Consider the following 110,138-nt stretch of genomic DNA (forward strand, 5'->3'; position numbering starts at 1 on the left):
AGATGTGTATAAGAGACAGATCGGGAACTGTGCTGCGATAGCGACCGCGAGGACGAGCACGCCTTGTGGGTCGTTTGGCGTGGCCGCTAGCGCGTTAGAACCAAACGCGGCGGCGATGCCAGCGACGGCTGTCAGCGTCGTGACAGAGAGCCCCCGCATATGGGAGCTCATTCCGTCCGCCGTTTCCGTAGCCATACCACACGTTCCACTACCCGCAACCAAAAGGTGCGCGGTTCAGCACTGTGACGCGGTCGCGAACGCATGTGCCGGTGAGACTGACTCCTCAATCTTTATGCGCCCGGCGCTTGTGATTACGGGTAATGACGGACTCTGATGGGGAAGCCATCGCAGACCTTCCGCCGAGCGCAAAGCTCGTGTACAAGGTTCTGGAGTACGACGGCCCACTGACACAGAAAGGCATCGTCGAGGAGTCGATGCTTTCGGCACGGACCGTCCGATACGCTCTGGAACGACTCGACGAAGTCGGTGTTATCGAAGAAGACGTGTACTTCGCCGACGCGCGACAGAACCTCTACGAGATTACCGAACAACCGGCAGAAGCAGACGCCGCAGTTTCGGACTGACTCGCCTTCTCGCTCGCTGTTTCCCAGCGCGGTCAGGAGCTTGCCGTTACAGCGACGCGACCACGTCGTCCGTCGTCGCGATCGTCGCGAACTCACCACGCAGGTGCGCCAGCGCCGTTCGATGGACGAGATCCGGCTCGAAGCGCTCCCCGTCGAGCGTTCGGTCGAACGTCGCTGTCGCGTCGCCTGGGACGACGACATCGAACCCGCGGTTTTCGGCCATCCGCGTCGTCGTTGAGACGCAGTGGTCAGTCGTCAGGCCACAGATGACAAGCGTCTCGGAGGCATTGTCGCGAAGCCAGTCCGCAAGTCCGGTGTCGATGAACGCGCCGTTGACGCGCTTCGCAAACGTCGCCTCTCCTGTTTTGGGCGCCAGTTCCGGTTTGAACGCGAACCCTGGCTCACCGCGCCGAAGCGGCGAGTCCGGCTCAGTAGAGTCGTGGCGAACGTGCGCAACTGGCAGATCGCGCTCTCGCCATGCAGTAAGGAGGCGCGTCGCGTTCGCCTCGGCGTCGGGGTTGTTCCGTGTCCCCCACACCGGGTCGTCGAATCCTTGCTGGAAATCCACCAGCACAAGCACCGGCGTTTCGGGAAGCGAGACCATCTCAGTCAGCCAGCTCCGGCGCGGGCGTCTCGACGAGCCACTTCGATTTCGGATGCTCGCGCGTCACGGTTATCGGGCACTCATCCGGCGAGGCGTTCTCGTCCGATGACAGCATATACTGCGGCCATTCTCGGTCGCCCTCGACGCCCCAGTCACCTAGGTCGGCGTGGGGACAGACGCCGTCGTACTCCTTCAGCCGTCCCTGAATGACATCGCGGGCATGCTGGCCGGCCTCGGTGTCGGCCGTGACGTTCAGGTCCTCGAACAGCGCCCGGGGCTGGAACGTGATCTCCAGCCCGACCGGACAGTAGCGGCTCTTTCGCGTGTCGTAGAACGGTGCGCGGCAGGTCGGAAACATCGGCTTGCCGCCGAAACAGAACTCCCAGTGCGGGTCGTCCGGGTCAGTCGGAATATCCTCGGGCCACGGCTCCGGGTCGTGGACGTGGAGGAACTGAAGAATGTGCCAGAGTCGGTCGTGGTACTCGGCCTCTGTCAGTGGCCGTTCGGGTGGCCGGAAGAAGGTCACTAGCGAGGCCCGCTCGCTGTGGTCTTGGTAGGTATCGAGATACTCCAGCAGCGTCTGGCCGAGGTCGAACAGCGCGTCCGCGTCGCTCATCGACGGGACAGCCGTGTACAGCGGCTCACCGTCCCGAACTGACTCAGCGCCGAAAAAACAGGGGAACGGGGAGCCGTTTCGCTCGCCGGTCAGCCCCTCACGGAAGGTCCGCCAGTGGGCCCCGACCCACTCTGGCGCATCGCCCCGCTCCACTCGGGCGGCCAGCGTCTCCTGGTCTTGTAGCCTACCGACGACTGCATCGGTCATAGCTAGATTCTCGCGCTCCAGCGGAATTTAGCTGTCGTTTTCGCCGGCTCGGCCCGACTCTCCGGGCGGTAACCGTGAGACTGCTCCCCCTCGCTGAACCCTACGACAGCACGACGGTAATCGTGCTCCCGCGGTCGATAGCACGCTCCAGTTCCTCGGCGATGCCCGACCCGCGCGAGACCTGAATCTCGCCGCCACGGGAGACGGTCGCGGTAAAGAGGTACTCGCCGTCGGCCTGCAGTTCGACCGTGTCACCGGCGTGCCCGTCGAGCGGGACGATGACGTGCCGCGAGGTAACTTCCGGCTGGACGATTTCGCCCTGCTTGCCGCCGGATTCAGTCTGGGGGCCGCCCGACGGCCCGGACGGTCGTTCCTCGAAGGTCCGCACGTCGATGTCGATACCGAGGCGGTTCTCCACGTCGGAGATGCGGCCGCCGCCCTTGCCGATGACCTGCGAGATGTCGTCGTCTTCGACCCAGACGACAGCGGTGTTCGGGCCGCGGAGTTCGACCTCGACGTGGCCCCGAGCGATAGAGCGGATCTCGCGTTCGACCTCCTGTTTGGCGAGGCGGTCGACGCCGGAGTCCTGCTCGTCCTCGTCGTCGTTCAGCGGCACCGTCACGACCTGGTTGTTGAAGGTGTAGATCTCGAACTCCGGCCGACCAGTCTCGAAGTCCTGAACCATGATGACCGGTCGCGCGAGGTCCTCTTCCATCAGCCCCTGTGGGACCTTGACTTCGGTCGTCACGTCGTAGACCGTGTCGACCTCCCCGGCTTCGATGTAGACGACGGTGTCGACGATCTGGGGGATGAGCCCGAGTTCGACGCGGCCGATGAGCCGCTGAAGCGCGTCGATGGCGCGGGTCGCGTGAACGACGCCGACCATGCCGACGCCGGCCAGTCGCATGTCCGCGAACACCTCGAAGTCGTCGGTCTTGCGCACCTCGTCGTAGATAGTGTAGTCCGGCCGGACCATCAGCAGCGAGTCGGCGGTCTTCTCCATCGAGCCGCCGAGTTCGGTGTACTGCGTGATGTTCGGGCCGACCTGGAGGTCTCGCGGTTTCTCCATCGTCTTGACTGCATAGTCGGCGTCGACGAGGAACTCCCCGACCGCTTGGGCGAACGTCGACTTCCCGGCCCCGGGCGAGCCGGAGATGAGGACGCCGCGCTGGTGTTCGGTGAAGCGGTCCCGGAGCTGGTCCGCGTACTCGTAGTCGTCCAGCTCGGTCTTGACAATGGGCCGGACGGCCGTGATTTCGAGTGCGTCCGAGAAGGGTGGCCGCGCGATGGCGATGCGGTAGTCCCGGAACTGGGTGATGGTCATGCCGGGCTCGTCGAGTTCGAGGAAGCCGTCCGGCGAGGCGCGCGCGCTTTCCTCGATGTCGGCGGCGTACTCCCGGAGTTCGCTCTCCGTCGCGGGACTGTCGCGGATCGGCGTGTACTGCATGTCGCCGATAGATCCCTTCTTGGCGTAGGGCTCGACACCGACTTTGAGGTGGACGCTCATCGTCCCCTCGTCGAAGAAGTTCTCTATCTGCAGACGGTCGACTGTTCGCTTGACTGGGTCGACGAACTCCACTGCCAGGCCCTTCGCGCGGGCGACTTCGGCCTGGACGTCGTCGCTGGTCACGAGCGTCGCGTCGCGGTCCCCGGCGATGTCCCGGATGAGTGCGTCGATCTGCCCTTCGCCGGCCTCTCGTTTCTCGATAGCGTCGGGCCGCCGGCCCACGTACTCCACGTCGATGAGGCCGTCTTCGGCCAGATCGACGAGCGTCTGGAGTTCTTCGAGTCCCTCCCAGCCCGTCTCGCGGCCGTCGTTCGCCTGTGCTTCGAGTTCGCCGACGACGGCTTCGGGAACGACGACCGTCGCGCCGGCAAAGCCCATGCCGTCGACGTCGGTGTCGGGGTCGGCATCGGCCTTCACTTGGTCGGACACGCGGCCGTCGATGACCACGCTCGTGTCCGGTACGATTTCCATACACGAACGTTGGAGACTGCCGTTGATAAGGGTGTGGAGTCCGCACGCTGTCTGTCTCTATGCACCGACACTGCGAAAGCGGGACAGACGCTGTAGCGCAGCCGACCTAGACGGCCTTTTGCAACCGCGTTCGGACACTCCGGTCGGCGGCGGCGAGCGCCGCCTGGCCGAACTTCCGAGCACTACGCTCGCGAACCAGGAGCGTCCGGGTCAACTCTCGGAGGCCGTGCCGCTCGACGCTGAGTTCGACTGTTTCGGCGTTCGTCGCAACGAGGTCAACGTGCTGGTTGTCCCGCAGTGCCCGCCGCAGTTCGCTGACTTCATCGGCTGTGGCCGCTTCGACCGCTATTTCGGAGCCCATCCCCTCTACATACGCACTTGGCATGTATTTGGGCACCACTAAATTGTTTAGGCTGCCGTGGTTCGTCACTCGGCGAGACACAACCCCGCGAGCCCGCCGCGGATTTTTTGCTGTCCGCGCTCCCGAACCACGGTATGGAGACGCTGCCGTCGCTGACTCACGACCTCGTTTCGATCTCCAGTCACGACGACGAAGCGGCTGCGGGGGAGTATATCCTGACGTGGCTCCGGGAGCACACCAATGCACGCGTCAGCCGTGATGACCACGGCAACGTCATCGCGCGAAAGGGACAGGGCGACACGTCACTGGCACTTGTCGGCCACCACGACGTCGTCCCACCGGACGAGTCGCAGGTCGACGCCGACGGCGAGTACGTCATCGAAGAACGCGACGGCCGCCTCTACGGCCGCGGTGCGGCGGACATGAAAGGGTGTGTTGCCGCGGCGATGCTGGCCTTCCGGGACGCCGACCCCGCCAGCGAACTGGTCTTCGCCTCCTTCGTCGGCGAGGAACAGGGCGGGGTCGGCTGCCAGGCCGCTATCGAGGATGGCTTCGCGCCCGACTACGCCGTCGTCGGTGAGGGCTCGACCGGCTACTCCGCACCCGGTGTCACGGATGTGGCCGTCGCGCACAAGGGTCGGCGCGGGTCGACTATTGTTGCCGAAGGCGCGGCGGCCCATGCCAGCGAACCCGACGCGGGCGCGAACGCCATCTACCGCGCGACCGACGCCGTCGACGTGGTTCGGGACCTCGACTTCCCGTCGACGACAGTGCTCGGCCACGAGATGAGCGGGAGCGTCGCAGCCACCGAGATTGACGGGGGTTCGGCCTGGAACGTCATCCCAGAGCGCTGTGCGGTCACCGTCGACGAGCGGACGGTCCCCGACGAGCGCGCACCGCTTGACAGGGTCGAAGCCATCGACGGCGTGTCCTGGCGCGTTGACCAGGACCTCCCGCCGATGGCCTGTGGCGACGCCGGATTCGCGGAGAGGGTGCTGGACGCCGCTACCGCGGCTCAGGACGCTACACCCGAACACGTCGTCAAACCGCACGCGACCGATGCCGGCTGGCTCGCCCAGGCCGGAACGGACTGCGTCGTTGTCGGCGCGGCCGAACCCGGCGAGGCACACACCGCCGACGAGAGCGTGTCGCTAACCGTCGTCGAACGATGTCGGAACGTCTACGAGCGCGTCGCCGAGTCGTGGCCGTCCGAGTGATTGGCGACTGTTCCGTGTCGCCTTGATATGCCCTGTTAGCCAGTGCACCCCTTACCGGCGGCATCGGGTCTTTACCGTCGCCGGCCTAACCCCGCCGTATGGCAACAGCGAGCGAGGACAGCGAGTCCACGTACGAGCAGTTTCTGGATCACGTCCGCCGCCTCCACTACGTCCAGGACGCCGGCGGCGTCCTCAACTGGGACCAGCAGGTGATGATGCCCGACGCCGGCACGCCGGCCCGGGCGAAGCAGACCTCTGCCATCTCCACGCTTCATCATGAACTGCTGACTGACGACGACTTGGCCGACTGGCTGGACGAACTCGACGATGCCGACCTCGACCCCGAGCAGGCGGCTGTCGTCCGGGAGGTCCGGCGGGACCACGAGCGAGCCACCAAGGTTCCCGCCGATCTGGTCGAACGCATTTCCGAGGCGTCCTCGAACGCCCTGCCGGTCTGGAAGGAGGCCAAGGCCGAGGACGACTTCGACGCCTTCGCTGACACGCTCGAAGAACTCGTCGAACTCCGCCGGGAGTACGCCGCCGCCATCGACCCCGACCGTGACCCCTACGAGGTGCTGTTCGAGGAATACGAACCGTACCTCGGCATCGACACCGCCGAGGACGTGCTGACAGACCTGCGAGACGCGCTCGTCCCGCTCATCGACGACATCGCCGACAGCGACGTGACGCTTGCGGACCCGTTTGAGGGGACGTACGACGACGACACACAGCACGCTCTCGTCGAGACGGCGCTGGACACGCTAGGGTACGACTGGGACCGCGGCCGCCTCGACACCGCGCCCCACCCGTTCTCGATGGGGACACAGTTCGACGCCCGCGTCACCACCCGCTTCACCCCTGAGGACCCGCTGGACGCGCTGGGCTCGACCATTCACGAGTTCGGCCATGCCACCTACACGCTCGGCCTGCCACAGGAGGCGTACGGCACGCCGCTGGGCGACAACCGCGACCTCTCGGTCCACGAGTCACAGTCCCGCTTCTGGGAGAACCACGTCGGTCGTTCACGCCCGTTCTGGGACTTCTTCACCGAGACGGCCAACGACCACCTCGGGACTGACGCCACCGCCCAGCAGTTCTACGAAGCGTTCAACGAGGTGTACGACGACAACCTCATCCGGGTCGAAGCGGACGAACTGACTTACCATATGCACATCATCGTCCGCTTCGAAATCGAGCGCGACCTCATCCGCGGGGACCTCGACGTGGCGGACGTGCCGCAGGTCTGGAACGACAAGATGGAGGAGTATCTCGGCGTCCGTCCCGACACCGACGCCGAGGGCTGTCTGCAGGACATCCACTGGACCAACGGGTCCTTCGGCTACTTCCCGACCTACACGCTCGGGTCGGTGCTGGCCGCACAGCTGGACCACCACGCTCGGCAGGACATTGACGGCTTCGACGACCACGTCCGCGCCGGCGAGTTCGACCCGATCCACGACTGGCTCACCGAGAACGTCCATCAGCACGGCGCACGCTATCGGACTGACGACCTCGTGGAAGAAGCGACGGGTGAAACCTTCACCGCTGAGCACTTCCTCAACTACGCCGATGAGAAGTACCGCACGCTGTACGACTGCTGACACGATGGTCGACGAACGCCGTTCCAGATATCGACTCTGATACTATTGGGCAACTCGTTTTATATTCCCCGTCCATTGTGACGACTACTATGGCTGAGAGACCGACGGAAAATGTACCGAGCCAAACAGGGTCGGGAATCGACGATAATATCGACGCGGATATTCAGGACGACATCGCGGAGAACATCGACACGGAGGCCGGCTACAGTCACGCCGCCGCAAGCGAGATTCAGACGATGCTGTCCGAGTTGGAGGGATCGTCAGTCGGTATCGCGGAGGAAACCGCCGACATCCGCGAACAGGCTGCCGAGCAGTACGAGAGCCTGACAGATATCGCAAACGAAGTGTCGAACCTCTCTGCGTCGGTCGAGCAGATTGCCTCGTCGTCCGAAGAGGTGTCCGCGGCCTCCCGCGAAGCGAAGGAACTCGCCGAGCGCGGGCAGGGGAACGCTGACGACGTCCACGAGGCGATGGAGAACATCCAGCAGGCGGCCGACAGCGTTGCCGAGGACGTCAAGACGATTCAGGAGAGCGTCCAGGAGATCGACGAGATCGTCGACGTCATCAACGACATCGCCGACCAGACCAATATGCTGGCGCTGAACGCATCCATCGAGGCCGCTCGCGCCGGCGAAGCTGGTGAGGGGTTCGCCGTCGTCGCAAACGAGGTCAAGAGCCTCGCCGAGGAGTCACAGGAGCAGGCGACGACCATCGAGCAGATGATCGATGGCATTCAGGACGATACCGAAAACGCCGTCGAGAGCCTCGAAGAGAGCAACGAGGAGATCGACGAGGGGATCGACACCGTCGAGGAATCGACCGAAATTCTCGAAGAGATCGACGATACCGTCCGCGAAGTCAACGACGGTATCGAAGAGGTCGCGACGGCCACGGACCAGCAGGCCGCCTCGACTGAGGAAGTGGCCAGCATGATCGACCAGTCCACGGACGCAGCCAAGGATATCGCCGACAGCACAGCCGATATCGCCGACGAATCCGATGAGCAAACAGATCTGCTCACCGACATCAATCAGGCGATAGACGACCTCGTTGCGGACCTCCAGCGCAACAACTGAGCCGGTTGGACATCTCGGCCCTACAGCTCAAAACACTCGAGACGAACCAGTCGTTTATTTCTCCGGGTGGCGTACGACCACTATGCGACCGGATCTGGACCCAGAACAGCTTGACCGCTACTCCCGGCACATCATCATGAACGACGTCGGGCCGGAGGGCCAGGCCGCGCTGCTCGACACCGATGTACTGGTCGTCGGGGCCGGCGGCCTCGGCGCACCAGTCCTCCAGTACCTCGCGGCTGCGGGCATCGGCCGGCTCGGGATCGTTGACGACGACGTGGTCGAGCGGTCGAACCTCCAGCGGCAGGTCATCCACGGTGATGACGACGTTGGCCGGCCAAAGGTCGACAGCGCCGCCGAATTCGTGACCGGGCTCAACCCCGACGTGACCGTCGACCGCCACGAACTGCGGCTGGCGCGGGAGAACGCGACCGATCTAGTGGCTGACTACGACATCGTCGTCGACGCCTCCGACAACTTCGCCACGCGCTTTCTTGTCAACGACGCCTGCACGCTCTCGGGCACGCCGTTCTCCCACGGGGCGATCTTCCAGTTCGAGGGGCAGGTGACGACGTTCTCGGGCGACAGCCCATGTTACCGCTGTCTGTTCCCCGAGGCCCCACCGGAGGGCACCGTCCCCGACTGCGCGACTGCGGGCGTTCTCGGTGTCCTGCCGGGCACTATCGGATGCATGCAGGCGACCGAAGTCGTCAAACTCGCAATGGACTACGGCGAGACGCTGGAGGGGCGACTCGTCGCCTACGACGCCGCCGAGATGTCCTTTGAGGAGATCCCTGTCGCTGCCAAACCCGACTGCCCGGTGTGTGGCGACGACCCCGCTATCGCGAGCGTCGCCGACGCCAGCTACGAGGGTCGCTGTTCGCTCGCTGAGGACTGAGTGGAACCGTTCCGTTCTCCTGTCTAATTCTCACGGCTGATACTGCGGAACCGAGGTTTATGTCACGATAGCCACGAGTCGGGACAACGACCCACATGTCCCGTCCTGACCACGCCTCTCACCCCTTCTCAGTTCGCTTTGAGAAGCCCAGCTACGTCGAACTGGTGTTCTCGCTGGTGCTCGTCTGGGGCTTCGGCGACGCGCTGTCGACGCTGTTCGCCGCGCAGTTCGCCGGGCCGGGGCTGGAGGCCAACCCGTGGATACGAGTCCTCCTTATCCACGAACCGCTGCTCGTGATTGCGCTGAAGATGGCAGTCGTCCTTTACGTCGGCGTCGTCCTGCTCGAATGTCGTGACGTAGTCGAGCGGGTCCCGCTGTGGCGGGCCTGGCTCCTGTCTGTCGTCGCCCTCGGCGCGGTCGTCGTCCTCGGCAACACGTACGTCGGTTTGGCCGCAGCCGCCGCTTAGGCCCGAACTGTCCCAAGTTCTACGACGGCGTCCCGCGGCGGTGTCTCGAACAGATCTGGGTGGACGAGCCCCGCTAGGAACTCGAGCGTGTCCACGAGCCGCGGCCCGGATCGATTCACGTAGTGGTGGCCGTCCATCACGTACGCCCGGCCGTCCCGAACCGCAGTCAGGTCGTCGAACCCGGGTCGTCTGGTCAGGTCTGTGAGGTTCTCGCGGGTCTGTGCCACGTCGAAGCCACACGGTGCGGCCACCAGCACCTCTGGGTCGTATTCGACGACTTCCTCCCACTCGCGCGGCCGGGAGTGAGCGCCGGCCGTTTCCATCCCGTAGGCGCCGCCCGCCATCTCGATCATCTCCGGGACCCAGTGCCCGGCAGCCATCACCGGATCGAGCCAGTCGAGTACCGCCACACGGGGGGCCGTCCCGGCCCGCATCGCTGTCGTCTCCACTGCTGCGACGCGGTCCCGGAGGTCAGCGACGAGTTCGGCGGCGCGATCGTCACGCCCAACAGCCGCGCCGACCCGGTGGATGGACTCGAACAGGTCGTCGAGGCTGTGGATATCAAGCGTCAGTACGTCGGCGTCCAGCCCCAGTTCCTCGACAGCTTCGGCGACCAGCACGTGGTCGACGGCGCACACGTCACAGACGCCCTGAGTGACGATGAGGTCGGGGTCCAGTTCCGCGAGCGTCTCGCGGTCGATGGCGTAGACGCCGTCGTTCTCTTCGGCAGCCGCGACCTGCTCGTTGATCTCGCCGCTCGACGCCGTCGGATCGACGCGCGACCGATTGACCGACGGCTTCTTGCGGGCTGCCGGCGGATGGTCGCACTCGTGTGAGACACCGACCGGCTCGACGCCGAGCGCGTAGACGATTTCCGTCGCCGAGGGCAGGAGCGTGACGACTCGCATACTCCGATCTTGGCCCGCGCCGACAAAAACCTGCGTCCACCACATCGCCCACACGCTTCGTTACGCTTACCCTCTGTCGCCGACGAGACGCGGGCATGGAAGTCAAGTCGCGACACCACCTCCGTTCGGACGAGGTCGACACCATCACGACGGCGCTGTCGGAGAACCTCGGTGTCGAACTCGACGCGGACAGCTTCGAAAAGGTCGAGTTCGACGACAGCGACTGGGACGTCGTCCTCGTCGACGGCGACCCGCTCGTCCTCTATCTGAACGGCGAACCGTTCCTCACAGTACAAGGTGCCAATCAGCATCCGCCCCAGAAACACATCGTCACCGTCGACGCCGGGGCCGTCTCGTTCGTCTCGGACGGCGCTGACATCATGCGGCCGGGTATCACTGAGGCCGACGATGACGTCAGTAAGGGCGACCTTGTCGTCATCAACGAGGAGTCCCACGGGAAGTTCCTCGCTGTCGGCCGGGCACAGACCGGCGGCGACGACATGGTCGGCGACAGCGGGAAAGTCGTCAAATCGCTCCACCACGTCGGCGACGATCTGTTCGAGTTCTCGGTGTAGCGCGATCCACTGGTATCGTACTCCGGTCACACCAGCGGTCGGAGCCCGAATCGGTCGAAGGAACGGTCTATGCTGATTCTAACAACCGCTTCGACCACACCAGCTCCCACGGCCACCCCAAGCAGCAGTGGCCAGACGGTAAGATACGACGAGAGTGGGTGGAGATGTGTCCCGTACAGCCACTCATACACCGTATCGCCGAGCAGCCAGACCGTCACGAGCACTGGCGTGACAAGTGAGAGGCGGCTACAGAGATACAGCGGGACAGCGGCTACGAGGCCCATCCCAACGGCGGCGTAGCCGGCCCCGAACACGAGTTTCGTCGGGTCCTGCGACGAGAAATGGACGCCGTTTGCAAACAGCCACGACAGCACGCCGATGGCATAGAGCACGCCACCGACGGCTGCGACGGTGCGGGGAGTCATCCTAATGGAGGGCGTGCGCATCTGTGTCGATAGTTGTCCGATCACCTGCATAACGTTTTGTGCAGCGCACGCCGCTCTCGGTCATCACCACGGAAGTTCAGGGCGTGCTTTGGCGATACGTTCGATGGACGAAAAGTTGAAACGGGTAGCGCACGCCGTGAGTGACATGGGACTGATGAGCAAGATCCTCGGGGAGTCTGGATCCTCTCGGAACACCGAGGATTACGTCGAACTGGACGCGAACGAATTCGAGATGACCGGGACGGAACTCGAGCGCCAGGTCCGGATCGCCCGTATCAGCGACAAACAGGACGTCATCGACATCAAAGACGCCGTCTACGACGGCGACGTGGTCGTCGCGGACATCACGCGCCACTCCACGCAGGACCGGACGATGGAACACATCAGCGACGAACTCAAGCAGGTCGCCAACGAGGTCGGCGGCGACATCGTCCAGAAGGACGATGACCAGCTCATCATCACGCCGGCTGGCGTCGGTATCTCCCGCGAGCGCCTCGGTCGGTAGGGGCTGTTCCCTTCTTTACGGTACCGCTCCGCGTTGTCTTTCCTGTCAGCTCGTCTCAGTCTAACTGCCGGTTTTCGGGGGCTTCAATGCGTTTTTCGGTGTCGCCACGCTAAGGGCGGCAATGACTGAACCGGCGATACGCGCCAGTGGATTACAGAAGCGCTACGGCGACGTCCAGGCGCTCGACGATTTGGACCTGACAGTCGATCAGGGTGAGTTCTTCGGACTCCTTGGCCCGAACGGCGCCGGCAAGACGACGTTCATCAACACGCTGGTCGGCCTCGTCCACAAGGACCGCGGGACTGCCGAGGTCTTCGGCTTCGACGTGGAAGACGACTACCGGGAGGCTCGCGACCGAATCGGCGTCGCGCCACAGGAGTTCAACGTCGACCGTTTCTTCCCCATCATCGAGGTACTCGAACACAAGGCGGGCTACCATGGCATCGGTCGAGCCGAGGCCCGAGAGCGCGCCGAAGACGCCCTGAAGACGGTCGGCATCTGGGACAAGCGCGACACGCGCTTCGACTGGCTCTCCGGCGGGATGAAACGCCGCTTCGTCCTCGCCCGTGCGCTGGTCTCCGACCCGGACCTGCTCATCCTCGACGAGCCGACGGCCGGGGTCGATGTCCAGCTCCGCCACGACCTCTGGGAGATCATCAACCGGATGAACGACGCCGGCACGACGATTCTGCTGACGACCCACTATATCGAGGAGGCCGAGCGCCTCTGTGACCGGGTCGCGATCATGGACGACGGACAGAAGGTCGAGGTGGCAGCCCCCGACGACCTGATGGCCCGCGGGACGGATACCATCGTCCTCGGCCTCGCCGAGATGCCCCGGACGACCCCGAGACTCGACGTTGAGGGCGTCACCGACGTCGAACTGACCGACGAGGGGCTGGCCGTCACTGCGATGGGCGGGAGCCAGACCGCGCCGTCGATCATGCGGGAACTCGAAGCACAGGGCCACACCGTCACCTCGCTGGACATCCGCCGCGCGTCGCTCGAAGAGGTGTTCGTCGACATGACCCGCGACGACCGCGAGTACGCGGAGGTGTCTGCATGAATCAGAACACGACGCAGTTCCTGACGCTGGTCCGCCGGGAAATCCTCCGGTTCGTCCGCCGCCCGTACAACACCTTCCTCCCGCCGATCATCACGAACGCACTCTATTTCTCCGTGTTCGGCGTGATTCTGGGGAGCCAGATTGGGCAGATCGCGGGCAGGAGTTATCTCCAGTTCGTCCTGCCCGGACTGGTCGTGCTGGGGGCCATCTCGGACAGTTTCGAGAACGCCTCCTTTACTATCTTCCACGGGCGCTGGAACGACTACATTCAGGCTGTTCTCACCTCGCCGATGTCGAACCGAAGTATGGTGGCGGCCTACGTCTCGGCCAGCGCGCTCCGGGGAATCGTCACGTCGCTGCTGATCATCGGCGTGGGGCTGATATTCACCTCGGTTTCAGTCCCCAACCCCGTGTATCTCGTCTCGTTCCTGCTGGTGATTACCACACTGTTCGGCGGGCTCGGCGTCATCGGCGGCCTCTGGTCGAGCGACTTCGACTACCTCACGGTGATGAACCAGTTCATCCTCCGCCCGCTGGTGTTCTTCGGCGCGGTGTTCTACTCGCTCGAAGAACTCCCGGAATTCTGGGGGAGCGTCTCGCTGCTCAACCCCATGGTATACATGGTCAACGGCGTCCGCTACGGGATGATCGGCGTCACCGAAATAGACCCGAACACATCACTGGCCGTCCTGACCGGAACGACCGTGGTCGTGCTGTCAATCGATTACGTGCTGTTCAGACGCGGCTACGGACTTGCCGAATAGCACCCTTCTGACTGTCGAATCTTCCGATCAACGGCTGTGTTTTCCCGCGAATATCGTTCCGATAAAACGGGAATGTCGGCTCGATAACTGACCTGGCCGCGAATGCCGGATTGGGTCCGCTCCGGCGGGCGGACAAACTATGACAGGCTGCCCCGGAGCTGGCTCCGTGGCAACACGAGGGGTGTCTCGTGCCCCGGATACTTGTGCGCGCCTCCGGGCGAGGCGTATGTGAACTTATGACACAAGCGTATTTAGATGTGACGCCCGTCTGACGCTGAGTGATACTGGCGGTACTCAGTGTCGATATCGAAGAATTTCCGGATGCCTACGCGGGCCGTGCCGAACCGATACGCAGTATCAGCCTGCCGGCACTCGTGGACATTGTGCGCCCGACGACCGCCGTTAGACGTTGTCCGGGGCGTCGGCGTCGTCCTCAACCGAGCGCTTCAGCGAATCGCGTCGCGCCTTCGCGTCGCGGTCGGTTGCTTCTTCCAGGAAATCGTTCTTCACGGCGACGGCGTCCTCGGCCGCATCGACGTTGCCCTCGGCGATGACATCCTCTGCCGGTCGCTCGTCGATGTGGAGCGCGATTTTGTCTTTCTTGGAGCCATACTCGACGCGGCCCGCGACAACACGGTCGAACACGGGGTTGTCGGGGTCGTCGACGACCAGTAGGTCGTTGCCCTCGTACTCTTCTGTATCCGTCACTTCGCCGAAGTACTCCTCGACGAACGCTTCCATGTCAGGGACGCGGTCTTCGAGATGCTCGCCCCGTCGCATCTTGTACTCTCGCATGGGCGAGTTTTTGCGAGGGGCTGTCTTACCCTTTGCGTTCACTCCTCGCCACGGGTGATAAGTGACCCCTTGTGACACTCCGGACAGAAGTCCCCGGCGCGCAACGATGTCGATTCTACCTCGGTAGTGAATCCACACTCCGGACAGGCGAACTCGCCTTCCGGAACCGTCACGGCGTTATCGCTGGTCGGCTCGACATCCGAATCGTCGTCCGTTCCGGTGTCGACCGGCATCGTCTCTGGCGACCAGCCGTCCCCGTCGTCTCCCGGCTCATCGGGCCACTCACCGGGCTGGCGGTCATCGTCGGCCGACTCCGTCTCCTCTTCCTCGCCGAGGATGAGTCCGTCGTCCTTCTCCGGATCAGTCTCGTCTTCGGTCACCGGTTCCTCGCCTTCGGCGTCCGGGACGTCGACCGTCGTCGTCGGCTCGTCCAGTTCCACGTCGCCGCTCTCTTCTTCCTCCTCGCTGTCGTCGATGATCTCGGCATCGTCGGCCGATGGATCGACCGGCTCGCCGTCGTCCACGACGTCATCGCCGATCTCACTGCCACCCGGTGTTTCGACCGGGTCGTCGACGCTGTCCCAGCTGTCCGAACGCTCTGCACCCTCATCATCGGACTCGACCGCACTGTCAGTCGGTTCGTCTGCCGGCGGTGATTTGGGTTCCGCCGTTTCGGATTCGGACTCGTCTTCGACGAGGTCACTGGCGATGTCCGACGGCGTCTCGATAGCCGTTACCTCCTTGTTTTCCGAGACGATTCGCGTCTTTCCACACCGCTCACAGGTCTCCCGTTCCTGGATGGTGATGACGACTTCGCTACCCTGCTCTTCGCGCTCGCGCTCGACGGTGGTCTCACCGTACTTGTGCCCGAGGACGGAACATTTGAGACCCATTGCCAGAACTTCCCACCGTGGTGTACTTAAACCCTGCCCGTTGGCTCGACAATTCGTGACAGAACGCCACCTGTTTCACGACTGTGACGTGTTAATTTCAGTCCAGATTGTGAAATTTTATAACTGGTACCGGTGCTACGCTACTCCAATGCAGCGGACGACGACACTCGTGGTGTCGGTCCTCGCCCTCTCGGCGCTTCTCGGCGGGACAGCGGTGGCGACCGAGAACCAGCCACCGCTTGCCGACGCCGGACTAGACCAGTCCGTCCAGCGGGCCACGACGGTTCAGTTGGACGCTAACGGCTCGCGCGACCCCGACGGCACAATACAGAACACCGAGTGGTCCATCGAAAAACCGGACGGCACAACACGCACGCCCGACTGCCCGACCTGTGGCCAGACGACGTTCTCCCCGGCCGACACCGGCCAGTACAACGTCACCGTCACTGTTACTGATGATGACGGGGCATCGCGTTCGGACACGCTCCACGTCGACGTGGTGGCCGCCGGCGGGCCGTCAGTCTCAGTTTCGGCCCCGCCCGCAGTCCCCGTCGGCCTCCGGCGGAATCTGACTGCCAATGCGACTGCCGGCGATGCCGACCTCCGAACACTCGCGTGGGTCGTCAACGGCACCGCGCAAAACCAGACGCGACTCACCGGCGAGAATGGGACCTCGACTATCACGCATACGTTCAACAACTCCGGTTCTGTGTCTGTCCGTGCGGTCGCCTACGATGCCGCCGGACGGCGTGGCGTCGCCAACCGGACGATTCAGGTCGCCGACTCGTCCGGCAGTGGTGGCGGTGGCAACAGTTGCTCGGGTGGCAGCGGGAACTACTACGCTGACGGGCAGAACAGGGGCTGTACGAGTGCTGCTATGCGAATCGGAGATACTTTTGTCGATACTGACGGACGGGATGGCCTGCATGTGTACGTTGACAATGAGCTCACTAAGATAGCAGACGAAAATGAACTGGATTCGCTCTCTGAAGACGGTTATGGCGGAGTATTCAGCAAGGAGACTGTTAATGAGATAGCGGATGAAGCGGAAGAGAGGAAACGCTCAACTTCTGATGGTGACGATGATGGCGGTGGTAACGATAGTAATAATGATGAATGCAGTTACTGCAGCACCGATAGCACTGCTAGCAATTCTAATTCTGACGGTAGTACTCGCCCAGGCTCTAGCGTGCCAAACGATCTAGGTGGAGATTCCAGTAATGATGACGATGATGACGGTGGCTATGACTGGAGCTACGATGATGACGATAGCGGCAGTAGCGACGATGATGATAACGACGGTGGTCAGTTCAGTGGTGAGGGCGACGACGATGATGATGACAGCGGCGGTTGGTTCGGCGGAGGGAGCAACGATGACAGTAGTGACGATGGTAGCGATGACGATGACGGCTGGAGTCTCTGGTAGGTGTTTTCAGTATTATTTTCAGCGTAGGTTTTATAAGAAATAGAAATTGATTTTGAGATAGAATGAATCGAAATCACAGTGTCGCAGAGGTTGTTGTTTACATACTAACGACAGTTGCAGGCGCTCTGCTACTCCCAATTGCTGTTCCGGTTTTCATGTGGTGGAACGGGCATGGCTATGCAGATGAATACCTATGGCTGTCCGATATCCAGTCAGGTAATGGACTTGCCAGCGGCTTGACCCCATTTGTTTTCGTAGTTGTCTTCGCTGCTCCTATTCACGATATTCCGATTTTCGCCTCTGGCGGTGGGACCGTGCGTGCCTCATCAGTGAGACTGGACGATAGCGGGCCGGCAGCTAGTTCGACGTCAAAACTAATGCCGACCTCAACTGAGGTCCCGATCCCTCTGCTCGTTGAAGAGGATAACAGGGATACAGACCTCAACAACGAGACTCAAGAACCATGGTAGATACTAACACTCTATATAGTGCTGTCGCTATCTCTCTCCTGATTATGTCTGCCGGATGTTCCGGCTTCGTGGGGGGGAGTGGGCCAACCGAACAGACAGCTGCGCCAACGCAGACGCCAGCAGCTACACCTGAGCCTACACCCAAGGCTACTGAAACGCTAACGTCCGAGCCAACGGCCGAAGCTATTGAAAGCTCAAACCCTGAGCCAATAGAAACCGAATCCGATAGGGAAGAGCTAACGAAGACTGAGAAGTTTGCAGAGTTCGATGAGGATATGCACCGAATGTATCGTATAACTAATAGAAGTGGCGTGCTTGAAGAAACCGAAACCTTCCCTGAGAACGACACTTATCATGTGACTGTTAATATGCGGGATACCACAAACCGGACTAAAATCGTAACCGATCGGCGTGACCCTCTTTTGAATTATTATGCCCTTGTGGCTAATTATAATGAGAACACAAGGGGATTTGACGAAGAGGACCACACGTATATTCCTGACACAGTCAACGTCACGTTTGTTACGGAAGACGGTGAGATGTTCGAGACGCGGTACATCAAGTACGTCTGGGCGTGGAAGTATTCAACCGGTGATTGGTCAATGACGGTGTATGCCGGAAAATATGCCGGGACCGTAAAGAAGGGACCAGGATATCATGAAAAGTGGAAGTAGAGGGCCAGTCATCTCAATATTATGTGCTACAGAGCGGTTGTCGGTGACGACCGCACTGCCTATGAGTAAGCCAAGTATATTTTCCACTTGTAACGGTCCGAAAGGACCGGTTACAGAATCTAAGGTGACTGGACGAGCGAGACGGCAAGCCTCATCTTCGACACCGGTGTTGTACGGTTTGCTTCACAGAGCAGTATATCAAAATTCCGAGGGACAAAGATTAGACCCAGCCGGTTTTAGAGGGACATATGAGAGCGAAGCCGGAGTATCGCGACCGGGACGACACAGAGGTTGCGGTGCTCGATGCGCTCGCTGACCGCCGCGACGAGGGGATGACCGTCTTCGAGCTTCGGTCGCGGACGGAAGAGAATATCGACCGCATTGAGGATGCACTTGCCGCTCTCAAGGCAGACGACCTCATCGAGGTCGAGGACAACGGGGAGCGAACTGTCATTCTGCCAGGAGAGGGCGTGGTGGGTGAGTCGCTACCGGACGAAGACGAATCGATTCTCGACCAGATTCGCAAGCGGCTCCCGTTGTAGCCACAGCCGAGTATCACACCACGTCCGACGGCGCGGCTGCGCAGTTGTTCGGACCGAGTTCGAGATCGAACGCGGTGTCGTCGTCGGCTGTCTCCGTTCCGAGGTTGACGGCGATAACCCGCTCGAAGTTGGCGGGGCGCGGCGGAATGTCGTCACAGACGTACTCGACGAACGCCTCTCGGTCCATCGCGAATCCCGGGAGTCGGTCGCGGAGCGTGCCGAGGGGGGCCGTGAACGTGCCGTCGTCTGCCGGCACCGTCGACTCGCTGTAGTGGCCCGGGGCGACGCGTGTCTCATCGGGGAGCGCTGCAAGCCGGTCGGCCAGCGTGCGATGGAGGTCGCGGGCGAGGTCACGAGCGCCGTCGGTCCCGGCTTCGAGGTCTGGCCGGGCGACACTATCGAGGAAGACGCTGTCGCCGGCCAGAAGCACGTCGCCGATAGTGAAGCCAGTCATGCCGGTCGTGTGGCCGGGTAGGGGACGAGGCTCCAGTGTGGCCGACCCGAGTTGAAGCGGTTCGTCGTCGGCCAGTGCGCTCACGTCGTCGACACCGCGGGCGACTGCCCGCTCGGAAAGTATCGGTTCAGCACCAGTTTCTTCGGCGAGGCGGCGGACGCCGCTGATGTGGTCGGCGTGGACGTGCGTGTCGATAGCGCGGGTGACCGAGGCGTCGCGGTCGGCAGCGTCGGCGACGTACCGGTCCGTAAAGGCCCGGAGCGGGTCGACGACGGCAGCCGAGCCGTCGCTGACGATCATGTAACCGAGACAGCCCGACGACGGACGACGGTACTGGAGGACAGTTGCGGCGTCGCACGGAATCTCGCGAGCTTCGTAGAGCCGCGCCCACCCCTCCATGCCGTCGCTGAGGTTCTGCGCCTCAACGCCGTGTTCAGTCAGTAGGCCGGCGACGAAGGCGCTGGCTTCGCCGCGGCCACAGACAACCGTTATCGGGCCGGTGCCGACCACCTCAGCGACGAGGCTGTCCACTTCGCCGGTCACTTTCGCTTGGAGGAACTTCGTAAAAGGAAGCTGTGTTGCCGTTACCGACTCGCCGCGGAGTCGCCACTCCGCGTACTCGTCACGGTCGCGAACGTCGAGCAGCCGGACTGATTCACCGGCGTCCAGCTTCGCCTGCAACGTCGCTGCCGATAGTGACGGCGGGTCCGCCGGCGGGTCAGGGTAGTCTTCAGCCATACCGACTGTAGCGCTCCCCGGCGGATAAATCGGGCGGGGATTTCAAGCCCTTGCCGCGCCCAGCGGAGGTATGGACGCTGGAGCTACTATCGACGCCGTCCGTGACCAGACTGAGACGGAGCGAGACAGACTGGGCTCGGACAAGGTGCTTATCGCAGCAACAGATGCGACACTGGAGACGGAGGCGGTGCTCACAGCAGCGGCGACCCGCGAGTCAGGGCTTGCAGATATCCTCGGTCAGTGGGCCGCCGAGACAGACAGCGACGTGGCGACCCAGTTCGAGGCAGCCGCCGAGGCCGCGACCGGGCGGGCGGACCGCATCGACGCAGACGCCGGTGACCCCGATGGGTTCATCGACCAGCTTGGAACTGCTAGCGGGACTGCACGGCGCCTCGGGGCCGGTCTCGTCGCCGCGCCGCTAGTCGCCGACCGGTTCTACTTGCAGGTGGTGAGCTTTTTCATCAACGAGGCGGACGAGCAGCGAGCCGATACGTTCCGCGAGATTCGAGAGGAGGCGTCGGCACTCGACGACGGGATGACCGCCCTCGAACATCTCTCGGAATCCGAGCGCGAGACGGCAGCGACGGCAGCGACGGACGCTATCGGGGCGGCGTACGACGACTACGCGGAGACGTTGGAGGCGATGGGACTGGACCCGAAGCCGATCTGCTAGTCAAGTCGGTAGGTCGCAACACGGTTGGCGGCATAGAGGAATCCGGCGATGGCGCCAGCAACGGCGATCCCGATACTGGTTACAAGTCCGCCGCCGAGGAGCCATGTTTTGCCGAACGGTATCGCGAACAGGTCGCGAACGGCGAGCAGGTACGTCAGGCTCCCCGGTGCGACGGCCACGCCGAGGACGAGGAAGTACAGCCCGAACGCCCAGCCGCTCGGAACAACCACTTCGTGGCCCCGCACTGACGCCGACTCGAATTTCGGGAACACGACGCCGGCTCCGACGGCAATGGCCGGCGCGGCGACAGTCGCGACCAGTGCAATTGTGAGTCCAGCAGCGAGCGTGACCGGTGGCGTTCCGGCCGCGACGCCGAGGCCAGCGACCAGTAGCGTCGTCACCACAACGCCGGGCAGTGCGCCCGCAAGGACGAGCCCGCTGACGAACGCCCGGCCGGAGACGTTGGCGGTCAGTGTCAGCGGCAGCACTCCTTCCTCGCCGCCGAGCGGATTGAGCGAAAATGCGGCCCCGAACGCCGCTGCACTGGCGAGGCCGGCACTGAGCGGGAGCGTCGGCGGGACCACTCGATCCAGAATGACGATCTGGAGATGATACACCAGGAAGAAAAACGGCATGACAGCGAACTGGACGGTAACGGGGGCTCGCTTGGCTCGGAGCCACGACTTCTGGGCGACGACGCGAGTCGCCGTCGAGACCCGTCCACTCAGCAGACGGTCCGAGAGCGTTCGTTCATCGGCGTCGAACTCGTGATCGGGCTGGACCGGATCGGCATACCAGATCCGGCCGGCTAGCCACAGACACGCGACTGCGCCGACCGGGAGCGCGCCGAAAATTCCCGTTGTGGCGACGGCGGCCGTGATCGGATTACCGCCGTTTCCCAGCACGAGCAGGACCACGTCGGCGGGCCACGAGAGCGGGGACTGGGTCGCCAGTTGGAGCACGCGAAGCTGTACTGTCGGGACGGTCGTCATCGCGACCCAACCAAGCGGCAGGACGAGCGAGACGGCGGCTCCGACGCTTGCTCGATGCCGCGCGATGAAGGCCGAGCGGTTTGCCACCAGTTTCGTCACCAGCCCCAGGCCGAAGCCGAGGACCGTCCCCAGCAGGGCGACCGCGACCGACCCGACAAGAGCCACGACAGCGACGAGCATCCCGGCATCACCGGTTGCAAGCCCGCCCACCAGCGCCAAAATCGGGACGGCGAGCGCGAGCGACACGCGACCGGCCTCAGCGGCCAACAGCCCGGCCGCCGCGTCCTCGTAGGGGACCGTCGTCAGCAGGCCGTCGCCAGCATCCGGCTCGCCGGCCGACTTCACCGTGTGTTGTAGTGTGAAGAAGCCGACGAGTCCGAGCAGTCCGACGATACCTGCCGTCGTCGCAAGCCTGACCGTGTGGGCGTCGCTGTCGGCGAGGAAGCCACCGAAAAAGAACGCTCCCGCGCCGATAGCGAGACTGTAAATGATGATGCCCAATCCACCGCCGAGCAGCATGAGCGTCCCGCGCGTCGTGCCCATGAGCTTGCGCCAAGTGCGCCGCAGTTCCGTCCGTGCGATCCGTCTCGTCCGCCGTCCGTTTGGTCGCCTCATCGCTCACCCGGGTGCTCGCTGGTCACGTCGAGGAACACGTCTTCGAGCGTGCTCCCGGACTCGACGCTGCCGGTCAGTTCCTCGGGAGACCCCTCCGCGACGAGGTCGCCGTCGTACAGGACACCAACGGTGTCGGCCAACTCCTCGACGACGGGCAGGATGTGCGTCGAGAGGAAAACCGTCGTGTCAGCGGCCGCGACCTCGCTGATAGTATCACGGACCGTCCGAGCCGCCCGCGGGTCCAGTCCCGAGGTCGGTTCGTCCAGAAAGAGCACGTCGGGGTCGTGCAACAGCGCCTGAACGAGGCCGAGCTTCTGTTTCATCCCCTTCGAGTACGTCTCGACGCGCCGGTCGGCGTCCGTATCGAGGTCGAACCGGTCGAGCAACGACTCCACGCGGTCCCAGTCTTCGTGCCCGCGCAGGCCGGCGACGTATTCCAGTTGCTCGCGGCCGGTGAGTTCATCGTACAGCGGTGGTTCTTCGGGCAGGAAGCCGATGTGTTCGACCACCGCGGCGCGGTCGGCGACCGACTCGCCCGCCACCCGTGCGGTGCCGCTCGTCGGGTTCGTCAACGTCGTCAGGATGCGAATCGTCGAGGTTTTGCCCGCACCGTTGGGGCCGAGAAAACCGAAAACACTCCCGCGAGGAACCGTCAGGTCGAGGGACTCTATTGCCGAGACGCCGCTGTAGCGCTTCGTCAACCCCTCGGTGACGATTGCGGGTGCTGGAGGGCACATACGGGCAGTGCCGCACCGACTGTGAAAAGGTCTTGCTGTTGGCGAGTCCGCTACCCGAGCCTCCCGGCGTTACTCCTCGACCGTTGCGTCGGCGGCATCAGCATCGGCGTCCGTGTCGTCTTCGTCATCAGGATTTTCGACGACCTCGATGCCGCGGTTGTTGATTGCCGACGGATCGAGCCCGACCTCCTGTAGGAAGTTCTTGTACTCGCGCTCGCACTGCTCGGCGTCCTTCTGGCGGTCGCTGGCGCGGTCACACAGTGCGATGAGGTCCTCGGGCACGTCGTTACTGTAGACAATCCAGTGGTTGATCAGATCGGAGAGCCGGCGAATCGGCGAGGTGAAGTGGCCGTAGATCTCGAAGTTCAGGGCGTGGTGGCCGCCGAAGGGGTCGTTCATGTACTTCGCGCGGGGCATCACCTTCATCACGGCCCACTGGATCTTATCGAGCTGGCGACCGGGGGCCTGTTCGAGCGTGGCGTTGACGGCCTTCCGCGGGTCGTCCCAGGCGTCGCCGGGGATGGAGACGCCGTCGAGTTCCTGAATCTCGACCAGCGCCTCGTCCCACTCGTCGGGGCTCGGCTGCGGGTGGACGCGGTACATCGCCTCAACACCGCGGTTCCACATCAGCTCGTGCGTGACGGCCTTGTTGGCCTTCAGCATGCATTCCTCGATGATGGTGTGGGCGCGGTCGCGGGCGGGGTTGAGGACGAGCGAGCCTTCTTCCTTGCGCTGCTCGTGCATCCGGTCGGCCAGTTCCCAGACGCGCTCGGTTTTCTCCGCGAGGTCGACGCTCTGGTCTTCCAGCACGTCCTCCGCGGTCTCCGGCTCGTCCAGCAGGCGCTCGGCCTCGGTGTAGGTCAGCCGGGCGTCCGAGCGGATGACGGACTTGTAGATGTTGATCTCCTCGTAGCCGAGGTTCTCCTTGTCGAGATGCATTTCGACAGTGTGTGCCAGACGGTCCTCGTTGGGGACCAGTGAACAGACAGTCTCGGCGAGGACGGGCGGCAGCATGTGGACGGTGTACGCCGGAAGGTAGACGGTGTTCCCTCGCTCAACGGCCTGCTCCCACATCTTCGTGTCGGGGTTGACGTAGTGGGTCACGTCGGCGATGTGGACCCAGAGAACGATCTCGTCCTCGCGCTCCTCGATGGAGATGGCGTCATCGAAGTCCTGTGCGTCGATAGGGTCGGTCGTCCAGGTCGTCATCTCCCGGAGGTCTTCGCGTTCGTCGACCTCGTCCTCGATTTCGGCCTGCACGTCCTGTGTGCGCTCCTTGGCCTCCTCCAGTACCTCCGGTGGGAACTCGTCGGGGATGCCGAACTTCTCGAACAGTTCCTCGCGCTTGTTCTCCAGATGGCGTGCCATTTCCGGGTCGATCTCGACGGGGCCTTGCCCTTCGGCGGTCCCGGCGGCCGCCTGCGCGTCCTCTGTAGTCATGTCACCCGGTACGAACAGGGCGTAGTTAGGGCTGTCGGGGTGGGACTGGGCCGTGACTCCCGCGTCTCACTCCCTGTGAGTGTCGCCCTCGGAGAGTTCCCGGAACCGTTTCAGGAACGTCTCTTGATCGGTCTTGCCGGCTCCGGCGGCATCGAGCGTCGTTTCGAGTCCGTCCCGCGGTTGCTGGCACAGCTCGGCAAAACAGGCTTTACAGAGGTGTTCGAACGTCTTGTTCCGGCGGTCCCACCGGTCGCCGTGTTTGTCGTACTCGCGAGCCTCGGACCGCGAGACAGACTCTCCACACGCGATACAGGTGACCGACTCCGCCCGGGAGCTCCGGGGCCCGAACATACGAACCAATTGCGACTGACAGTGCTTAGAGTTTTCCGCACGGGCAACAGTTCCCCGTTCCGGGCCACACGTTTATTCACCCGCCGCCATTACACAGGGTATCGGCTATTCGGAGCCAGGGACACTGAATGAAGCCACCAGAGACACTCGCTCACTCGACGTTGGACACGCTACCCATCAATATCGCTGTCCTCGACGACGAGGGGACGATCCTGTTCACCAACCGCGCCTGGCGGGAGTTCGCGGGCGACGAGGACGGGGAGATGGAGGGGACGAACTACTTCGCGACGACTGATGTCGATGCAGACGAGTACGCCGGGCAGGCGCTCGGCGGCATCGAGTCTGTCATCGACGGTGAGCAGGAACTGTTCACGATGGAGTACCCGTGTCACTCTCCGGAGGAGAAGCAGTGGTTTCTGATGCGGGTCGCACCGTTGCCCGACGACGAGGCCGGGAGTGCGGTCGTTGCACACATCGACATCACCCAGCGGAAGCTCGCCGAACTGGCGGCTGAGCGACGGAGTGAGGAGCTCAAAGCCGAACGCCAGAACTTGAAACAGCTCGTCGATCGGGTCGACGGCCTCCTGAAAGCGGTGATGGGCGACGTACTGACCGTCGATTCGCGCGAGGCCATCCAGCAGACCGTCTGTGACCGGCTGGCCGAAGTCGATTCCTACCAGTTCGCCTGGGTGTCCGAACTCGATCTGCGCGACGAGACGCTGTCGTCGACAGCGCTCTCCGCGGACTACCCGACGACGTTATCCATCCCGCTGGACGCTGACGATCCGGTTGCGGAGGCGGCCCGAACCGAGGAGATGCAGGTCGTGACCGGCGATATCGACGAGCAACACAGCCGACTCGCCGACTCCGATGTCGCGTCGGTCGCGGCAGTCCCGCTCGTCTCCGGCGAGTCGCTGTACGGCGTGCTCACCGTCTACGCCGACAGTGACGACGTGTTCGACCCCCGCGAACAGGCCGTGCTGGGGACCATCGGCCGGGCGACCGCGGCGGCTATCGACGCCCGCGAGACCAGCCGGCTGCTGACCGCCGACAACGTCACCGAACTCGAACTGCAGGTCACTGACTCAGAGGTTTTCTACATCGACGTAGCGAGCGAACTCGGCTGCTCGATGGAGTACGGCGGGAGCGTCCCCGACGGTGAGGAAACGGTGATGTTCTTCCTCGTCGAGACGGACGACCCCTCGGCAGTCTGTGCCGTGGCCGCCGACCACCCGCAGGTATCTGGCGTCTCACACGTCTCGACGGCGGACTCGTCGGCGCTGTTCGAGTTTACCGTCTCGGACCCACCGATTGTCTCGGTCGTCGCCGACCGCGGAGCCCAGACGGGCGACATTCTGGTCGAACCGGGGAAGGCGACAGTCACCGTCACACTCCCGGCATCGATGGAGACCCGAAGCGTGGTCGAACAGGTCCGAAACCAGTATCCGGAGACAGAACTGCTCTCCGTACGAGAACGGGACGAACCGCCAGCCTCCCGGCAGGCGTTTGTCGCAAACGTCGAGGAGCGGTTGACCAACCGCCAGCTAACGGCGCTCCGGAAGGGGTTTCTCGGCGGCTTCTTCGACTGGCCACGCGACGTGTCCGGCGAGCAACTGGCCGAGTCGATGGACATCTGCCCGTCGACGTTCCACCAGCACCTCCGTGCCGGTGAACGAAAGCTACTGGAAGAAGTGTTCGAAAACTGGTAACCCGTGCCTCTGAACTCCTCTCCTGACGGCGGATTCCTTGCGCGATCCCCGAAGCAGTTTGGTAGTCCGCTTATCCCGATAACAACCGTATATACATGTAGTGATACCGAACCAGTGTCCTATCTGTCGTCAGCGAACGGACAGGACACGCCGCCCCGTGATAGCGGTGCAACCACGGGCCGACCGGACCATTACGCACAGCCTACCGACAAGCGCGCGACGCATCGTCCGCCAATGACTGCCCGATAGCTTTCAATGCACTCCGATAACATCCAAACCAGCAAATCGATACAGCAGGAAACCGGACGGACGTTTCACCTCGCGACGCGTCTGCTTCCGGAGCGTATCCGCCACCCGACATACGTCATGTACGCGTTCTTCCGGGTTGCGGACGAGGTCGTCGACCAGACGGACGGGCCGCCGCCGACTGTCCAGCACGAGCAATTGGAGGTGATTCGCGAGGCCGCGCTCGGGAACATCGACCCGGCCGAGACCGACCACGAGGCAGTCATGGCGGCGTTTCAGGACCTGGCCGAGCGTCACGACATCTCCGAGGAGACGATCAACGTCTTCATCGACGCGATGGAGATGGACATCGCACAGGCCCGCTACGAGACGTTCGAGGACCTCCGTGAGTACATGGGCGGTTCTGCCGTCGCCGTCGGCCACATGATGACCGAGGTGATGGACCCGCCACAGAAGGAGGAGGCCCTGCCCCACGCGACGGCACTGGCCGAAGCGTTCCAGCTATCGAACTTCCTGCGGGACGTTCGCGAGGACATCCACGACTACGGCCGGGTGTATCTCCCACAGGAGACGCTCGACCGCCACGGCGTCACCGAGGAGCAACTGGCTGACGCCGAGGTCGACGACGCCTTCCGCGCCGTGATGCAGGAGGAACTGGCCCGGACCGACGAACTGTACCGCGAGGGCGTCGCCGGCATCCGATACCTGCCGGAAGACTGCCAGTTCGGTGTGTTGCTGGCCGCAGTCCTGTACGCTGACCACCACCGACTCATTCGTGACCGCGGCTACGACGTGTTGACCGAGACGCCGGACCTCACTCGTCGCCGCCGGCTGTGGCTCCTCGCCCGCACGTGGTGGCACTGGCGGCGCAACGGCGACCCCGAAGCGACGTTTTACACCGTGAGCGCTGTCTCCGAGCGTGGCCCCGGCGAGACGCCAACAGACACTCACAGCCACGGGCAGCCCACGTGGCGTGGATGACAGCCACGCACCGGGCATCGTTTTTGACTTCCTGTTGTACCTGAACTAATGTTGCCCACGCTCACGTATCTCCAGTTCCACGCCCTGTTCGTGGTGCCGGTCGTGGCCGGATTGGCACTGACAGCCACCTACCGCCTCGGGAGCCGCCGGGACGTACTCACAGGGACAGCAATACTCGCAGGACTGGCTCTCGTCTACACGACGCCGTGGGACGGCGCGCTCATCCGACGCGGCGTCTGGTGGTACGGCGACGGCACCGTGCTGGCACGGTTCTGGTCAATTCCCCTCGGCGAGTACCTCTTTTTCATCCTGCAGACCGTGATGGTTGGGCTGTGGGTGGCCCGGTTTCAGGTGGATACGGAGCGCCCACTGACCACGCCGGGACGAACGCGGCTCGTCGGGTTCGCCGCCGCGCTCGTCGTCGTTCTGTCCGGTCTCGCGCTCCTGCGCTCCGATTCGGGACTGTACCTCGGGTCGCTGCTGGTCTGGAGCGGGCCGATTCTCGCTATTCAGTGGGTGTTCGGCTGGCAGTTTCTCGTCGGCGAGTGGCGAGTAGTCAGCGGCGCGACGCTGGTTCCAACGGCATATCTCTGTGGTATCGACAGCGTCGCCATCCGACTCGGCGTCTGGACCCTCTCGAAACAGTACACGACCGGGTACGCGGTTCCCCTGCTCGACCTGCCGATTGAAGAGGCGGTCTTCTTCCTGCTGACGACGCTGTTCGTCGTACAGGGGGTCGTGCTTTACATCTGGCTTCTGGACAGATGGGAGTGAGTCACCGCACTATCGTCGAGCCGTCGGTTCGCTACCGGGTCGCACTGGCTCCCGGCTGGATCGCCAGCCTCGCCGTCGTCGCTCCATTCCTCGCCGGGGTCTCGATACCGCCCGCGCTCCAGTACGTCCCGCTGGTCGTCAGTGCCGTCCTGCTCGGCCTCCCTCACGGCGCGGTCGACCACCTCGCGGTCGCGCGCACCCGCGGCAAGCACCCGGACTGGCGGGCTATCGCCCGCGTGTTCGCGCTCTACGGCGTCGTTGGCGGAGCTTACGCTGTCGCCTGGTTCCTCGCACCCGCGGCGGCCTTCGTCCTGTTCATCGCGGTGACGTGGTTCCACTGGGGGCAGGGCGACCTGTACGCACTGCGTGCACTGGCTGACGCTGACCACCTCCAGTCACTTCCTCAGCGAATCGGAACCGTCCTCGTCCGGGGCGGCCTGCCGATGCTGGTCCCGTTGCTCGCGATCCCGGAGTGGTACCGCCGCGTCGCGACGGACCTCGTTTCGCTGTTCGCCCCCGACGCCGCGGCCGCTATCGGCTGGGCGTTCCGGACCGACGTGCGAACCGCGCTCGCCCTCGCCTACGGCGTGCTCGTCGTGGCGACGCTAGCTGTCGGGTTCGCCCGCGCCGACGCCCGCCGGCCGTGGCTGCTCGACGCCGGTGAGACGCTGGGCTTGCTCGCGTACTTCGCCCTCGTTCCGCCGGTGCTCGCCATCGGGGTGTACTTCTGTCTGTGGCACTCGTTGCGCCACGTCGCCCGCCTGCTTCTGGTCGACGATGATGCCACTGCCGCGCTCGCAAACCGCGACACAGCGGCGGCGCTGGCGCGGTTCGCCCGCGATGCCGCCCCGCTGACCGCCGCCTCGCTTGCCCTGCTCGGCGGGCTATATTTCCTTGTCCCAAATCCGCCGGAGTCCGTGCCGGAGTGGGTCGCGCTGTATCTGGTGTTCATCGCCGTCGTCACGCTGCCTCATGTCGTCGTGGTCAGTATCATGGACCGCGAACAGGGCGTCTGGATGTAGCCTCCCAACGACTTCGCCGAAGTCACGCGAAAAGCACGAGTAGCGTTCCGGAAACCGCGAGTACCGCGCCCAACGCACTGAGCATCGCGACCCGTGTTTCCACGTCCGACTCTGCGCCGGTCACGAGGCTGTAGACGCTCACGACAGCTAGGAGTGCTCCACCGACTGCTGCGGCCGCTCCAGCGACAACGCTAACACCGTTTGCCCGGGTAGTGACGTACCCATTAACACCCAGCGAGATGCCGATAAGCAGTAACGAGAGGTGGTGGAGTCGCGCCGCATCCATACGTCCGGGTGATACTGCTGTGACAAGAGTGTTCTGCTCCGACAGGAAAGAGTCGGTGACACGGATAGAGGTGTTTCTTTTCTCGGTCCGTGGCTGAGCTGTCAAGTCCTGCCGGACCCACCACTCTTCGGGATGAGCTTCCAGCCGCAAAATATCGGATAGAACCGCTACGTCGGCGTTACTTGCCCTTGCCGCGGTTGCTGCGCAGCGACGGGCGGGTCTTCTCGCTCCCCTTGCCCTTGCCGCTGAGGCCGCGGTTGCGGCGGCCGGCACCGGTCAGACCGCGGAAGACGCGGTCGGCCTGATCGTCGGCACAGATCCACGACAGGTCGTCGTCGTTCTGGATGGCCGGGTGGTTCGGGTCGATGAGGATGATTTCGTGCCACTTCTGTCGGCCGTCCTGACCGACGGAGTAGCTGTTGAGCACGCGCAGGTTCGGGAAGGTGCGGGAGGCGCGTTCCTCGGCGACGCGCTGGATGTCCTTCCGGCGGGTGATGCGCGTGACACCCTGGCGCTTGGAGCGGCGACCGGCCTTGTGGCGGCGCTTGCGTGCGCTGCCCTTGCGGACGGAGACGCGGGCGACAATAACGCCCTGCTTGGCCTTGTAACCCTGCGAGCGGGCCTTGTCGAGGCGGGTCGGGCGCTCGATGCGCTCGACAGCCCCTTCGTTGCGCCATTCCTGCTGGCGCTGCCACTGTAGTTCTGCGAGCTGTCCGTCGCCTGGGTTCTTCCAGGCATCTCGAATGTACGAATATGCGCTTCGTGCCATATGTATTCACCACGGGCGTTGCGTGGTTCAAGTCGCGTTTCGCGACTCACATCCCGACCTGCACACGCAGGTGCCCGCTGGTGCCCGTCGCCCAGCGAGTTACTCCGGAGTTTGCCGTTCGGACTCTTAAGCGGTTCGGACCAGACTCGTGGATGCGACCCGGTCACGAAGGCCCAGTGATCGCTGAAACCGTCAGATATCTGTATTTTAGCAACACAAACCGTTAACTTGCTCGCGGCCAGAGAGTCACGTATTACCATGACAGACCTTGGTGGCTTCCAGGACCACGTGGCACGGATCGACCTCGGAGACGGGGACGTAGCCTACGAAGGTATCGACGAGGAAGACGCGAAAAAGTATATCGGTGCACGCGGACTCGGCGTCAAATACGTCTTCGACCAGGGACCTGACGTGGACCCGCTGGGGCCGGAGAACCTGCTGGCGTTCATGAACGGGCCGCTGACGGGCACACAGGTGACGATGAGCGGTCGTATCGCCATCTGTACCAAGTCGCCGCTGACGGGGACGGTCACTGATTCCCACCACGGCGGCTGGTCGGGCGCGCGGCTGAAGTGGTCGGGCTTCGACGGCCTGCTGTTCGAAGGCCAGGCCGACGAGCCGGTGTACGCGCTCGTCGAAGACGGCGAGGTGGAACTGCGCGACGCATCCCATCTCTGGGGCCAGGGCGTCCACGACACTATCGACGACCTCGAAGAAGAGATCGAGGGCGGCTCGCTGGGCAAGAACCTCTCCGTGATGGCCATCGGCCAGGGCGGTGAGAACGAGGTCAAATACGCCTGTATCGTCAACGAGGACGACCGCGCGTCGGGCCGCGGCGGCACCGGTTGCGTGATGGGCAACAAGAACCTCAAAGCCGTCGTCGTCAAGTCCAGCACGCGGATGCCCAAACCGAAGGATCAGGAGACGTTCCAGGAGGGCCACAAGCAGGCGATGCAGGTCATCCAGGAGTCCGACGTGACCGCGCCCAACGAGGGCGGGCTCTCGATGTACGGGACCAACGTCCTGATGAACCTTACCGAGGAGATGGACGGCCTTCCGACGAAGAACGCCAAGTACTCCTCGACGCGGTCGTACTCGGAGGCCGAGGGCGACGGCGAGCGCATCATCGATTCGGAGAATGTCTCGGGCGAGAACGTCCGGGAGAACATCCTGGTCGACGAGCCGACCTGTCACTCCTGTCCGGTCGCCTGCAAGAAGGAAGTCGAGGTGCAGGCGATGCACAAGGGCGAGGAGATGAACGTCCGCACCGAATCCTACGAGTACGAGTCCGCGTGGGCACTGGGGCCGAACTCCGGCCACGTCGAACGCGACAAGATCGCGGTGATGCTCGAACGGTGTAACGACGTCGGCGTCGACACCATCGACGTTGGCAACACCATGGCGATGGCGATGGAGATGACCGAGGAAGGCAAACTCGACGAACTCGGCGACGGTCTGGACTGGGGCGACGCCGACACGATGATCGACATGATCGAGATGATCTCCCACCGCGAGACCGAACTCGCGGACCATCTCGCCGAGGGGCCGGACCACCTCGCCGAGGAGTTCGACGCCCACACCAACTCCCTCGCGGTCAAGGGCCAGACGATGGCCGCCTACGACCCGCGCTGTATGAAGGGGATGGCAATCGGCTATGCGACCTCGAACCGCGGGGCATGTCACCTGCGTGGCTACACGCCGGCAGCCGAGATTCTCGGTATCCCGGAGAAAGTCGACCCACGAGAGTGGGAGGGCAAAGGCGAGCTGTGTGCCACCTTCCAGGACCTGCACGCCATCAGCGACTCCTTCGACATCTGCAAGTTCAACGCCTTCGCAGAGGGCATCGAGGAGTACGTCCTGCAGTACAACGGCATGACCGGGCTGGACGTGAGCGAGGAGGAACTGATGGAGGCTGGCGAACGAATCTACAACCTCGAACGGTACTACAACAACCTCGCCGGCTTCGACGGGTCCGACGACGACCTGCCAAACCGGTTCGTCGAGGGCGACGAGCACGCGATGCCGGCCCAAGGCGGTTCCGAGGGCGAGCTCGCGGAGCTCTCGAAGATGAAAGACGAGTACTACGAGGTCCGTGACTGGGAGAACGGCGTCGTTCCCGACGAGAAACTCGACGATCTGGGAATCGACATCGGCCCCGGTACCGGCGTCAGCTCCGGCGGCGCAGCGGCACCGAGCGACGACTGAGACAGCCCCGGCCGCCGAACACATTTCAGTTCTCTAATGCGCAAGGAAGATATCGACGACTTCGAATTCCAGGTAGAGTCCCGACTGACCAGCCACGGTGTTTACGTCACCGACTTCACTGACGAGGGCGATACGTATCGGCTCACCTACGAGTCGATTTCGGCCGACGAGGCGGCTGTCATCCCTCACCGGGAGATCGGCCGCGTCATCAACGTCTTCCGGGACCTCCACGCCGACGACTGGTCGGGGGTCGACATCGAGGCGACGGTGACGGACCTCGAAGACACCGAACTCGGCGAGTGGTCGGTCGACAGCGAGTGGATCGACGACCTCGAAAACGGCGACCTCACGGAGACGGCGTTCTCCCAGCGCGTGCTGGAGACGATTACGGTGCGGAACTGACTGCCAGCACGTCCTTACGGGTCGAAGTTGATTGCCAGCACGTCCCTGATCTCCAGCGTCGTCTCGAACTCCTCGCTTCTGTCCAGCCGCCGCCCGTCGCGCTCGAACTGGGCGGCGTGGGCCCGCCGCACCGCGTCCTGTTCGCGGTCGCTCAGTCCGAGTTCTGTGCCGATACTGTCCCAGTGGCCCGACTCGGCACAGACGTAATCCGCTTCTTTAGGGCCGTCGATCCGTTCGTACTCCCTGTCATAGGTCTCGCGGTTCTCCTGAAGATACGTATGGACCCGTTCGAGCAGCTCTGGGAGCTGGTCGAGTGGAATGCTCGCACGCGTGCCGGCCAGCAGGATGATCTGTCCCTCGATCGGGTACGATGAATCAGCCATCGCGTCCCGGTCAGCCACCCGCCCGCATCGCTTTCTGTGCGAACTTCTCGATGAGCGGCTCCAGCGTCTCAGGGTCGCCGTCGAACTCGATCGTCACCTCGTTGAGCTGCAGGCTCGGGCCGATGGTGACTTTCTCCTCTGACAGTGTCGCCGCCCAGCCGTCGCCTTCGACGGTCGCTTCGCCGCGTTGCTCGCCGCCGAGGTTCTCCAGATATCCGATAGCGGCTCGAACCGAGATGCCGCGAAAACTCCGTTCACGCTCCATCGTGTGGTCGTTACGGGTGCGGTCGTCTAAACCTATCGGCGGCACTGCGCCGTTCTGCCACACCCGCGCTCTCCCGAACGGATGCCGCCGCTTCCGGACGGCTACGGCTTATCCCGGCCGGATACCGTCGTCGACGATGCGGGCGTTGCGCTCGCGGTTGATGCGCTCGTCTAAGTCCTCGTGGTCGTAAATCTGAGCGATGACGGCGGCGTGGAGATCGCGCCAGGCCATCGCGTAGATGGGTGACTGACCCCAGGCCCGGAGTTCGACGACGTACTCGTCGTAGGCCTCCCACCGGTTCTCGAACTGCTCGATGTGGTCGACGACGGCGCTGGCCGGCTCCGCAGAGTTGAGGGCGGCGTTGAGTTCCCGCTCCCAGCCGCCGACGGCCTGTTCCATGTCGCGTTTCGTGTCCTCGCTGTCCGGCGGCAGCGAGTCGACAATCCCGGACGGAATCCCCAGTTCGATATTGTTCATATCGCCACACAGAGTTCGGCGCAAATAAACCCCAGCGATGGGCGAACATGTTCGTGTTTATTGATTTGTAAGAGCGGGGTGTAGCACACATATGAGCAGTGAGACACTGGAACGGCAGGCGTCGGATCCGGACCTGACCACTGTCGAGGTCAGGTGTACCGGCCACGTTCGTCGGGTCGTCGGCGAACCGTCGCTGACATACACGTTCGAAGGGAACACGCTACGTGACTTTCTCGATGCGTTCTTCCGGGAATACGACGTGAGCGATATGCTCATCGCGGAAACCGAAGCCGACGCCACCACCGAGGGCTGGGCCCCGGAGATGACGGACCTGCCGGGCGACTGGGCGAAAAACCCCGAAGGCGAGCAGACCAGATGCTACGCGCGAGTGGCGGTCAACGGCGAGTTCAATGAACACCTCGACGGACTGGACACGGAACTGGAAGCCGGCGACCGCGTTGGGCTGATGTTCCCGTTCATCTTCTGCTGCTGATTCGGCAATCGACTCTGCAAGGACGCTATCCCCCGGCGACTGGCGGGAACACGCTGAGCTCGTCCCCGTCTTCTAGCGCGGTTTCTAGCCCGTCGAGATGCGTTATGTCTGTCCCGTTCCGGAGGATTGTCAGGTACTCCCGCAGGTCGCCGTCCTCGAACAGGTCCATCTCGGTGAATTCCTCTGAGAGCTGTCGGAGCACGTCACCCGCCTGCAGATCGCTTTCGTACTCACGGTGAACCGTTTTCTGCCCGACGGCTTCCCGGAAATTGGCGAAAAACCGCAGCTCGATTTGCATACCGCAGGGTTGGCGGTCGAGCGGCTTAAATCACAGCGCTCGGATCGAATACCTCGAACGGGCAACGGGTTCATTCGTTGTATTCCATCTATCATGGACCTCGAATTCCTATTCGATGGGAACGACTTCGACCCGTTTTAGCGTCCTAGTCCATGACTCCGCACATGGAACGTGTGGTCGCAAGCGATGACCCGATGATAGATGTCGACCGACTGCGGGCGGAACTCGACGCTGATGTCGTTGTCGCGGAAACCGGCGACGAAGACTCGCTCCGGGATGCCGCCGCCGGTGCAGCGGGACTCGTCGTGGACGTGAACACCCCGGTCACTGCCGCGGTATTCAACGCGCTGGACGACCTCAAGATCGTCGCCCGAGCGGGCGTCGGTATCGACAACATCGACGTGTCCGCGGCGGCAGACAACGGCGTGACCGTCACGAACGTCCCCGAGTACTGTACCAACGAGGTCGCTACTCACACGGTGACGCTGCTGCTCGACTGTATCCGGACGCTCACGGCCTACGACCGCGACATTCGCGACGGTGGCTGGGGCTGGGAGCGGACCCGCCCGGTACATCGCGTCCGTGGCCAGACGCTAGGTCTCGTCTCCTTCGGCCCCATCGCACGGCGAGTGCGCGACCAGCTACGGGGCTTTGACCTCGATGTGATCGCCTACGATCCCTACGTCGACGCCGAGGAGATGGCCGAAGCCGATGTCGAGAAAGTCACGCTGGAGGCGCTGTACGAGCGTGCTGACTACGTCTCCCTCCACGCGCCGCTGACCGAGGAGACGGAAGCGATGGTAGACGCCGATGCGTTCGCGGCGATGCGTGAGCAGGCAATTCTGGTCAACACCGGCCGTGGCGGCCTCATTGACGAAGCGGCGCTCCGGACGGCACTGGACGACGGAACGATTGGGGCCGCCGGTCTCGACGTGCTGATCGAGGAACCGCCGACGGCTGACCACCCGCTGGTCGGCCTCGACAACTGTATTGTCACGCCCCACGCGGCGTGGTACTCCGAGGAAGCCCGCGACGACCTGAACGCCGCCGTCGCCGCGAACGTCATGGCCGGATTGGCGGGCGAGACGCCGCCGAACCGGATCGATCCGGAAACGGACTGGCTGTAGCGCCCTTGCAGGTGTAACTGCCGGGTCGCCGGCCCCGCTAGTCGTATCAACCATACTAGCTTATCTCCTGTGACAGCCTTCCTCCAGACATGACAACGCGGTTACTCACGGTGCTGGTGGTGTCGCTGATCGTCCTTGCCGGCTGTCTCGGCGGCGGCGGTCCGGCGACGGGCGACGGGGTTGATGCAGACGACGGCGGGGCCGCACCGGCAGACCGGGACGACCTCTCGGTCGCGGCGACGGACGGCCTCCTGCGAGACGCGGGCAGTTTCACCGCAACATGGTCGTACTCGACCACTGAGGCCGGCGAGACGGCTACGATAACGAACGCCTATCAGGTGGATCTGCGGACGAATCGCTCGCTGGAGACGTTCACGATGTCCGGGCCGGAGGCCAGAACCGATTTCGAGACGTTCGTCGCCGACGGCTCGGCCTACACGCGGTACGAGACCGACGGCGAAGCGTTCTATCAGGTCAGGCCGCAGGACGACACTTCGTTCCAGTCAGCCGTCGACCGCGGGACGCTCAGCTACGAGTCAGTCGACGACGCCCAACTGGTCGGGACAGAGACGTTCGATGGCGTCACAGTGGACCGCTATGAGTACTCTGACCTCTCGACCTGGCGACAGATCGGTGCTGGTGCATTCGGGTCCGGCGGAAACGTGACGGTGACAGATTTCACTGTCGTGATACTGGTCGATTCGAACGGACTTGCACGCCAGACGGCGTGGACGTTGACCGGCGAAACCGACGACGGCGAGACGGTCTCCGTTGAGTGGCGCTACGAGATTACCGGCGTCGGGTCGACTGACGTTCTAGACCCGGACTGGCTCGACGAGGCACGAGCCCAGCAGTCGAACGGGAGCAGGTGAGCGACGTGACCGACCTCAGCATCTGAGGAATTCACGACGCTGGTCGCCGAGTGCGCTCTGGCCAGCCCCTGCCGTCTTGATATCCCGAACGAGATTCGAGAGGTACGCGCGAAGCCCGGGGTCACAGGTCCCGAATCGTCTGGCCTGGCGGTAATCACACCAGAGCGCGACCGGCAATAGCGGGGCCGCGAACAGTCCGGACAGCGTGACGCCTAACTGGAACGGGTGACCGGTCGGGACGGCGAGCCATGCGGCGGCCACGACCGCCCAGAACACCACCCCGTAGACGACGGTGTGTCGCCAGTTGTGCGTCGGTAGTTCATATCCGCGAATGCGCGACGACGAGTCATCCGGTGTGTCGCCAGTGGCCGCACTGCTGGGTGCGTCGCCAGTAGATGGAGAGACAGAACACGACATATCCTTTCGAAAGCGTCCTTGGATAATGACGGCTTGTTTGGCATACGCCGAACGAGACAGTGCGTATAAGCCACTCGACACGCAATGGGGTGTACATGCGAGAGTTCATTTTCACTATCGACTACGAGCGGAACGTCGACCCCGTCATGGACGTGTTCATCGACTATCCGGAAACACACTCCCGGACTATTGCGTGCAACGTCACACGAGACGGGATGTGGCGGCTCGAACGCGTCGCCGGTCCGGAAACCGCCCTCGAACAGCTTGACGACGTGTACGACGATCCCGTCCAATGTACTGAGTGCATCGGGACCCGCAACTGCAAGACCGACTGGACGTACGAGGTCATCGGCTCGGACCCCGGAGTTCGGACGGTGTACAGCTATCGGTCGGAAGCCGGCGACTGCCACTCGATTCCGCGGCTGGCCATCGACCACGTCGGCCGCGGCGTCCTCGTCGAGACCGAACGCCGCGGGAGCCGGTGTGAGTGGCGACTGCTCCTGTGCAGCGACGCCGGCGTCGACGGGCTGTTCGAGGAGATGGAATCCGAGCTTCGTGAGGGACTCACCGTCGAATTCCGGCAGCTTAGCTCGCCCTCGTACTGGGTCGACGAGGCCGTGACGCTGGCGGAACTCCCGCCCGAGCAACAGGCCGCCGTCGAGGCCGCCGTCGAACACGGCTACTACCGGACGCCTCGGGACACCTCGCTCACCGAACTCGCAGAGACCCTCGACGTGTCGCGGTCGACGCTCCAGTACCGCCTCCAGCGGGCTGAAGCATGGATCGTCCGGTCGTTCGTCACGCGGTCGATGGGGCCGGTTCAGGCCGACGAGGACGTCGCCGAGGGCGGACGCCTCCGTATCGGCCGCTCAGGCGTGTAACCGGCGGTATTGTCTCTGGCACCATCACCTGACCGGCTTGCACTACCTGCATACTGCCGCGTCGCAGTTCAGAACGGGGTAACAGCAGGCGGGGAGGCATGCGTCGTGGTATGCCAGAAATGACATATCGTCACCACTTCTCCGAAGTTCGGCATGTGCCAAACGAGTCGTCATGGGGGATGCACCCCTACAATTGGGTACGACCGCGGGCGTTCCCACGCGCTCGCAGAGGCACACTATGACGACACGCAGCATCTATTCCCCCGACGAACGCGATGAAAGTGCGGACGAACAGGCCGAGTCCGAGGCGAGTACCGGCCACGCCTGCCCGGACTGTGGCGGGAGCCTCGTCACCGACGACAGTCGCGGCGAGACGGTCTGTGAATCCTGCGGCCTCGTCGTCGACGAGGACGAGATCGACCACGGGCCGGAGTGGCGCGCCTTCGACAGCCAGGAGCGCGACAACAAGCGCCGCGTCGGCGCGCCGACGACCGAGATGAAACACGACAAGGGTCTCTCGACCAACATCGGCTGGCAGGACAAGGACGCCTACGGTAACTCCCTGTCGACGCGCCAGCGCGAGAAGATGCAGCGCCTGCGCACCTGGGACGAACGGTTCCGAACCCGCGACCACGCCGAGCGCAACCTCAAGCAGGCGCTGGGCGAGATCGACCGGATGGGAAGCGCCCTCGGCGTCCCCGAGAGCGCCCGCGAGACGGCCAGCGTCATCTACCGCCGTGCCCTCGACGAGGGGATGCTGCCCGGCCGCTCCATTGAAGGAATGGCGACCGCCGCGCTATACGCCGCCATCAGGCAGGCGAACCTCCCACAGACGCTCGACGACATGGCCGTCGTCAGCCGTGTCGACGAGATGGAGTTCACCCGCGCGTACCGCTATCTCAACCGCGAACTCTCCCTGCAGGTCGGCCCGCCGGACCCCGCGACATACCTCAGCAAGTTCATCTCTGAACTCGGCGCCGACGACGCCCTCGAACGCCAGGCCCGCGCCCTCATCGAAGCGGGGAAGGAAGCGAACGTCCACAGCGGCAAGAGCCCTGTCGGCCTCGCCGCCGCGGCCATCTACGCCGCCGGCCTGCTGCTCGGCGAGGAGATGACGCAGGAAACCGTCAGCGAGGCCACTGACATCAGCACCGTGACGATCCGCGAGCGCTACCGCGAACTGCTGGAAGCCGAGGCGGAACTCGACGACAGCGCCGTCGACGCGACGAGCGGTCCCGAATCCGGCGCGAGCGCCTAACCACGGCGCGCTGCGTTTCCGCTTAGCTCCGCTGTCCCTCGAAATCTTCCAACCACCCACGCACGGCGCTCTGTATCGCGCCGGTCGTACTTCCGACGTGTAGTATCTGATATCCAGATTCTGCCTTCTCGTTTACGTCGTCCATGCCGAAGCCGAGGCCGCCGACGGTGACATCCGCCTCGACCGCCGCCGAGCGGACTGTCTCTACGGCGTCCTGTACCTCCGGGTGCTCGATTTCGCCGGGGTGACCCAGCGACACCGAGAGGTCGAATGGCCCGATGAACACGAAGCCCACATCGGGCACATCCAGAATCGCGTCGATGTTCTCGACGGCCTCCTTCGTCTCGATTGTGGTCCCGACCAGCGTCTCTTCGTCCGCGGCCTCGATGTAGTTCTCACCCAGACCCCAGCGACGCGCTCGGGGCGCGGCCAGTCCCCGGTCGCCCGGATCGCCGTCGTATCGGAACCGCCCCGACTTGACGGCCGCCCGGACTTCCTCGGCGGTCTCGACCCGCGGGAGGAAGACGTTCTTCACCCCCAGGTCCAGCGTCTTCCGCACCAGCGTTGGCGACGTATCCGGCAACCGAACCAGTAGCTCCGTTCCCGTGCCGTCGGCCGCCCGCAGGAGGTCCTCGACGGTCGCCGCGTCCCACGGATCAGGCCCGCCGTGCTCGAAATCGAGCCAGATGAAATCAACGCCGAGGTCGCCGTAGAACTCGACCAGCGTCGGGCTGTAAGCGTTATCGAGGACGCCCAGCGCGACGCCGCCGCTGTCGACTGTTTTGCGGAGTCCGTTCGTCGGCAGTGGTTCTGCCATATCAGGTCTGTGCTGTGCGATACCAATAAACATAGTACGGAAACAGTTACCCAGTACTGCTCCGCCGACCGTCACGCGCCTACTGTCCCGGTAGCGGGCAGAGGCTCGCAGTCAAAACAGCTACCTCGTCAGTGTGGTTGTGCGCGCCGTGAGCCTGCCCGCGCTCGTTCAGCACGACGCCCGGTGCGGTGATGGCTTCCTCGGTATCCTCCTGCTGGACGGTCACTTCGCCCCGGACCACGTGGAACACGTTCGTCGCATCCCCATGTTCGTGCGGGTCGATTGTCGCGTCCGGCCCCAGCGCGAACGCCTTCACCAGCACGTCGTCGGTCACTGCCAGTTCTCCGTCGATAACTTCGCCTGCTGCCGGTTCGGCATCGAACGTTGCTAATCTGTCGAGTGACATACCGGCACGTGGGCCGGGGCGTCCTTAGCCGTTCGGCTGCTGGGAAAGTCCATGTCTGTTTGTCTGGGTACGTGTGCTGTTCAGACTCGTCTCACGAGACACTCACACGACTCACCCATCTGCCAGCCGGAATGCGAGACTGTACATTGTCCCGGTTCGCTCGGAGCCGATAGCTGCGACCAAATCGTCAGCCATCGCAGTCAGTGGCTCTCCGAGCGAATCCGGAAGCCTCGCGGCGTACCCACGCACCACTTCGGCGTGGGCATCCAGATGGGCCTCGGTCCAGGGAACCGGGTCCAGCAGCGTCTTCTTGCGCTCGACAGTCCAGCCGTAGTCGACGAACACCGCGGCCAGCATGGCGGGCGGGTAGAACGTCAGCGCCGGCCGGCCGTCAACCATTCGTGCGGCGGTGTTCTCCAGTGCGAACAGTCGGTTGACGGCCGCATCGGCGGGTGGCACTGCGTAGTCGTCGACGACGAGGTGGCCGTCGGGCTTCGCGACCCGCGTCAGTTCGGCCGCGATAGGTGTCAGGTCGGCCGGTGGCAGGACGTTACAGAGCCCGTGGGCGGTGACGAAGTCGACGCTGTCGGTCGCAAGCGGCGTCGCCCGGAGGTCGGCCTCAAGGACGACCAGCCGGTCGGCGTTTCCATCGCCGACGCGCTCGCGGACTGTCGCGGCGTGGTCGGCGTCGTCCGTCACCGCGTACACCCGCTCTGCGCCCGCGGCCAGCAGTCCCGCCGTCGCGTTCCCGACGCCGGCCCCGGCTTCGAGACAGACCTGCCCCTCGACCTGCCGGTCGGCGAGGGCGGCCGTCACCGTCTCCGGAACGTCCACGGTCAGTGGTGCAGTTGCTCGGGTACCGGGCTGTCATTGTGGCGCGCTTCCTCGATGAGCGCGCGCTGCCGGGCCTCGCCCATCCCCGTCGAGCGGCTGGCGGCGTCGAGCACCATCGCAACGAGCTTCGGGTCGCCGGGGCTGACGACGGTGTCGAGGCTCTGGGCGGCGGCGAAGTCGAACCGCTCGCGGATGACCTCCGGCGTGTCGACCGGCTCGTACCAGTTCGCGTACGGGCGGTCGGCCTCGGCCAGTTCGTCGGTCGACGGCCAAGACCCCTTCGCGAACGCCTTGATGCCCAGCGTACCGATGCCTTCCGCCTCACAGCGTTCCAGCACGGCCTCGTAGTCGTACTCGTCGCCGTCCTTGCCGGCGACGACGGGGTTCAGCGGGAACATCACCGTCTCTAGGTCGTCGATGCGGTCGATGGCGTCCAGAATGAGTTCGGGGTTGCCGTGGCTCGTCAGCCCGATGTGGTCGATTTTCCCGTCGTCCTTTGCCTCCCGTATCGCGTCGAGCGCGCCCCCGTCGGCGGTGATCGTGTCCAGTTCGTCTTCGTACTCCAAGCCGTGGATCTGGTAGAGGTCGATAGTGTCGATACCGAGGCGATCCAGCGACCGGTCGATTTTCCGCGCCGCTCCCTCGTACTCGCGCTCCTGGGTCTTGCAGCCTAGAAAGATGTCGTCGCGGTACTGCCGGAGCTTCGGCCCCAGTTTCAGCTCCGCGTCGCCGTAGGTCGGTGCGACATCGAAGTGATTGACCCCGTGGTCCAACACGAGTTCGACCAGCTGGTTCGCGCCCTCCTGTTCGAGCCAGTTGAGTGCGATCGAGCCGAACGTCAGCACCGTGCTTTCCTGTCCAGTGTCGCCCAGTGCTCGGGTTTCCATACCGGCTCAACGCCCCGGAGACCAATAACCGTTGGTCGCTGCCGTCTCAGACAGTCTGGATACCGGACTGCGAGGGGGTGTGCCGGCCGGGGTTTATTACTCCCTCAGTCCGAACGGGATGTATAGATGTTTGGGAGAGAACAACTGTTCTCGGCGATGACGGCGTCGTACGTGATCGCAGTCACGCTCGCCCTCGTCGTCGCCGCGATATTCGCGCCGGTCATCTGGAACGGCGTGCCAAGCGGTGGTGACGACGACCCGAGCGTCGCCGTCGTCACCCTTCGCGGCGGCACAACTGACGCTAACGTCAACGCTGTCAAGCAGGACCTCCGCGAAGCACGAACTAACGAATCAATCGAGGCGGTCGTCCTCCGGATCGACAGTCCCGGTGGGCCGGTCGACTCGAGCGAGGAGTTCTACCTCGCCGTGAACCGGACCGCCAGTGAAATGCCCGTCGTCGCCTACGTTGAAGGCACGGCCGCATCGGGCGGGTACTACGGCATCACACCGGCCGACGAAATCGTCGTCAAGCCGAGCTCGAACGTCGGCAGTATCGGCGTCATCGTTCAGGCCCCGCTGAGTCTCATCGAGCAGGTGGAAAAGCAGGGCGAGACGTTCGTCCGGTCGGGGCCGGACAAGGCCCAGATAAGCAAAGACAGCCTCCGTGAGGACATCGAGGTGCTCCAGCGATCGTTCGTCGGGACGGTCATGCGTCACCGGGGCGAGCAACTGACCGTCTCCCGCGAGGAAGTCGCCAACGGCGGCACGTACCTCGGCGCACAGGCAACCCAGAACGGTTTCGCCGACCGGATCGGCGACACCGAACTGGCCATCGAACGGGCCGCCGCACTCTCTGACGACATCGAAGGCGACCAGTACGACGTGACCTATCAGGGCAGTGGCGGTGCCAATTTCAACGTCATCATCGTTCCTGCTGGCGCTGAAACTGTTCAGGGTGCGAACAACGTGACGTATCTCGTCCATCCCGACGACAGTGAGACGACGTTCCGGGAGCCGGTGAAGTACTACGCCGTCTGGGGAATCCCCGCTGAGGACAACAATGCAACGGTGATTCGCAATGACTGAGGGCCGTATCGTCAAGCCGCTGGCCGTGTTTATCGTCGTTCTCGTGGTGATACTGGGTGGCACGTTCCTTCTCGCAGTCGCCAGTCCGGGGTCGTCGGGACCGCCGGACGGCCAGTCTATCGATGGCCAGTCGCCGTCACAGTATCAGCCTGACGCCGTCAACGCACCCGCCGACCCCGAAGAGGGTGAGATTTCGGTCGACGCCGACACGAGCGACAAGCGCATACTCGTCGACACGAGCCACGGCAATCAGGTGTCTGAATCCGAACTCGAACCGATTACAGAGGCGGTGTTCGAGGCGGGCCACACCGTCGAGTACGGCACGTCCGGCACCGCCTCCTTTGCCGATTCGCTCGGCCAGTACGATGGTGTACTCATCGTCCAGCCGCTCGGCAGCTACTCACAGGCGGAACGCGATGCACTACAGGAGTACACGGAGGACGGCGGGCGTGTCGTCGTCCTCGCCGAACCCACACAGACCCGCCTTTCGACCGGCTTCACCCAGTCGACGACGACGGTGTCCTTCGGGGCCAACAACGCCACCGAGCGCTACGGCGTCAGGATGGGTGCCGAACAGCTGTACAACGTCGACGACGAAGCCAACGACAACAACTTCAAGGCTATCTACGCATCCCCGAGCGACGACGGTGAACTGACCGACGGTGTCGAGACAATTACGTTCGACACCGCCGGCTACGCGGTGATGAACGGTGACGCCGAGACGAAGTTCACCGCCGCCGAAGGTACACGGACACTGGAGACGCGCCGCACCGGCACGTACGCGACAGTCGTTCGCAACGACAACATGGTATTTGTCACTGATTCGACGTTCATCAGCAGTTCCGAGATATACGACGCCGACAACGAGGTGTTCGTCGGGAACCTGCTTTCGTTCCTGCTCGACGGCGAGGCACCCGATCCGGGCGGTGGCGCGACCACGGATGCCGGATTCGGAACCGGCGGTGATACTTCGACCGAAGCACCACCGGAACCGACCTCCAGCCCGACTCCGACGCCCGCACCCCCAAGCGGGACCTGAGCCGGGCTGCTCGGGCTGCCATTGGTCGCGGCTTCACTGATCGCTAATGCTGACCGTCGTCTCGCTGTACAGGCCACACTCGGCAGCGTCGGCCACACTTAGCCCCGCTCCGATAGTGTACTCCCCGGCCGGCGCGGGTTCCCACTCGTCGTCGCTGACCCGGAACATCCGGTCCCACCGCCGTCTGAACTGCTTTCGCTCGCCGCGGTCGAACCGGAGACTGCCGTCATCACTGGGTACGCTGTCGACGTGGGACGCCTCGGCCACTCCATCGACGTACCACGTCCACGGCCGCGGCGAGTCCGTCGGGAGCGTTATCGGCACCGGAAGCGCGTTCCGCATCGTCACGACGAACGGCACCTCGGTTCCCGCTGGATACGATGTCTGCGGGACCTCGATATCGACTGACACCGCGCGATAGCGGAGCCATGTCGGCAGCAGCCGGTCGCTCCAGGCCCTGCCGTTGATACTGCGTGCAGCCTGTGGCCGCGCTCCACGCTCGGTGGGCGCCCCTGGCTCATCGTCGTCGCGGTGGAGCGCCCCCGAATCGTAAATGCGACGCATTGTCAGAGGGTGGACCGGCGCACGCAAAAGTGTTATTCAGCCCCGCATGACTGTGCTGTCGTGGTCGGCCACGTCTGCACACTAGGCATTATGATTGAGAGAATCGACGGAAAACTCCCGTCTATCTGTACCTTTCACACACCACGTATGTTATACACAGCCAAACATAATAAGTGGCCTGACCACTGAGACAGCAGCAAGCCCTCTGCTCCGATGCTATCGACAAGTGACACGGTCCGGTTGTTGCACGTCGACGACGAGCCGGATTTCGCTGAGACAGCCGCCGCGTTCCTTGAACGCGAGAACGATCGACTCCAGGTTGAGACGGCGTCGAGCGCGGAAGACGCGCTGGAGCGGCTCGAAGCGTCAACGTTTGACTGCATCGTGTCGGACTACGACATGCCCGGACGCGACGGCATTGAGTTCCTCGAAGCCGTCCGCGAGGAGTACCCCGACCTCCCGCTCATCCTATTCACTGGGAAGGGGAGCGAGGAAGTCGCGAGCGACGCTATCTCGGCCGGTGTCACCGATTACCTGCAGAAGGAAGGTGGGACAGACCAGTACACACTACTGGCTAATCGGGTCCAGAATGCGGTGGAGGCGAGACAGTCGGCAACCGAGGCCAAGCGCCGGCGACACCGACTCGAACAGATCCTCAAGACTGTCCCGTCGTGTGTCGTGCAACTCGACCGCGACGGCCAGTTCGTGTTCGCCAATCAGCGCGCCGTCGACGTTCTCGGTCTGTCGCAGTCGGCGGTGAAAGACCGGGCCTACAACGACCCGGAGTGGGAGATTCGGGGCCTCGATGGGAACCCGATACCGGACGCGGAGCTACCGTTTCGGCAGGTTCTTGAAAGCGGCCAGCCCCTCTCCGACGCTCGGCACACGATTCACTGGCCAGACGGGACGGAGAAGGTACTCTCGGTGAACGGTGTGCCGCTGTTCGACGATGACGGGGCTGTCGAAAGCGTGGTCTGTACGCTGACCGACATCACCGATAAGCGCGACCGGAAACAGGACTTGGAGGAAACCGAACGCCGCCTCCAGCTGGCGCTAGAGGCCAGCGAAACGGGTGTCTGGGAGTGGGACTACGAGACAAACGAAGTCGCGTTGGGCGACACGCCCGAACGTCTCATGGGCTTCAAACCGGGAGAGTTCGACGGCACGCTGTCGGCCGTGCTCGACCTGATTCACCCGGAGGACCGCGCCGAGGTCCGCGAACAATTAAAACAGGCAGTCGAAACGGACGACATCTACAACGGGGAGTTCCGGGTGATTGACGCGGATGGCGACGTGCGGTGGGTCTCCGTTCGGGGACAACCCATCGAGGATGACGACAGTACACTGATGGTTGGCGTCCACCACGATATCACCGAGCGAAAGGAGCGTGAGCGTGACCTGCGGATAACAGAGCGCCGACTCGAGGCGATTCTGGAAAACACCACGACCCCGATGTTCATGAAAGACGACGAAGGGGAGTACCTCTTCGTTAACCATGGCTATCGGGAGATGACCGGACTCACTGATGCGGAAATCGTCGGCCGTACGGACTTCGAGCTGTTCCCCGAAGAGACAGCTGAAGCGACGTGGGCAAACGACCGTGCTGTCCTGCAAACCGGGCAACCGCTGGAGGTCGAGGAACGTGTCGTTATCAATGGCAGGGCACAACAGTACCTCTCGACGAAAGTCCCGATATACGACACGGGTGAACGGTCCGACCCGGATACACCGGTCGCCGTGTTCGGCGTCGCCAGCGACATTACCGATATCCGCGAGCAAGAGCAGGAGCTCCAGCGCGAGCGTGACCGACTCGCCGAGTTTGCCAGCGTCGTCAGTCACGACCTTCGCAGTCCACTGAGCGTCGCACAGGGACGACTGAAACTCGCCCGGACAACCGATGATGAGAGTCATCTAGAGGGGATCGAGAGTGCACTCGATCGGATGGAGCGAATCATCGACGACGTATTGCTCCTGGCTCGCCAGGGACGAGACATTCAGGAGACCGAGCCAGTTTCGTTCCGTGACGCGGTCACGGATGCCTGGAAGATGATCTCTCAGGACGCCGAGGACGGGAATCTCGTCTTTGCCGACACCGACGAGCGGGACGTGACGATCACCGCCGACCGGCCGCGCCTGCTACAACTGCTCGAGAACCTGTTCCGGAACAGTGTGGAACACGGCTCCACGCGCAGTCAGTCGGCGGTCGACAGCGCTGTAGAGCATGGGTCGGCGGAGTCACGTTCACAGGGACGGACGGATGTGGACCACGGCGCTACGAGTAGCCAGACGAGGCCGGAGGACACAGCCAACACCGGGGGCGTAACGATCACTATCGGTGCCACCGAGGACGGCTTCTACGTCGCCGACGACGGCCCCGGCGTTTCGGAAACCGAGCGCGAGACACTGTTCGAAGCGGGATACTCGACTGACGACGACGGCACCGGGTTCGGGCTGGCAATCGTCGACCGTATTGCCGAGGCTCACGGCTGGTCAGTCGGCGTGACGGAGAGCGCCGACGGCGGGGCACGCTTCGAGGTCACCGGTGTCGAGTTCACGTAGCGGGCGGTCCGGGTCGGGCCGCCGTACCGGTGATGTGTCCGGGACTAGCTCGTCCGCGTTGGCGTCTCTGGATACGCGTCGTCGTACAGCAGGCAGGCGATGCGGTGGTCGTCACCGACATCGAACAGCTCGGGATCGGTTCGCTCGCAGGGGGATTCGAAGGCGTCGTTCAGCGCCGTCCACGCGGCTTCGAAAGCCCCGTCGTGCAGGTGGTCGAGGGCCGTCCCGAACACTTCCTCGGCCTTCCGGTCGCCGACCGTCTCCGGGAGGCCAAATTCGTCCCGAACCCGGGCTTCGAGAGCGGACCGCGAGAGTTGACGCAGGTCTTCGTCCTCGAGACCTTCCCGCACTGCGGTTACCGCTTCCAGCGAGTCGGCCTTGCGGAGCCGTTGTTTCAGGTCCATCAGTGACCGCCACTCGGACTGTGCCATGTCTGTCCACTCGGGCTGGATAACCTTCGGACAGCGGGTGTGGAACCGACAGCCCGACGGGGGGTTCAGCGGCGATGGAACGTCGCCGGAGAGGAAAATACGGTCGCCCTCCCAGCCGGGGTCCGGCTCCGGAATGGCGGACAGCAGCGCCTCGGCGTAGGGGTGATACGGCGGCTGGAACACATCCTCGGTCGGGCCGACCTCGGCGAACTCGCCCAAATACAGGACGCCCACGCGGTCGGCGATGTGCTCGACGACGCTGAGATCGTGGGCGATGACGATGTAGGAGAGGCCGAACTCCGCCTGCAACTCTTTCAGGAGGTTCAGAATCTGGGCCTGCACACTCACGTCCAGCGCCGAGACGGGTTCGTCACAGACGATGACCTCGGGGTCGACGGCGAGTGCGCGGGCGATGCCGATGCGCTGGCGCTGGCCGCCGGAGAACTCGTGGGGATAGCGATGGGCGTGGCGCTGATTGAGTCCCACGGTTTCTAGCAGGTCGCTGACGCGCTCAGCCCGGGCCTCGCCCTCGGCGATGTCGTGGATATCCAGCGGCTCGCCGACGATGTCGCCGACCGTCAGCCGCGGATTGAGGCTGGCGAAGGGGTCCTGAAAGATGTACTGGATGTCCTTCCGGAGCGCCCGCAGGCGGTCGTCGGAGGCCGCCGTCAGGTCCTCGTCCTCGTAGCGGACCGTCCCGGCCGTGGGCTCGATGAGTCGCAGGAGGCTCCGGGCGAGCGTGGTCTTGCCACAGCCGGACTCGCCGACGATACCGAGGGTCTCTCCGGGGTATAGCTCCAGGTCGACGCCGTCCAGCGCCTTCACTTCCTGACTCCGGCCCAGCAGGGTGTCGACGAGGCCCCCGCCGGACTCGTAGTACTTCGTGAGGTTCTCGATCTCCAGAATCGGGCTGTCTGCTGTCTTAGCCATCGCTCAGCCCTCCCGCATCGTCCTCCCCGTCGTCGTTCTGGTCCAGCAAGTCGGTGTCGAGGCCGACCGGGTCGGAGTCCGTCCGGACCGGTTCCGAGTCCGGTCGCCGGACTCGGGGGTCAGGCTGGCCGTCCTCGGGTTGCTCCGCTCGACCTCGCACTTCGACCTCGTAGTCCAGTTCGTTGTCGAGGTCGCCCGTGTAGGCTAAACAGGCCGCCGCCCGGTCGGACAGCCCAACGCCCTCGCCGGTGTCGGGGTCGACGAGTGGCGGCTGCTTGCGCGTACACACCTCTTCGGCGAAGGGACACCGAGGGTGGAAGCTACAGCCGGAGGGGACCTCCACGAGGTCCGGCATGGTTCCCGGAATCGTTTGGAGACGGTCCTGTCCGTCACCGATGCGGGGGATAGCGCTCATCAGCCCGACGGTGTAGGGGTGTTTCGGATCGTAGTACAGCTCCTCGACGGTCGCCTTCTCGACGGCGCGGCCGGCGTACATCACCATCACCCGGTCGCACATCTCCGCGATGACGCCCAGATCGTGGGTGATGAGCTGAATCGCCGTGTCGTACTCCTCGGCGAGGCGTTCGAGGCGGTCCAGGATCTTCGCCTCGATGGTCACGTCCAGCGCCGTCGTCGGCTCGTCGGCGATGAGGAGGTCGGGGTCACAGGACAGCGCCATCGCGATGACGACCCGCTGTTGCATGCCACCGGAGAACTCGTGGGGGTAATCGTCGTAGCGGGCCGCCGGTTCCGGGATGCCAACGTCGTCAAGCAGCCGAATAGCCCGGTCGCGGGCGGCTGCATCGTCGTAGTCGAGGTGGTGGCGGATCGCTTCGGCGATCTGTTCACCCACCGTATAGACGGGGTTGAGGGCAGTCTGTGCGTCTTGGAATATCATCGCGATGTCGTTGCCCCGGACATCACGGACCTCGGATTCGGACATCTCCATGAGGTCTGTGCCGTCGAAGCGGACGGTCCCGCTCTCGATACGGCCGGGCTCTTCGATGAGCCGCATCACGGACAGCGCGGTGACGCTCTTGCCTGCGCCGCTCTCGCCGACGACGCCGAACTTCTCGCCGCGCTCGATACGAAAGGAGAGGTCATCGACGGCGGTGACGACGCCTTCCTCGGTGTAGAAGTTCACCGTGAGGTCTTCGACTTCCAGCAGCGCCATCAGACTTCGCCCCCACGGGCCACGTCCTCGCCCTCCTGTGCGTCCAGCGCGTCGTTGATGCCGTCGCCGATGAGGTTCATCGACATCACGAACAGGAAGATCGCGCCGCCGGGGAAGACGGTGACCCACCACGGAATCGACCCACCCGGCCCCTGGACGATTGTTTGGCGAGTCTGGTCCAGCATCGTGCCCCATTCGGCGGAGCTAGGCGGGAGACCCAGCCCGAGGAAGCCAAGCGCCGCCACGCCGATAACAACGGTGCCGATGGAGAGGGAGGCCTGAACGATCAGCGGCGCGATGGCGTTGGGTACGACATGTCTGAAGATGACACGGCGGTCGCGCGCTCCCAGTGCCTTCGCAGCCAGCACGTACTCGTTTTCTTTGACTTTCAGAATCTCGCCGCGTATCAGCCGGGCGTAGCCGGCCCAGCCGATGGCCGTGAACGCGAGCACCAGCTCCCAGTACCCCTTGCCGAGCACGGCGACGATAATCAGCGCCAGCAGGAGGCCGGGGAACGCGAAGATCAGATCGAGTACCCGCATCATCACCTCGTCGACCCAGCCGCCGTAGTAGCCGGCGACCGCGCCGTACACCAGCCCGATCGCGGCGGTGACGAAGACGACGATGAAGCCGATAGAGAGGCTGAACCGACCACCGTACAGCACGCGGGAGAACACGTCCCGCGCGGAGCCGTCGGTCCCGAACGGATGGGCCAGCGACGGGGCCTCGTAGGCGCTCACGTCTAGCCCCTGTGCGTATAGGATGGCGCCCGGGTCGTACGGCGCGAGCGAGAACGGCTGGACGGTGACGCCCGCAATCGTGATTGGACGGGCAAACAGCGCCAGCAGTGACATCGCGATGACGATGTACAGCCCGAGCATCGCGCTGCGGTTCCGGCGGAACTCCCGCCAGGCGCGTGTCCAGCGGCCCTCTGTCTCCGTGTCTCTCGTCTCTGTCCAGTCGGATAGCGGTTCGCGGGACTCGACGCGGTCGGCGTCGAACCCCGTTATCCGGATGCGTCCTCGGTCAGTGCTCATAGGTCAGTCATAGCGGATTCGTGGATCCAGTACAGCGTACATAATGTCTGCAAGCAGGTTCGCGAGGATGATCGTCACGCCGGTAAACAGCGTGATGGCCATGATGAGGTCGACCTCGCGGCCGATGATTGCGCCGACAAAGGCCCGCCCCAGGCCAGGCCAGGCGAACACCTGTTCGACGACGACGGCACCGGCGAAGATACTCGCGGTCAGGAACGCGGCGATGGTGGTCACCGAGATGAGCGAGTTCCGCAGGACGTGTTTCAACACGACCGTCCGCTCGGGGAGCCCCTTCGCCCGCGCCGCCGTGACGTACTCCTTGTTCATTTCTTCGGCCATCGACGACCGCATCACGCGCATCAGCGTCGCCGACGACGCCGTCCCGATGGTGACGCCCGGCAGGACGAGATACCATAGCATCTCGGCCGAGAGTAGCGGTTTGTCCGGAGCCAGCACGGGCCAGAGGTCCAGCCAGAGCGCGAACACGAGGATGAGCATCAGGCCGAGCCAGAAGTTCGGCAGGGAGATGCCCGACAGCGCGAACACCCGCGAAAGGTCGTCGCCCAGCGTGTCCTTGTTCACCGCGGCGTAGATACCGGTCGGGATGGAGATCAGCAACGCGATGGCCCAGCCGAACAGCCCCAGCGCGATGGTTTCGGGGAGCCGGGCCATGATGTAGGGCAGAACCGGCTGGTCGACACTGATGACCGTCCCCAGATTGCCCTGCAGGACATTGCTCATCCACGTGAGGTACTGCTGCCACACGGGGCCGTCGAGTCCGTATCTGGCGCGTATTGCCGCCTCCTCGGCCGGCGAAATCTGCGGATTCAGGGCGACCATCTGGTCGATGGGGTCCCCCGGCGTCAGGTGGACCAGCGCGAAAGTAAGCACCGAGACGCCGAACAGTATCGGAATCGTCGCGGCAACGCGAACCGCGATGAATCGTCTGAGGCTCATCGTACTGGATCACTCCCGGTCGAGATACGCCACCTGCTGGTCTGTCGGGTCGTGCAGGCCGTAGGGCAGGATTCCGCTGGAGAACGTGTACGTGTTGTGCCCGACGTAGTCGGTCGACAGTGAGGAGACGTTCGTCCCGAAGACGGTGTAGCTGTTGGGGGCCTGTTCGATGAGACCCCGCCACACCTGGTCGTACTGCTCTCCGCGGAACTGTGGGTCCTCGACGGCCTCGACGGAGAACCGAGCTTCCGTCGCGATCTCGTCGAGGTCGGGCGTGTCGACCCGCTGGAAGTTACAGCACTGGCCGAAGTTGTCGATGGAGTTGACGGCGTCGTAGAAGCTCCCGGGGTTGAACGTCCCGGAGAGGCCGATGAGGACGATGTGGCCTTGCTGGTGGTACTCCGGCCCGAGGATGCGCTGGACGAACGTCGTGAACTCGAAGGTCTCGACGCCGATGTTAAAAAACTCCGTGTTGCTCATCACCTGCGCGATGAGTTCGGCCTCGCGCACCCGGTCGTCGGAGGTGTTTGTCTCGATTGTCGCCTCGATGGGTGTCTCGACGCCGAGGTCGTCGACGGCCTCCGCCAGCAGTTCGGTCGCGGCCTCGGTGTCCTGTTCCGTCTGTGGGCGCAGTTCCTCGACCAGCGTCTTGTAGTCTGCTGATCCCTCGTCGGCGGCCAGTTCGGGCAGCGGCGTGTACGCCGGGTTCCGGTACCCGTTGTAGATGTTTTCCGCGATCTGGGCGCGTGGAATCAGCTGATTGACGCCCCGGCGGATGCGTTCATCGTCCCACGGCGACTGGGTGACGGGGTACTGGAGGAAGTTGTATGCCCCAGCGTTGGTTACACTGAGCCGGTAGTCCTCCGCACTCCGGTACTCGCTGTATGTGTCGCTCGTGAGCCCGTAAGTGAGGTCTATCTCGTTGTTGTTGAGTGCGGCTGCACGGGTCGCGTCGTCGGTGACGATGGAGACCGTGACCTCGTCGACGACCGGGCTCGTCGGGAACCCGTCCGGGCCGTCCCACCAGTCCAGCGCGTCGAGGCCGAGGTCGTCCAGCCAGTAGTCGTCGAACGTACTGAACTCGGCGCGTTGCTCGGCCTCGTAGGACTCGAACTCGAAGGGACCAGTCCCGATAGGCGTCAGGTCGTTGCGCGGGTCCGCTCCCGTATTCGGGTACTCCTCGATGTGTTCCATCGGGTACACGGTCGTCGGGAGCTGACTGTCGGCCTCGGCGTCTGGCTCCTGCCCGTAGATGTCGACGGTGTAGTCGTCGACGGCCTCCGCGTAGAGGAAGGAGTCGAAGGTCTGGGCCGAGATCGAGGAGTTCTCCAGCACTTCATACGAGCGAGCGACGTGCTCTGCGGTCATCTCCTCGCCGTTATGGAAGGTGACGCCCTCGTGGAGTTCGGCCCGGTACTGTATCCCGTAGGTCCCGTCTTCGACGGCGTCGGGCGCTTCGTTGACCGTCAGCACCTCGCCAGCATCCGGGTTCCTGATGATGATCTGGTCGTCGGCGACGAGGTTCCCTTCGTCGTCTGTCTCCGCCGACACCATGTACGGCTCGTAGGCCCCGTCCTCGACTTCTTGGACGTCCATTCGTTCCCACGTCTTCGCGAGCCACGGGTACACAGTCCCCGCGGCGTCCTGTGTGATGAGACTCTCGTAGATGAGCCCGTGGACGTTGCCGGCCGGCGCGCTGGTGCTGTATGACGGGTCGAAGGAATCGATACCCGCACCGAGGCCGAACCTGAGTGTCCCGCCTTCCTGAATCTCGTCGACGGTGACCTCAGCCCGCTCCCGGACCGGGTCGAGGCTCTGGCCGCCCTGGCTTTCGCCGTCCCCGCCTCCGTCACTGCCGGCGCTACAACCGGCGAGCGCCACTACTGTTGACGCGCCCGCGGTCTTGAGGACACGCCGTCGCGTCACTGTATTCGTGTCCGCAGCTGCGTCATAAGGCATTCGCGTTGACCTCGAAAGTTATGAGTTATGTTGCCTTCCCACACACTTATAGCATGACGGCGTTCGGAGTCAGGCAACACCCCCGGAGCGCGACAGTCAGGGAGGACACTATACGGAGCCGATACAGACCCCCCGGCCGAGCTTCACCGCCGGCAGAACGACGCCGGTGGCCGGCCTCAGACCGGCGATACGTCACCCTGCGACCGCCTGTTGTTCGAGACCGTGTCTAGAGGGAACGACACGTGGAGTCGGCCCTTCGAATTCGGCTCGATGCCGGACGCTCTCCGGGACAATCCAACGAAGCCCCGATCAAACGTGGGACCGATGTCTACAGTTGCGATTCGGGTTCGAACGGCCGTTTAGAACGGCTGGCCGCAATCCTCGTACTCGTCCATCTCTTCCATATCGTCGGTCTTGGAGGTGGAGGAGCCGCTCAGACGGTGTCCTCATCTGACGCCGCCGAACCTGTCCCTGCGGCGTCCTGTCTCCGTCCTGTCTCGGCGTCACAGGGGAGCGTAGCCGCCAGCCGCTCGGCGACCATTGGACTGACCAGACCGGCCAGTTCCATCGCTTCTGTCTCGTGGTCGTCGAGATCTAGCACGCCTCGGAAGAACCACGAGACGGTTACGTACGTCTCGTGTAACTCTGTGGCCTCCTCGCGTCCTGATTCGGTCAGCGTCACTCCATCGTAGGGCTCGTAGGAGACGAGACCGTCTTCGGCGAGCCGCTGGCACATCTCCGTCACCGCCGCTGGTGACCGATCGAGCATCTCCCCTAACTCTCCCGGCGCGACTGGCGGGTCGTCCCGGTGCTGTGCGATGTAGATCGCCAGCAGATACTCCGGTGCCGTTCTCATCGCTCCGCTGAATCCGTCCCGTCCCCGCCGCTTGCTGCGGGCGTACCGGCCGTCGATTCCCCCGTCGACCGCTCATCGGTCCCGAAGACCACCGCGTAGGCCCAAGTCCACAGTCGAGCGCGCGACCGTTGCGGGCGTTTATCCATCGTCCAGTTCCCCCGATATCCCGCTATCGCTGTCGCCACTCATCAGGCAGACGCCCCCCGATAGTGTCGGTAGAGCACGGGTAACCGCTCGTCGTCGGGGCTTGGGAACAAAGCCCGCAGTGACCGTCGGCTCCACCCCGGTGTCGACAGCGCTCTCGACAAGACGGAACGGTCCGCCATCGATCCTTGCGTGGACCACCCCCGTTTGTGCCCCGCACTCAGTACCGTCGCCTGCCATATTATTTAGGCTTGCCTAATAATATAAAACGCCTACGATTTTTAGGACGACCTAACTCAATCGACGAAGTCGGTACACCAGCGCAGTTGTCCGGCTGTCTGGCGTATCGAGCCCGACACGAGGCACTCGGTCTCACTACCGAGAAGTGACTTGTCATCGCTGTTTCGTATCGACCCGGCTAGTACGGCCTGACTGATTTGATATCGCATTATATGATTTATCAAGTCAGCGGTCTGCACAGCTCCGACGCGCCGATGAGCAGCTAGAAGATGATAATTAGCGGCCAAAACGTCGCTATTCGGTAAACTCGGTAATAGAATCGAACGCGTCGGTCGCCAGCCGCTCGGCGACCGCGTCTCTGTCCACGTCGCTGATCTCCTGTGGGTATTTTCGCTCGAAGTAACTCACGATGTTCTCGACATCGCGAGTTAGCAGTTCCCGGGCGTTTTCGTGGTCGGTCGGGACGGCCTGGGGCCAGTCGAAGACGACGACGCCTTCGTTCGTGACGAAGACGTTGTACTCACTCATGTCCGCGTGAACGTACCCCTCGCGATAGGCCGTCTGCATCTCCTCGAGTACGAGATCCAGAATCGGCAGTACCTGTTCCGGTTCGAGTTTCGTTCGGGAGAGTTCGACGCCGTCTATCTTCTCCATGACAATCGCATGGCGGTTCGTATCGATGGGCTGTGGAACTGCCACGTCCGGATACAGGGTTTCGAGGGCATCGTACTCCCGTTCGGCGGCCTTTCGGGCAGTGTAGAGCCAGGAGACGTGGTCGCGGTCGGCCGTATATTCCCGCTCTTTCATCACCTCGCGGAAATTGGTGTACCCTTCACGATGGTATTTTAGCGCCACCGGTTTGTACGACTGGGCCTCGTACACGTCACTCTCCTTGCCGACGCCCAGTGGCGATCCTACTCCCTCGATGGTGTCGCGCTCAGCAAAGGTATGCAGCGCAAGCGTATCGTACCCCTCGAACGTGAGTTTGAACCCCTCGTACTGGATGGTCTTGCGCTCGACCAGCCCCCGGTCCGCACACCGGTCGAGTCGGTAGTCGACGTCTTCCGTCGTCAGCCGGGAGAACTCGGTCAACTTCTCGCGGGCGACGTACTCCGAGAACCGCATCCCCTGTTCGACGCCAGAGAGCAGATGGAAGTCCTCGGGTTCCAGCTCCGCCATCACTGAAGCCACGTTCTGGACCATTAGGGGTCTCTACTGGGCCAACTGGTAAAAGGCCGACGCGTTCGGCGGAGGGGCGTCGATAAATCAGTGAGCGCTATACCAAAATCCGTTTCATCCTCACCGCTGTCCGGTTTGGTATCCGGCTGCCGATATGCTGATCAGTACGTTTGTTGGCAAGCGGAGCTGTTCTGTGGGATGTCCGGTGTCGATCATATACGGCCGCTGTACCGAGTACCGTTTCAAACACAGTTCAGCGTCGCCGCGTTGAGTCGGAGCAAAAGACAGTCCGCTCAGGGGGGCACAGGCTCCCTCGTGCAGGACAGACCAGTTCCAGTATTAGGTATCTAACTACACTCCGATACGGGCTCGGTTTCGGTGTTTCGCGATCGCAACAGCGTCTGAGACAATATCCTGCCGAGTAGGGAATACTTTAACCCACATGAGCACATGTTCTCATAGTAGTATTATCGGTCGGATATCACTGCTGTACTCCCGTTTCTGTAGCTCAAACCACGACTGAGTACTCCGTGAATGCGGGCTCCGAACGGTTGCAGTCCCCATTATTTGAACCGTGTCTGGAAGGCACCGCGAGTAACGCATTAGACTGCAAATACAATCCTAACCTCGGTAGCTGTATATGTAATGCGAACAGTGGATGCCTTCAGCTACTTCATATGTTCTAAATTAGTCTCTACTTTTGATCACCTGAACACAAACATCCTGTGTGAGCAGACGAAACAAAGACCAACTCAGAGATCTGCTTCGCTCGCTTGCCCTCCATCCCCACGATAGACGACTCGCGTTTCCAGTGTTGTTCGCCGTCGGCACACAGTTGTACTTTTTCTTGACAATCACACTTAGTTCTCCTCGACCACCCATGGCGCCCGACGCTGGGATCTTTGAGCATCTTGGCTGGTATCTGACACACGGCGGTCGGTTGTACGTCGACGCCTGGGAACCGAAGCTTCCGCTGTCCTACGAGACGACCGGGATACTGGCATTGCTGTCCGGTGGCGATATGTACCGTCTCCACCTCTTCAGCGTGGTGCTGATGTGCGGTGCGGTGTGTGCCATCGTCGGACTCGTTGTAATACTCGTCTACGACGTCACCGGCGATGATATCGTTGCGCCGCTGGCTGGCCTGTCGATGTTCCTGTTGCCGGGGTTTGCCGTCCGGCCAGCGTATGGATTCAAAGCGAAATACCTCCTCGTTCTCTGTGGGTTACTGGCGATATATCTGTACACGCGTGGCTACCCGGCACTGAGCGGTGTCGCTGCGGCAGCCAGCGTGGGATACTGGCAGGCTGGGGCCATCTTCCCGCTGATTGTGGTCGGCTTAGCGATTCAGCAGCGCGACACGCGGGCGCTTGAGCGTGTCGTTGCCGGCGGCCTCGGGTTCACCGTCGTCATGTTGCTGCCGGTGTTCCTCCTCTGGCACTCAGCCGCAGAGATGGTCGTTCAGGTCGTTCTCGTCCCATTACAAACGGAAGAACACGCGTCGTTGCTCACCCGGGTTGTCGCCGGTGTCGTCCACTTCAAATGGGCGTCACCGTTCGTCTTGCTCGGTGGACTTGGTCTCGTTCACACTGTTCGATGCTGTTTCACTGATGATCATGACGCTGCTGGGCGCACCGACTGGTGGATTCCGGTCGGCGCAGCGTGGTTCGCGTTTCTGATACTGTTCGTCGATTTCGAGACTGGTGGCTACACCGACCTCATTCCGGGCCTTGCGTTCGTCGCAATCGGTGTCGGGGTGATCGCGACGGTGCTTCGCGACCGGCAACAGACACGGTACCTCGGTGCCACTCTTGCGCTGGTCCTTGTCGTGAACGTCGCCTTCCTCGGTAGTGTCGGCGTTATCTTCACACCCGTCGAGACACCGGGTCCGGAACCGATGTCGGATCTCGAAACGCACGATCTCCCGGAAGCATACGACGAGGCCGAACCAGTTCCCGATGTCCGGTACATCTACTGGCAACGGATCGAGCCATCGACGTGTCACTACCGACTCTCGGTGATGGAGTTGCGGTGGCTCGACCGAATCGACTCGTCGGTAGACAGTCGCTGTCTCGACTTGGGGGCCGCCAGAGGCCGACTCGGGAACGGGTAGCCAGTTACGACTCCGCGGAGTCGTAGTCGGAGAGCGAGGTCTGTGTCGTTTCGACCGAACCCGTGATGATGTAGGGGACGATAATCCGGAAGAACTGAGCGGCGAGCACCAGCAGGATCGGACCCAGGAAGATGCCGTAGAAGCCAAACGCGATGGGGCCGAGGATGTACGCGAACATCAGCAGGCCGATGTGGGTCAGATCACCGCTGACGTACGGTCGAATCAGGAAGTCCGGGATGGTGTCGACGACGACAAGCGTGACTACGAGGAAGAGGACAACCCAGGCCAGGGCTGCCGTCTGTCCCGTGATGACCGCGGAGACTGCAAGCAGTGCAGCCACGGGCAGGTAGACGATCTTCATCCCGACCACTGGAACGAGGCTGCCGATGCCGGTGAGCGCGCCGACGAGTGGGGCAAACGGGATCTGCACTGAGCCGGGCGCGACCAGATTGTACAGTGAGAACACGAAAATTCCGATAACGCCCGTCACCAGTGCGTTCAAGATGTTCCCGAAGAGAATCGAGGACAGTTCCTCGTCGACCGCCGCCGCGTAGTTGCGAAGGACACCCGATCCATCGAAGGTGTCAAGGAACCAGCCGACGAGCCGTGGTCCGTCGGTAAGCAGGTAGTACGTTCCGGCGAACATGATGAACACACGCAGCAGCAGCGCCGTCAACATACTCAGGGAGCCGATGAGCGTATCGGAAACACGTCCCAGCCACGACTGGACTGTCGCGTTTTGCAACAGGTCGATCACTTCATCCGGCCCCATTGCCAGCACGTCTGAGAAGCCGAGGTCGGTGAGCGGCCCCGGCAGCGAACCACCGCCCTGGAGGTCTTGGAACTGCGACAAGTACGCTGCGCCCAGGCCACCTTCGCCGAAGAACGACTGTAACTCGGGAACAATAAGCACGATCGTGTAGCCGACCAGAAGCACGAACGGTAGCAGGAAGAAGAAAATCGTGGCCGCCGCATGGATCTGCTTCTGGTAGGGGACGGCCCGACCCATGAACGACTCAGGCAGCGGGAGCCACCCGAGCCGCCGATAAATCGGTCGACTGGCATAGTACAGAAACACGGTAAACACGAGCGTCGGAAGGAACTGGGACAGGACGACTCCGACCACGAGGAAGAGTGCTACGCCCGCGGTAGCAAGGAGGACGCGCCGTCCGAGGTCGGTGCTATATTCCATATGTTTTCAGTACAACATCTCGATAAAAAATAAAACCACCGGTCGGCCCGATGGTTGTCAGGATGAGCGGGGCAAAACGGGTGTTTCACGCCATCGGTTGTGGCTAGAGCCCTTCGAACTGCGTGATCGCCTCGCGCCAGTCTTCGGGGATCGGGCGCGAGGACTCCGTGTCACGGTCGTATGTAACGACGGTCGTTTCCCCAGTCGCAGCCACACCATCCTCGGTCCGGACCTCGTACTCGAAGGGGAAACTCTTCTCGCCAAGACGCGGAACCCGGACGGCAACGGCGACTGAGTCACTGATCTGGACCGGCTGGATGTAATCGATTTCGAGGTTCGCGATTACCATACCGGTGCCCGACTCGCTGCCCGAGAGCAGCGCTTCGCCACAGTCGACCACGTCGTGCAGGTAGTCGATGCGAGCCTCTTCGAAGTAGGTCGCGTACGTCGCGTTGTTGACGTGGCCGTACGTGTCGATGTCCGTGTATCGGACCTCGACTTCCGCCGTGTACTCGAAGCTCATGCCAGCAGTTCCGCGTGTTTCTCTTTGAGCTTCTCGATTTTCGGCGGGATGGTCAGCTGACAGTAACTCTGGTCCGGGTTCTTCTCGAAGTAGTCTTGATGGTACTCCTCGGCGGGATAGAACGTCTCCAGTGGCTCGACTTCGGTGACGATGTCGCTGTCGTAGCCCGGCTCTATCTCCTCGATGAGGGCTTCGACGGTTTCGCGCTGGGCCTCGTCGTGGTAGAACACAGCCGAGCGATACTGCGTGCCAACGTCGTTGCCTTCTCGGTCTTTCGTCGTCGGTGTATGCGTGGTGAAATGGACCGCAAGGAGGTCCTCGTAGCTCACCTCGTCCGGGTCGTACGTAATCTGGATACACTCGGCGTGGCCCGTTTCCCCGCGGCAGACCGCCTCGTAGCTGGGGTCGGCGACGTGGCCGCCGGCGTAGCCCGAGACCACATCGGTCACGCCGTCGATCTGCTTGAACACCGATTCCGTACACCAGAAGCAGCCGCCTGCGAATGTCGCTTGTTCAGTCATCATCGGACGTACGTGCCCGGCGTACAAAACTCACTGGCTGTGGTCGTCGCAGATGCGTATCGATCTACCGGTCGACCTCGCCCATGATCGTGTCCAGACTGCCAATCGTCGCCACGAGGTCTGGCACGTACTCACCGCGAGCCATCTCGGACAGCGCCTGAACGTGTGAGAAGGAGGGGCCGCGGATCTTGAACCGCGCCGGTGTCTCTGTCCCATCAGACCGGATGTAGATGCCGAGTTCGCCCTTCGCGGCCTCGACAGCGCGGTAGATTTCGGTGTCAGGATCGGGCCGGAGCGTTCGGGGGACGTTCGCCTGTATCTCGCGGTCGTCCTCGGGCCAGTCCTCCAGCAGGTCGACGCACTGGCGGATGATCTTCGCGGATTCTTCCACTTCGCGCAGGCGCACGAGCAGGCGCGAGAAGTTGTCGCCACCCTGTTCAGTGACGACCGACCAGTCGAGTTCGTCGTAGTAGCCGTACGGGTCGTCCCGGCGGAGGTCGTAGTCGACGCCGGAGGCCCGCGCGACCGGGCCGGTACAGCCGTAGGCCTTCGCGGTTTCAGCCGAGAGATGGCCCGTGTCAACTGTCCGGAGCTGGAGGATTTCGTTGCTGGTGAGCATATCGTGGTACTCTGTGAGCTTGTGGGGCAGGTCGTCGAGGAACGCACGGATCTTCTCGAAGAACGCCTCGTGGGGCTCCGGTAGGTCCCAGGCAACCCCGCCCAGCCGCAAATAATTAAACATCAGCCGCTGGCCGGTCAGGTCTTCGAGGATGTCCTGAACGAGCTCGCGGTCTCGGACTCCCCACTGGAAGGTGGCGGTGAACTCCCCGACCACGTCCAGCGCGTAGGTCGCGACCGCGAGCATGTGTGAGAGAATGCGTGAGAGTTCGCCGCCCATCGTCCGAATGACCTGCGCGTACGCTGGCACCTCGATGTCGGCGAGGTCCTCGGCCGCCCGGGCGTAGGCCCACTCGTTCAACAGACCGGCCCCGCCCCAATCCCAGCGGTCCGGGTACGGCATGATCTGGTGGCGGTAGGTACTCTGCTGACACATCTGTTCTTCACAGCGGTGGATGTAGCCGATGTCGGGGTCGACGGCCGCCACCTGCTCGCCGTCGAGTTGGGCGTTCAGGTGGAGGACGCCGTGGGTCGAGGGATGGTGTGGCCCCATGTTGAGGTGCATCGTCTCCGGCCCCTCGCGGTGGTCTTCAAGCAGGCGCTCGTGCTCGCGGAAAGAGACGATCTGTGGCTGGTCCTGATTGTAGTCCCGGCTCAGCGGGTGGCCCTGCCAGGTTTCAGGCAGGAGAATGCGTCGGAGGTCTGGGTGGTCCTCGTACTCGATGCCGACGAGGTCGTACGCCTCCCGCTCGTGCCACGCCGCCGTCGGATACACGGGCGCGGCGGACTCGCTGATCGGCGACTCCTTAGGTGTCGGAACGACGACCGAGAGCTCCTGTGTCGGGTCGACGTAGCGCCGCAGATGATAGATCGTCTCGAACCGGTCGGCGTACTCCTGAGCCGTCACACAGGCACAGTGGTCCAGCCCGGCCTCGGTTCGCAGCGTCGAGAGGACGGTCTGTACCTCGTCGGCACGGATGACGGCGGCCGGGGCGTTCTCGTGGGTTTCCGTCGTGAGGACGTGGTCGCCAATCGGGTCAATGAGTGGATGGACATCGTCGGTGCGGTGGACTGTTTGGGCCATCTCCGTGGCCGTGCGTTCGCTGGCTGCCGTCCTCGGACTATCCCCTCATGCCCGAGGTTATTTTAAATACCTCTCGGAACAGTCAGCTATGAAGTACGTCACGCTCTCGCTGTGGATGGCCCCCGAGGTCCGCCACCCGATGCACCAGTTCGTGGTTGAGCACGACGGCTACGAGGCAAGCTATCTCCTCCGGGGCAACGAAATCGGTGCCGACCTCCAGACGCTGCTGTTTCACGTCGACGGCTTCCCGCCGGAGCCCTACCGAGCGGCACTGGAACAGGCCGACACCGTCCGGGAGTACGCCATTTCGACGTGCTCCGACGAGACGTTCTACCTCTACGTACAGGATTCGCCGTCGGCGACCGGTCACGACCTCGTCAATGCTCTCACGCGGGCCGGTCTGGTCATTGTCTCGCCGGTCGCATACCGCACCGATGGTACTGTCGGGCTCACGCTGGTCGGTCCGGGCGGGACGGTCCAGCAGGCAGTCGAGACGGTGCCAGACGGTATCTCTGTCGACGTGCGGGAGGTGGGGGAGTACGACAGCCGCCGACTCGACACCGGTGCGGCGCTCACCGACCGGCAGTTCGAGGCTGTCGCCGCCGCCGTCGACTGTGGGTACTACGGCAACCCCCGCGAGGGGGGTGTCGACGCTGTTGCCGACAAACTCGGCTGTGCACCCGGAACTGCCGCCGAACACCTTCGGAAGGCCGAGGCCCACGTGATGGCTGCCATACTCGAACAGCGTCCCGCATCGATGGCGTAGTCCGCTTTGCCCGTGAACTCCCAGAGCGACTGTGTCGTCCCGAAAAACTATAAACTCCGGAACAGTGTCAACTAATGCTGGATTGCGAACACATCACGGGGCCAGCGGTGGCTCGACTCAGGACAACATTGACTATGGACACAGTAACTATCGACGACGTACCGGTTGAACGGAATCCGATGGAGGTACATGACATCCGCAAGCCCGTCTCCCGAAAACTCGGGACCGAGCATTTCGCGGCAAACTACTTCGAACTCGAACCCGGCGACTCCTTCTCGGGGAGCCTCCACCGCCACCACGATCAGGAAGAGGTGTTCTACATCGAGCAGGGACAGACCACCTTCGAGGTCGGTCTCGACCGCGAGGAAGTCGACGTTGCGGGCGGCGAACTGATTCGCTTCGAACCCGGCGAGTTCCAGCAGGGGTACAACTCCGGCGACGAGCGCGTCGTCGGCTGGGCCTTCGGCGCGCCCGGTGCCACGCACGACTGGGACGATCTGGAATCGAGAGCGCACTGCCCGGAGTGCGACGCGGAGACGACCCAGAGCGTCGCCATTGCTGACGGCCGGTTCGAACTGACCTGTACTGAGTGCGGGAACGTTCAGGGCTAGGCCCTGCGTCTGTTGTTTTCGTGGGTGGAAACAGGCTTTCCGGCGCTTTGCATAAACACGCCCCCGTCAGTCAGGTCAGCGGCTGCTAGCCCACAATTCATATCGCATCGCGTCACGAAGCCCGGGTATGTCACTGGCCGACCTGGATTGGCGCGTCATCGGCGAGGAAACACGACCCGGACCGATGACGATGGCACTGGAAGCGGCCGCTGCCGAAACCGTCGCCGCGGGCGGTCCGGCAACGGTGCGGGTGTACACCTGGCCCGATACGCTGTCGCTGGGCTACGGACAGGACCCGGACACGATCGACTGGGCGTTCTGCGAGCGCGAGGACGTTGGGGTAACACGGCGACCCACTGGCGGCGGCGCAATCTACCATGACAGCGTGGCGGACATCTCGTACGGCATCATCGCGCCGGCTGACGCCGTTCCGGGTGATCTGATGGCGTGCTACGAGCAGTTCTGTGAGCCCGTCCTTGACGCGTTCGAGCGTATGGGCGTCGACGCCTCCTTCGCTGACGACGAGCGGTCGGCGGTCCATCAGCCGGCCTGTTACCTGCGGCAACTCCACCCGGCCCACGATATCGTCGGTCCTGATGGTCGCAAACTCAGCGGGAACGCGCAGTACCGCCAGAAGGATGCCGTTATCCAGCACGGCTCTCTGTCTGTCTCGCTTCGCCCAGAGCGCCACTGCGGCTGTTTCACTGCCGACCCCGACTCGGAGCGATTCACTGAGCGCGTCGGTGCGATAGACGAATACACCGATATTGACCGCGCCGAGGCTGTCGAGACGCTCCGCTCGACACTGGCCGAGTGGGTCGACGCGTCGGCGGGATCGTGGACGGACGACGAACTCGCACGCGCACGCGAGCACGCGGAAGGAAAGTACGGGGCAGACGAGTGGATTCAACGATCCCCCTGACACCACTCCGGAACGGTCGGGGCGGAAGTCAAACAATCGTGAATACTGGATTCGCTCGGATTGCCCATTGTTCGACACACAATTTAGGCTTCTAGGAAGCGCTCAATATCGTCTGCAACCTCGTCTTCCTGATTGTCTGGAACGCTGTCAAACCACTTGAGTGTCAGATCCTCATCGGTCGTGGTTTCGGATTCTGCAACGACGACATCACCTTCGATAGAAGCATTGAAAATCACGTGGTAGATCGAAAAGCGCTGGTCGTTATCGCTCTCGGGATGGAAGTCGATTCGACGAACCGTTTCGATCCGTTCGAGGACAACTGTGACATCAAGCAGGCTTTCTGCCTCTTGGCGGGTGACAGCCGTCCAGTCTTCGGTAGGGTCGACAGGGAACGCAATAAGCGTCCAGCCGTGGGAGCCGTCGTTCATCAAAAGGACCTCGCCGTCGTCGTTGGTAATCCCAACAGCAGCATGACTATCGACTTTGGCGGCGACTGATTCGAATTCAGTCATACTTAGGGTTCGAATCTGTTCTTGAAATGAAATCCCAGCGTGGTCGCGCAATAATTCCGGACTAGAGAACGAATCCATACACACTATAACATATGTGGCACAGTAAACATTTCTATCAGACAGTTCAGCAGTGGTAACTACATTGGTCATTCATTGGACAGGGTTACTAAGTGGCCCTTTCAGCCAATCCTATGAATAAACAAACGGTATTCACAACGACTGTTATAGCCTCTTTCGTGGTTGTCACTGTACGGTCGAAACATACACGAAGTGTTAGTATATACTAACACAGCGAACAGTCCTCGGAGAGTCACTTGGGGTCAGTAGCGAGGGACGGAGTATAGGGATCTGCTGGCCTTGAATCCCGAGGAAATAACTGTGCTGGTCGGCGGCTCCGCTTGCTCACTCCGCGTTCAGAGTGTTTCCTCTATAAACTGCGAGACGATGCGGTCCTCGGCAGTCCGGAGCTGATACTGTACGGTCGACCGGGGCTCGTCAAGTATCGATGCGAGGTCCTTGACAGAGACTTCCCGCGGTCGCTCGTAGTAGCCGTGGGTCACGGCGGCCTTGAGCACCCGCCACTGCTGGGGCGAGAAGTTCGTTGCGACTCGCTCGGTGGCCTTCCAGTTTCCGGCACTGGTAATGTGGGACACTGAGAGTGTGACGCCATCGCGGAGGCTCGATTCGATTTTGTCGTACACCTCGCCGATGGGGTTGGACCCCGGATAGAGAACGCGCCAGCGGTACTCGTTGCCTGTCCGTCGGGATTCGAAGATAGTGCCTTCGCTGACGTGCCGGTGCAGGAAACTCGGCAGCGACTGACAGCCGCTGAGTTCACGACGCAACGTGTACACTGTCCGTGACGACTCCCCGCGGTCCAGCATGTGGTAGGTTCGCGTCGTATCACAGCTCACAACGTCGAAACACTCGTTACAGCGGTCTTCGTCCAGAAAGACCTCGTCGAACGCGTTCAGGGCCTCCGGCGTTCCTTTCGCGTGGTCGAGTCGCCACATATGGTCGTCACCGACGAAGATGGCCGAGGACCACACAGAGAGGCTCTCGTGTTGCCGAAACACGTCCATCAGCGTATCAGCTCCTGCGTCGAACTGCAAGACGAACTCGAACTCGCGTGTTTCATCTACTTCGGCCTGTGGTTCAGTCATTTGGCTATTGCTAATTTAGAACATTCAGTATAAGTCAATTACTGGGCTATCAAGTCCACTTGAGCTTCTCAGTTGGCTTCTGATAAGCTACAGCCGCCGATTGGCTGTGGGCCGTACGTCTCGAATGATGGGTCTACAGAATAGAGGACAGTTCTGACAACAGCCCTACGTCACCGTTTTGTGACATCCCGGCCAAGCGGTGGCATGGTCTCGTCCCCCGCTGATGACGACCCTGTCGACACCTCCACCGACCCTCCAGCAACTGACGGCACCGTCGCAGCGCTTTCCGAGGAAGAACTGTACGCGATTGTCCGTGTCGCAGCCGAGGACGCGGTGCTCGGCGCGCTCGGGACGCTCATGCTGGTCGGCATCGGAATCGTCCTGATTGCCACCGGCGCGTCCGCACTGCTTGCAGATGTAACACCGATTTCGTTGCTCATCTCCGCCGTTTTCATCGGCTTTGGCGTCTACCTCGTTACGTCGAGTCTCGGCGTGATTCCGCCCGCCCGCGAGTGGCTCTGACTCCGGAACCTCTTTTATCGGGCATCACTGACCGGTGTGCATGGTACGAGTCGGGGCACACACCTCTATCGCCGGCGGCGTCTACAACGCCGTCGAGGAGCAGGTCGAGTACAGCGGCAACTGCGGGCAGATCTTCTCGCACTCGCCGCAGGTCTGGCAGGACCCGAACATCGACGACGACGAGGCCGAACAGTTCCGCGACCTCACAGCCGACCACGGCGTCGGCCCGTGGGTCATCCACTCGTCGTATCTGGTCAATCTCTGTACGCCCAAAGACGACCTCCGGGAGAAGTCACTGGACTCCATGCAGAAGGAGGTCGACGCCGCCGCGAAACTGGGCATCGAGTACGTCAACGTCCACCTCGGCGCCCACACCGGCGCGGGTGTCGACGGCGGCCTCGACAACGCTGCGAGCGTGCTGGACGACCTCGACATCCCTGAGGGCGTCACGGTGCTGGTCGAGTCTGATGCGGGTAGCGGGACGAAACTCGGCGGCCAGTTCGAGCATCTGGCGACGGTCCGAGAACGCACGGACCAGGATATCGAGTTCTGTCTCGACACGGCCCACATGTTCGCCGCGGGCTACGACCTCTCGACGCCCGAGGCCGTCGACGAGACGCTCGCGGAGTTCGACGAGGTCGTCGGATTCGAGGATCTCGCCTGTGTTCATCTCAACGACTCCAAACACGAGTGCGGGACGAACAAGGACGAACACGCCCACATCGGCAAGGGCCACATCGGCGAGGACGGGATGCGCGCGTTCGTCAACCACGACGCCATCCGCGACGTGCCGCTGGTGCTTGAGACGCCGACAGAGGACGGCAAGAGCTTCGCCTGGAACGTTGAGCGCGTCAAGGAACTCCGCGGCGAATAGGGCCTTCCGACCGCGATACTTTTGGGGGCGACTCGACTGTGAGGAACTGTGCGCAGGTTCTCCGCCGACTACCTCGAAACCACCCGCCGGGGGATGTGGGCTGACTCCCGCGAGGCGCTCTCGGGCTTGCAGTTGGGCGAGTGCGAGCGCGTCCTCGACGTGGGCTGTGGGACCGGTGAACTGACCCGCGTCCTCCGGGAGGAGACCGACGGAACGGTCGTCGGCCTCGACGCCGATACGGACCTGCTGGCCGCCGCCGGCGACCCGACTGTCTGCGGGGACGCGACGCGGCTCCCCTTTGCCGACGACAGCTTCGACCTGGTGGTGTGCCAGGCGCTGCTCATCAACCTCCCTGCCCCCGAGGTCGCGGTCCGGGAGTTCGCCCGCGTCGCCACCGACCGGGTGGCCGCCATCGAGCCGAACAACGCCGCCGTCACCGTCGAATCGACCGTCGACGACGAACCTGTGCTGGCCCGCCGCGCTCGCCGGCTCTTTCTCGATGGTGTGCGGACGGACGTGACTCTCGGGAGCGACGCCGCCGACGTGTTCCGCGACGCGGAGCTAGCCGTCGTCTCGACGACGCAGTACGACCAAGAGCAGCGCATCGAGCCGCCCTACGACGACGCGGCGATACAGGCGGCCCGGCGGAAAGCAACGGGAACGGGGCTGGCCCACGACCGCGAGACGATTCTCAACGGCGAGGCGACGCCCGCCGAGTACGACGCGCTCCGGGAGCGCTGGCGGTCGATGGGCCGCGACGTGATCGAGCAGATGCAAGACGAAGCCTACGAGCGCCGCGAGACGGTGCCGTTCTTCGTCACCGTGGGCGAGGTTCCGTGACCCGCTCAGTCTCGGCTTCGGGGAGCAGAGCGCCCGCCAGTCCGTAGACGGCGATGTCCAGCAGACTGGCGAGCAGGCCGACGACGCCGCCGACGACAGCGGCAACACCGACTCCGATGAGCAAGACAAGCAGTACCGCCTGCAGTCGGACCCCGCCGCTCTGGAGCGTCGGAACGAGCGCCACCACGAACAGTCCCAGCAGGAACACGACGCCCGCGACACTCCCGGCAGCGGCACCATGGAGGGCGAGCGTACTGACTCCGGCCGAGTCGAGTGCCACCCGGCCGTGAACCCATCGGACTGCCAGGACGAACAGCGCCCAGAGATAGCAGAAGACGGCGACGCCGACGAGGGTGTTCAATCCGGCGAGCAGGTCGGCGAGGCCGCCGCTCGTGTGGGCGGCGAGGACGCCGAGCAGGACAAACAGGGCAGTGTCGAACGTGGCGAGCGTCCACGTCACGAGCGACACCGGTCGCGTGGAGATCTGTGTGGCGTCGCGCGCTGGCTTAGTCTCACTCGCTCCTTCCGCCATGTGTTCGCCCGCACGCTGGTCCTCAGCCATGTGCGAGGACCTCCGCGAGGACGACGATGCCCAGCATGACAGCCGCCGTCGCGCCGTAGACCCGCGAAAGTGTTCGCCGCAGGGCAGGAGAGAGGTCGTCGAATGTGTTCTCGTGGTCACTGGCCCGAACGAGGAGCAGCGTGCGGACGACCGATCCCCCGAGGAAGCCAACGACGACTGCGAGTTTTACCAACAGGGTTCGTCCCCAGCCGGTTCCAGGACCTGGCGGTCCGAGCGCACCGAGGTTTCCGACGCCGGTGAACACCAGTACACCGACCCCTCCCCAGAATAGCCATTCAAACTGTCGTGCGGGCGCGAGTGTCGCGATAGCGCCGCTCCGATAGCTGTACCAGAGCACGGTTGTGCCGCCGACGAGGGCCGCCATCGCGAGGACGTGGAGAGTTCGAATCAGGAGAGCTGCCATAGCTGTCGCTTCACCGGCAGGTCGCAAAGAATCAGGGGGTCAGCTCGACTGGTCGATTGTCACCACGCCCTCGCCCGTCGCCACGTTGTACCGTGTCGACGGGTCGACGGTCAGGCTGACGACACCGCTGTCGAGGGCGTCAGGACGCTCGAACCTGACGACTGTCGACCGAGCAGTGAAATCACTGGTGTACACGCAGGGCTGCGTGTAACAGCCGAACGCGTGGATGCCGTCCGCCGTCTCTTCGATTCGTTTCAAGTGGGGTACGATAGACCCGGAGCCCCAGCCGGTCTGGACGACGAGGACGGCGTGGCTCTCGAAGTCAGTGTCGGCAGCGAGGCTGTACGCGTCACCGCTGTCGTTCTCGAACCGTTCGATGTCCTCGGCCTCCGTCAGCAGTGTCGCATAGAACTGGTCGCCGCTGTCGTCCGGGGCGCGCGCCAGTCCTTCTTCGGCAAACAGCGTCCCTCGGGTCGACGCCTGCTCGAACGACAGCGATGGCTTGGCTGGCATATTCGCGCAGAGATACAGCGGGTCGCGGTCGCCCTCGCCGGAATCGTCGACGTTGCACTCGATATCCTTGACCTCATATGGCGGTGTGTCGACTCTGTCCAGACCGTCTGGCAGCCCATCTAACGCGTCCGTCGGCGTTTCCTCGGTGGGCGTCTCCGTGTCTTCGTCGTCGGTAGCTGTCTCCGTACTTTTGTCGTCCGTTGGCGTCTCAGTATCGGTAGCTGGTGCCGGCGACGAATCCGTGCGTCTTTCCGCGCCGCCGCCGCTGCCGCTGTTCTCGCCCGATTCGAGACACCCACTCAGGGAACCGATGGCCATGCTCCCGATCAGTCCTATGGTCGCTCGTCGCGTCCGTTTCATACGACTCGCTTCCCGTGGTGCGGGTGTATTCCTTCTGTTCGCTCAAAACCGCGTTGTAGTTGTCATGGGCTGTGTTCACGCCCGATGCCCCCACCCGGTGCGATGTCGCCCGCCGATAGACCCTTGCGGGGCAAGCGGCTACGAACGAACGTGCTGATTCGCGTCTCCCCATGATACCACCGCTCGTCCGCCGCTGTCCGGAGTGCCGCCACGTGACCTGGAGCCGTCGGTTCGCTGCCGTCGACGACGGCGAGCGCGGCTCGCGGCTCGTCGAATGTCCCGCCTGCGGACACCGGTTCTCAACAGTCGACGCGCCATGGTTGCAGTAAGTCAGCTTGTCAAAGTCAGTTCGGTAACTGCCTACACTACGTCGCCTCGCACCGTCGCTCCCTCCTGCTGTGCCCGGTACTCTTTGACCGCGTCGGCGGCGTCGCCGGCCTCCGTCTCGTCCATCCCGAGCATCGACAGCGACTGGGTCAGCGTCGGGAAGACGAACTCGTTGTCACGGAGCTTCTGGAACGCGTCGGGCGACCGTTCGCCGTCGAGCCACAGGCAGGCCCCGCGGGGGTCCAGAATCTGCTCGTAGTCGTTTCGCATCTTTGCACCCTTGAGCCGCTGGGTGACGTTGTCCTCGAAGGAGGCGTTGCACACTTCCAGATGGACCGGTTCGTCGTCGTTCAGGAGGTGAGCGGCGAGACACTTCTCGGGGGCGGCGTGTCCGTTGGCGTTCGCGCGGATGTACTCGGGATGTTCGTCGGCCCACGCGGCCCGGACGGTCTTGCCGACGCCGTCGACGCCGTGGCTGCGCTGGAACTCCTCGGCACGCTCCGGGGCGTCCTTGAACAGGATGTCCTTGGTGACGTACACGTCCAGCCGCTCGACCGGGTCCAGCCCGAGCGCCACGTCGCCGTACACCCACACCTCCCGGACCGGGACCGGCATCGTCTCGTCCTCGACCGTGGCGACGATTTCTTCGACCCGCTCGACTGCCTCCGGACGGTCCAGCCTCATTGCCTGTCCTACTACGTGCGCGGCCTAAACGCTGACTCTCCGTGCCCGTCACGTCGCGTGTCGCCATGCCGGGGTGGCCCATCCATGCCCCGCTGTGGTGGTCAGTCCCGGACGTGGTCGGCAGCGATTTCGCTCCCTTTGACACAGGCGACGGTGCCAAGGCCCGGCCACGTAGTGTCGCCGGCGAGGTAGAACCCCTCGACGCCCACGTCCTGTGGCACAGCCCCCTGATTCGCGTTTGCCGGCGTCTGCCTGTATCCCCCGACGGCCCCGCGGGGTCTGTTCGTGAACTGTTCGTAGGTGGCCGGCGTCGCCATCTCGGAGACGACCGGATCGGTCCCGAGGTCGGGATAGACGGTCCGGCCGCCTGCCAGTAGTCGCTCGCGGGCGGCTGCCTTCTCCTCCTCGTAGGTCGCCTCGTCAAGGTCCTGCCACGGCTCGACAGCGCAGTGGGTGGACAGCATGACTGCCCGGTGGCCTGCCGGTGCGCTCACGTCGTCGCCCGGCGCGGAGACGGAGACGAACATGTTGTTCCCGTTGCCGAGCGGTTCGTCGTAGGCCCGCAGAATCTGGTGGTGCGTCCGCTCGCGGCCGTCGACCTCGGCTTCCGGGACGCCGAGAAATAGCATGAGTGCGCTCCCCTCGTGGGTTTGCAGCATCGAGCAGTATTCGTCGAGTCTATCACCGACGACCGTTGGCGCGAGGCTTCTGGTAACGGGGACCGGGACAGTGCTGACGACCTGGTCTGCGTGAACCGGGCCAGCCGTCGAGTCGATACGGAAGTCGCCGCCGGTTCTGGTGACTGACCTGACAGTGCGGCCTGTCTCGACTCGCCCACCGATGTCCGTGTACTGGTCGACGAAGGACTGCCAGAAGCCGTACATCCCGCCGGTCGCTCGGCCCAGCCCTGTCCGACGGATCGTCACCCCGAGGACCGCGTTCAACAGCGGCGCGTCGTCGAGCGCAGCATGGACTGTATCCTCGACGAGCATCGAGACGACTGCTCGGAGCGGTCGGTCGTCGTACACGTCGTGGGCGCGCATCGCGTCGGCCATCGTCCAGCGGAGGTATCTGATCAGCGGCAGGTCCCGAAAGCCGACTGCACTGGCGTTCCGAACGAGGTCGCCAACGCTCTGTATCGGCATCTTGACGTCTGTTCTGGTAAGGCGCCAGAGCCGCGCTGAGAGGTCGTCGATGAAGTCGTAGAACGCCAGATGTCGCTCGTCGTCGCCGAGTTTCGTGCGCCGCTCGGCGTCCCAGTCAGCCTGATCACGGTACAGCGTCACTGTTCGGTCCGGCAGCCAGACGTCGTAGGCGTCCTGTATCGCCATTTCTGGGGGATCGAAGCCGACAGCCGACAACAGCTGGCCACCGACACCCTCTGGGACGAAATCCACCAGTGTTGTCGCGCCGACATCGAACCGGAACCCTGCTCGTTCGTAGTAGCCTGCACAGCCACCGATGTTGTGGTGCTGTTCGAGGACAACCGTCGAGTAGCCGTCCGCCTGCAATCGTGCGGCCGTGCTCATCCCGGCGACACCGCCCCCGATGACGGCCACGTCTGCGGACTCAGTTCCCATGGCTCCCCACCTGTGTGAGTACCCCACACTCAATGGCCGTGGTGAAGACTGTGACTCGCCCGAGTTCGTTTTTCCGACACAGACTCATTGATTCATCTACATATGTGCCGGTCAAAATAGTACCTACCGGCAGCCAAACACTCAATTGTCAGTGCAGTGTCCCCGCTGATATGTCTGATCGCCGAACGCAGTTCCGGGACCTGGCTGAATGGGCCGACGACTCCTCCCCGTTGTACGCCCATCTTTGTCGCGAGGCGGCGGAAGACAGCGATATCCTCGACATCGCATCGACCGTTCCCGAGGGTCGTCAGGCCCCGCACCTCTTGCTTGCCGCGGTCCACTATCTGCTTGACCGGAATCCTGCCCATCGGCTGGCCGAGTACTACCCGAGCATCACCCGGAGGGCGCGTGATCCCGACGATGAGTGCTTTCCAGCCTTCCGCGAGTTCTGTCTCGACCATGCCGACGACATCCGGCCGCTCCTGCGGACCCGGCGCACGCAGACGAACGCAGTGCGGCGCAGTGCGGTCCTCTACCCGGCCATCTCGCAGGTGGCCCGCGCCACCGACGGGCCGCTCGCGCTGGTGGAGCTCGGACCGAGCGCCGGCCTGAACCTGCTGTTCGACCGCTACCGCTACGATTACGACGGGCGCATAGTGGGTAACCGCGACTCGCCGATTACCATCGAGAGCAGCGTCCGACATGACGATCCGCCGCTCCCGGAGACGCCGCCCGCCATCCGCTCCCGGGTCGGGCTTGACCGCAATCCGCTCGACGTGACCGACGAGGCCGACAGGGACTGGCTCCGCGCACTCGTCTGGCCCGAACACGAGGAGCGGCGCACCGTTTTAGACGGTGCACTGACGGTTGCACGGGACGACCCACCTGCGCTTATCGAGGGCGATATGCTCGATGACCTGCCGGCAGTACTCGACGAGATTCCGTCCGACGTCCCGGTCTGTGTCGTCAACACGCTCGTGCTGTATCAGGTTCCAGCGGAACTGACCGAGGCGTTGACGACGTTGCTCGAAGACCTGATGGCCGACCGGCCGCTGCACTGGCTCACCGGTCAGCGGGACCTGTCGGGCGGCGAGTCAGTGGGACTGGACTGGAAGCGCTGGGGTGGTGACGGCGTCGAGGCGACCCACCTCGTCGACTACGAGCCACACGGCGCGTGGCTGTCGTGGCAGCCCTGAGCGCACGCACGGGCTTGCACGCCGACAACGCGACGGGCGGCTATCGGGCGTTCACCCGGGCTTATGTCGCCGCCGCGGGAACGTTGCGTATGCAGATTCGCGTGTACGACGAGGGGGCTGCCCGAGACTGCCTCTTCGTCCTCGGCTGGGGGAACCGGTGTCGACACCGGAACGTTCAGTGGCTCATCGACCAGCTTGCCACGGCGTACTGCGTCCACGCCGTCGAGCTGCCGACACACATCACCGACTACCGGCGGGAGTGGATCGGCCCGGTTCAGGAGTACATCGCCGACATCGGTGAGTTCGACCTGCTCGGACACAGCGCAGGCGGGCTGACAGCGGCCCATCTCGACGCCGACGGTATTGGAAACCGGGTGTATCTGAGCCCCTGGTGGGACAGTGACTTTCCGGTTCCAGGGCCGGTGCTCGACGCTATTGCATCGCTCCCGATTACCAGACCGTTCATTCCTATCGATACGCTGGACGCCGACGCCATCGGCAACCTGGCGACGGCCCAGCAGCTCGCCGACGCCCCGTCATCGGTTTCGCCCGCCTTCCTCCGGACGGTGTTTCGAGCCCAGCGGTCGCTGCCGCCGGCCCGGGACACCGCCGCGGCGTTTTGCACACTCACGGACGCCGTTGTCGACCCGCGTGCCGTCGGGGAGCGCTTGCCGGCCGACCGTATCCGACTGTACGACGGCGGCCACGAACTGTTCTCCTCAAGCGGCCGCGAGCACACCGTCGAGACGGTCCTCGATGCGTTACAGCGTGGTCCTGACGCGCTGTGAACGGCGTCTCTAGTGAAATCGCTGTAAGCCGCCGTGCCGGACCCGAGACGAAACCCTCTCACCATTGCGGCCACGACTACTCGCTACGATGGAGTGCGACAAATGCGGCGAGAACGCGGTGTTACACGCGGCCTATTCCGGGCTTCACCTCTGTGAGTCTCATCTCTGCCGAGCGGTCACGAAACGGGTTCGCCGTCGCATCCGCGAGGACGGCCTCGTGTCCGACGACGCCACGGTCGAGGACCCTGAGACGTGGGTCATCGGACTCTCTGGCGGCAAAGACAGCGTCGTTCTCACGCAGATTCTGCACGACACGTTCGCCGAAGACCCCCGCATCGAACTGGTCGCCCTTTCTATCCACGAGGGCATCGAGGGGTACCGCGACGCGAGCCTGGAGGCCTGCGAGGAACTGACCGATGACCTCGGCATTGAACACGTCACCGTCTCCTACGCCGAAGAGTTCGGCGTCCAGATGGACGATGTTGTCGAGGACGATCCGGAGGGGATGGCTGCCTGCGCCTACTGTGGCGTGTTCCGCCGTGACCTTCTCTCGAAGTACGCCGAGGAACTCGATGCAGATAAACTCCTGACCGGCCACAACCTCGACGACGAGGCCGAGACGGCGCTGATGAACTTCCTCGAAGGCGACATCTCACAGATCGCCAAGCATTTCGAGGCGTCGCTGGGTCCGTTCGATTCGTCTGCCGACGCGCCCACCGAGCAGACACGCGAGGCGCAAGACCACCACATCCCACGGGCCAAGCCGCTCCGTGACATCCCGGAGAAGGAAGTCGCCCTGTACGCTCGCTTCCAGGACCTCCCGGCACACATCACCGAATGCCCCCACGCCGAGGAGGCCTACCGCGGCGAGATACAGGAGCTTATGCTCGGACTGGAGGAGAATCACCCCGGCACACGCCACTCGATTATGGCCGGCTACGAGAAGCTCGCGGCGCTGGCTGCCGACACCTACGGCGGCGAGAACGGCGACACTGACTACGGCGAGTGTGAGAACTGCGGCGCACCGACGGCGCGGGATCTCTGTCGAAAGTGCAATCTGCTGGACGCCCTGGAAGCAGTCTGACGCGTTCGCCGTTTCTGTCTGACACCGCGAGTCGTTGTCTGCTACTTCGCTGAACCCATCGCTCGTGGCCGTAGAACCCGAAAAAAGAACCGTGGACGTCGCTACTTGTTCGTCCGGATGACGTCGAGTCCGTTGTTCTTCTCGCGCTGGTCCTGTCCACCGTCAGTCTCGCTGTAGCCGGTGGTGCGACCGCCGCTGTTCTGACTCCCGCTGTTCGGAGCGGGGCTGTCGAAGCTTTCGACGTTGTCGGACGCGTCGAAGGACGTGTCGTCGCCGACTTCCTGAATCGCCTCGCGGGACTTGTTGGCCTGCTTCTGGGTTGTCGGGCCGAGCACCTGCGCGGACTGGACGCCGGTCATGATGGCCATGACCCGCACCTTGCCCTTGTACTCTTCCTGAATCCGTGCGCCCCAGATGACGTTGGCATCGGCTTCAAGCCGCTCGGTGATGTTCTGTGCGATGCCCTCGGCCTCCTTCAGCGTGAGGTCCGGACCGCCGGTGATGTGGACCAGGCCACCGCTCGCGCCGCGGTAGTCCACGTCAAGCAGCGGGTGGTTCATCGCGTCCTTGACGACCTCTTCGGTCTTGTTCTTGTCCTGGGTCTCGCCGACCAGCATCACCGCAACGCCGCCCTGATTCATGATCGATGTCATGTCGGCGTAGTCGAGGTTGATGAGGCTCGGCTGGGTGATGGTCTCTGAGATACCCTTGACAGTCTCGGCGATGATCTGGTCCATCACGGAGAACGCCTTACCGATCGGCAGGTTCGGGACGTAATCGAGCAGCCGGTTGTTGTCCAGCACGATGATGGAGTCCGCTTCGTTGCGGAGCTTCTCCAGCCCTTCCTCGGCCTTGACCGTGCGGGCCCGCTCAACGTTGAACGGCGTCGAGACCATGCCGACGACGATTGCGCCCTGTTCCTTGGCGATCTTCGAGACGACGGGGGCGGCACCCGTCCCGGTTCCGCCACCCATGCCGGCGGTTACGAACACGAGGTCAGCGTCGCCCAGCACTTCCTTGATAGTCCCCTGTGCCATCTCCGTGGCGCGCTCGCCCATCGACGGGTCACCGCCGGCACCGAGGCCGTTGGTGAGGGACTTGCCGACCAGAATCTTCGTGTCGGCTTCGATCATCTTGAGGTGCTGTTTGTCCGTGTTGATGGCCACGGTGTCGGCGCCCTCGACGCCGATGTTGTACAGGCGGTTGACCGTGTTGTTGCCAGCGCCACCACAGCCGACGATGACGATGCGCGGGTCGCCGAACCCGTCGACGTCTTCGTCGGACATCTTCTTCTTTTCTTGCTCGTCGCGTTCGAGGGCCTCGTTGACGATATCCTGCATCGTTACACCTTGGCCCAGGACCGCTTCTTTTCGGAGGCCTGTTCGGAGCCTTCCTCGGCGAGCATCTCCCGAACCGCCGAGCGAATCGCTTCGCTCCGATTGGGGTACTCGCCCGTCTCGACCATCTGTTCGACCTCTTCAATCTGCTGCTTCGGAATCCGTAGTGTCACACGCTCCATGTTTGGTAGTTTCCCCTTGGGTAAGACGGCCCGGACGGGATCCGTTTACGCCCCGCACGAGTGTTTACACAGCGAAACCGCAGTACGAGGGCGGCATCCCCTCGCGTTCGCCGCCGTGTAAGACGACCGTCTTACGCAGAATAAACCACTGACCCTGATGTATTAAAACTTACGGGCAGTGTCATACACTTTCCCGTTTACGGCGTTTGAGGGCGTGTAACGCGTGCAAACGCTAGTTTAGGTCTGATCAAGTACATCCGCCGCGGGCGTTCGTCTGCCACAACCCGGGCAGAAACCCCAGTCCGATCGGATCTCATCGCCGCAATCACAGAACACCCGGCGGGATGCCTTCTCACCGCAGTTCGGGCAGTAAACGTGGTCAGAACCTAGGTTTTCACCACATTGTGCGCACGTCTTACGTTCTTCCACCTCGGTTCTGTCCCGTGTTTCCGCTTCTGTCTTACGCCCGCTCGTATCAGACGCTTGACTTTCGTCGTGGGACCGCCCGCTCTCGGTACTTGCACCTCGGTCAGTGGTGCGCCGTCGTTCGGTTTCGGCGTTCGCTGCCCCTGCGCTTACGCCGTCTAACGAGATGTTTACGTTGACATCCTGCGGCTGCGAAGGTGGGCGTTGCGTCTGCAGTCGGTCGGCGATGATGCTGTCGACGCGTTCTTCGATGAGTTCGTCGATCGTCTCGGCGTCGGTCACTGACTCTGACGCCGACGACGATGGCTCCGACGCTGACGGTGACGCGTCTCCGAGGTACTCCCGGAGCGCCTCACGCATGACCTCGCTCTTCGAGGCGTCGAACGCCTCGAGTTGGTCGATGAGGTCATCGTCAGCACGGAACGTTATTTTACTCATCGGGCTCGATGAAGGTATTATACAGGCTGGTATTTTAATCTTCCCGCGCTGTCTGACGCCCGTCAGCTACCGGCATGACGCGAGACATCTCTGTTCGGTCGGACACCGTTGATAGACCGTTTCGATCCACTATCGGAAGATCGGAAAGCGGGTCAGACGTGTCAGACGCCGGTCGGTGTGTCACTCCGCGTCGTGTGACCGTTCGGCGAACCCTCCACGAATAACAACCCTTAAGTCCGGACGGCAGGGTATTTTCGGGTGTCGACCGCCCTTAGCTCAGACTGGTAGAGCAGTCGACTGTAGATCGACTTGTCCCCCGTTCAAATCGGGGAGGGCGGACTTGGTTTTCAGTTGGTGTCGAATGCTTGTGAACAGGACTTGATCCGTCGTGTGACTTCGAACAGCGGAGCTCCACGAGATGATTCTGTTCCAGCGGATCTGTAAGATGAAATCGCTGGTGCCGGCTTGGTGTAGTGTCAGAAGCGCTCGCTCATTGCCGCCAGTCCGGCATCCACGTCGACAGTCGCGCCATGCTCACCGAGTGCGTTGCCCAGCGCCGCAAGCAGGTAGCTGACGTTCTTGCGACGAGCGGAGTGGCCCATACAGCCGATACGCCAGATGTCGCCCTCCAGTGCACCCAGTCCGCTGGCGATCTCAAGGTCGTACTCGTCGAGCAACTGCTGGATGACCGCGCCGTCGTCGACGCCGTCGGGGACGCGGACGGTGTTCAGGCTCGGGAGCCAGAAGTCCTCGGGGGCGTTCATCTCCAAGCCCATGCCCTCCACCCCGGCTTTCAGCGCGCCAGCGACGCGCAGGTGGCGGTCCCAGCGGTCCTCGATGCCCTCCTCGGCGACGAGTCGTAGCGCCTCACGGAGCGCGTACACGTTCGTGATCGGAGCCGTGTGGTGGTAGGCGCGCTCGTCGCCCCAGTATCCTTCCAGCAGCGAGATGTCTAGATACCACGAGCGGGCCTCGGACTCGCGGGAGAGGACCTTGTCCATCGCATCGTCGTTGAGCGTGAGCGGGCTCGCGCCCGGCGGACAGGAGAGGCACTTCTGCGGGCCGGAGTAGGCTACGTCGATGCCCCACTCGTCGACGCGGAGTTCGACGCCACCCAGCGAGGTCACGCTGTCGGCGATGACCAGCGCGTCGTTTGCGTGGGCGATATCAGTGAGTTCGGGCACCGACGGCTGGAGCACGCCGGTGCTCGTCTCGGCGTGGACGAACCCGAAGACGTCCGGGCTGTGTTCGTCGAATGCCGCTTCGACCGCTGCCGGGTCGAGCGGCTGGCCCCAAGGGGCGTCGACGGTGACGACCTCGCCACCCGCGCGCTCGGCCATGCTCGCCATCCGGTCGCCGAAGTAGCCGTTCGTCGGGACCAGCATCGTGTCGCCCGGTTCAACGACGTTGCCGATGGCCGCCTCCATCGCCGCGGACCCGGTCCCGGAGACCGGAATCGTCCACTTGTTGTCCGTCCGGAACGTGTATCGGAGGAGGTCCTGGACCTCGTCCATAATCTCGATGAACGAGGGATCGAGGTGGCCGACCAGCGGCGTACTCATCGCCTTGAGTACGCGCGGGTGTACGTCGCTCGGGCCGGGGCCCATCAGCGTCCGGTCCGGTGGTGACAGCTCTCCGACAGCGGGTGCCTCGTCCATACCGTCTGTTACCCGGTGACTGGGCATTAAAATCCGCGGTCACGCCGCTCTGTTCAGGGCGGGGCCGGTCCCACACCTCTGCTGAGAGCGGAACTCCCTCACCGCAATAGTACAGTAAATCTCACTTTTGTGTCGCCAGTCATTGGCTGCCACTACCCTCCCCCATAACCACAATCGCCGGACGCCACTGTTGTGAAGGGTGTGAACAATCTACCCCGTTTTTACTCTCGTACTGCAAAGGTGGTGTGTGGTCGTCGATGGGATTGTTCGATAACGCTGCGTCCCCTGGGGAGGAACCGAGACGCCGATACACCTGTCTGGTGTGCCAGGCGTCGTTCGACGTTCAGTACCACTCGTGTCCGGACTGCGGTGCGTACGACATCCGCCGGACGAAGTGGCTCACGTAGCCCCCGGCGTCCACGCTGGCACGTCCACCGGACTGCCTGCTATCGGGCTACACTGCCTTTTTTAGATTGGTGCCGTGTACCACAGCCACCAAGTGACCGCCGACGGTACGATCGTCCATGAACCGACGACAGTTAGGGACGACAGGGTACGACGTGACGGATGTCGGACTTGGCACCTGGAACATCGGTGGTGACTGGGGCGACGTCTCGGCGGAGGAGGGTCGGGAAACGATCCGGACCGCGCTCGACGCCGGCGTCGACTTCATCGACACCGCCGACGTGTACGGCGACGGCTTCAGTGAACAGCGCATCGCGGAAGTGCTCGACGAACGCGAAGTCCGCGACGAGGTGACCGTTGCGACGAAGGCTGGCCGCCGGCTCGACCCCCACACGGCCGAGCGGTACAACTACGACAACCTCTCGGAATACGTTGACCGCTCCCGGGAGTACCTCGGGGTCGGCTCGCTGGAACTCCTGCAACTGCACTGCCCGCCGACGGACGCCTACTACCAGCCCGAGACGTTCGACGCCCTCTCGCGGCTGAAAGACGAGGGAAAGGTCGATCACTGCGGCGTCAGCGTCGAACGCGTCGAAGAAGCGCTGAAAGCCATCGAGTACCCGGAAGTCGAGACGGTCCAGATAATCTTCAACATGTTCCGCCAGCGACCCGCAGAGCGGTTCTTCGAGGAGGCCAAGCGTCGCGACATCGGCGTCATTGTCCGGGTCCCGCTGGCCTCCGGACTCCTGACCGGCAAAGTCTCCCGGGACATGGAGTTCCCCGAGAACGACCACCGGAACTTCAACATCGAAGGCGAGGCGTTCGACCGCGGCGAGACCTTCGCCGGCCTCCCGGTCGACGAAGGCTTCGATGCCGTCGACGAACTCCGCGAGCACGTCCCCGAGCGGATGACGATGGCCCAGATGGCGCTGCGCTGGATCCTGGACCACGACGCGGTGTCGACTGTCATCCCCGGCTCGACCAATCCAGAGCACGTCCAAGCGAACGCGGCAGTCAGCGAAATGGACCCGCTCTCGAATCAGGTCCACGGCGCGGTGCGTGACATCTACGAGGAGTATGTCTTCGGTGATGTCCACCACCGCTGGTAGTCACCGCTCCGCGGATATGTTTGATTACATATGTGTCTCCACGACGGTAGAATACGATTGAAGCAGCAAAATCTGGGTCAAAATTCTATTGCGAAGGGCGCTTTCGTGTGTTGATTATCATACTAAAACTGACTATTCTGACGCTGGCATATATACGAATACAGACAGTTTTCGGACATAGACGTGTCAGAATACGACACTGTGTCTGACATGCTATTGAGCGTGCCCCGAGGTCGTGAAGATCTCGTTGCCTGTCCAGCTCATCCGTAACACCGTCGTGATGGAAGTGCCATTCAGTGTTGCCGGACACCAGCGTCGCGCCCATCAATGTCGAGTTTCAGATCCCGTATCCGACATTGGACTGGGACTGTCGGACCGATGTACCAAGGACCAACGCCGGGTGGGCAAAACCCGGCGTGGAACCGTCCCGTACAGGGGAGCATGGAACGGTGGACGTCGGGAGAGTACGAGCACGAAGCGTGCTCGCATACGGTCTTCCACGTTATCCGATGTTTGTTATACAGCTCTTTATATGCTGTCGGCTGACAGGCTGAGCGACAGGAGGACGCTACTGCACTTCGTTCACGCCAGCTGGGAATACATCGCCATTGAACGCCGCAACTGATGCTTCGGCAGGTGTTACAGCTCTGGCTTTGGCTATTACTGACCGTCTGTGGCGAACTAGCCACCCGCTACCGGCCGGACTGTGGTGAATCACTACGCCGTCCCGGCGTGAGCAGGTTGGCCCTCGGTGGACCCGTCGCAGTGGTTCTTACTCTTCGGTGGTGAGTTTCGGGCCGGGCTTCCAGGTGTTGCCTTCGAGGACAACGAGGTCGTAGCGTTCGAGCACCTGAAGCGTATCGACGACCGCCTGGGCGTCGAATGAGACGGTCATATCTTCGGGCAGTTGCTGGGCAATTGCACTGCGTGTCCCCCCGTCCATCCGGACTACCGTGTCAAGCAACTGTTCGAGGTCGTCGAGTAGCGAGACGAGCGACGTCGACCCCTCGTCTTCTGTCGCCAGTTTCGACATGACTTCGTCGTAATTCCCCGATATCTCCATCGATACTGACACGGTCTCGGCTTCGATGTCTTCTTCGTCTCCCATAGGGGCAAATATATGCGCACTTGTAGAAATACGTTTCCATATTTGTTACAACAGACGCATCTACCGGCTGTTTCGCTGCAAAAGCGAGTTGCATATCTGTTACTATCTGTCCAATATGTATAGCTATAACTATGTATTGGGAGAATATTTATCCTAACGTGCGTGTGGAAACATCTATTTAGTAGTCAAATCTTCCATCCAATATCGTTCTGCCGGAATAATTAGATGTATTTCGCATATTTGAATATATATTCTTGTCCAGGTCTGTTACCGTGGTCTCGGTAATCTCACATCATCAAAGACGCACTGCCCCTGTTGTGATCGTTCGGATAGGTCGAACGATATCAAAAGCGCCTGCGTCGTAGCGTAAGCCCGGCCCGGTGGCAGCTAACTCGTCCACGTCAACTGGTACCCTGCCGCTGGGCCGGTGTATCCGCTCCCACGGGCGACACACGCTCGGGCAGTCTGCTCTCTCTTGTCCCGGAAGATAACAAAAGTACGGTTATTATTCCCCTGAACTGAACAGTCTCCTGTCTCTTCCGCTGGACGGGGCTATCGGCGAGCCACAGTGCCGTGGAACACTGTTAGTTTCAGCATACGGAACAAGCAACACATCGATTGTGTTTGATCCCGGTGCGCTCTACGTTTGCCGGCAATGGACCGACATGGTAGGGGACAGCGGCAAGTGCGTACAGCCACATATGCGCCTATTTCGCGGGGCGCTGTAGTCCGATGGATGGCCACCCGTTGCTTTCACTGTATTCGGCATCTGTTCGAGAATACGAACTATCGACAGCGAAGTGCGACTGCGCGAGTGCCAGCCGGCGACGGACGTAGTGTTAGCACACGCCCGAGAGTTCGGTTCGCCGACGCTCGCTCAGTGGATGCCGACGTACGCCTCTGTGATGTAGTCGTTGTTCTGGAACTCCGCGGCGGAGCCACTGAGCTCGACCCGGCCGGACTCCAACAGTGAGAGCCGGTGGGCGTGGCGCAGCGCGAACGTGGCGTTCTGCTCAACGAGCAGGAGCGTCTGGCCCTGGTCGTTCAGCGTCTCGATGGCGTCGCTGATGTCGTCGATGATGACGGGAGCCAGCCCGAGCGTTGGTTCGTCGAGGACGAGCAGTTCCGGGTCGCCCATCAGCGCCCGGCCGACGGCGAGCATCTGCTGTTCGCCGCCGCTCATCGTCTGGGCCTCTTGGTCCCGGCGGTCGTCGAGTCGCGGGAACAGGTCGTACACCATCTCCAGGTCGGCCCGGACGGCGTCGCGGTCCTCGCGGAACTGCGCGCCCATGAGCAGGTTCTCGTGCACCGAGAAGAACGGGAACAGGTCGCGGTCCTCGGTGCAGTAGATGAGGCCGTCGTTGACCAGCTGCTGGGGGTTGAGGTCGGCCACGTCTCGCCCGTTGAACCGAATCGTCCCGCCATAGTCGAGGAAGCCGGCAACGGCGTCCAACAGCGTCGTCTTCCCCGCGCCGTTGGGGCCGACGATGCCGCCGATCTCCCCGCGCTCGACGGTCAGCGAAACGCCGTCCAGCGCCTGAGACTTGCCGTAGTACACGTCGAGGTCTTCAACTTCGAGCAGCGGGTCTCTCATTGGACCGCGCTCACCTCCCCGGCGAGGTAGGCGTCCTGAACCCGCTCGTCACCGACGATGTCGGCCGGGTCACCCGACGCCAGTTTCTGGCCGTTGTGCAACACGACGACCCGGTCGACGAGGTCCATCAGCCCGCGCATGTTGTGGTCGACGACGACCATCGTGATGCCCTGCTCGCGGAACGACTCGAACTGCTCGGAGAGCCGCCGGACCTCCGTCTGGTTCAGGCCAGCGAAGGGCTCGTCCAGCAGGAGGAGGTCCGGCTCTGTCGCCAGGGCCTTCGCGATTTCGAGGCGGCGAACGTCGGCGTGGGGCAGGGAGCCGGGGTCGTCGTCGAGGGCGTCCTCGATGTCGACCTGTGCGGCGTAACTGGCGATTGCCTCGTCGCTCGCGCCACCGTCGAGCGAGCGAATGCTGTTGGGGAACGTGAATAGCTCGATGTTCTCTCGGACGGTCATCGACCCGATAGGGTTGGACTCCTGAGAGACGCGTGACAGACCGCGGTTCACGATTTCGTGGGTCTTGTCGTCCGTGATGTCCGTCCCGTCGAAGCGCACTGTCCCGCCGGTCACCTGGTAGATGCTCATGATGCAGTTGAACACGGTCGTCTTGCCGGAGCCGTTGGGGCCGATGAGGCCGAGTATCTCGCCGCTCTCGACGCCAAAGGAGAGGTCGTCGACGGCGACGAGGCCGCCGAACTGCTTGGTCAAGTCCTCAACCGACAGCAGCGTCACCGTCGGTCACCACCCAGCGCGCCGAGCGCACGCCAGAGGAGACGGAACAGTCCGTCCCGAGCGAACACCAGCACGAGGAGAACGAGCAGCCAGAGGGCGAGCCAGCGCAGTTCCTCGCCGAGGCCGACGAGGAACACGTCCCGGAGTCCAACGAACAGGAACGCGCCGCCGAGCGGCCCCAGAATCGAGCTCATGCCGCCGATGACCGCCATCGCTATCATCTGGATGCTGTTGTCCACGATGACGAACGTCTGGGGATCCACGCCCGCATTGACGTGGGCGAGCAGGACGCCGCCGATGCCCATCGGGACCGCACTCAACACGAACGACCAGAGCTTGAACTTCGTCGGGTCCAGCCCGGCCGCGGAGACGGCGTCCTCGTTCTCCCGGATGGCGACCAGCACGGTGCCTACGTCGGAGCGCCCGACGTAGGTCAGCGTGGCCGCAACGGCGAGCATCGACACCACAACCATGTAGTACTGCAGCGTCAGGTCGTAGGTGAACACGTCGACGCGGATGCCTCGAAGGCCGTTTGTCCACTCGCTCAGGGCCTTCGTCAACCGGTAGAACAGCAGGACGGTGACGAAGGTGACGAGCGAGAAATACGGGCCACGGAGCCGGAGCGAGGGGACGGCGATGGCCAGCCCCAGCACCGTCGTCACGAGTATCGACAGCGGGACTGTGACAAACAGCGATAGCCCCGGGTTCAGATGGAGCACCAGCAAGCCGGTGGTGTATCCGGCCGCCCCAGACAGCGCCGAGTGGCCGAAGCTGATGTAGCCGGTGTAGCCGCTCTGGATGTCCCAGCCCATCGCGAAGACGGCCCAGACCGCGCCAAGCGTAAGCGGTCTGAGGTAGTCCTGGCCCCACAGCGGCGCGGTGACGAGGCCGCCGAAGGCCACTACGAGCAGCAACAACTGCAGGCCGGTGACCTCGCCGAAACGCTCGCCGAGTCTGCGGTTGTACCGCTCCGCGACCGGCCAGAGCAGCCGTTCCGCTGGCCGGCCGACCGCCCCGACGACGCCGGCCCCCTGCGCGAGGAGGGTGTCTCTCAGGACCGATTCGGCGCGGCCAACGAGCCGGCCGATACCTCGGCCGGTCTGTTCTCGGTCACTCATGGACGAACTCCGTGCCGTACAGGCCCTGTGGCAGCACCAGCAGGACGACCACGAGGACCACCAGCGACATGATACCGCGGACGCTCTGTCCGAGGAACTGTCCGGTCGCCGTCTGCAGGTAGCCGACGATGTAGGCGGCGGCGACCGACCCCTTGATGGAGCCGATGCCGCCCACGACGACGATGATAAAGGCGAGCGCGAGCGGTTCCAGCCACATCGTCGGTTCGGCCGCCCCGATACCGCCCAGGAACACGCCGGCGATGCCAGCCAAGCCGCCCGCGACGAGCCACGTGCGGGCACGCACGCCGGACACGTCGACGCCGGTGAGCATGGCCCCGCGCTCGCTCATCGAGGTGGCGCGTATCGACCGGCCGCTGTCGGTCTTGGTGACGTAGTACCAGAGCAGCCCCATCGCACCCCAGGAGGCGACGAAGGCCGCGAGTTCCACGTAGAGAATGCGGGTCCCGAGCGCCTGGACCTGCAGCACGCCCGGTACCACGCTGTACTGGTAGGGCTGAGCGTGAAACACAAGCGTGACGAGTTCGGTGAAGGCGATGGCAACCACGATGGTCGCGAGGAACGTGATGACGACGTTCTCCTCGATGGTCCGGACCAGCACGACGTAGAGACCGTAGGAAATGAGCCCGACGATGACGATTGTGAGCGGGAACGCGACTATCGGATGCAGCGTCACGCTCGCAAGGATACTGTCCGAGACGAGACTCAGGTAGGTGTACGCGCCGGCCATTATCAGCGCGCCGTGGGCGAGGTTCAACACGCCGCCGACGCCAAACACCATGGTGAAGCCGATAGCGATCAGGGCGTAGACGGCGCTGATGAGCGCGCCGTCGACGATGACGCTGGCAATGTCTCCGAGCATCGTTCACCCCATCCACGGTGGCGCGGCGTGTTCGGCGGTCCGCAAGCCCTCCGGGTAGACGCACTCCAGAGACCCGCCCTCGCGCCACTGGGTAAGCGGGTAGTTCGTGATGATGCCGTCACTGTCCCGCTTCTCTCGGAGGTCGTGGGCGTACGTCTCGTCGGCCCCGTAGAACTGGACCTGCCCGGCCGCTCCAGTGAAGTCGGTCTGGAGCAGCGCGTCGACAATTGTATCGAGGTTGTTCTCCTGGTCGACGGTACCGGCGCGCTCGGCGGCGTTCTTGAAAACGTGTATCGCGTCGTAGGTCACAAAGCCCATGTACATCGGCTTGCTCGGCGGGTCATCGGCGTCCCCGTACTTCTCCATGTACGACTCCGTGAACGGGACCGTCTTCGACGTGATGTCGGTGACACCCGCCGCGCCAGACTGGGTCGTCGTCTCGTAGGCCGCCGCGCCTTCGGTGAGCTGGTAGTACGCCGGCAGCATCGACGCGACGTGGACTCCTTCGATGCCAAACTCGTACTCGCCCTCCGCCCAGCGGGCCGCCATCGGCCCGCCGTTGATGTGCGCGAAGAAGCGGAACATTGCGTCCGCGCCCACCTCGTCCACGTCGTCTAGCACCGACCCGAATGAGGTGGTATCAGTTGCCAGCCCGTTCACCATCGGTACGTCCAAGTCCGCCTCCCTCAGCAGGTCGACCAGCCGGTTCCGGAACACCGTCGTCCACTCGGCGTCGTCGGCGACGACGGCGAACGTATTCCACCCGTGGCGGTCCGAGAGGTGGCTGGCGTACTGGCTGATGACCTCCGCCTGGAAGTGGGAGTTCACCGGCCCGACCCGGAACGTGTTCTTGTAGCGCTCGTAGTCGGACGCGACGAACTCCGTGACGGTGCTCGGCGCGGCGGAGCCGGTGACCAGAAACGGCGTGTTGAACTCCGACACCAGGTCCATGATGGACTGGGTCACCTCGCTGGAGAACGTGCCGACGATGGCGTCGACTTCCTCCTGTCGGACCAACTCGCCTGCGACGGTGCGCGCCTCGGACGGCGACGCCCGCGTGTCCTTCGTAACGAGTTCGACGGTCTGGTCGGCGATACCACCGTCGTCGTTGATTTCCGCGACCGCCATCTCCGCCGACCGCTTCGAGCCGATGCCGAGTGGGTTGTTCAGCGGTGCGAGGTGGCCGATGGTGACCGTCTCGGAGATGCCACCACCTCGATCAGGGTTCTCCCCACCACCGCCGCCGTCACCGCTGCAGCCGGCGAACAGTCCGAGCGCTGCGCTCGCCCCGGCCGCTCTGATGAATGACCGCCGACCGATACCGTTGGTATATGCTGTGCTCCTGTCGCTGGGTGTGCTCGTTGGGTCTGCCATGGTCTACCCTCGTTGGGTGGTACCACGTACCAAACCATTCACATTAAAGATGCGGGAGAGTCCGCAGTCTGTTCCAAGCTCCCTCACAGGTACAGCGGGACGGTCACGATGGGCTGGCCATCAGAGCCCATGTCGACAGTGGGCGCTCCGTGGCCGTCTGCCCCGGCACGCAGAAGACACAGTCGACCAAATCTATATTTGGGTGGCCATCACACATCGAATATGGCGTTTAGCTTGACGGCCGAGCAGACGGCAGTCCGAGAAGCAGTGCGTGAATTCGGCGAGAACGAGATAGAGCCACTCGGAACGGAATGCGACAGGGAGAAGCGCTACCCGGAGGAACTGATGGAGCAGGCGGCACAGTACGACCTCATCGCGCCGGAAGTCCCCGAGAAGTACGGTGGTGCGGGGATGGACAGCCTCACTGGCGTCGTCGTCACCGAAGAACTGTGGCGTGCCGACCCGGGTATCGGGAGCGCAATCGGCTCCCGTGGCTTCGGGTCAAGCATGATTCAGAAGTACGGCGACGAGTGGATGAAAGAGAAGTGGCTGCCGAAGATCACCAGCGGCGAGTCGGCGTGTGCTAGCGCCATCAGCGAACCCGCCCACGGCTCGAACGTGGCCGGTATCGAGACGTACGCCGAACGCGACAGCGACGGCTGGGTACTCAATGGCAACAAGATGTGGATCACGAACGGCACCGTCGCCGATGTGATGGTCGTGATGGCAAAAACCGACCCCGACGCCGGCCACGAGGGCATCAGCGCGTTCCTCGTGCCGACGGACACCGACGGCCTGCAGGCGGAAAAAATCGATAACAAACTCGGCATCCGCGCGTCAGACTTGGCCGAAATCATCATCGACGACGTTCGCGTACCCGAGGAGAACCTCATCGGAGAAGCGGGCGCTGGCTTCTACCAGTTGATGGACTTCTTCGCGAGCGGGCGGGCGAACGTGGCCGCACAGGCCGTCGGCACCGCGCAAGCCGCTCTCGACGACTCGATCCAGTACGCGAACGAGCGCGAGCAGTTCGGCCAGCCGATCAGCGAGTTCCAGGCCATCGAACACAAGATCGCGGAGATGGCCACCAACGTCGAGGCTGCGCGGTCGCTTACGTATCGCGCCGCCAGCGCCATCGATTCTGGCAACCTCGATGTGGCGACGAAGTTGGCCAGCATGGCGAAGTTGTTCGCCAGCGAGCACGCCGTCGACGTGGCCGACGAGGCGATTCAGGTCCACGGCGGCGCGGGCTACGTCACCGACCACAACGTCGAGCGGTACTTCCGCGACGCCCGCATCACCAAGATCTACGAAGGGACCAGCGAGATCCAGAAGAACATCATCGCCGACCGCGTGCTGTGAGACTGCACTAAAGCTGAGAGATCGCGCAGCCTACCGCCGGAGCGTCAGGAACTCGGCCGAGAAGACAGCGTCGTCGGCCTGATTCACGGCGGTGACTTCGGTCCGGACGACGCCCGTCGCAACCGGATGGTCCCGCCGTTCGGTGTCGACAATCTCGGCCTCGACGTGAATTGTATCGCCCAGGAACACCGGCTTGACGAACCGAAGCCGGTCGATGCCGTAGAACGCGACCATGTGGCGCTTTTCGGCCTCGTCGCGGGCCTGCCACAGCAGGCCAGTGACGATTGAAAACACCAGCGCACCGTGGGCGATTCGTTCGCCATACCCCGAGTCGGCCATCCGCTCGGCGTTCGTGTGGAGGTGATTGAAATCCCCGCTGACACCCGCGAAGTTGACCACGTCGGCCTCGGTGATGGTTCGGCCCGACGTGGTGAAGCCGTCGCCGACCTCGACTGCATCGAACTCGCCGGCCATCTTACCGGCCCTCACAAGCGGCCGTGGCACGACGCTTCGGTTGCTGGTCGAGTCGGCACTGCCGCGTTCGCACCCGCCGGTCCCGGGACTGTGGTCCGCTACTATTGCTAGACATACACATCGTCACCGTGTCCCGCACCGGTGTTAATGCTACCGGGGATCGCCGGTTACTCGCGACGCCACCTCAGGGAGACACAGCGCCCACAGGCTGTTCTGGCTGTTCAACTATATTCAACGGAATCCGGCAGAGAACACTCAGGACGTAGCTTTATTGCGGATGCCCGAGATGTCCGATGCGATGTCAAAGTCACACACGGAGCGGTTTCGTCTGGAAGGTCAGCGGGCGATTATAACGGGTGCATCGAGCGGCATCGGTCGGGCAATCGCGGAGGAGTTCGCGGCTGACGGGGCCGACGTGGTTGTCTGCTCGCGCGAGCAGGACAACGTCGGACCGGTGGCCGACGAAATCAACGAGAGCGACCGGCCCGGTGACGCGGTCGCTATCGAATGCGATGTGACAGACCGCGAGGCCGTCGAGGCGCTAGTGGAAGCGACCGTCGACGAGTTCGGCGGGCTGGACGTGCTCGTGAACAACGCCGGCGCGAGCTTCATGTCCGGGTTCGACGACATCAGCGAGAACGGCTGGAAAACCATCGTCGACATCAACCTCCACGGGACCTACCACTGCACGCAGGCGGCCGGCGACGCGCTGGCCGCGGACGGCGGCGGGACGGTCATCAACCTCTCCAGCGTCGCCGGGGAACAGGGCGCACCGTACATGAGCCACTACGGGGCCGCAAAAGCCGGCGTCAGCAATCTTACGTCGACGCTGTCGGCGGAGTGGGCTGACCGCGACATCCGCATCAACTGCATCGCGCCGGGCTTCGTCGCCACGCCGGGCGTCGAGTCACAGATGGGTGTCAGCGCCGACAATATCGACCGCGAGGCCGTCGAGCGCCGCATCGGTCTCTCGGAGGAGATCGCCGACATCGCGCTGTTCCTCGCCAGTCCGGCCTCGTCGTACATCGTCGGCCAGACGATCACTGCCGCCGGCGTCCCACGGCTCGAAGAGACGCCTGACATCTGAGCGCTGGGAGTTCCAGTACCGACGGTCGAAGCCGCGGTCTCACTTCGAAACGCCGAGCCAGTCCGGCAGCTCTCGGAGATCGTCAAGAGCCACATCCACGGCGGGTCCGTCTTCGGCCCCGTAGGCGACCGTCCACAGCCCGGCCCGCGTTCCGCCGTCCATATCGTGTTCGTAGCGATCACCGATCATCACGGCCTGTGCCGGTTCGACCCCGGCTTTTCCCAGCGCTGTCTCGAACATCGCCGGGTCAGGCTTGGTTCGACCGACGGCCTCCGAAGCGGTGTACGAATCCATCGTGTCCCAGACGCCGAAGGTCCGCAACAGTTGCTCACCCTCGTCGGCGTCCACGTCGCTGATCACACCCTGATGGAGTGGCGCGTCTGCCAGGTCCTTGATTGCCGCGACGGCGTCGGGATTGGGCTCGACTTGTTCGGTACGGATCTCTTGGAACAGTGCTTCCCACTCGGTTTCCTTGGGACTGACTGTCAGAATTTCATCGATTGCCCGCCGGTAGCCCTCGCGGGCGGGCCGGAACGCTGTCCCCTCGCGCTCGCCGAAGTACGTTCCGAGGACGTTCCGCCATCGTTCGAGGGCCGCGTCGGAATCCGCAGTGGCCGGGTACTCCGCACACAGGCGTTCGACAAACTCGCGGTGGGCCGCTCGGACGGACGCCATCCGAAGGATGACGCCGCCGATATCCCAGAAGACGGCCTCGACATCTGGACTCTCGCTCACGGCAGCGGCTTGGACTGGCCCGGGTATGAAACTACCGCCGACGCCCGGTCCCGTGGGTGCGTCGCGATGGGTGTGCCGGGGTACAGCATCGGTAAATAAACGACCAACCACGCGTTCGCTGTGCTCCAACACTTATGATGTCGACGTGCGAGAACAAGAGTGTGCCATGATATCGTTCACCGATTCTGAGGCCGCGACTACGCTTGCCGAGCGTGCCCGAGCGTTGATGGACGAGGTCGTCATCCCGCGGGAGCGAGAACTCGCGGGCGGGACGGCTATCTCCGACGCAACCGTTCGCGACCTCCGCGCTGCCGCACGGGAGTACGACGTGTACGCCCCGCAAATCCCCGAAGAACACGGCGGAATGGGCTATGACTTCCGTGACGTGTTGCCGACGTTCGAAGAAGCGGGCCGAAGCCTCCTTGGCCCGATTGCGATGCGCGTCGACGCGCCTGATGAGGGCAATATGCATCTGCTGGAGATGCAAGGGACTGACCTCCAGAAATCGGAGTACCTCGACCCGCTCGTCGAAGGCGAGATACAGTCTGGCTTCGCGATGACGGAGCCGATGCAGGGCGCGGGCTCCGACCCGAAGATGATTCGAACCACGGCACAGAAGGAGGGTGACGAGTGGGTCATCGACGGCCACAAGTGGTGGACGACCGGTGGCGTCGACGCCGACATCCTGCTTGTCTTCGCTCGGACGGACAAGGACGTACACCCCTATGAGGGGTGTTCAGTGTTTATCGTCCCGGCCGACGCCGACGGCGTGGACATCGTTCGGAACGTCCCGCATATGGGCAGCCAGGGTGACCCGAAGGGCCATGCCGAAATCGAGTTCAACGGCGTTCGCGTCCCCGAAGAACACCTGCTGGGCGAGGAAGGCAACGGCTTCCAGCACGTCCAGCAACGGCTCGGCCCGGCGCGGCTCACCCATTGTATGCGTTTCTCGGGGATGGCCGAACGGGCGTTGTCCATCGCCAAAGCCTACACCACCGAGCGGCAGGCCTTCGGCGACTCCGTGGCCGACAAACAGCACGTCCGATTCGAAATCGCCGAACAGGAGACACAGATTCAGGCCGCGCGGGCACTGGTCCGGGCCGCCGCTGACGCCATCGCCGCCGGGAAAGAAGCCCGCGTCGAGGTGTCGATGAGCAAAGTGTTCGCCGCTCGGGCGACGCAGGACGCCATCGACACTGCGGTCCAGTTCTGTGGCGGCAACGGCATCGGCCGGGACCTCCCGCTTGCGGACTTCTACGAACTGGTCAGGACGTTCCGAATCGTTGACGGGGCTGATGAGGTCCACCTGCGGACTATCGCTCGGGAGGCCTTCGAGGACGTGGACAGCGAGGAACTGGAGCCGGTGCGTCGCTACCGCGAGTAGGACGGGGCAGTCAGCGGCGACGGTTGCTACTTCCCTTCGAACTCTGGCTCACGGTCGGCCGCAAAGGCCGCTGTCCCTTCCGCTACGTCGTCAGTCGTCAGTAGGAGCGCAAAGGCCTGGCTCTCCATTTCGAGGCCGGCGTCGAGGCTCTCGTCGGCTCCTTCGTTCATCACACGCTTGGCCTTCCGCAGGGCAATCGGCGGCCCGGATACGAGGTCCGAAACGAACTCTTCGACCACGTCATCGAACTCGTCGGCGTCGACGGCCCGGTTGATGAGTCCCCAGTCGGCCGCCCGCTCGGCGGAGATGTGCTCGCCGCGGAACACGAGTTCCTTCGCCCGGGCGTCGGTCAACATTCGGATCGCGCGCTGTGTTCCACCGCCGCCGGGGAGCAGCCCGAGCGTGATTTCGGGGAAGCCAAACTCCGAATCGGTCGTCGCCAGCCGGAGGTCACAGGCAAGGGCGAGTTCCAGCCCCGCGCCGAGACAGTAGCCGTCGATGCGCGCCAGCGTCGGTCGGGGGTACTCGGCGACCGTCGTGAACACTTTCGTCGGCTCCGACGTCTGTGCGGGGTCGCGGTCCGCGAAGCCGGAGATGTCGGCTCCGGCGGAAAAGGCGCGCTCGCCGGCCCCTTCGAACACGACGGCCCGGACGTCGTTCTCGTCGACCGACGAAAGCAGATCGACGACCTCGTCCGCGAGGGTTTCGCTGATAGCGTTCATTCGCGATGGGCGGTCGAGTTCCACTTCTAGCAGGCCATCGTCATCGAGTTCCCAGTTGATCGTGTGGTAGTCACCCGGGCCGTCGCCGTTGTCGTACTCGTGGAAGCCCTGGCCCGCTTCCGTCCCGGTGTGGCCGGCTGCCACGAGATCAACAAGGTACTCCGCCGGCTCGTAGCGGTCGTCGCCGTGCTCGTCGCGGAGCTTCCGGAGTTTTTCGAGGATGTTGTCGAGGCCGATGTCGTCGGCCCGGCGGCAGGTCCCCTCAGGGAAGCCCGCCCCGAGTCGCATCCCCGTGTCGATGGCCTCTGCCGTCGCTACGTCGTCGCCGACGAGCTTTGCGGCCTCGTTCGCCATCACCGCTTCGACGCGGAGATGGTCGAACCCCTTGGCATCCTCCGGGACGTACTCCGGGCCGCCGCCGTCGTCGTAGTCGTAGTACCCCTTGCCGGTCTTGCGGCCGAGGTTTTCGTTTTCGACTTTCTCCGCCATGATAGGCGGGACCGGCCTTCCGGCCTCCGTCCGGACATGGTAGCCGATGTCGATGCCGGTCAGGTCGCCGAGTTCGAACGGCCCCATCGGGTACCCTCGCTCGTGGACCATCGCGGCGTCGGCCTGCCGGATGGTCGCCTCGTCCGCAGAAACCATCCAGGCTGGCTCGCTCATGAACGGCCCGAGAACGGAGTTGACGACGAACCCACGCACGTCCTTGCGGACGTATATCGGCGTCTTGCCGAGAGATTCGACGAACTCGTAGCCGCGCTGGGCCGTCTCGTCGGTCGTTGCCTTGCCGTAGATGACCTCGACGAGGTCCATCTTCACCGGCGGATTGAAGAAGTGCAGGCCCAGCACCGAGTCCGGCCGCTCTGTCGCTGCGGCGATCTCCGTGATGGACAGCGAGGAGCTGTTCGTCGCCAGCAGCGCATCTTCGGGCGCTGCGGCGTCGACGGACTCGAAGATGTCCTGTTTCACCGAGAGCTGTTCCGGGCCGGCCTCGATGACCAGATCCGCGTCGCTCACCGCCGCTTCCAGATCGGTCGTCGTCGCGACCCGCGCCGCCACGTCGTCGGGGTCCTCGTCGAGTCGCCCCTTCTCGGCGAGCTTTTCGAGCGACCACTCGATCTCGTCGTAGCCGTCTTCGACGATGTCCGCCTCGATGTCACGCAGCACGACGTCGTAGCCGGCGATTGCCGTGACTTCGGCGATGCCGTGGCCCATCGTTCCTGCACCGAGCACTGCAACTGTCGCTATCTCTGGCTGCTCTGCTCGCATACGCGTAGTGTCTATTGCAACACATATCAATCATCCCCCTAGCATCCGTTTTGTGTCGCAATACGTCGACGATTATTACCAGCCAGAAAGCCCCCGGCGAGCTGTGTATGGGGTTGCTGCCATCTGCCGGGGCTTCGACACGCAAATCGGCTCTTGCTTCGTCGCTGCTAGAGCGGTTCGTCGCCCTCGATAATCCGGATCGCGCGGTCGGCCAGCGCCGGGACGCGGTTCTCCATCAATGGATAGAACGGGTCGTCGGCGTTGCCTTCCAGATAGCGCCGGTAGAACATCTCCCCAAGGGCGGCGAGCTTGTACACGGCGAGCGTCCGATAGAACCGCTCGTGTTCGAACGTCAGGCCGGTCTGGGCTTCCCAGCGGTCGACCAGATCTTTCCGGGTCGGGTAGCCCGGTGCTTCGATGAACTCCATCGCAAGGTCGGGAATCTCCGGCTCGGGGTCCTTGGCGTCACGCCAGTACGAGAGCAGCCAGCCGAGGTCGGCCCGTGGGTCGCCCAGCGTCGCCATCTCCCAGTCGAAGACGGCGGCGAGGTCCGGGTCGTCACCGGGGCCGAACATCACGTTGTCGAGTTTGTAATCGCCATGCACCAGTGTCTCCGGATGGTCGTCGGGACACTCGTCCTGAAGCCACGAGCCGACCCGCTCCAGTTCAGGGACAGTGCGGGACTCGGCCGTCCGCTCGAACGCCCACGCCAGTTGTTTCCCCCAGCGCGTGACCTGCCGCTTCGCATACCCTCTCGCACGGCCGAGGTCTGACAGGCCGACGGATTCGGTATCAACCCCGTGGATAGCCGCGAGGGTGTCGACCAGCTCGGTGCCGACTGCCGCCCGGGCGTCGTCGTTCCCGAAGCGCGCTGGCTCGTCGTCTCGGATGACGGTCCCTTCGACGCGGGCCATGACGTAGAAATCGCTACCGATGACCGTCTGATCGTCACAGGCCGTCACCGTCGGCGGGACCGGCACGGCTGTGTCCTGCAGCGCGTCGATGACGCGATACTCCCGCAACACGTCGTGGGCTGTCTCGGCGGTCTGGCCCGGTGGGGGCCGCCTGACGACCAGCTCTCGGTCGCCCCAGGTGACAAACAGCGTCTCGTTGGAGTGGCCCTGCTCGTGTCGCGCAACGTCGAATGTCTCGGCCGGGCCTATTTCCCTTGTGAGAAATTCTTCGAGCGCACTTTCGTCGACCAGCCGCTGGTAGTAGTCGCTGCTGTGTTCAGTCATAGTGTCTGATTTGGCTCCGTGTCATGAAAAACTGCGGGTCGTGTCACCGTCCGACGAACTCCGGTCGGCGGTCGGTCAGGAACGCCTCGACGCCCTCCTCGTGGTCGGCCGTCTCGAAGACGATGCCCTGTGCCGTCGCCTCGTCGCGCTGGGCGCGGTCGAAGGACTTCTCCAGGCCGTCCTGAAGCAGCCGCTTTGAATGCCGGAGGGCAATGGTCGGCCCATCGGCAATGCGGCTGACAGTCGCCGCGACTTCGGACTCGAACGACTCGGTATCGTAGACGTGATTGAACAGGCCCAGCTCTGCGGCTCGCTCGGCGTCCAGAATCTCGCCGGTGAACACTAACTCCTTTGCGACGTTGGTCCCGACGATACGGGGGAGCAGATACGACGTGCCGGCGTCGACGCTGAGGCCGACCTGCCGGAACACGAAGCCGATGCTGGCCGACTCGCTCGCCAGCTGGATGTCACAGGCGATCGCGAGGTTCGCGCCGGCCCCGACGGCCGACCCGTCGACCTTTGCCACGGTCGGGACCGGCAGTGCGACGACTCTGGCGATGGTGTCGCGGGTCCGACGAGCCAGTTCGCTGACGGCGTCGTCGGTCGGGTCGTCGTTCGTGAGCCGCTCGCTCATTCCCTTGATGTCGCCGCCGGCCGAGAACGACTCGCCGGTGCCCTCGATGACGACACACCGAACATCGGACGCAGTCTCGATGGTATCGAGGTGGCGCTCCAAGGCGTCGTATACGGGCTGTGTGAGTGCGTTCCGCGTTTCCGGTTCGTTCAGCGTCAGCGTGGCGATGCCGTCGTCGATGGCGAGCAGTACGGATTCGCTCATCGGATATCCCTCTGTGGTAGCTGCATGGGGTCGCTTCACACGGTCCCGGTATAAATTTACCGCTGGTTTACAGTTTCAGTCAACGCTGGCCACGAATGGAGATGGCACGCAACAGGCCACCACAGCTAGCAGGGCTAGTTTTAACATATCGGTGTGTGTTGACACGGAGTATGCCAGGTGGTGCACCACTCAACCTCCGGTCATTCCTGTGGCGTGGCGAGAACGTGTTCCCCGACAGCGAGATCGTCTCGCGGACACATCAGGGGATTCACCGGTACACGATAGCGGACTACGCCGAACGCGTACGGAAGCTAGCCTCGGCCCTCGAACAGGCGGGCATCGAACGCGGCGACAGAGTCGGGACGTTCGCCTGGAACAATCACTGGCACCAGGAGGCCTACTACGGCGTCGCTTGCATGGGCGCACAGGTCCACATGATTAATCTCCTCCTGCCCGACGAGCACATCCAGCACATCGTAGCCGACGCCGAGGACGAGATCCTCATCGTCGACCCCGTCATGCTGGAGAAGCTCGAAGGAGCCTACGACGAGGAGGCGTTCGCCTCTGTCGAGCAGTACATCGTGATGGGCGACACCGTCCCCGAAACGTCGCTGGGGCCAGTCGTCGACTACGAATCGTTCATCGCCGACGGCGACCCCGACTACTCCTTCCCGCAACTGCCCGAGGACCAGCCGGCGGGGATGTGCTACACGTCCGGGACAACAGGCAAGCCGAAAGGCGTCGAGTACACCCAGAAGATGTACTGGACACAGGTCATGTCGCTGATGACCAGCCAGGCCGGTATCAAGACCGACGACGTAGAGCTGACGTACGTTCCGATGTTTCACGTTAGCGGCTGGTGTCGTCCGTTCACGACCATCGCTGCCGGAGCCAAGACGGTCCTCCCCGGGCCGAATCCGTCGGCTGAGGATCTGGCAATGCTCATTGATGAAGAGGACGTGACCGTCTCCGCAGCGGTCCCGACCGTCTTCATGGACCTGCTGGAGTACGCCCGTGAGACTGACGTGGACTTCTCTTCGGTTCGGTACTTCACCAGCGGCGGGTCCGCGACGCCGCGGTCGCTGATGGAGGATTACAAGCAGGAGTTCGACGTAGACCTCATCTCTGGCTACGGCATGACCGAGACGTCACCGGTCACCCACGCCTACGAGCCAAAGCCCGGAATGACGGACCTGCCGGAGGAGGAACTGTTCGACCTGCGGAGCCACTCCGCGGGGCTTCCAATTGCCGGGCTGGAGTTCAAAGTCGTCAACACCGACGGCGAGGAAGTGCCCTGGGACGGCGAATCGCTGGGCGAACTCTGGATGCGCGGCCCGTGGGTCACTCAGGAATACTACAACGCCCCCGACGCGACCGAACAGGCCGTCACCGACGACGGCTGGTTCAAGACCGGTGACATTGTCCGGGTGAGTCCGGAGGGGTACGTCGACGTAGTCGACCGGATGGACGATCTCGTCAAGAGCGGCGGCGAGTGGATCGCCAGCGTCGAGGTCGAAAACGCGGTTATGGGTCATGACGACGTCGTCGAAGCCGCAGTTGTCCCTGTTCCCCACGAGCGGTGGGACGAACGCCCTGCCGCGTTCGTCGTCACACGCGACGCTGTGTCCGATGAAGCCGCGCTCCGTCAGGAAATCAAAGACCTCGTCGCCGAGTCGTATCCGTCGTGGTGGGTCCCCGACGCCATCCGTCTGGTCGACGGGATCCCCAAGGGCGCGACCGGGAAATTCTCCAAGCAGACGCTCCGTGACGAGTACGTCGACGAGTCGGTCATCGAAACGGTCGCCGAGAACGCCCCGGCAACGTAACTCGGCCGAAACGTGGCGGAGCGTTCTGGCTGACAGGCACCGTATCGACGGCAGCGTTCTCGATACCGTGCATCCACTGTCACCGAGCCAGCCACAACAAGTCCAGTCGCGGATAGGTATTTATGCCATCCCTGTGATGATTGTGGTATGCGAGCAGCTGTCATTGAGGAGCACGGCGAACCGCTCACGATTCAGGACGTGCCCTATCCGGAGCCACAGCCAGACCAAGTTGTCATCGAGACCGAAGCCTGCGGGGTCTGCCGGAGCGACTGGCACGCCTGGCAGGGAGACTGGGAGTGGTTCGGCATCCAGACCGGCCCTGGGCAGATTCTGGGCCACGAGCCGGCCGGGGTCGTCGCCGACGTGGGTGCGGACGTCGAACAGTTCTCCGAGGGGGACCGCGTCACAGTACCGTTCCACCTCGGTGACGGGTCGTGTCAGTACTGCCAGCGCGGGCACGCCAACATCTGCGAGACGTCGATGCCGCTTGGCTTCCTCGACGCCGCACCGGGGGCGTTCGCCGAGGCGTTCCCTGTCCGCGAAGCCGATTTCAACTGCGTCACGCTGCCGGACGCCGTCGACTTCACCGAGATGGCCGGGCTCGGCTGTCGGTTCATGACGGCGTACCACGCGCTGACTGACCGGGCGGATCTCAGGCCGGGCGACGCCGTCGCGATCCACGGCTGTGGCGGCGTTGGACTCTCGGCAGTCCATATCGCCGATGCGCTGGGGGCCGAACCGATTGCGGTCGACGTGCAGGACAGCAAACTCGACCGGGCGCTGGACCTCGGCGCAGCGACGACAATCAACGCTGCCGAGGTGGACAACGTCCCCGGAGAGGTTCATGCAGTCACGGACGGCGGGGCCGATGTGGCTATCGACGCGCTGGGTATCGCGGAGACGTGTCGCAACGCTGTCGGCTCGCTGGACAAGCAGGGCACCCACGTGCAGGTCGGACTCACGACTGACGACGAGGCCGGGGAAATCGCCCTCCCGGTTGATACGATGACCCTGCAGGAAATCGACTTCCATGGCTCCTACGGGATGCCGCCGATCCGGTACGACGAACTGTTCCGGCTCATCGACGCCGGGACGCTCGAACCCTCCAAGATCGTCGGGGAGACGCTTTCGCTCGACGACGTGCCGGCGACCCTCTCGTCGATGGGCGAGTACGAGACGGTCGGAATCCCCGTCATCGACGAGTTTTGAGAGACGCCGGCACTGCGCTGTGGTCGTCGGTCCCTACGAACGGTTCGCTGCCAGCCAGTCAACGGCGAAGTCTACCATCGGCTGCTGGTCGAGGAGTTTCGACTCGCCGACACCGACAGTCCCCGTCTCGACGGCGCTGGGGTGGGCACGCTCGAACGCATCGCCGCAGGCCTGAAAATCCGTATCGGTGAGTTCGATGTCCGTCCAGTGGGACCACTCGCGCTCGCCCTCGACAAGGACGGCGCTGGCGTGTCTGGTCGTGTCGGTGTCGATATCGGCGCGGTACTCGGCGAGGTGCAGCGAGGTGTTTGTCGTATGTGATGTACCGAGAAACAGGACTCTCCCAGCACGGTCGTAGACCTCGGACAGCGGTGATGCCTCCCCGAGCGAGTAATCGTAGGCGTGACCGCCCGTGATGGCCTCGGCGTCAGTACCCCATGCGGCGAAGGAATGCTGTGGGTGCTTACTCCGGTGGACAGCCGGATACGTGCGAAAACACTCGGCGATTGCACCCATTCCCTGCGTTGGCGTCACTGCTGGTCGGTATGGTGGGAACTGCTCGCGGATCGTGTCGGCCCACGAGTCCGGGACTGGTGGGTTCCCCATATTGTCAGGATCTCTGTTGCCGGGCGAGTGCGTTGGCATCACTACGGTCCCGCGCTCGGTGACGACGCGCTGCAGGGCGTCAACCACCGCCGGTGCGCCACCACAGACCCATCCCAGTTTGGACAGCGACCCGTGGACCAGTACTGTTTCCCCGCTTTCGAGACCCAGCGCACGAAGGTCGTGTGCTATCGAATCCACGGTGACCGGTTCCGCTGAACGATCACTTGGGCGCGGCGTGTCCATGGGAGACGATAGCCGAAAGCGGGCATAAGTTTCGTGTTCCCGGAGACACCGAGCCGCTGTTGTGGGTTACTGCCGTGGCCCCGAATCTACTGGCTCAGAGCAGCTGGTAGTCGCGCTCTTCGTGCTGGACGGAGATCCACTTGGTCTCGGTCAGTTCGTCCATGATCCACTCGCCGTTGTACCGGCCGATCCCGGAGTTCTTCATCCCGCCGAACGGGGCGTTGGGTTCGTCCTGAATCGGGTGGTCGTTGACGTGGACCATCCCAGCGTCGATCTGGTCGGCGATGGACCGGCCGTGTTCGACATCACCGCTGTACACGCCCGCAGCGAGGCCGTACTCGGTGTCATTGGCGAGTTCGACGGCTTCCTCGTCGGACTCGAACGGAATGACCGGGGCGACGGGGCCGAAGTGCTCGTTACACGCTGCGGACATGTCGTTGGTACACCCCGAGAGGACGGTCGGCTCGAGGAACAGGTCCTCCGCCTCGCCACCTGTTTCCAGCGTCGCGCCGGCATCGACAGTCTGCTCGATGAACGTGGTGAGCTGGTCGACCTGGCTCTCGTTGATGATCGGGCCGAACTCCACGTCCTCGTCGAGCGGGTTCCCGATAGTCAGCGACTCCGCGTGCTCGACGAGCTTCTCGACGTACTCGTCGTAGATATCCTCGTGGACGAGATGGCGGTTGATCGAGATACACACCTGTCCCTGATGGCCGAACGCGCCGACGGAGCCGGCCTTGGCGGCTGCCTCGATGTCGGCGTCCTCGGTGACGACGAACGGGCCGTTCCCACCGAGTTCGAGCGCTGGGAGGGCGAGCGCGTTCCCAGCCTGACTCGCTACTGACCTGCCGACTGCCGTCGACCCGGTGAACGACATCACGCGGGCAGTCGGATGGCCGGCCATCCGGTCGCCGATGTCGGATCCGTGGCCCGTGACGACGTTGACGACGCCGTCCGGGAGGCCGGCTTCCTCGGCGATGTCGGCCAGCAGGAGCCCGCCGGTAATCGGCGTGTCCGTCGCAGGCTTGAGGACGACGGTGTTCCCCAGTGCGAGCGCGGGACCGAGCGCTCGCGTCGTGAGGTGCAGCGGGAAGTTCCACGGCGAAATAATTCCGACGACGCCAGCGGGCTCGCGGACGATGTGATGGTCCTTGTCCTCGTGATACATCGAGTCACGGACCTCCTCTTCCGCCGGGACCATCTCCAGCGCGCTCTGGAAGTCCGCCATGGCGAAGTTGGCCTCGGCAGTTGCTTTGGCCTGAACACTGCCCGACTCCGTCGCGAGCAGTTCGACGATCTCGTCGAGTCGCTCCTGCATCACCCCGATCATCGACTCGACGTACTCGTTGCGCTCCTCGCGCGACAGCGCCGCCCAGTCGGACTGGGCCGCCTCGGCGGCCTGATAGGCGTCGTTGACATCCCCCTCCGTTCCGGCGGGAACCGCCGCGATTTCATCGCCTGTCGCGGGATTGGTCACCGGAATCGTCTCAGATGCGTTGGCGTCGCGCCACTCACCGTCGATGTATAGTCGGCTCCACGCCGTCTGGCTATCTGGTTGTGACATTCCATAGTATCGACAGCGCCACGGACTTTTAGCACTTTGGCAGCAGGCAAACGCTTAATTGAACCCCGGCCACAGATCCTATATGATCGATTACCTCGGTCTCGAAGACGACCTCGGCGAGGAAGAGCAGATGGTCCGTGACACAGCCCGGGAGTTCGTCGAGAACGAAGTCAAGCCGGACGTCGGGCAACACTGGATCGACGGCACGTTCCCGACGGATCTCATCACCGAGATGGGCGACCTCGGATTCTACGCCCCGAACCTCGATGGGTACGGCCTGCCGGGCCTCAGCGAGACGGCGTACGGCCTCCTGTTGCAGGAGCTGGAGGCCGGCGACAGCGGCCTGCGCTCGATGGCCAGCGTGCAGGGGGCACTCGTCATGTACCCGATTCATGCCTACGGCAGCGACGCCCAGAAAGAGGAATGGCTGCCGGCACTCGGCAGCGGTGAGCAGGTGGGCTGTTTCGGTTTGACCGAGCCCGAACACGGCTCGAACCCGTCGGCGATGGAAACGACGGCCGAGCGCGACGCCGACGGCTACGTCCTGAACGGCTCGAAGACGTGGATCACGAACGCGCCCATCAGCGACCTCGCAGTGGTCTGGGCAAAGGTCACCTCCGCCGATGGTGACCCCGTACGGGGATTCCTCGTCGAAACGGATCGTGACGGCGTGGCGACAAACAAGATCGACGAGAAGCTCTCGCTGCGGGCATCGATTACCGGCGAGATCAGCCTGCAGAACGCCCGCGTCCCCGAGGAGAACGTCCTGCCGGGCGTCGAGGGGATGAAGGGGCCGCTGTCCTGTCTCACGCAGGCCCGCTACGGTATTGCCTGGGGGACGGTCGGGGCCGCGATGGACTGTTTCGAGACCGCCCACGAGTACGCCACCGACCGCGAGCAGTTCGGCAAACCGATCGCCGGCTATCAGCTCCAGCAGGAGAAGCTCGCGGAGATGGCGACCCAGATATCGCTGGGTCAGTTGCTCGCTCATCGGCTCGCCGATCTGAAGGAACGCGGCGACCTCCGCCCGGAACAGGTGTCGATGGCGAAGCGAAACAACGCACGAATGGCTCGCGAGCAGTCACGGGTAGCTCGCGAGATGCTCGGCGGCAACGGCATCACAGCCGATTACTCCCCAATGCGGCACCTGACGAACCTCGAAACCGTCTACACCTACGAGGGGACGCACGACATCCACTCGCTCATCATCGGCCACGACCTGACCGGCATCCCGGCCTTCGAGTAAGGCGGCTGTCCCATACATTCCGGTATGCGGAACGACCGCGCCGGCGCGAACAAACACTTCTCAATCGTACGTGAGGTCGATCTTCAGTTCACTGGCTTTCCGTTCCAGCAGGTCGGGATACGTCGATTCGATATCCTCCCGGCTCACCCGCCCGCTCGGGCCGAAGACGCTCAACGCGCCGATGAGGTCGTCCTCGTCGTTGTACACCGGTACGCCCGCCGCCCGCAGGCCGTCCATGTGTTCGGACATATTGGTCGCATAGCCCTGCTCGCGGATCTGTTCGAGTTCCTCGAACAGCGCGTCCCGGTCGGTAATCGTGTTCGACGTCAGCGCTTCGAGGGCAGTGGTTTCGGCGAACTCATCGATGCGTTCGCCAGACCACTCCGCGAGGATGGCTTTCCCCGAGGCGAGCGCGTGCAGCGGCCGGCGTTTGCCGATCATCGTGTCGCTCTGGAGCGGGTTCCGGCCGCCGGCTCGGTGCAGATACACGCCCTCGAACTCTTCTTCAACCAGAAATAGCGCCCGCTCGTCGGTCTCTATCGCCAGTTCGATGACTTTCTGCTTGGCGACGATGTAGCCCGGCCGCCGTATCCGCGGCGGTTCGCTGAGTTGCAGAAATCGGAGTGATAGCCGATACTCCCCGTCTTCCTCGACGAGATAGTCCATGTCGTGCAGCGTCTTGAGGTGCCGATACACCGTGCTCTTGGCCAGATCCGTCTCCGCCCGGATGTCCGCGATTGTCGCGCCGCCCGCGTCCCGAATCAGCGCCAGAATATCGAACGATGTCCGGGTTGTCGACACCTCGGACGTTCCGTTCTTGTTTTCGAGCATACGAAGTTGTGATTTCTCAGTGTCATCAACGTTTCGCACAATCGGCCCTGATGGTGCGATAGCTCGAATGCAGTCAGTAGCTATCCGCTGTTCGATTCCACCGCCGAATCGAACCTAATTTGTAGTACGCGGCTGGACTTTACACAGACCATGCCATATCTTAGCGCAGACGATATCGAACAGCTTCGGGCCCAGTTCGACCGACAACTCGATGTCGGACTGCACCACGGCGCACAGCTGGCGGTGTACGTCGACGGCGACCTTGTCGTCGATTTCGCCGGCGGCTCCACGGGCCCCGACGGCGACGAAACGACGCCCGAGACGCGTCATCTCCTGTTTTCCTGTACGAAGCCGTTCGCCGGCGTCGGCCTGCACCAACTCGTCGAGCAGGGCGAACTCGACTACGACGACCGGGTGGTCGAGCACTGGCCGGAGTTCGCCGACGACGGCACACAGAAGGCATCGATCACTGTCCGGCAGGTGCTCAGCCACACCGCCGGTATTCCGTTCGGTGAGTTCGACGACCAGCCCGAGCGATGGGGCGACTGGGACGCCGTCGTCGCGGCGATGGAAGACATCGAGCCCGTGTTCGAGCCCGGAACGACCCCGGCGTATCACGCCACCAACTACGGCTGGCTGGTCGGCGAACTCGTCCGACGCTGTAGCGGCCAGCCGGTCGAGGAGTACGTTGCGGAGAACGTGTTCGAGCCGCTTGGGATGGGCGATACTGGAATCGGTCTGCGGGACGACGAGCCCGACACCGTGGCGACCCTGGCCGGCTACGAGACATCCGAGCGATGTCACGATGTCGAAGAAGGGCTTGAAGACCCTACCGACGTCGCAGCGTTCAATCAGGAAGCGACTCACCGGGCAGTGATTCCCGCGGCCAACGGCATCGGCACTGCCCGGGACATGGCCCGGTTCTACGCCTGTCTCGCAAACGGCGGATCGCTAGACGGGACGCAACTGTTGACCGAAGCGACCGTCGACGAGGCGACCACGACCCACGCCGAAACCGAATCCGACGGCACGCTGTCGCGTCCGGCCCGCTACGGACTTGGCGTCTGGACTGGCGGGTTGGCCGCCGATATGTTCGGAGCCGCCAGCAAAGAGCGGATGTTCGGCCACGCCGGCCTCGGGAGTTCGTTCGGCTGGGGCGACCCCGAACTGAACGTCGGGTTCGCGCTCGTCACGAACGGTATCCGTGAGGAATCCTTCGAACACGCCGCCCGCGTCGGCCAGCTTTCCGACGCCGTCCGGCTATTGTTGCAGGACTGAAAGCGGTATCCTCTGTGGTCTGTCGCCACAGGGGGTTTTCTGACCGTTTGCGTCTCCGGCAGAGAGACGGTTGCACGACCCGAGTTTTTGTATGGCCCGCTGCTAATCCTCCGGTATGAACTTTCCCGACCGAGGCGACGTGGATCATCTCATTGACCCACAGCCGTTGCCGGACTTCGCTCGTGTCCAGTACGAGCCGGAGACGGCCGCCGTCGCCGATCCGTCAGCGGCGGCACGGGCCGAACTCGACCGCCTCGACCTTGATGGGCTGGAACCGGGCGCGACCGTCGCCGTCGCCATCGGCAGCCGCGGCATTCACCGTATCGACGACATCGCCGAGGCTGTCGTCAAAGCTGTTCGCGACCGGGGTTTTGAACCGGTCGTCGTCCCAGCGATGGGAAGCCACGGCGGTGCAACGCCGGAGGGACAGCGCGAAGTACTGGAGAGTCTTGGTATCACGGAATCGCGCCTCGATACCTCCATCGACGCCCGGATGGACACGACACAGGTCGACACCGTCACTGTCGGTGCCACCGAGTTTCCGGTCCACGTTTCGACGGCGACACGGGAGGCGGATGCCGTCGTCGTCGTGAACCGAGTGAAGCCCCACACCAACTACAGTGGCCGCATCGAGAGCGGGCTGACGAAGATGGCCGTCGTCGGGCTGGGCAAGCAACACGGCGCGAAGGCGTTTCACTCGACAGCTATCAAGGAGGGATATGTGGAAACGCTGGAAGCCGCGCTCCCGGTCGTCGAGTCGGCGCTCCCGCTGGTCGGCGGCGTAGCGCTGGTCGAGAACTTCCACGAGGAGACAGCCCACGTCGAGGCAATTCCAGCGGGTTCGTTCACCGACCGCGAGCCAGCGCTGCTGGAACAGGCCTACGACGAGATGGCGACGCTCCCGGTCGACGACATCGACTTGCTCGTCGTCGACGAACTCGGCAAGGACGTCTCCGGTGCGGGAATGGACACGAACGTCGTCGGCCGCTACCGCGTGCTCAACGCGCCGGACCCCGACGAACCGTCGATCAAGCTGCTGTACGCCCGCGGGCTCACAGAGGCGACGAAGGGCAACGGCAACGGTATCGGCCTGGCCGACATCACCCGCCGGGCCGCCGTCGACCAGCTGGACCTGCAGAAGACGTACGCGAACGCCCTCACCAGCGGGTCGACAGCGAAGGCGAAGCTCCCACTCGTCGCACCGGACGACGAGTTCGCCATCCGGTCGGCGCTGTCCGCGCTCGGTGGCTACGACCCCGATACCGTCCGAATCGTCTGGATACAGAACACACAGGACCTCTCGACGCTCCACGTCTCCGAGCCGCTTGTCGATGAGCTGCCGGCCGCCGCCGACGTCACCGACCACGAGTCCCTTACGTTCACTGACGGCACCGCATCGTTTACCCGTGATTGACAGTCGGGTGACGACAGTCCCCGTCATGCATCTGGAACAATTTCTAACAACTGTACATTCGTTTCTCTGGTTACAACTCACCAGTTGGATGAAACTATCGGAATAGGATTTCAGTCCGAACTGGCAGAGGAACGGGATGCAAGCAGAAGCGTGAGGATTACGTTCCACCTTTAGGTAATCAATTTATATTTGGTGGCCGTGTATAGACATATCGGGTTCGAGAGTCTCAGAAGGGAAATATATGAATATCCTAGCGAATATGTGAGATTAAGAACGCGGAAGTAAAATAGAAAATCTGTATATGTGGCCAAAAATCGATATAAGCGCAATATATGGCGACATATCTGGCCTAATCATCATCAGATATAGGAGTGTCCGGACACTGTCGATCAGGATTGCTCTCTAAGCTCCGCAAACAGTCGTTGAATCTATCACATCGACTGTCCGACTGTCGTCGTGTCCGGTAGGCGCTCGGCGACAACCTCGATAGGGTGTGGCGGGATTTCGTCGACGCCGTCGCGGTCACCCAACTGCGAGCGGCAGGACCCGCCCGGTGCAACGACGCGATCGCCGTCGCTCTCGTCGACCTTGTCGAACAGCAGCCGCCCGATGGTTTTCGAGAGGTCGTAGTGCTCGTCGTGGTAGCCGAAGCTCCCGGCCATGCCACAGCACGTCGAGTCGAGCGGGTCAACCTCGTAGCCCACGCGGCGCATGACGCCGACGGCGTGGTGGTCCTTGTTGGTCCCTTTCTGGTTGCAGTGGCCGTGATAGTTGACCGCGCCGGCAGCCCCGAGCGAGCGGTCTTCGACCGGGAGCGCGTCGTCGAGTCGGAACGTGTCGAGGTATTCCAGGACGCCGTAGGCGCTATCGGCCACCTGCGAGACCTCGCTGCCGTCGAGCAGGTCCCGATACTCGTCTTGGAACATCACCGCGTCGGAAGGTTCGACGAACACGACGTCCCAGCCGTCCGCGACGCGGTCCGACAGCCGGTTCGTGTTCGTCTCGGCCCGGTCGCGAGCGAGGTCCAGCATGCCGGTGGAGTACGCCGCCCGCCCGGACGGTGCAGTGTCATCAGGGATGGTGACGTGGACGCCCGCGGCCTCCAGCGTTTCGACGGCGGCTTTGCCGGCGGCCGGGTACGAGTAGTTCGTGTACGTGTCGGGGAACAGCAGGACCTTGCGGTCGGCCTCGGCCCGAGAGACCGTCGAGCCCCCGCGGGCGTCGAACCAGTCCTGCAACGTCTCCCGGCGGAAGGTGGGAAGTTCGCGCTCCGGCGCGATGCCGAACACTTTCTGCATGACCACCCGTGCGCCCGGGATGTCTGTCGCCCAGTTCGAGACCGGCGCCAGCGCCGACCCGATTTTCGAGGCGGTGTCGATGTTGGCGAACAGGCGCTCCCGGAGGCTGGTGCCCTCCTCTTGGTGGTGCTGGTGTTTCAGCTCGGTCTTGAGTTTCGCCATGTTGACGCCAGTCGGGCAGTCGCTCTTGCAGCCCTTGCAGCCGACACAGAGGTCGAGCACTTCTTCTTGGAAACGCTCGGAATGGATCTCGTCCTCGTCTAGGTCGCCACTGATGGCCGACCGGAGGAGGTTTGCCCGGCCCCGCGTCGTCTGGACCTCCTCCTCCGAGGCGCGGTAGGTCGGACACATCACGTCCCCGTCGGTCTGTCGGCAGGTGCCACAGCCGTTACACAGCTCGACGAGCTCCGAGAAGCCGCCCTCGTCCTCGAAGTCGAGCGTCGTCTGTGGCTCCAGGGATTGGTAGTCGGGACCGTATCGGAGGTTCTCCCGCATGTCCGCGCCGACGCCACGGTCGGCGTCGGGGCCGATGTCATCCGGCCCCTCGCGGTAGACGACGTTGCCGGGGTGCATCCACCACTGCGGGTCGAACGCCGTCTTGACCTCCTTGAACGCGTCCCAGAGCGTCTCGCCGTACATCTTGGGAGTGAACTCCGTCCGGGCCATCCCGTCGCCGTGCTCGCCGGAGAACGACCCCTTGTGTTCCAGCACGAGGTCAGTCACGTCGTCAGTGAT

General features: G+C 63.3%; 115 protein-coding genes and 1 tRNA gene (1 of these 116 running past the window's edge). 50 read left to right on the forward strand and 66 right to left on the reverse strand.

From position 1 onward, the window contains the following. Positions 1–195: EMC6-like membrane protein (locus C443_RS15290; protein ID WP_449271422.1), on the reverse strand; the 195-nt coding region annotated here is incomplete at its 3' end. Between the two features lie 125 nt (positions 196–320). Between C443_RS15290 and C443_RS15295 the strand changes: the two genes are divergently transcribed. After that, positions 321–584, forward strand: a complete 264-nt coding sequence (locus tag C443_RS15295) for a winged helix-turn-helix domain-containing protein (protein ID WP_005537476.1) — start codon at positions 321–323, stop codon at positions 582–584. Positions 585–630: 46 nt separating this feature from the next. Here C443_RS15295 and C443_RS15300 read toward each other — a convergent pair whose 3' ends face one another. The 4 genes from C443_RS15300 to C443_RS15315 all read right to left on the reverse strand — a co-directional run bounded on the left by C443_RS15300 (position 631) and on the right by C443_RS15315 (position 4,374). Beyond that, positions 631–1,188: a cysteine hydrolase family protein gene (locus C443_RS15300; protein WP_005537478.1), complete on the reverse strand. Its 558-nt coding sequence runs from the start codon at positions 1,186–1,188 to the stop codon at positions 631–633. A gap of 1 nt (position 1,189) precedes the next feature. Beyond that, positions 1,190–2,011, reverse strand: coding sequence for a YqcI/YcgG family protein (locus C443_RS15305; RefSeq protein WP_005537480.1), 822 nt, complete (start codon positions 2,009–2,011; stop codon positions 1,190–1,192). 100 nt (positions 2,012–2,111) lie between these two features. Then, the gene (locus tag C443_RS15310) at positions 2,112–3,989 is read right to left on the reverse strand and encodes a PINc/VapC family ATPase (protein WP_005537481.1); all 1,878 of its coding nucleotides are present in this window, start codon (positions 3,987–3,989) and stop codon (positions 2,112–2,114) included. A 106-nt stretch (positions 3,990–4,095) separates the two neighbouring features. Continuing rightward, the gene (locus C443_RS15315) at positions 4,096–4,374 is read right to left on the reverse strand and encodes a hypothetical protein (RefSeq protein ID WP_229727302.1); all 279 of its coding nucleotides are present in this window, start codon (positions 4,372–4,374) and stop codon (positions 4,096–4,098) included. Positions 4,375–4,484: 110 nt separating this feature from the next. Here C443_RS15315 and C443_RS15320 point away from each other — a divergent pair, with 110 nt between their 5' ends. From C443_RS15320 to C443_RS15340, 5 genes are all read left to right on the forward strand, one after another. Beyond that, positions 4,485–5,567, forward strand: coding sequence for a M20 family metallopeptidase (locus tag C443_RS15320; protein WP_005537483.1), 1,083 nt, complete (start codon positions 4,485–4,487; stop codon positions 5,565–5,567). A 98-nt stretch (positions 5,568–5,665) separates the two neighbouring features. Further along, positions 5,666–7,168: a carboxypeptidase M32 gene (locus C443_RS15325; RefSeq protein WP_005537484.1), complete on the forward strand. Its 1,503-nt coding sequence runs from the start codon at positions 5,666–5,668 to the stop codon at positions 7,166–7,168. 89 nt (positions 7,169–7,257) lie between these two features. Then, positions 7,258–8,244 (forward strand): methyl-accepting chemotaxis protein, encoded by a 987-nt coding sequence (locus tag C443_RS15330; protein WP_005537485.1) that lies wholly within the window; start codon positions 7,258–7,260, stop codon positions 8,242–8,244. 82 nt (positions 8,245–8,326) lie between these two features. Beyond that, entirely contained in the window at positions 8,327–9,142 is an 816-nt protein-coding gene (gene ubaA / locus C443_RS15335) for an SAMP-activating enzyme E1 (protein WP_005537487.1), read from the forward strand. A 95-nt stretch (positions 9,143–9,237) separates the two neighbouring features. Then, entirely contained in the window at positions 9,238–9,609 is a 372-nt protein-coding gene (locus C443_RS15340) for a DUF5658 family protein (RefSeq protein ID WP_005537488.1), read from the forward strand. Here C443_RS15340 and C443_RS15345 read toward each other — a convergent pair. After that, a complete protein-coding gene (locus tag C443_RS15345; protein ID WP_049944089.1) occupies positions 9,606–10,517 on the reverse strand; it encodes a cobalamin-binding protein in 912 nt (303 codons plus the stop codon). The genes C443_RS15340 and C443_RS15345 overlap by 4 nt on opposite strands. Before the next feature lie 95 nt (positions 10,518–10,612). Between C443_RS15345 and C443_RS15350 the strand changes: the two genes are divergently transcribed. Further along, positions 10,613–11,092 (forward strand): RNA-binding protein, encoded by a 480-nt coding sequence (locus C443_RS15350; protein ID WP_005537490.1) that lies wholly within the window; start codon positions 10,613–10,615, stop codon positions 11,090–11,092. Between the two features lie 26 nt (positions 11,093–11,118). On the opposite strand, the gene C443_RS15355 is transcribed toward C443_RS15350, so the two are convergent. Continuing rightward, positions 11,119–11,538 (reverse strand): hypothetical protein, encoded by a 420-nt coding sequence (locus C443_RS15355; protein ID WP_188852811.1) that lies wholly within the window; start codon positions 11,536–11,538, stop codon positions 11,119–11,121. A gap of 145 nt (positions 11,539–11,683) precedes the next feature. On the opposite strand from C443_RS15355, the gene C443_RS15360 reads away from it, so the two are divergent. From C443_RS15360 to C443_RS15370, 3 genes are all read left to right on the forward strand, one after another. Further along, the gene (locus C443_RS15360) at positions 11,684–12,043 is read left to right on the forward strand and encodes a cell division protein SepF (protein ID WP_004514932.1); all 360 of its coding nucleotides are present in this window, start codon (positions 11,684–11,686) and stop codon (positions 12,041–12,043) included. A 121-nt stretch (positions 12,044–12,164) separates the two neighbouring features. Beyond that, positions 12,165–13,109 carry an ABC transporter ATP-binding protein gene (locus tag C443_RS15365; protein WP_005537492.1) on the forward strand — a complete coding sequence of 315 codons (945 nt, stop codon included), beginning with the start codon at positions 12,165–12,167 and terminating at the stop codon, positions 13,107–13,109. After that, positions 13,106–13,873 carry an ABC transporter permease gene (locus C443_RS15370; protein WP_005537493.1) on the forward strand — a complete coding sequence of 256 codons (768 nt, stop codon included), beginning with the start codon at positions 13,106–13,108 and terminating at the stop codon, positions 13,871–13,873. Before C443_RS15365 ends, C443_RS15370 begins: the two co-directional genes overlap by 4 nt. A 402-nt stretch (positions 13,874–14,275) precedes the next feature. On the opposite strand, the gene C443_RS15375 is transcribed toward C443_RS15370, so the two are convergent. Both C443_RS15375 and C443_RS15380 read right to left on the reverse strand, forming a co-directional pair. Then, positions 14,276–14,668 (reverse strand): DUF5611 family protein, encoded by a 393-nt coding sequence (locus C443_RS15375; RefSeq protein WP_005537495.1) that lies wholly within the window; start codon positions 14,666–14,668, stop codon positions 14,276–14,278. A 38-nt stretch (positions 14,669–14,706) separates the two neighbouring features. Next, positions 14,707–15,561, reverse strand: a complete 855-nt coding sequence (locus C443_RS15380) for a DUF7093 family protein (protein ID WP_005537496.1) — start codon at positions 15,559–15,561, stop codon at positions 14,707–14,709. A gap of 148 nt (positions 15,562–15,709) precedes the next feature. On the opposite strand from C443_RS15380, the gene C443_RS15385 reads away from it, so the two are divergent. The 4 genes from C443_RS15385 (at position 15,710) to C443_RS15395 (ending at position 18,673) form a co-directional block, all read left to right on the forward strand. Beyond that, on the forward strand, positions 15,710–16,987 hold the full coding sequence (locus C443_RS15385) for a PKD domain-containing protein (protein ID WP_005537497.1): 1,278 nt from the start codon (positions 15,710–15,712) through the stop codon (positions 16,985–16,987). Positions 16,988–17,049: 62 nt separating this feature from the next. After that, complete coding sequence (locus C443_RS21290; protein ID WP_152423056.1) at positions 17,050–17,457, forward strand: hypothetical protein; 408 nt, start codon at positions 17,050–17,052, stop codon at positions 17,455–17,457. After that, positions 17,451–18,131, forward strand: a complete 681-nt coding sequence (locus C443_RS15390; RefSeq protein WP_049944090.1) for a hypothetical protein — start codon at positions 17,451–17,453, stop codon at positions 18,129–18,131. Before C443_RS21290 ends, C443_RS15390 begins: the two co-directional genes overlap by 7 nt. Before the next feature lie 248 nt (positions 18,132–18,379). Further along, complete coding sequence (locus C443_RS15395; RefSeq protein WP_004958397.1) at positions 18,380–18,673, forward strand: DUF6432 family protein; 294 nt, start codon at positions 18,380–18,382, stop codon at positions 18,671–18,673. A gap of 13 nt (positions 18,674–18,686) precedes the next feature. Here C443_RS15395 and C443_RS15400 read toward each other — a convergent pair whose 3' ends face one another. Further along, positions 18,687–19,865 (reverse strand): MBL fold metallo-hydrolase, encoded by a 1,179-nt coding sequence (locus C443_RS15400; protein WP_005537500.1) that lies wholly within the window; start codon positions 19,863–19,865, stop codon positions 18,687–18,689. Between the two features lie 70 nt (positions 19,866–19,935). Here C443_RS15400 and C443_RS15405 point away from each other — a divergent pair, with 70 nt between their 5' ends. Continuing rightward, a complete protein-coding gene (locus C443_RS15405; RefSeq protein WP_005537501.1) occupies positions 19,936–20,538 on the forward strand; it encodes a hypothetical protein in 603 nt (200 codons plus the stop codon). Here the strand turns inward: C443_RS15405 and C443_RS15410 are convergent. The 4 genes from C443_RS15410 to C443_RS15425 form a co-directional block, all read right to left on the reverse strand. Continuing rightward, a complete protein-coding gene (locus C443_RS15410; protein ID WP_193363483.1) occupies positions 20,535–22,145 on the reverse strand; it encodes a hypothetical protein in 1,611 nt (536 codons plus the stop codon). The two genes, C443_RS15405 and C443_RS15410, sit on opposite strands and share 4 nt — an antisense overlap. Then, the gene (locus C443_RS15415; protein WP_005537503.1) at positions 22,142–22,882 is read right to left on the reverse strand and encodes an ABC transporter ATP-binding protein; all 741 of its coding nucleotides are present in this window, start codon (positions 22,880–22,882) and stop codon (positions 22,142–22,144) included. The genes C443_RS15410 and C443_RS15415 overlap by 4 nt, the downstream gene beginning before the upstream one ends. Before the next feature lie 69 nt (positions 22,883–22,951). Next, on the reverse strand, positions 22,952–24,322 hold the full coding sequence (locus C443_RS15420) for an RNB domain-containing ribonuclease (protein ID WP_005537504.1): 1,371 nt from the start codon (positions 24,320–24,322) through the stop codon (positions 22,952–22,954). Positions 24,323–24,388: 66 nt separating this feature from the next. Beyond that, positions 24,389–24,673: a DUF7562 family protein gene (locus tag C443_RS15425; protein ID WP_005537505.1), complete on the reverse strand. Its 285-nt coding sequence runs from the start codon at positions 24,671–24,673 to the stop codon at positions 24,389–24,391. A gap of 128 nt (positions 24,674–24,801) precedes the next feature. On the opposite strand from C443_RS15425, the gene C443_RS15430 reads away from it, so the two are divergent. From C443_RS15430 to C443_RS15445, 4 genes are all read left to right on the forward strand, one after another. After that, complete coding sequence (locus tag C443_RS15430) at positions 24,802–26,382, forward strand: bacterio-opsin activator domain-containing protein (RefSeq protein WP_005537506.1); 1,581 nt, start codon at positions 24,802–24,804, stop codon at positions 26,380–26,382. A gap of 255 nt (positions 26,383–26,637) precedes the next feature. Further along, positions 26,638–27,609: a phytoene/squalene synthase family protein gene (locus C443_RS15435; protein WP_005537507.1), complete on the forward strand. Its 972-nt coding sequence runs from the start codon at positions 26,638–26,640 to the stop codon at positions 27,607–27,609. 48 nt (positions 27,610–27,657) lie between these two features. Beyond that, complete coding sequence (locus C443_RS15440; RefSeq protein ID WP_005537508.1) at positions 27,658–28,383, forward strand: lycopene cyclase domain-containing protein; 726 nt, start codon at positions 27,658–27,660, stop codon at positions 28,381–28,383. Continuing rightward, positions 28,380–29,405 carry a Brp/Blh family beta-carotene 15,15'-dioxygenase gene (locus tag C443_RS15445; RefSeq protein ID WP_005537509.1) on the forward strand — a complete coding sequence of 342 codons (1,026 nt, stop codon included), beginning with the start codon at positions 28,380–28,382 and terminating at the stop codon, positions 29,403–29,405. Before C443_RS15440 ends, C443_RS15445 begins: the two co-directional genes overlap by 4 nt. A 22-nt stretch (positions 29,406–29,427) precedes the next feature. Here C443_RS15445 and C443_RS15450 read toward each other — a convergent pair whose 3' ends face one another. Both C443_RS15450 and C443_RS15455 read right to left on the reverse strand, forming a co-directional pair. Next, positions 29,428–29,691, reverse strand: a complete 264-nt coding sequence (locus tag C443_RS15450; protein WP_005537510.1) for a hypothetical protein — start codon at positions 29,689–29,691, stop codon at positions 29,428–29,430. Between the two features lie 178 nt (positions 29,692–29,869). Further along, positions 29,870–30,460, reverse strand: coding sequence for a 50S ribosomal protein L15e (locus C443_RS15455; RefSeq protein WP_005537511.1), 591 nt, complete (start codon positions 30,458–30,460; stop codon positions 29,870–29,872). Between the two features lie 258 nt (positions 30,461–30,718). Here C443_RS15455 and C443_RS15460 point away from each other — a divergent pair, with 258 nt between their 5' ends. Continuing rightward, on the forward strand, positions 30,719–32,665 hold the full coding sequence (locus tag C443_RS15460) for an aldehyde ferredoxin oxidoreductase family protein (RefSeq protein WP_005537512.1): 1,947 nt from the start codon (positions 30,719–30,721) through the stop codon (positions 32,663–32,665). 36 nt (positions 32,666–32,701) lie between these two features. Next, complete coding sequence (locus tag C443_RS15465; protein WP_005537514.1) at positions 32,702–33,067, forward strand: hypothetical protein; 366 nt, start codon at positions 32,702–32,704, stop codon at positions 33,065–33,067. 14 nt (positions 33,068–33,081) lie between these two features. On the opposite strand, the gene C443_RS15470 is transcribed toward C443_RS15465, so the two are convergent. From C443_RS15470 to C443_RS15480, 3 genes are all read right to left on the reverse strand, one after another. After that, a complete protein-coding gene (locus C443_RS15470) occupies positions 33,082–33,450 on the reverse strand; it encodes a hypothetical protein (protein WP_049944092.1) in 369 nt (122 codons plus the stop codon). Positions 33,451–33,460: 10 nt separating this feature from the next. Continuing rightward, the gene (locus C443_RS15475) at positions 33,461–33,715 is read right to left on the reverse strand and encodes a hypothetical protein (protein WP_005537517.1); all 255 of its coding nucleotides are present in this window, start codon (positions 33,713–33,715) and stop codon (positions 33,461–33,463) included. A 108-nt stretch (positions 33,716–33,823) separates the two neighbouring features. Beyond that, the gene (locus C443_RS15480) at positions 33,824–34,192 is read right to left on the reverse strand and encodes a hypothetical protein (RefSeq protein WP_005537518.1); all 369 of its coding nucleotides are present in this window, start codon (positions 34,190–34,192) and stop codon (positions 33,824–33,826) included. Positions 34,193–34,283: 91 nt separating this feature from the next. Here C443_RS15480 and C443_RS15485 point away from each other — a divergent pair, with 91 nt between their 5' ends. Beyond that, complete coding sequence (locus tag C443_RS15485; RefSeq protein WP_005537519.1) at positions 34,284–34,685, forward strand: MoaD/ThiS family protein; 402 nt, start codon at positions 34,284–34,286, stop codon at positions 34,683–34,685. Between the two features lie 25 nt (positions 34,686–34,710). Here the strand turns inward: C443_RS15485 and C443_RS15490 are convergent, their stop codons facing one another. Next, complete coding sequence (locus C443_RS15490) at positions 34,711–34,983, reverse strand: ubiquitin-like small modifier protein 1 (protein WP_004591081.1); 273 nt, start codon at positions 34,981–34,983, stop codon at positions 34,711–34,713. A 164-nt stretch (positions 34,984–35,147) separates the two neighbouring features. Here C443_RS15490 and C443_RS15495 point away from each other — a divergent pair, with 164 nt between their 5' ends. Then, positions 35,148–36,110: a C-terminal binding protein gene (locus tag C443_RS15495; RefSeq protein ID WP_005537521.1), complete on the forward strand. Its 963-nt coding sequence runs from the start codon at positions 35,148–35,150 to the stop codon at positions 36,108–36,110. Between the two features lie 89 nt (positions 36,111–36,199). Beyond that, on the forward strand, positions 36,200–36,982 hold the full coding sequence (locus C443_RS15500; protein ID WP_005537522.1) for a DUF7537 family lipoprotein: 783 nt from the start codon (positions 36,200–36,202) through the stop codon (positions 36,980–36,982). Between the two features lie 15 nt (positions 36,983–36,997). Here C443_RS15500 and C443_RS15505 read toward each other — a convergent pair whose 3' ends face one another. Beyond that, complete coding sequence (locus C443_RS15505) at positions 36,998–37,399, reverse strand: hypothetical protein (RefSeq protein WP_005537523.1); 402 nt, start codon at positions 37,397–37,399, stop codon at positions 36,998–37,000. A gap of 95 nt (positions 37,400–37,494) precedes the next feature. On the opposite strand from C443_RS15505, the gene C443_RS15510 reads away from it, so the two are divergent. Then, positions 37,495–38,280 (forward strand): helix-turn-helix domain-containing protein, encoded by a 786-nt coding sequence (locus C443_RS15510; RefSeq protein ID WP_004591084.1) that lies wholly within the window; start codon positions 37,495–37,497, stop codon positions 38,278–38,280. 238 nt (positions 38,281–38,518) lie between these two features. Then, the gene (locus tag C443_RS15515) at positions 38,519–39,538 is read left to right on the forward strand and encodes a transcription initiation factor IIB (protein WP_005537524.1); all 1,020 of its coding nucleotides are present in this window, start codon (positions 38,519–38,521) and stop codon (positions 39,536–39,538) included. 22 nt (positions 39,539–39,560) lie between these two features. Here C443_RS15515 and C443_RS15520 read toward each other — a convergent pair whose 3' ends face one another. The 4 genes from C443_RS15520 to C443_RS15535 form a co-directional block, all read right to left on the reverse strand. Next, the gene (locus C443_RS15520) at positions 39,561–40,355 is read right to left on the reverse strand and encodes an HpcH/HpaI aldolase family protein (protein WP_005537525.1); all 795 of its coding nucleotides are present in this window, start codon (positions 40,353–40,355) and stop codon (positions 39,561–39,563) included. Between the two features lie 79 nt (positions 40,356–40,434). Then, positions 40,435–40,761, reverse strand: coding sequence for a cupin domain-containing protein (locus tag C443_RS15525; RefSeq protein ID WP_005537526.1), 327 nt, complete (start codon positions 40,759–40,761; stop codon positions 40,435–40,437). Positions 40,762–40,872: 111 nt separating this feature from the next. Continuing rightward, entirely contained in the window at positions 40,873–41,595 is a 723-nt protein-coding gene (locus C443_RS15530; protein WP_005537527.1) for a class I SAM-dependent methyltransferase, read from the reverse strand. 2 nt (positions 41,596–41,597) lie between these two features. After that, positions 41,598–42,482: an aldo/keto reductase gene (locus C443_RS15535; RefSeq protein ID WP_005537528.1), complete on the reverse strand. Its 885-nt coding sequence runs from the start codon at positions 42,480–42,482 to the stop codon at positions 41,598–41,600. A gap of 126 nt (positions 42,483–42,608) precedes the next feature. Between C443_RS15535 and C443_RS15540 the strand changes: the two genes are divergently transcribed. After that, on the forward strand, positions 42,609–43,568 hold the full coding sequence (locus tag C443_RS15540) for a S49 family peptidase (protein ID WP_005537529.1): 960 nt from the start codon (positions 42,609–42,611) through the stop codon (positions 43,566–43,568). Then, entirely contained in the window at positions 43,561–44,607 is a 1,047-nt protein-coding gene (locus C443_RS15545; protein ID WP_005537530.1) for a DUF4350 domain-containing protein, read from the forward strand. Before C443_RS15540 ends, C443_RS15545 begins: the two co-directional genes overlap by 8 nt. Before the next feature lie 33 nt (positions 44,608–44,640). Here C443_RS15545 and C443_RS15550 read toward each other — a convergent pair whose 3' ends face one another. Further along, positions 44,641–45,171: a hypothetical protein gene (locus tag C443_RS15550; RefSeq protein ID WP_005537532.1), complete on the reverse strand. Its 531-nt coding sequence runs from the start codon at positions 45,169–45,171 to the stop codon at positions 44,641–44,643. 213 nt (positions 45,172–45,384) lie between these two features. Between C443_RS15550 and C443_RS15555 the strand changes: the two genes are divergently transcribed. Further along, the gene (locus tag C443_RS15555; protein ID WP_005537534.1) at positions 45,385–47,730 is read left to right on the forward strand and encodes a PAS domain S-box protein; all 2,346 of its coding nucleotides are present in this window, start codon (positions 45,385–45,387) and stop codon (positions 47,728–47,730) included. Between the two features lie 44 nt (positions 47,731–47,774). Here the strand turns inward: C443_RS15555 and C443_RS15560 are convergent, their stop codons facing one another. The 9 genes from C443_RS15560 to C443_RS15595 all read right to left on the reverse strand — a co-directional run bounded on the left by C443_RS15560 (position 47,775) and on the right by C443_RS15595 (position 56,661). Then, positions 47,775–49,091 carry an ABC transporter ATP-binding protein gene (locus C443_RS15560; RefSeq protein WP_005537535.1) on the reverse strand — a complete coding sequence of 439 codons (1,317 nt, stop codon included), beginning with the start codon at positions 49,089–49,091 and terminating at the stop codon, positions 47,775–47,777. Further along, positions 49,084–50,265, reverse strand: a complete 1,182-nt coding sequence (locus C443_RS15565; protein ID WP_005537536.1) for an ABC transporter ATP-binding protein — start codon at positions 50,263–50,265, stop codon at positions 49,084–49,086. The genes C443_RS15560 and C443_RS15565 overlap by 8 nt, the downstream gene beginning before the upstream one ends. Then, positions 50,265–51,302, reverse strand: coding sequence for an ABC transporter permease (locus C443_RS15570; RefSeq protein ID WP_005537537.1), 1,038 nt, complete (start codon positions 51,300–51,302; stop codon positions 50,265–50,267). The genes C443_RS15565 and C443_RS15570 overlap by 1 nt, the downstream gene beginning before the upstream one ends. A gap of 3 nt (positions 51,303–51,305) precedes the next feature. After that, the gene (locus tag C443_RS15575; protein ID WP_005537538.1) at positions 51,306–52,259 is read right to left on the reverse strand and encodes an ABC transporter permease; all 954 of its coding nucleotides are present in this window, start codon (positions 52,257–52,259) and stop codon (positions 51,306–51,308) included. Between the two features lie 9 nt (positions 52,260–52,268). Further along, positions 52,269–54,218 carry an ABC transporter substrate-binding protein gene (locus C443_RS15580; protein ID WP_005537539.1) on the reverse strand — a complete coding sequence of 650 codons (1,950 nt, stop codon included), beginning with the start codon at positions 54,216–54,218 and terminating at the stop codon, positions 52,269–52,271. A gap of 433 nt (positions 54,219–54,651) precedes the next feature. After that, positions 54,652–55,074 (reverse strand): metal-dependent transcriptional regulator, encoded by a 423-nt coding sequence (locus tag C443_RS15585; RefSeq protein WP_005537540.1) that lies wholly within the window; start codon positions 55,072–55,074, stop codon positions 54,652–54,654. Continuing rightward, positions 55,071–55,220 carry a hypothetical protein gene (locus C443_RS21505; protein ID WP_160163359.1) on the reverse strand — a complete coding sequence of 50 codons (150 nt, stop codon included), beginning with the start codon at positions 55,218–55,220 and terminating at the stop codon, positions 55,071–55,073. Before C443_RS21505 ends, C443_RS15585 begins: the two co-directional genes overlap by 4 nt. Beyond that, positions 55,213–55,458, reverse strand: a complete 246-nt coding sequence (locus tag C443_RS15590; RefSeq protein ID WP_049944093.1) for a hypothetical protein — start codon at positions 55,456–55,458, stop codon at positions 55,213–55,215. Before C443_RS15590 ends, C443_RS21505 begins: the two co-directional genes overlap by 8 nt. 294 nt (positions 55,459–55,752) lie before the next feature. Then, complete coding sequence (locus tag C443_RS15595; RefSeq protein WP_005537541.1) at positions 55,753–56,661, reverse strand: serine/threonine-protein kinase RIO2; 909 nt, start codon at positions 56,659–56,661, stop codon at positions 55,753–55,755. An 856-nt stretch (positions 56,662–57,517) separates the two neighbouring features. Here C443_RS15595 and C443_RS15600 point away from each other — a divergent pair. Then, a complete protein-coding gene (locus tag C443_RS15600; RefSeq protein ID WP_005537542.1) occupies positions 57,518–58,750 on the forward strand; it encodes a DolP-mannose mannosyltransferase in 1,233 nt (410 codons plus the stop codon). A 4-nt stretch (positions 58,751–58,754) separates the two neighbouring features. Here C443_RS15600 and C443_RS15605 read toward each other — a convergent pair whose 3' ends face one another. The 4 genes from C443_RS15605 to C443_RS15620 all read right to left on the reverse strand — a co-directional run bounded on the left by C443_RS15605 (position 58,755) and on the right by C443_RS15620 (position 62,688). Further along, positions 58,755–59,942 carry an AI-2E family transporter gene (locus C443_RS15605; protein ID WP_005537543.1) on the reverse strand — a complete coding sequence of 396 codons (1,188 nt, stop codon included), beginning with the start codon at positions 59,940–59,942 and terminating at the stop codon, positions 58,755–58,757. A gap of 103 nt (positions 59,943–60,045) precedes the next feature. Next, the gene (locus tag C443_RS15610) at positions 60,046–60,465 is read right to left on the reverse strand and encodes an acyl-CoA thioesterase (RefSeq protein WP_005537544.1); all 420 of its coding nucleotides are present in this window, start codon (positions 60,463–60,465) and stop codon (positions 60,046–60,048) included. Beyond that, a complete protein-coding gene (gene msrA, locus C443_RS15615; RefSeq protein WP_049944094.1) occupies positions 60,462–60,986 on the reverse strand; it encodes a peptide-methionine (S)-S-oxide reductase MsrA in 525 nt (174 codons plus the stop codon). The genes C443_RS15610 and msrA overlap by 4 nt, the downstream gene beginning before the upstream one ends. A 64-nt stretch (positions 60,987–61,050) precedes the next feature. Continuing rightward, a complete protein-coding gene (locus tag C443_RS15620) occupies positions 61,051–62,688 on the reverse strand; it encodes an NADH-quinone oxidoreductase subunit D (protein WP_005537546.1) in 1,638 nt (545 codons plus the stop codon). Positions 62,689–62,776: 88 nt separating this feature from the next. On the opposite strand from C443_RS15620, the gene C443_RS15625 reads away from it, so the two are divergent. The 3 genes from C443_RS15625 (at position 62,777) to C443_RS15635 (ending at position 64,987) form a co-directional block, all read left to right on the forward strand. Then, entirely contained in the window at positions 62,777–63,454 is a 678-nt protein-coding gene (locus tag C443_RS15625) for a helix-turn-helix domain-containing protein (RefSeq protein WP_005537547.1), read from the forward strand. A gap of 134 nt (positions 63,455–63,588) precedes the next feature. After that, positions 63,589–64,065 (forward strand): cupin domain-containing protein, encoded by a 477-nt coding sequence (locus tag C443_RS15630; protein WP_005537549.1) that lies wholly within the window; start codon positions 63,589–63,591, stop codon positions 64,063–64,065. A gap of 127 nt (positions 64,066–64,192) precedes the next feature. Then, positions 64,193–64,987, forward strand: coding sequence for a lipoate--protein ligase family protein (locus C443_RS15635; protein WP_005537550.1), 795 nt, complete (start codon positions 64,193–64,195; stop codon positions 64,985–64,987). 83 nt (positions 64,988–65,070) lie between these two features. Here the strand turns inward: C443_RS15635 and C443_RS15640 are convergent, their stop codons facing one another. Together C443_RS15640 and C443_RS15645 are read right to left on the reverse strand one after the other, a co-directional pair. Beyond that, positions 65,071–65,499 (reverse strand): hypothetical protein, encoded by a 429-nt coding sequence (locus C443_RS15640; protein ID WP_005537551.1) that lies wholly within the window; start codon positions 65,497–65,499, stop codon positions 65,071–65,073. Between the two features lie 413 nt (positions 65,500–65,912). After that, the gene (locus C443_RS15645) at positions 65,913–66,662 is read right to left on the reverse strand and encodes a helix-turn-helix domain-containing protein (RefSeq protein WP_005537553.1); all 750 of its coding nucleotides are present in this window, start codon (positions 66,660–66,662) and stop codon (positions 65,913–65,915) included. Between the two features lie 204 nt (positions 66,663–66,866). Here C443_RS15645 and C443_RS15650 point away from each other — a divergent pair, with 204 nt between their 5' ends. The 3 genes from C443_RS15650 (at position 66,867) to C443_RS15660 (ending at position 68,898) form a co-directional block, all read left to right on the forward strand. Then, complete coding sequence (locus tag C443_RS15650; RefSeq protein WP_005537554.1) at positions 66,867–67,184, forward strand: hypothetical protein; 318 nt, start codon at positions 66,867–66,869, stop codon at positions 67,182–67,184. A 40-nt stretch (positions 67,185–67,224) separates the two neighbouring features. After that, positions 67,225–68,058 carry a deoxyribonuclease IV gene (locus C443_RS15655; RefSeq protein ID WP_005537555.1) on the forward strand — a complete coding sequence of 278 codons (834 nt, stop codon included), beginning with the start codon at positions 67,225–67,227 and terminating at the stop codon, positions 68,056–68,058. A 93-nt stretch (positions 68,059–68,151) separates the two neighbouring features. Then, positions 68,152–68,898 (forward strand): class I SAM-dependent methyltransferase, encoded by a 747-nt coding sequence (locus C443_RS15660; protein ID WP_049944109.1) that lies wholly within the window; start codon positions 68,152–68,154, stop codon positions 68,896–68,898. Here C443_RS15660 and C443_RS15665 read toward each other — a convergent pair. From C443_RS15665 to C443_RS15690, 6 genes are all read right to left on the reverse strand, one after another. Then, positions 68,876–69,460: a hypothetical protein gene (locus C443_RS15665; protein WP_005537557.1), complete on the reverse strand. Its 585-nt coding sequence runs from the start codon at positions 69,458–69,460 to the stop codon at positions 68,876–68,878. The genes C443_RS15660 and C443_RS15665 overlap by 23 nt on opposite strands. Continuing rightward, positions 69,453–69,884, reverse strand: a complete 432-nt coding sequence (locus C443_RS15670) for a CopD family protein (RefSeq protein ID WP_005537558.1) — start codon at positions 69,882–69,884, stop codon at positions 69,453–69,455. The genes C443_RS15665 and C443_RS15670 overlap by 8 nt, the downstream gene beginning before the upstream one ends. Before the next feature lie 39 nt (positions 69,885–69,923). Then, positions 69,924–70,757 carry a hypothetical protein gene (locus tag C443_RS15675; RefSeq protein WP_005537559.1) on the reverse strand — a complete coding sequence of 278 codons (834 nt, stop codon included), beginning with the start codon at positions 70,755–70,757 and terminating at the stop codon, positions 69,924–69,926. A 62-nt stretch (positions 70,758–70,819) separates the two neighbouring features. Further along, entirely contained in the window at positions 70,820–71,050 is a 231-nt protein-coding gene (locus tag C443_RS21510; protein WP_005537560.1) for a hypothetical protein, read from the reverse strand. A gap of 67 nt (positions 71,051–71,117) precedes the next feature. Beyond that, positions 71,118–71,768: a DUF7095 family protein gene (locus C443_RS15685; RefSeq protein ID WP_005537561.1), complete on the reverse strand. Its 651-nt coding sequence runs from the start codon at positions 71,766–71,768 to the stop codon at positions 71,118–71,120. Between the two features lie 101 nt (positions 71,769–71,869). Next, positions 71,870–73,348: a phytoene desaturase family protein gene (locus tag C443_RS15690; protein WP_005537562.1), complete on the reverse strand. Its 1,479-nt coding sequence runs from the start codon at positions 73,346–73,348 to the stop codon at positions 71,870–71,872. Positions 73,349–73,518: 170 nt separating this feature from the next. Between C443_RS15690 and C443_RS15695 the strand changes: the two genes are divergently transcribed. The 3 genes from C443_RS15695 (at position 73,519) to ncsA (ending at position 76,416) form a co-directional block, all read left to right on the forward strand. Beyond that, the gene (locus C443_RS15695; protein ID WP_005537564.1) at positions 73,519–74,544 is read left to right on the forward strand and encodes a DUF2332 domain-containing protein; all 1,026 of its coding nucleotides are present in this window, start codon (positions 73,519–73,521) and stop codon (positions 74,542–74,544) included. An 89-nt stretch (positions 74,545–74,633) separates the two neighbouring features. Next, positions 74,634–75,332, forward strand: a complete 699-nt coding sequence (locus tag C443_RS15700) for an alpha/beta hydrolase (protein WP_049944095.1) — start codon at positions 74,634–74,636, stop codon at positions 75,330–75,332. Positions 75,333–75,420: 88 nt separating this feature from the next. Then, complete coding sequence (gene ncsA, locus C443_RS15705; RefSeq protein WP_005537567.1) at positions 75,421–76,416, forward strand: tRNA 2-thiolation protein NcsA; 996 nt, start codon at positions 75,421–75,423, stop codon at positions 76,414–76,416. Positions 76,417–76,517: 101 nt separating this feature from the next. Here the strand turns inward: ncsA and ftsZ are convergent, their stop codons facing one another. The 3 genes from ftsZ to C443_RS15720 form a co-directional block, all read right to left on the reverse strand. Further along, complete coding sequence (gene ftsZ / locus C443_RS15710) at positions 76,518–77,756, reverse strand: cell division protein FtsZ (RefSeq protein ID WP_005537569.1); 1,239 nt, start codon at positions 77,754–77,756, stop codon at positions 76,518–76,520. Between the two features lie 2 nt (positions 77,757–77,758). Then, on the reverse strand, positions 77,759–77,935 hold the full coding sequence (locus tag C443_RS15715) for a ribbon-helix-helix domain-containing protein (protein WP_004515010.1): 177 nt from the start codon (positions 77,933–77,935) through the stop codon (positions 77,759–77,761). A 237-nt stretch (positions 77,936–78,172) separates the two neighbouring features. Beyond that, positions 78,173–78,799, reverse strand: coding sequence for a double zinc ribbon domain-containing protein (locus C443_RS15720; RefSeq protein WP_005537571.1), 627 nt, complete (start codon positions 78,797–78,799; stop codon positions 78,173–78,175). 265 nt (positions 78,800–79,064) lie between these two features. Here C443_RS15720 and C443_RS15725 point away from each other — a divergent pair. Further along, positions 79,065–79,138 (forward strand) — tRNA-Tyr (locus C443_RS15725). Between the two features lie 137 nt (positions 79,139–79,275). On the opposite strand, the gene C443_RS15730 is transcribed toward C443_RS15725, so the two are convergent. Beyond that, positions 79,276–80,457, reverse strand: coding sequence for a pyridoxal-phosphate-dependent aminotransferase family protein (locus tag C443_RS15730; protein WP_005537573.1), 1,182 nt, complete (start codon positions 80,455–80,457; stop codon positions 79,276–79,278). A gap of 257 nt (positions 80,458–80,714) precedes the next feature. Between C443_RS15730 and C443_RS21810 the strand changes: the two genes are divergently transcribed. Together C443_RS21810 and C443_RS15735 are read left to right on the forward strand one after the other, a co-directional pair. Next, complete coding sequence (locus tag C443_RS21810; RefSeq protein ID WP_167321083.1) at positions 80,715–80,864, forward strand: hydrogenase maturation nickel metallochaperone HypA; 150 nt, start codon at positions 80,715–80,717, stop codon at positions 80,862–80,864. Between the two features lie 117 nt (positions 80,865–80,981). Continuing rightward, positions 80,982–81,971, forward strand: a complete 990-nt coding sequence (locus C443_RS15735; protein WP_005537574.1) for an aldo/keto reductase — start codon at positions 80,982–80,984, stop codon at positions 81,969–81,971. A gap of 772 nt (positions 81,972–82,743) precedes the next feature. Here C443_RS15735 and C443_RS15740 read toward each other — a convergent pair. From C443_RS15740 to C443_RS15765, 6 genes are all read right to left on the reverse strand, one after another. Further along, entirely contained in the window at positions 82,744–83,079 is a 336-nt protein-coding gene (locus C443_RS15740; RefSeq protein WP_005537575.1) for a hypothetical protein, read from the reverse strand. 877 nt (positions 83,080–83,956) lie between these two features. Then, positions 83,957–84,673: an ABC transporter ATP-binding protein gene (locus C443_RS15745; RefSeq protein ID WP_005537576.1), complete on the reverse strand. Its 717-nt coding sequence runs from the start codon at positions 84,671–84,673 to the stop codon at positions 83,957–83,959. Then, the gene (locus C443_RS15750; protein ID WP_005537577.1) at positions 84,670–85,407 is read right to left on the reverse strand and encodes an ABC transporter ATP-binding protein; all 738 of its coding nucleotides are present in this window, start codon (positions 85,405–85,407) and stop codon (positions 84,670–84,672) included. The genes C443_RS15745 and C443_RS15750 overlap by 4 nt, the downstream gene beginning before the upstream one ends. Continuing rightward, on the reverse strand, positions 85,404–86,525 hold the full coding sequence (locus C443_RS15755; RefSeq protein WP_005537578.1) for a branched-chain amino acid ABC transporter permease: 1,122 nt from the start codon (positions 86,523–86,525) through the stop codon (positions 85,404–85,406). Before C443_RS15755 ends, C443_RS15750 begins: the two co-directional genes overlap by 4 nt. Continuing rightward, entirely contained in the window at positions 86,518–87,405 is an 888-nt protein-coding gene (locus C443_RS15760) for a branched-chain amino acid ABC transporter permease (RefSeq protein WP_005537581.1), read from the reverse strand. Before C443_RS15760 ends, C443_RS15755 begins: the two co-directional genes overlap by 8 nt. Before the next feature lie 3 nt (positions 87,406–87,408). Next, entirely contained in the window at positions 87,409–88,779 is a 1,371-nt protein-coding gene (locus C443_RS15765; protein ID WP_005537582.1) for an ABC transporter substrate-binding protein, read from the reverse strand. Between the two features lie 222 nt (positions 88,780–89,001). Between C443_RS15765 and C443_RS15770 the strand changes: the two genes are divergently transcribed. After that, entirely contained in the window at positions 89,002–90,141 is a 1,140-nt protein-coding gene (locus tag C443_RS15770; RefSeq protein ID WP_005537583.1) for an acyl-CoA dehydrogenase family protein, read from the forward strand. Between the two features lie 30 nt (positions 90,142–90,171). Here C443_RS15770 and C443_RS15775 read toward each other — a convergent pair whose 3' ends face one another. Further along, a complete protein-coding gene (locus C443_RS15775; RefSeq protein ID WP_005537584.1) occupies positions 90,172–90,615 on the reverse strand; it encodes a MaoC family dehydratase in 444 nt (147 codons plus the stop codon). A gap of 277 nt (positions 90,616–90,892) precedes the next feature. Here C443_RS15775 and C443_RS15780 point away from each other — a divergent pair, with 277 nt between their 5' ends. Further along, on the forward strand, positions 90,893–91,702 hold the full coding sequence (locus C443_RS15780) for an SDR family NAD(P)-dependent oxidoreductase (protein ID WP_005537585.1): 810 nt from the start codon (positions 90,893–90,895) through the stop codon (positions 91,700–91,702). Between the two features lie 39 nt (positions 91,703–91,741). Here the strand turns inward: C443_RS15780 and C443_RS15785 are convergent, their stop codons facing one another. Continuing rightward, a complete protein-coding gene (locus tag C443_RS15785; RefSeq protein ID WP_005537586.1) occupies positions 91,742–92,437 on the reverse strand; it encodes an HAD family hydrolase in 696 nt (231 codons plus the stop codon). Positions 92,438–92,603: 166 nt separating this feature from the next. On the opposite strand from C443_RS15785, the gene C443_RS15790 reads away from it, so the two are divergent. Beyond that, the gene (locus C443_RS15790; protein ID WP_005537587.1) at positions 92,604–93,821 is read left to right on the forward strand and encodes an acyl-CoA dehydrogenase family protein; all 1,218 of its coding nucleotides are present in this window, start codon (positions 92,604–92,606) and stop codon (positions 93,819–93,821) included. A 26-nt stretch (positions 93,822–93,847) separates the two neighbouring features. On the opposite strand, the gene C443_RS15795 is transcribed toward C443_RS15790, so the two are convergent. From C443_RS15795 to C443_RS15805, 3 genes are all read right to left on the reverse strand, one after another. Beyond that, a complete protein-coding gene (locus C443_RS15795) occupies positions 93,848–95,812 on the reverse strand; it encodes a 3-hydroxyacyl-CoA dehydrogenase/enoyl-CoA hydratase family protein (RefSeq protein ID WP_049944096.1) in 1,965 nt (654 codons plus the stop codon). Positions 95,813–95,979: 167 nt separating this feature from the next. After that, positions 95,980–97,050 (reverse strand): phosphotransferase family protein, encoded by a 1,071-nt coding sequence (locus C443_RS15800; protein WP_005537590.1) that lies wholly within the window; start codon positions 97,048–97,050, stop codon positions 95,980–95,982. Positions 97,051–97,093: 43 nt separating this feature from the next. Further along, complete coding sequence (locus tag C443_RS15805; RefSeq protein WP_005537591.1) at positions 97,094–97,888, reverse strand: enoyl-CoA hydratase/isomerase family protein; 795 nt, start codon at positions 97,886–97,888, stop codon at positions 97,094–97,096. Between the two features lie 170 nt (positions 97,889–98,058). Between C443_RS15805 and C443_RS15810 the strand changes: the two genes are divergently transcribed. Next, entirely contained in the window at positions 98,059–99,714 is a 1,656-nt protein-coding gene (locus C443_RS15810) for a long-chain-fatty-acid--CoA ligase (RefSeq protein WP_005537592.1), read from the forward strand. 147 nt (positions 99,715–99,861) lie between these two features. Further along, on the forward strand, positions 99,862–100,923 hold the full coding sequence (locus C443_RS15815) for a zinc-dependent alcohol dehydrogenase family protein (protein WP_005537593.1): 1,062 nt from the start codon (positions 99,862–99,864) through the stop codon (positions 100,921–100,923). A gap of 33 nt (positions 100,924–100,956) precedes the next feature. Here C443_RS15815 and C443_RS15820 read toward each other — a convergent pair whose 3' ends face one another. Then, complete coding sequence (locus C443_RS15820; protein WP_005537594.1) at positions 100,957–101,772, reverse strand: aminoglycoside N(3)-acetyltransferase; 816 nt, start codon at positions 101,770–101,772, stop codon at positions 100,957–100,959. Between the two features lie 94 nt (positions 101,773–101,866). After that, complete coding sequence (locus C443_RS15825) at positions 101,867–103,336, reverse strand: aldehyde dehydrogenase family protein (RefSeq protein WP_005537596.1); 1,470 nt, start codon at positions 103,334–103,336, stop codon at positions 101,867–101,869. Positions 103,337–103,418: 82 nt separating this feature from the next. Between C443_RS15825 and C443_RS15830 the strand changes: the two genes are divergently transcribed. After that, on the forward strand, positions 103,419–104,582 hold the full coding sequence (locus tag C443_RS15830; protein ID WP_005537597.1) for an acyl-CoA dehydrogenase family protein: 1,164 nt from the start codon (positions 103,419–103,421) through the stop codon (positions 104,580–104,582). Between the two features lie 60 nt (positions 104,583–104,642). On the opposite strand, the gene C443_RS15835 is transcribed toward C443_RS15830, so the two are convergent. Beyond that, positions 104,643–105,413 (reverse strand): IclR family transcriptional regulator, encoded by a 771-nt coding sequence (locus C443_RS15835; RefSeq protein WP_005537598.1) that lies wholly within the window; start codon positions 105,411–105,413, stop codon positions 104,643–104,645. Between the two features lie 150 nt (positions 105,414–105,563). On the opposite strand from C443_RS15835, the gene C443_RS15840 reads away from it, so the two are divergent. Continuing rightward, positions 105,564–106,691: a serine hydrolase domain-containing protein gene (locus C443_RS15840; RefSeq protein ID WP_005537599.1), complete on the forward strand. Its 1,128-nt coding sequence runs from the start codon at positions 105,564–105,566 to the stop codon at positions 106,689–106,691. A 115-nt stretch (positions 106,692–106,806) separates the two neighbouring features. Beyond that, complete coding sequence (locus C443_RS15845) at positions 106,807–108,105, forward strand: DUF362 domain-containing protein (protein ID WP_005537600.1); 1,299 nt, start codon at positions 106,807–106,809, stop codon at positions 108,103–108,105. 431 nt (positions 108,106–108,536) lie between these two features. Here C443_RS15845 and C443_RS15850 read toward each other — a convergent pair whose 3' ends face one another. Continuing rightward, positions 108,537–110,138, reverse strand: partial view of an FAD-binding and (Fe-S)-binding domain-containing protein gene (locus tag C443_RS15850; protein WP_005537601.1) — the 3' portion only. The gene runs 1,449 nt beyond the window's last position; only the last 1,602 of its 3,051 coding nucleotides appear in the window; the start codon falls outside the window, past its right edge — the gene reads right to left on this strand; the stop codon is at positions 108,537–108,539.

Source organism: Haloarcula argentinensis DSM 12282 (assembly GCA_000336895.1).
GTDB lineage: Archaea > Halobacteriota > Halobacteria > Halobacteriales > Haloarculaceae > Haloarcula > Haloarcula argentinensis.

What these genes read in the sequence shown, in the direction of transcription:
- C443_RS15660 (WP_049944109.1), top strand. Translation starts at nt 68,152, where the DNA reads ATGTGGGCTGACTCCCGCGAGGCGCTCTCGGGCTTGCAGTTGGGCGAG.
- C443_RS15555 (WP_005537534.1), top strand. Translation starts at nt 45,385, where the DNA reads ATGCTATCGACAAGTGACACGGTCCGGTTGTTGCACGTCGACGACGAG.
- C443_RS15500 (WP_005537522.1), top strand. Translation starts at nt 36,200, where the DNA reads ATGACAACGCGGTTACTCACGGTGCTGGTGGTGTCGCTGATCGTCCTT.
- C443_RS15735 (WP_005537574.1), top strand. Translation starts at nt 80,982, where the DNA reads ATGAACCGACGACAGTTAGGGACGACAGGGTACGACGTGACGGATGTC.
- C443_RS15645 (WP_005537553.1), bottom strand. Translation starts at nt 66,662, where the DNA reads ATGACTGAACCACAGGCCGAAGTAGATGAAACACGCGAGTTCGAGTTC.
- C443_RS15670 (WP_005537558.1), bottom strand. Translation starts at nt 69,884, where the DNA reads ATGGCAGCTCTCCTGATTCGAACTCTCCACGTCCTCGCGATGGCGGCC.
- C443_RS15520 (WP_005537525.1), bottom strand. Translation starts at nt 40,355, where the DNA reads ATGGCAGAACCACTGCCGACGAACGGACTCCGCAAAACAGTCGACAGC.
- C443_RS15365 (WP_005537492.1), top strand. Translation starts at nt 12,165, where the DNA reads ATGACTGAACCGGCGATACGCGCCAGTGGATTACAGAAGCGCTACGGC.
- C443_RS15630 (WP_005537549.1), top strand. Translation starts at nt 63,589, where the DNA reads ATGGACACAGTAACTATCGACGACGTACCGGTTGAACGGAATCCGATG.
- C443_RS15455 (WP_005537511.1), bottom strand. Translation starts at nt 30,460, where the DNA reads ATGGCACGAAGCGCATATTCGTACATTCGAGATGCCTGGAAGAACCCA.
- C443_RS21810 (WP_167321083.1), top strand. Translation starts at nt 80,715, where the DNA reads ATGGGATTGTTCGATAACGCTGCGTCCCCTGGGGAGGAACCGAGACGC.
- C443_RS15825 (WP_005537596.1), bottom strand. Translation starts at nt 103,336, where the DNA reads ATGTCACAACCAGATAGCCAGACGGCGTGGAGCCGACTATACATCGAC.
- C443_RS15505 (WP_005537523.1), bottom strand. Translation starts at nt 37,399, where the DNA reads ATGTCGTGTTCTGTCTCTCCATCTACTGGCGACGCACCCAGCAGTGCG.
- C443_RS15695 (WP_005537564.1), top strand. Translation starts at nt 73,519, where the DNA reads ATGTCTGATCGCCGAACGCAGTTCCGGGACCTGGCTGAATGGGCCGAC.
- C443_RS15590 (WP_049944093.1), bottom strand. Translation starts at nt 55,458, where the DNA reads ATGGCAGGCGACGGTACTGAGTGCGGGGCACAAACGGGGGTGGTCCAC.
- C443_RS15570 (WP_005537537.1), bottom strand. Translation starts at nt 51,302, where the DNA reads ATGAGCACTGACCGAGGACGCATCCGGATAACGGGGTTCGACGCCGAC.
- C443_RS15325 (WP_005537484.1), top strand. Translation starts at nt 5,666, where the DNA reads ATGGCAACAGCGAGCGAGGACAGCGAGTCCACGTACGAGCAGTTTCTG.
- C443_RS15480 (WP_005537518.1), bottom strand. Translation starts at nt 34,192, where the DNA reads ATGAACAATATCGAACTGGGGATTCCGTCCGGGATTGTCGACTCGCTG.
- C443_RS15300 (WP_005537478.1), bottom strand. Translation starts at nt 1,188, where the DNA reads ATGGTCTCGCTTCCCGAAACGCCGGTGCTTGTGCTGGTGGATTTCCAG.
- C443_RS15800 (WP_005537590.1), bottom strand. Translation starts at nt 97,050, where the DNA reads ATGACTGAACACAGCAGCGACTACTACCAGCGGCTGGTCGACGAAAGT.
- C443_RS15540 (WP_005537529.1), top strand. Translation starts at nt 42,609, where the DNA reads ATGTTTGGGAGAGAACAACTGTTCTCGGCGATGACGGCGTCGTACGTG.
- C443_RS15315 (WP_229727302.1), bottom strand. Translation starts at nt 4,374, where the DNA reads ATGCCAAGTGCGTATGTAGAGGGGATGGGCTCCGAAATAGCGGTCGAA.
- C443_RS15370 (WP_005537493.1), top strand. Translation starts at nt 13,106, where the DNA reads ATGAATCAGAACACGACGCAGTTCCTGACGCTGGTCCGCCGGGAAATC.
- C443_RS15805 (WP_005537591.1), bottom strand. Translation starts at nt 97,888, where the DNA reads ATGAGCGAATCCGTACTGCTCGCCATCGACGACGGCATCGCCACGCTG.
- C443_RS15780 (WP_005537585.1), top strand. Translation starts at nt 90,893, where the DNA reads ATGCCCGAGATGTCCGATGCGATGTCAAAGTCACACACGGAGCGGTTT.
- C443_RS15490 (WP_004591081.1), bottom strand. Translation starts at nt 34,983, where the DNA reads ATGCAAATCGAGCTGCGGTTTTTCGCCAATTTCCGGGAAGCCGTCGGG.
- C443_RS15655 (WP_005537555.1), top strand. Translation starts at nt 67,225, where the DNA reads ATGGTACGAGTCGGGGCACACACCTCTATCGCCGGCGGCGTCTACAAC.
- C443_RS15620 (WP_005537546.1), bottom strand. Translation starts at nt 62,688, where the DNA reads ATGGCCCAAACAGTCCACCGCACCGACGATGTCCATCCACTCATTGAC.
- msrA (WP_049944094.1), bottom strand. Translation starts at nt 60,986, where the DNA reads ATGACTGAACAAGCGACATTCGCAGGCGGCTGCTTCTGGTGTACGGAA.
- C443_RS15330 (WP_005537485.1), top strand. Translation starts at nt 7,258, where the DNA reads ATGGCTGAGAGACCGACGGAAAATGTACCGAGCCAAACAGGGTCGGGA.
- C443_RS15830 (WP_005537597.1), top strand. Translation starts at nt 103,419, where the DNA reads ATGATCGATTACCTCGGTCTCGAAGACGACCTCGGCGAGGAAGAGCAG.
- C443_RS15405 (WP_005537501.1), top strand. Translation starts at nt 19,936, where the DNA reads ATGGACGCTGGAGCTACTATCGACGCCGTCCGTGACCAGACTGAGACG.
- C443_RS15595 (WP_005537541.1), bottom strand. Translation starts at nt 56,661, where the DNA reads ATGGTCCAGAACGTGGCTTCAGTGATGGCGGAGCTGGAACCCGAGGAC.
- C443_RS15425 (WP_005537505.1), bottom strand. Translation starts at nt 24,673, where the DNA reads ATGTTCGGGCCCCGGAGCTCCCGGGCGGAGTCGGTCACCTGTATCGCG.
- C443_RS15565 (WP_005537536.1), bottom strand. Translation starts at nt 50,265, where the DNA reads ATGGCGCTGCTGGAAGTCGAAGACCTCACGGTGAACTTCTACACCGAG.
- C443_RS15400 (WP_005537500.1), bottom strand. Translation starts at nt 19,865, where the DNA reads ATGGCTGAAGACTACCCTGACCCGCCGGCGGACCCGCCGTCACTATCG.
- C443_RS15345 (WP_049944089.1), bottom strand. Translation starts at nt 10,517, where the DNA reads ATGCGAGTCGTCACGCTCCTGCCCTCGGCGACGGAAATCGTCTACGCG.
- C443_RS15585 (WP_005537540.1), bottom strand. Translation starts at nt 55,074, where the DNA reads ATGAGAACGGCACCGGAGTATCTGCTGGCGATCTACATCGCACAGCAC.
- C443_RS15730 (WP_005537573.1), bottom strand. Translation starts at nt 80,457, where the DNA reads ATGGACGAGGCACCCGCTGTCGGAGAGCTGTCACCACCGGACCGGACG.
- C443_RS15715 (WP_004515010.1), bottom strand. Translation starts at nt 77,935, where the DNA reads ATGGAGCGTGTGACACTACGGATTCCGAAGCAGCAGATTGAAGAGGTC.
- C443_RS15690 (WP_005537562.1), bottom strand. Translation starts at nt 73,348, where the DNA reads ATGGGAACTGAGTCCGCAGACGTGGCCGTCATCGGGGGCGGTGTCGCC.
- C443_RS15410 (WP_193363483.1), bottom strand. Translation starts at nt 22,145, where the DNA reads ATGAGGCGACCAAACGGACGGCGGACGAGACGGATCGCACGGACGGAA.
- C443_RS15430 (WP_005537506.1), top strand. Translation starts at nt 24,802, where the DNA reads ATGAAGCCACCAGAGACACTCGCTCACTCGACGTTGGACACGCTACCC.
- C443_RS15815 (WP_005537593.1), top strand. Translation starts at nt 99,862, where the DNA reads ATGCGAGCAGCTGTCATTGAGGAGCACGGCGAACCGCTCACGATTCAG.
- C443_RS15305 (WP_005537480.1), bottom strand. Translation starts at nt 2,011, where the DNA reads ATGACCGATGCAGTCGTCGGTAGGCTACAAGACCAGGAGACGCTGGCC.
- C443_RS15355 (WP_188852811.1), bottom strand. Translation starts at nt 11,538, where the DNA reads ATGCGCACGCCCTCCATTAGGATGACTCCCCGCACCGTCGCAGCCGTC.
- C443_RS15820 (WP_005537594.1), bottom strand. Translation starts at nt 101,772, where the DNA reads ATGGACACGCCGCGCCCAAGTGATCGTTCAGCGGAACCGGTCACCGTG.
- C443_RS15450 (WP_005537510.1), bottom strand. Translation starts at nt 29,691, where the DNA reads ATGGATGCGGCGCGACTCCACCACCTCTCGTTACTGCTTATCGGCATC.
- C443_RS15720 (WP_005537571.1), bottom strand. Translation starts at nt 78,799, where the DNA reads ATGAGTAAAATAACGTTCCGTGCTGACGATGACCTCATCGACCAACTC.
- C443_RS15765 (WP_005537582.1), bottom strand. Translation starts at nt 88,779, where the DNA reads ATGGCAGACCCAACGAGCACACCCAGCGACAGGAGCACAGCATATACC.
- C443_RS15535 (WP_005537528.1), bottom strand. Translation starts at nt 42,482, where the DNA reads ATGGAAACCCGAGCACTGGGCGACACTGGACAGGAAAGCACGGTGCTG.
- C443_RS15475 (WP_005537517.1), bottom strand. Translation starts at nt 33,715, where the DNA reads ATGGAGCGTGAACGGAGTTTTCGCGGCATCTCGGTTCGAGCCGCTATC.
- C443_RS15525 (WP_005537526.1), bottom strand. Translation starts at nt 40,761, where the DNA reads ATGTCACTCGACAGATTAGCAACGTTCGATGCCGAACCGGCAGCAGGC.
- C443_RS15790 (WP_005537587.1), top strand. Translation starts at nt 92,604, where the DNA reads ATGATATCGTTCACCGATTCTGAGGCCGCGACTACGCTTGCCGAGCGT.
- C443_RS15580 (WP_005537539.1), bottom strand. Translation starts at nt 54,218, where the DNA reads ATGCCTTATGACGCAGCTGCGGACACGAATACAGTGACGCGACGGCGT.
- C443_RS15390 (WP_049944090.1), top strand. Translation starts at nt 17,451, where the DNA reads ATGGTAGATACTAACACTCTATATAGTGCTGTCGCTATCTCTCTCCTG.
- C443_RS15760 (WP_005537581.1), bottom strand. Translation starts at nt 87,405, where the DNA reads ATGCTCGGAGACATTGCCAGCGTCATCGTCGACGGCGCGCTCATCAGC.
- C443_RS15600 (WP_005537542.1), top strand. Translation starts at nt 57,518, where the DNA reads ATGGCGCCCGACGCTGGGATCTTTGAGCATCTTGGCTGGTATCTGACA.
- C443_RS15415 (WP_005537503.1), bottom strand. Translation starts at nt 22,882, where the DNA reads ATGTGCCCTCCAGCACCCGCAATCGTCACCGAGGGGTTGACGAAGCGC.
- ftsZ (WP_005537569.1), bottom strand. Translation starts at nt 77,756, where the DNA reads ATGCAGGATATCGTCAACGAGGCCCTCGAACGCGACGAGCAAGAAAAG.
- C443_RS15435 (WP_005537507.1), top strand. Translation starts at nt 26,638, where the DNA reads ATGCACTCCGATAACATCCAAACCAGCAAATCGATACAGCAGGAAACC.
- C443_RS15665 (WP_005537557.1), bottom strand. Translation starts at nt 69,460, where the DNA reads ATGGCTGAGGACCAGCGTGCGGGCGAACACATGGCGGAAGGAGCGAGT.
- C443_RS15575 (WP_005537538.1), bottom strand. Translation starts at nt 52,259, where the DNA reads ATGAGCCTCAGACGATTCATCGCGGTTCGCGTTGCCGCGACGATTCCG.
- C443_RS15440 (WP_005537508.1), top strand. Translation starts at nt 27,658, where the DNA reads ATGTTGCCCACGCTCACGTATCTCCAGTTCCACGCCCTGTTCGTGGTG.
- C443_RS15685 (WP_005537561.1), bottom strand. Translation starts at nt 71,768, where the DNA reads ATGAGGCTGGACCGTCCGGAGGCAGTCGAGCGGGTCGAAGAAATCGTC.
- C443_RS15650 (WP_005537554.1), top strand. Translation starts at nt 66,867, where the DNA reads ATGGTCTCGTCCCCCGCTGATGACGACCCTGTCGACACCTCCACCGAC.
- C443_RS15420 (WP_005537504.1), bottom strand. Translation starts at nt 24,322, where the DNA reads ATGACTACAGAGGACGCGCAGGCGGCCGCCGGGACCGCCGAAGGGCAA.
- C443_RS15640 (WP_005537551.1), bottom strand. Translation starts at nt 65,499, where the DNA reads ATGACTGAATTCGAATCAGTCGCCGCCAAAGTCGATAGTCATGCTGCT.
- C443_RS21290 (WP_152423056.1), top strand. Translation starts at nt 17,050, where the DNA reads ATGAATCGAAATCACAGTGTCGCAGAGGTTGTTGTTTACATACTAACG.
- C443_RS15485 (WP_005537519.1), top strand. Translation starts at nt 34,284, where the DNA reads ATGAGCAGTGAGACACTGGAACGGCAGGCGTCGGATCCGGACCTGACC.
- C443_RS15460 (WP_005537512.1), top strand. Translation starts at nt 30,719, where the DNA reads ATGACAGACCTTGGTGGCTTCCAGGACCACGTGGCACGGATCGACCTC.
- C443_RS15635 (WP_005537550.1), top strand. Translation starts at nt 64,193, where the DNA reads ATGTCACTGGCCGACCTGGATTGGCGCGTCATCGGCGAGGAAACACGA.
- C443_RS15495 (WP_005537521.1), top strand. Translation starts at nt 35,148, where the DNA reads ATGGAACGTGTGGTCGCAAGCGATGACCCGATGATAGATGTCGACCGA.
- C443_RS15510 (WP_004591084.1), top strand. Translation starts at nt 37,495, where the DNA reads ATGCGAGAGTTCATTTTCACTATCGACTACGAGCGGAACGTCGACCCC.
- C443_RS15360 (WP_004514932.1), top strand. Translation starts at nt 11,684, where the DNA reads ATGGGACTGATGAGCAAGATCCTCGGGGAGTCTGGATCCTCTCGGAAC.
- C443_RS15515 (WP_005537524.1), top strand. Translation starts at nt 38,519, where the DNA reads ATGACGACACGCAGCATCTATTCCCCCGACGAACGCGATGAAAGTGCG.
- C443_RS15350 (WP_005537490.1), top strand. Translation starts at nt 10,613, where the DNA reads ATGGAAGTCAAGTCGCGACACCACCTCCGTTCGGACGAGGTCGACACC.
- C443_RS15810 (WP_005537592.1), top strand. Translation starts at nt 98,059, where the DNA reads ATGCCAGGTGGTGCACCACTCAACCTCCGGTCATTCCTGTGGCGTGGC.
- C443_RS15700 (WP_049944095.1), top strand. Translation starts at nt 74,634, where the DNA reads ATGCAGATTCGCGTGTACGACGAGGGGGCTGCCCGAGACTGCCTCTTC.
- ubaA (WP_005537487.1), top strand. Translation starts at nt 8,327, where the DNA reads ATGCGACCGGATCTGGACCCAGAACAGCTTGACCGCTACTCCCGGCAC.
- C443_RS15550 (WP_005537532.1), bottom strand. Translation starts at nt 45,171, where the DNA reads ATGCGTCGCATTTACGATTCGGGGGCGCTCCACCGCGACGACGATGAG.
- C443_RS15605 (WP_005537543.1), bottom strand. Translation starts at nt 59,942, where the DNA reads ATGGAATATAGCACCGACCTCGGACGGCGCGTCCTCCTTGCTACCGCG.
- C443_RS15610 (WP_005537544.1), bottom strand. Translation starts at nt 60,465, where the DNA reads ATGAGCTTCGAGTACACGGCGGAAGTCGAGGTCCGATACACGGACATC.
- C443_RS15340 (WP_005537488.1), top strand. Translation starts at nt 9,238, where the DNA reads ATGTCCCGTCCTGACCACGCCTCTCACCCCTTCTCAGTTCGCTTTGAG.
- C443_RS15375 (WP_005537495.1), bottom strand. Translation starts at nt 14,668, where the DNA reads ATGCGAGAGTACAAGATGCGACGGGGCGAGCATCTCGAAGACCGCGTC.
- C443_RS15840 (WP_005537599.1), top strand. Translation starts at nt 105,564, where the DNA reads ATGCCATATCTTAGCGCAGACGATATCGAACAGCTTCGGGCCCAGTTC.
- C443_RS15795 (WP_049944096.1), bottom strand. Translation starts at nt 95,812, where the DNA reads ATGCGAGCAGAGCAGCCAGAGATAGCGACAGTTGCAGTGCTCGGTGCA.
- C443_RS15310 (WP_005537481.1), bottom strand. Translation starts at nt 3,989, where the DNA reads ATGGAAATCGTACCGGACACGAGCGTGGTCATCGACGGCCGCGTGTCC.
- C443_RS15560 (WP_005537535.1), bottom strand. Translation starts at nt 49,091, where the DNA reads ATGGCTAAGACAGCAGACAGCCCGATTCTGGAGATCGAGAACCTCACG.
- C443_RS15845 (WP_005537600.1), top strand. Translation starts at nt 106,807, where the DNA reads ATGAACTTTCCCGACCGAGGCGACGTGGATCATCTCATTGACCCACAG.
- C443_RS15755 (WP_005537578.1), bottom strand. Translation starts at nt 86,525, where the DNA reads ATGAGTGACCGAGAACAGACCGGCCGAGGTATCGGCCGGCTCGTTGGC.
- C443_RS15745 (WP_005537576.1), bottom strand. Translation starts at nt 84,673, where the DNA reads ATGAGAGACCCGCTGCTCGAAGTTGAAGACCTCGACGTGTACTACGGC.
- C443_RS15675 (WP_005537559.1), bottom strand. Translation starts at nt 70,757, where the DNA reads ATGAAACGGACGCGACGAGCGACCATAGGACTGATCGGGAGCATGGCC.
- C443_RS15545 (WP_005537530.1), top strand. Translation starts at nt 43,561, where the DNA reads ATGACTGAGGGCCGTATCGTCAAGCCGCTGGCCGTGTTTATCGTCGTT.
- ncsA (WP_005537567.1), top strand. Translation starts at nt 75,421, where the DNA reads ATGGAGTGCGACAAATGCGGCGAGAACGCGGTGTTACACGCGGCCTAT.
- C443_RS15835 (WP_005537598.1), bottom strand. Translation starts at nt 105,413, where the DNA reads ATGCTCGAAAACAAGAACGGAACGTCCGAGGTGTCGACAACCCGGACA.
- C443_RS15465 (WP_005537514.1), top strand. Translation starts at nt 32,702, where the DNA reads ATGCGCAAGGAAGATATCGACGACTTCGAATTCCAGGTAGAGTCCCGA.
- C443_RS15380 (WP_005537496.1), bottom strand. Translation starts at nt 15,561, where the DNA reads ATGGGTCTCAAATGTTCCGTCCTCGGGCACAAGTACGGTGAGACCACC.
- C443_RS15770 (WP_005537583.1), top strand. Translation starts at nt 89,002, where the DNA reads ATGGCGTTTAGCTTGACGGCCGAGCAGACGGCAGTCCGAGAAGCAGTG.
- C443_RS15775 (WP_005537584.1), bottom strand. Translation starts at nt 90,615, where the DNA reads ATGGCCGGCGAGTTCGATGCAGTCGAGGTCGGCGACGGCTTCACCACG.
- C443_RS15470 (WP_049944092.1), bottom strand. Translation starts at nt 33,450, where the DNA reads ATGGCTGATTCATCGTACCCGATCGAGGGACAGATCATCCTGCTGGCC.
- C443_RS21505 (WP_160163359.1), bottom strand. Translation starts at nt 55,220, where the DNA reads ATGGATAAACGCCCGCAACGGTCGCGCGCTCGACTGTGGACTTGGGCC.
- C443_RS15625 (WP_005537547.1), top strand. Translation starts at nt 62,777, where the DNA reads ATGAAGTACGTCACGCTCTCGCTGTGGATGGCCCCCGAGGTCCGCCAC.
- C443_RS15320 (WP_005537483.1), top strand. Translation starts at nt 4,485, where the DNA reads ATGGAGACGCTGCCGTCGCTGACTCACGACCTCGTTTCGATCTCCAGT.
- C443_RS15395 (WP_004958397.1), top strand. Translation starts at nt 18,380, where the DNA reads ATGAGAGCGAAGCCGGAGTATCGCGACCGGGACGACACAGAGGTTGCG.
- C443_RS15295 (WP_005537476.1), top strand. Translation starts at nt 321, where the DNA reads ATGACGGACTCTGATGGGGAAGCCATCGCAGACCTTCCGCCGAGCGCA.
- C443_RS15740 (WP_005537575.1), bottom strand. Translation starts at nt 83,079, where the DNA reads ATGGGAGACGAAGAAGACATCGAAGCCGAGACCGTGTCAGTATCGATG.
- C443_RS15385 (WP_005537497.1), top strand. Translation starts at nt 15,710, where the DNA reads ATGCAGCGGACGACGACACTCGTGGTGTCGGTCCTCGCCCTCTCGGCG.